This window comes from Paraburkholderia sp. BGA-UO-ETr-F12 (genome assembly GCF_059567945.1).
This window is the reverse complement of the sequence record NZ_JCAQOZ010000032.1, coordinates 1-114985: the sequence shown is the minus strand read 5'-3', so window position 1 is coordinate 114985 and position 114985 is coordinate 1. Positions and strand designations below refer to the sequence as shown.

General features: G+C 63.3%; 107 protein-coding genes and 1 riboswitch. Of the genes, 67 read left to right on the top strand and 40 right to left on the bottom strand.

Annotation, left to right across the window (positions count from 1 at the left end):
• Positions 1-17: 17 nt before the first annotated feature.
• The 5 genes from AC57B6_RS15645 (at position 18) to AC57B6_RS15625 (ending at position 7222) form a co-directional block, all read left to right on the top strand.
• Entirely contained in the window at positions 18-812 is a 795-nt protein-coding gene (locus tag AC57B6_RS15645; RefSeq protein ID WP_028198460.1) for a hypothetical protein, read from the top strand.
• Between the two features lie 172 nt (positions 813-984).
• Positions 985-2475 carry a DUF1254 domain-containing protein gene (locus AC57B6_RS15640; RefSeq protein WP_496421673.1) on the top strand — a complete coding sequence of 497 codons (1491 nt, stop codon included), beginning with the start codon at positions 985-987 and terminating at the stop codon, positions 2473-2475.
• A gap of 100 nt (positions 2476-2575) precedes the next feature.
• The gene (locus AC57B6_RS15635; protein ID WP_496421672.1) at positions 2576-3544 is read left to right on the top strand and encodes a SphA family protein; all 969 of its coding nucleotides are present in this window, start codon (positions 2576-2578) and stop codon (positions 3542-3544) included.
• Positions 3545-3556: 12 nt separating this feature from the next.
• Positions 3557-4741 (top strand): BamA/TamA family outer membrane protein, encoded by a 1185-nt coding sequence (locus tag AC57B6_RS15630; protein WP_496421671.1) that lies wholly within the window; start codon positions 3557-3559, stop codon positions 4739-4741.
• A gap of 120 nt (positions 4742-4861) precedes the next feature.
• Complete coding sequence (locus AC57B6_RS15625; protein ID WP_496421670.1) at positions 4862-7222, top strand: carbohydrate-binding family V/XII; 2361 nt, start codon at positions 4862-4864, stop codon at positions 7220-7222.
• Positions 7223-7243: 21 nt separating this feature from the next.
• Here AC57B6_RS15625 and AC57B6_RS15620 read toward each other — a convergent pair whose 3' ends face one another.
• The 6 genes from AC57B6_RS15620 to AC57B6_RS15595 all read right to left on the bottom strand — a co-directional run bounded on the left by AC57B6_RS15620 (position 7244) and on the right by AC57B6_RS15595 (position 14924).
• On the bottom strand, positions 7244-7906 hold the full coding sequence (locus tag AC57B6_RS15620; protein ID WP_496421669.1) for an acetyltransferase: 663 nt from the start codon (positions 7904-7906) through the stop codon (positions 7244-7246).
• Between the two features lie 32 nt (positions 7907-7938).
• Positions 7939-9087, bottom strand: coding sequence for a dTDP-4-amino-4,6-dideoxy-D-glucose aminotransferase VioA (gene vioA, locus AC57B6_RS15615; RefSeq protein ID WP_496421668.1), 1149 nt, complete (start codon positions 9085-9087; stop codon positions 7939-7941).
• A gap of 46 nt (positions 9088-9133) precedes the next feature.
• On the bottom strand, positions 9134-11488 hold the full coding sequence (locus AC57B6_RS15610; protein WP_028198467.1) for a tetratricopeptide repeat protein: 2355 nt from the start codon (positions 11486-11488) through the stop codon (positions 9134-9136).
• Positions 11489-11783: 295 nt separating this feature from the next.
• The gene (locus AC57B6_RS15605; protein WP_028198468.1) at positions 11784-12098 is read right to left on the bottom strand and encodes a flagellar protein FliT; all 315 of its coding nucleotides are present in this window, start codon (positions 12096-12098) and stop codon (positions 11784-11786) included.
• A gap of 4 nt (positions 12099-12102) precedes the next feature.
• On the bottom strand, positions 12103-13617 hold the full coding sequence (gene fliD / locus AC57B6_RS15600; RefSeq protein WP_030102397.1) for a flagellar filament capping protein FliD: 1515 nt from the start codon (positions 13615-13617) through the stop codon (positions 12103-12105).
• Positions 13618-13775: 158 nt separating this feature from the next.
• Complete coding sequence (locus AC57B6_RS15595; protein ID WP_183799196.1) at positions 13776-14924, bottom strand: flagellin; 1149 nt, start codon at positions 14922-14924, stop codon at positions 13776-13778.
• 267 nt (positions 14925-15191) lie between these two features.
• Between AC57B6_RS15595 and AC57B6_RS15590 the strand changes: the two genes are divergently transcribed.
• Both AC57B6_RS15590 and rpsU read left to right on the top strand, forming a co-directional pair.
• Positions 15192-16133, top strand: coding sequence for an aldo/keto reductase (locus tag AC57B6_RS15590; protein WP_496421667.1), 942 nt, complete (start codon positions 15192-15194; stop codon positions 16131-16133).
• A gap of 357 nt (positions 16134-16490) precedes the next feature.
• A complete protein-coding gene (gene rpsU / locus AC57B6_RS15585) occupies positions 16491-16703 on the top strand; it encodes a 30S ribosomal protein S21 (RefSeq protein WP_006050883.1) in 213 nt (70 codons plus the stop codon).
• A gap of 129 nt (positions 16704-16832) precedes the next feature.
• On the opposite strand, the gene AC57B6_RS15580 is transcribed toward rpsU, so the two are convergent.
• On the bottom strand, positions 16833-17258 hold the full coding sequence (locus AC57B6_RS15580; protein ID WP_030102394.1) for a hypothetical protein: 426 nt from the start codon (positions 17256-17258) through the stop codon (positions 16833-16835).
• A 334-nt stretch (positions 17259-17592) separates the two neighbouring features.
• Positions 17593-18189 carry a DNA-3-methyladenine glycosylase I gene (locus AC57B6_RS15575; protein ID WP_046567382.1) on the bottom strand — a complete coding sequence of 199 codons (597 nt, stop codon included), beginning with the start codon at positions 18187-18189 and terminating at the stop codon, positions 17593-17595.
• A 139-nt stretch (positions 18190-18328) separates the two neighbouring features.
• Here AC57B6_RS15575 and AC57B6_RS15570 point away from each other — a divergent pair, with 139 nt between their 5' ends.
• Both AC57B6_RS15570 and AC57B6_RS15565 read left to right on the top strand, forming a co-directional pair.
• A complete protein-coding gene (locus tag AC57B6_RS15570) occupies positions 18329-19210 on the top strand; it encodes a glucosamine kinase nucleotide-binding domain-containing protein (RefSeq protein ID WP_496421666.1) in 882 nt (293 codons plus the stop codon).
• A gap of 87 nt (positions 19211-19297) precedes the next feature.
• A complete protein-coding gene (locus AC57B6_RS15565) occupies positions 19298-20119 on the top strand; it encodes a Cof-type HAD-IIB family hydrolase (protein ID WP_496421665.1) in 822 nt (273 codons plus the stop codon).
• A gap of 82 nt (positions 20120-20201) precedes the next feature.
• Here the strand turns inward: AC57B6_RS15565 and AC57B6_RS15560 are convergent, their stop codons facing one another.
• From AC57B6_RS15560 to aqpZ, 3 genes are all read right to left on the bottom strand, one after another.
• Entirely contained in the window at positions 20202-20501 is a 300-nt protein-coding gene (locus AC57B6_RS15560) for a PXPV repeat protein (protein ID WP_496421664.1), read from the bottom strand.
• A gap of 285 nt (positions 20502-20786) precedes the next feature.
• A complete protein-coding gene (locus AC57B6_RS15555; protein WP_406867642.1) occupies positions 20787-21482 on the bottom strand; it encodes a histidine phosphatase family protein in 696 nt (231 codons plus the stop codon).
• Positions 21483-21640: 158 nt separating this feature from the next.
• The gene (aqpZ, locus tag AC57B6_RS15550) at positions 21641-22381 is read right to left on the bottom strand and encodes an aquaporin Z (protein ID WP_183799215.1); all 741 of its coding nucleotides are present in this window, start codon (positions 22379-22381) and stop codon (positions 21641-21643) included.
• A gap of 290 nt (positions 22382-22671) precedes the next feature.
• On the opposite strand from aqpZ, the gene AC57B6_RS15545 reads away from it, so the two are divergent.
• Positions 22672-22974: an H-NS histone family protein gene (locus AC57B6_RS15545; RefSeq protein ID WP_028198479.1), complete on the top strand. Its 303-nt coding sequence runs from the start codon at positions 22672-22674 to the stop codon at positions 22972-22974.
• 299 nt (positions 22975-23273) lie between these two features.
• Here AC57B6_RS15545 and AC57B6_RS15540 read toward each other — a convergent pair whose 3' ends face one another.
• Positions 23274-24338 (bottom strand): glycosyltransferase family 4 protein, encoded by a 1065-nt coding sequence (locus AC57B6_RS15540; RefSeq protein ID WP_046567398.1) that lies wholly within the window; start codon positions 24336-24338, stop codon positions 23274-23276.
• A gap of 697 nt (positions 24339-25035) precedes the next feature.
• Between AC57B6_RS15540 and flhD the strand changes: the two genes are divergently transcribed.
• The 20 genes from flhD (at position 25036) to AC57B6_RS15440 (ending at position 47332) form a co-directional block, all read left to right on the top strand.
• Positions 25036-25356 carry a flagellar transcriptional regulator FlhD gene (gene flhD / locus AC57B6_RS15535; protein ID WP_028198481.1) on the top strand — a complete coding sequence of 107 codons (321 nt, stop codon included), beginning with the start codon at positions 25036-25038 and terminating at the stop codon, positions 25354-25356.
• Between the two features lie 51 nt (positions 25357-25407).
• Positions 25408-25968, top strand: a complete 561-nt coding sequence (flhC, locus tag AC57B6_RS15530) for a flagellar transcriptional regulator FlhC (RefSeq protein WP_106355136.1) — start codon at positions 25408-25410, stop codon at positions 25966-25968.
• A 239-nt stretch (positions 25969-26207) separates the two neighbouring features.
• Entirely contained in the window at positions 26208-27068 is an 861-nt protein-coding gene (gene motA / locus AC57B6_RS15525; protein WP_028198483.1) for a flagellar motor stator protein MotA, read from the top strand.
• 21 nt (positions 27069-27089) lie between these two features.
• Complete coding sequence (gene motB / locus AC57B6_RS15520) at positions 27090-28097, top strand: flagellar motor protein MotB (protein WP_028198484.1); 1008 nt, start codon at positions 27090-27092, stop codon at positions 28095-28097.
• 84 nt (positions 28098-28181) lie between these two features.
• Positions 28182-28559: a response regulator gene (locus AC57B6_RS15515; protein WP_030102387.1), complete on the top strand. Its 378-nt coding sequence runs from the start codon at positions 28182-28184 to the stop codon at positions 28557-28559.
• Between the two features lie 101 nt (positions 28560-28660).
• Positions 28661-30964, top strand: a complete 2304-nt coding sequence (gene cheA, locus AC57B6_RS15510) for a chemotaxis protein CheA (RefSeq protein WP_491562873.1) — start codon at positions 28661-28663, stop codon at positions 30962-30964.
• A 51-nt stretch (positions 30965-31015) separates the two neighbouring features.
• Positions 31016-31546: a chemotaxis protein CheW gene (locus tag AC57B6_RS15505; protein ID WP_028198487.1), complete on the top strand. Its 531-nt coding sequence runs from the start codon at positions 31016-31018 to the stop codon at positions 31544-31546.
• Between the two features lie 49 nt (positions 31547-31595).
• Positions 31596-33479: a methyl-accepting chemotaxis protein gene (locus tag AC57B6_RS15500; RefSeq protein WP_496421663.1), complete on the top strand. Its 1884-nt coding sequence runs from the start codon at positions 31596-31598 to the stop codon at positions 33477-33479.
• Between the two features lie 204 nt (positions 33480-33683).
• Entirely contained in the window at positions 33684-34664 is a 981-nt protein-coding gene (locus AC57B6_RS15495) for a CheR family methyltransferase (protein WP_030102385.1), read from the top strand.
• On the top strand, positions 34661-35431 hold the full coding sequence (gene cheD, locus AC57B6_RS15490) for a chemoreceptor glutamine deamidase CheD (protein WP_496421662.1): 771 nt from the start codon (positions 34661-34663) through the stop codon (positions 35429-35431). Before AC57B6_RS15495 ends, cheD begins: the two co-directional genes overlap by 4 nt.
• 5 nt (positions 35432-35436) lie before the next feature.
• Positions 35437-36525, top strand: a complete 1089-nt coding sequence (locus AC57B6_RS15485; protein WP_030102384.1) for a protein-glutamate methylesterase/protein-glutamine glutaminase — start codon at positions 35437-35439, stop codon at positions 36523-36525.
• Positions 36526-36588: 63 nt separating this feature from the next.
• Positions 36589-36984: a chemotaxis response regulator CheY gene (cheY, locus tag AC57B6_RS15480; protein WP_028198492.1), complete on the top strand. Its 396-nt coding sequence runs from the start codon at positions 36589-36591 to the stop codon at positions 36982-36984.
• Between the two features lies 1 nt (position 36985).
• Complete coding sequence (cheZ, locus tag AC57B6_RS15475) at positions 36986-37696, top strand: protein phosphatase CheZ (RefSeq protein ID WP_030102383.1); 711 nt, start codon at positions 36986-36988, stop codon at positions 37694-37696.
• A gap of 281 nt (positions 37697-37977) precedes the next feature.
• Positions 37978-38523 (top strand): DUF2844 domain-containing protein, encoded by a 546-nt coding sequence (locus AC57B6_RS15470; protein WP_496421661.1) that lies wholly within the window; start codon positions 37978-37980, stop codon positions 38521-38523.
• A gap of 15 nt (positions 38524-38538) precedes the next feature.
• Positions 38539-39825: a DUF3443 domain-containing protein gene (locus tag AC57B6_RS15465; RefSeq protein ID WP_406867639.1), complete on the top strand. Its 1287-nt coding sequence runs from the start codon at positions 38539-38541 to the stop codon at positions 39823-39825.
• Between the two features lie 249 nt (positions 39826-40074).
• Positions 40075-41286 (top strand): flagellar biosynthesis protein FlhB, encoded by a 1212-nt coding sequence (gene flhB, locus AC57B6_RS15460; RefSeq protein ID WP_030102380.1) that lies wholly within the window; start codon positions 40075-40077, stop codon positions 41284-41286.
• Positions 41283-43385, top strand: a complete 2103-nt coding sequence (flhA, locus tag AC57B6_RS15455; protein ID WP_028198497.1) for a flagellar biosynthesis protein FlhA — start codon at positions 41283-41285, stop codon at positions 43383-43385. The genes flhB and flhA overlap by 4 nt, the downstream gene beginning before the upstream one ends.
• Positions 43386-43751: 366 nt before the next feature.
• Positions 43752-45701 carry a flagellar biosynthesis GTPase FlhF gene (gene flhF, locus AC57B6_RS15450; RefSeq protein WP_496421660.1) on the top strand — a complete coding sequence of 650 codons (1950 nt, stop codon included), beginning with the start codon at positions 43752-43754 and terminating at the stop codon, positions 45699-45701.
• Entirely contained in the window at positions 45694-46563 is an 870-nt protein-coding gene (locus tag AC57B6_RS15445) for a MinD/ParA family ATP-binding protein (RefSeq protein ID WP_496421659.1), read from the top strand. Before flhF ends, AC57B6_RS15445 begins: the two co-directional genes overlap by 8 nt.
• 28 nt (positions 46564-46591) lie before the next feature.
• Positions 46592-47332, top strand: a complete 741-nt coding sequence (locus tag AC57B6_RS15440; RefSeq protein WP_028198500.1) for an RNA polymerase sigma factor FliA — start codon at positions 46592-46594, stop codon at positions 47330-47332.
• Between the two features lie 64 nt (positions 47333-47396).
• Here the strand turns inward: AC57B6_RS15440 and AC57B6_RS15435 are convergent, their stop codons facing one another.
• The 5 genes from AC57B6_RS15435 to flgA all read right to left on the bottom strand — a co-directional run bounded on the left by AC57B6_RS15435 (position 47397) and on the right by flgA (position 50837).
• Positions 47397-47807, bottom strand: coding sequence for a type II toxin-antitoxin system HicB family antitoxin (locus AC57B6_RS15435; protein WP_028198501.1), 411 nt, complete (start codon positions 47805-47807; stop codon positions 47397-47399).
• A complete protein-coding gene (locus tag AC57B6_RS15430) occupies positions 47804-47986 on the bottom strand; it encodes a type II toxin-antitoxin system HicA family toxin (protein WP_496421658.1) in 183 nt (60 codons plus the stop codon). Before AC57B6_RS15430 ends, AC57B6_RS15435 begins: the two co-directional genes overlap by 4 nt.
• A gap of 309 nt (positions 47987-48295) precedes the next feature.
• On the bottom strand, positions 48296-48742 hold the full coding sequence (locus tag AC57B6_RS15425; RefSeq protein ID WP_028198503.1) for a flagella synthesis protein FlgN: 447 nt from the start codon (positions 48740-48742) through the stop codon (positions 48296-48298).
• 94 nt (positions 48743-48836) lie between these two features.
• Positions 48837-49193 (bottom strand): flagellar biosynthesis anti-sigma factor FlgM, encoded by a 357-nt coding sequence (flgM, locus tag AC57B6_RS15420; protein WP_028198504.1) that lies wholly within the window; start codon positions 49191-49193, stop codon positions 48837-48839.
• 183 nt (positions 49194-49376) lie between these two features.
• A complete protein-coding gene (flgA, locus tag AC57B6_RS15415) occupies positions 49377-50837 on the bottom strand; it encodes a flagellar basal body P-ring formation chaperone FlgA (RefSeq protein WP_052719643.1) in 1461 nt (486 codons plus the stop codon).
• A gap of 218 nt (positions 50838-51055) precedes the next feature.
• Here flgA and flgB point away from each other — a divergent pair, with 218 nt between their 5' ends.
• The 12 genes from flgB to flgL all read left to right on the top strand — a co-directional run bounded on the left by flgB (position 51056) and on the right by flgL (position 63568).
• A complete protein-coding gene (gene flgB, locus AC57B6_RS15410; RefSeq protein ID WP_028198506.1) occupies positions 51056-51550 on the top strand; it encodes a flagellar basal body rod protein FlgB in 495 nt (164 codons plus the stop codon).
• Positions 51551-51720: 170 nt separating this feature from the next.
• Positions 51721-52146 (top strand): flagellar basal body rod protein FlgC, encoded by a 426-nt coding sequence (gene flgC, locus AC57B6_RS15405; protein WP_028198507.1) that lies wholly within the window; start codon positions 51721-51723, stop codon positions 52144-52146.
• A 67-nt stretch (positions 52147-52213) separates the two neighbouring features.
• Positions 52214-52894, top strand: coding sequence for a flagellar hook assembly protein FlgD (locus tag AC57B6_RS15400; protein ID WP_496421710.1), 681 nt, complete (start codon positions 52214-52216; stop codon positions 52892-52894).
• 43 nt (positions 52895-52937) lie between these two features.
• Positions 52938-54455, top strand: a complete 1518-nt coding sequence (locus AC57B6_RS15395) for a flagellar hook protein FlgE (RefSeq protein WP_252888525.1) — start codon at positions 52938-52940, stop codon at positions 54453-54455.
• Positions 54456-54474: 19 nt separating this feature from the next.
• Positions 54475-55233 carry a flagellar basal-body rod protein FlgF gene (flgF, locus tag AC57B6_RS15390; RefSeq protein WP_028198510.1) on the top strand — a complete coding sequence of 253 codons (759 nt, stop codon included), beginning with the start codon at positions 54475-54477 and terminating at the stop codon, positions 55231-55233.
• 41 nt (positions 55234-55274) lie between these two features.
• Positions 55275-56063 (top strand): flagellar basal-body rod protein FlgG, encoded by a 789-nt coding sequence (flgG, locus tag AC57B6_RS15385; protein ID WP_028198511.1) that lies wholly within the window; start codon positions 55275-55277, stop codon positions 56061-56063.
• Between the two features lie 118 nt (positions 56064-56181).
• Positions 56182-56880 (top strand): flagellar basal body L-ring protein FlgH, encoded by a 699-nt coding sequence (flgH, locus tag AC57B6_RS15380; protein WP_106355152.1) that lies wholly within the window; start codon positions 56182-56184, stop codon positions 56878-56880.
• Positions 56881-56882: 2 nt separating this feature from the next.
• Complete coding sequence (locus tag AC57B6_RS15375; protein ID WP_028198513.1) at positions 56883-58043, top strand: flagellar basal body P-ring protein FlgI; 1161 nt, start codon at positions 56883-56885, stop codon at positions 58041-58043.
• 12 nt (positions 58044-58055) lie between these two features.
• The gene (gene flgJ, locus AC57B6_RS15370) at positions 58056-59054 is read left to right on the top strand and encodes a flagellar assembly peptidoglycan hydrolase FlgJ (RefSeq protein WP_028198514.1); all 999 of its coding nucleotides are present in this window, start codon (positions 58056-58058) and stop codon (positions 59052-59054) included.
• A gap of 429 nt (positions 59055-59483) precedes the next feature.
• Entirely contained in the window at positions 59484-60257 is a 774-nt protein-coding gene (locus AC57B6_RS15365; protein WP_496421657.1) for a flagellar brake protein, read from the top strand.
• Between the two features lie 97 nt (positions 60258-60354).
• On the top strand, positions 60355-62337 hold the full coding sequence (flgK, locus tag AC57B6_RS15360; protein WP_028198516.1) for a flagellar hook-associated protein FlgK: 1983 nt from the start codon (positions 60355-60357) through the stop codon (positions 62335-62337).
• A 10-nt stretch (positions 62338-62347) separates the two neighbouring features.
• Positions 62348-63568, top strand: coding sequence for a flagellar hook-associated protein FlgL (gene flgL, locus AC57B6_RS15355; protein ID WP_252888523.1), 1221 nt, complete (start codon positions 62348-62350; stop codon positions 63566-63568).
• A gap of 76 nt (positions 63569-63644) precedes the next feature.
• Here the strand turns inward: flgL and fliR are convergent, their stop codons facing one another.
• The 13 genes from fliR to fliF all read right to left on the bottom strand — a co-directional run bounded on the left by fliR (position 63645) and on the right by fliF (position 76575).
• A complete protein-coding gene (fliR, locus tag AC57B6_RS15350) occupies positions 63645-64427 on the bottom strand; it encodes a flagellar biosynthetic protein FliR (protein ID WP_028198518.1) in 783 nt (260 codons plus the stop codon).
• 46 nt (positions 64428-64473) lie between these two features.
• Positions 64474-64743 carry a flagellar biosynthesis protein FliQ gene (gene fliQ, locus AC57B6_RS15345; protein ID WP_028198519.1) on the bottom strand — a complete coding sequence of 90 codons (270 nt, stop codon included), beginning with the start codon at positions 64741-64743 and terminating at the stop codon, positions 64474-64476.
• A gap of 56 nt (positions 64744-64799) precedes the next feature.
• Complete coding sequence (gene fliP, locus AC57B6_RS15340; protein ID WP_444512758.1) at positions 64800-65579, bottom strand: flagellar type III secretion system pore protein FliP; 780 nt, start codon at positions 65577-65579, stop codon at positions 64800-64802.
• 62 nt (positions 65580-65641) lie between these two features.
• On the bottom strand, positions 65642-66304 hold the full coding sequence (gene fliO, locus AC57B6_RS15335; RefSeq protein ID WP_183799233.1) for a flagellar biosynthetic protein FliO: 663 nt from the start codon (positions 66302-66304) through the stop codon (positions 65642-65644).
• The gene (gene fliN, locus AC57B6_RS15330) at positions 66301-66765 is read right to left on the bottom strand and encodes a flagellar motor switch protein FliN (RefSeq protein ID WP_028198522.1); all 465 of its coding nucleotides are present in this window, start codon (positions 66763-66765) and stop codon (positions 66301-66303) included. Before fliN ends, fliO begins: the two co-directional genes overlap by 4 nt.
• Entirely contained in the window at positions 66758-67756 is a 999-nt protein-coding gene (fliM, locus tag AC57B6_RS15325) for a flagellar motor switch protein FliM (RefSeq protein WP_028198523.1), read from the bottom strand. Before fliM ends, fliN begins: the two co-directional genes overlap by 8 nt.
• Before the next feature lie 50 nt (positions 67757-67806).
• The gene (fliL, locus tag AC57B6_RS15320) at positions 67807-68313 is read right to left on the bottom strand and encodes a flagellar basal body-associated protein FliL (protein ID WP_028198524.1); all 507 of its coding nucleotides are present in this window, start codon (positions 68311-68313) and stop codon (positions 67807-67809) included.
• A 1092-nt stretch (positions 68314-69405) separates the two neighbouring features.
• On the bottom strand, positions 69406-70929 hold the full coding sequence (locus AC57B6_RS15315) for a flagellar hook-length control protein FliK (protein WP_496421656.1): 1524 nt from the start codon (positions 70927-70929) through the stop codon (positions 69406-69408).
• A gap of 60 nt (positions 70930-70989) precedes the next feature.
• Entirely contained in the window at positions 70990-71439 is a 450-nt protein-coding gene (fliJ, locus tag AC57B6_RS15310; protein ID WP_028198526.1) for a flagellar export protein FliJ, read from the bottom strand.
• 2 nt (positions 71440-71441) lie between these two features.
• Positions 71442-73127, bottom strand: coding sequence for a flagellar protein export ATPase FliI (fliI, locus tag AC57B6_RS15305; RefSeq protein ID WP_406867636.1), 1686 nt, complete (start codon positions 73125-73127; stop codon positions 71442-71444).
• Complete coding sequence (gene fliH / locus AC57B6_RS15300) at positions 73121-73804, bottom strand: flagellar assembly protein FliH (RefSeq protein ID WP_028198528.1); 684 nt, start codon at positions 73802-73804, stop codon at positions 73121-73123. Before fliH ends, fliI begins: the two co-directional genes overlap by 7 nt.
• Positions 73791-74786, bottom strand: a complete 996-nt coding sequence (gene fliG, locus AC57B6_RS15295) for a flagellar motor switch protein FliG (protein ID WP_028198529.1) — start codon at positions 74784-74786, stop codon at positions 73791-73793. The genes fliH and fliG overlap by 14 nt, the downstream gene beginning before the upstream one ends.
• Complete coding sequence (gene fliF, locus AC57B6_RS15290) at positions 74776-76575, bottom strand: flagellar basal-body MS-ring/collar protein FliF (RefSeq protein WP_496421655.1); 1800 nt, start codon at positions 76573-76575, stop codon at positions 74776-74778. Before fliF ends, fliG begins: the two co-directional genes overlap by 11 nt.
• 237 nt (positions 76576-76812) lie before the next feature.
• Here fliF and fliE point away from each other — a divergent pair, with 237 nt between their 5' ends.
• The 5 genes from fliE (at position 76813) to AC57B6_RS15265 (ending at position 80055) form a co-directional block, all read left to right on the top strand.
• Positions 76813-77148 carry a flagellar hook-basal body complex protein FliE gene (fliE, locus tag AC57B6_RS15285; protein ID WP_028198531.1) on the top strand — a complete coding sequence of 112 codons (336 nt, stop codon included), beginning with the start codon at positions 76813-76815 and terminating at the stop codon, positions 77146-77148.
• Positions 77149-77444: 296 nt separating this feature from the next.
• On the top strand, positions 77445-77879 hold the full coding sequence (fliS, locus tag AC57B6_RS15280) for a flagellar export chaperone FliS (protein ID WP_030102365.1): 435 nt from the start codon (positions 77445-77447) through the stop codon (positions 77877-77879).
• On the top strand, positions 77876-78202 hold the full coding sequence (locus AC57B6_RS15275) for a flagellar protein FliT (RefSeq protein ID WP_028198533.1): 327 nt from the start codon (positions 77876-77878) through the stop codon (positions 78200-78202). The genes fliS and AC57B6_RS15275 overlap by 4 nt, the downstream gene beginning before the upstream one ends.
• Positions 78203-78283: 81 nt before the next feature.
• Positions 78284-79690: a flagellar hook-length control protein FliK gene (gene fliK, locus AC57B6_RS15270; RefSeq protein ID WP_496421654.1), complete on the top strand. Its 1407-nt coding sequence runs from the start codon at positions 78284-78286 to the stop codon at positions 79688-79690.
• Complete coding sequence (locus AC57B6_RS15265) at positions 79690-80055, top strand: EscU/YscU/HrcU family type III secretion system export apparatus switch protein (RefSeq protein WP_028198535.1); 366 nt, start codon at positions 79690-79692, stop codon at positions 80053-80055. The genes fliK and AC57B6_RS15265 overlap by 1 nt, the downstream gene beginning before the upstream one ends.
• Before the next feature lie 74 nt (positions 80056-80129).
• Here AC57B6_RS15265 and AC57B6_RS15260 read toward each other — a convergent pair whose 3' ends face one another.
• Both AC57B6_RS15260 and AC57B6_RS15255 read right to left on the bottom strand, forming a co-directional pair.
• The gene (locus AC57B6_RS15260; protein ID WP_183804279.1) at positions 80130-81548 is read right to left on the bottom strand and encodes a coniferyl aldehyde dehydrogenase; all 1419 of its coding nucleotides are present in this window, start codon (positions 81546-81548) and stop codon (positions 80130-80132) included.
• 88 nt (positions 81549-81636) lie between these two features.
• The gene (locus tag AC57B6_RS15255) at positions 81637-83322 is read right to left on the bottom strand and encodes an isovaleryl-CoA dehydrogenase (protein WP_496421653.1); all 1686 of its coding nucleotides are present in this window, start codon (positions 83320-83322) and stop codon (positions 81637-81639) included.
• A gap of 308 nt (positions 83323-83630) precedes the next feature.
• On the opposite strand from AC57B6_RS15255, the gene AC57B6_RS15250 reads away from it, so the two are divergent.
• Both AC57B6_RS15250 and AC57B6_RS15245 read left to right on the top strand, forming a co-directional pair.
• Complete coding sequence (locus AC57B6_RS15250; RefSeq protein WP_496421709.1) at positions 83631-85280, top strand: GMC family oxidoreductase; 1650 nt, start codon at positions 83631-83633, stop codon at positions 85278-85280.
• A 172-nt stretch (positions 85281-85452) separates the two neighbouring features.
• Positions 85453-87189, top strand: a complete 1737-nt coding sequence (locus AC57B6_RS15245; RefSeq protein ID WP_496421652.1) for an OmpA family protein — start codon at positions 85453-85455, stop codon at positions 87187-87189.
• 153 nt (positions 87190-87342) lie between these two features.
• On the opposite strand, the gene AC57B6_RS15240 is transcribed toward AC57B6_RS15245, so the two are convergent.
• Positions 87343-88308 (bottom strand): LysR family transcriptional regulator, encoded by a 966-nt coding sequence (locus tag AC57B6_RS15240; protein ID WP_028198540.1) that lies wholly within the window; start codon positions 88306-88308, stop codon positions 87343-87345.
• Between the two features lie 182 nt (positions 88309-88490).
• Between AC57B6_RS15240 and AC57B6_RS15235 the strand changes: the two genes are divergently transcribed.
• The 13 genes from AC57B6_RS15235 to AC57B6_RS15175 all read left to right on the top strand — a co-directional run bounded on the left by AC57B6_RS15235 (position 88491) and on the right by AC57B6_RS15175 (position 102020).
• A complete protein-coding gene (locus AC57B6_RS15235; protein WP_496421651.1) occupies positions 88491-89261 on the top strand; it encodes a glycosyltransferase family 2 protein in 771 nt (256 codons plus the stop codon).
• Positions 89262-89280: 19 nt separating this feature from the next.
• Positions 89281-89417: riboswitch (S-adenosyl-L-homocysteine riboswitch) on the top strand.
• Between the two features lie 33 nt (positions 89418-89450).
• Entirely contained in the window at positions 89451-90872 is a 1422-nt protein-coding gene (gene ahcY, locus AC57B6_RS15230; RefSeq protein ID WP_028198542.1) for an adenosylhomocysteinase, read from the top strand.
• A gap of 155 nt (positions 90873-91027) precedes the next feature.
• Positions 91028-91381, top strand: coding sequence for a phage holin family protein (locus AC57B6_RS15225; RefSeq protein ID WP_028198543.1), 354 nt, complete (start codon positions 91028-91030; stop codon positions 91379-91381).
• An 11-nt stretch (positions 91382-91392) separates the two neighbouring features.
• Positions 91393-92223, top strand: a complete 831-nt coding sequence (gene metF, locus AC57B6_RS15220; protein ID WP_028198544.1) for a methylenetetrahydrofolate reductase [NAD(P)H] — start codon at positions 91393-91395, stop codon at positions 92221-92223.
• Between the two features lie 300 nt (positions 92224-92523).
• Positions 92524-94167: an ABC transporter substrate-binding protein gene (locus AC57B6_RS15215; RefSeq protein WP_028198545.1), complete on the top strand. Its 1644-nt coding sequence runs from the start codon at positions 92524-92526 to the stop codon at positions 94165-94167.
• 205 nt (positions 94168-94372) lie between these two features.
• A complete protein-coding gene (locus AC57B6_RS15210) occupies positions 94373-96001 on the top strand; it encodes an ABC transporter substrate-binding protein (RefSeq protein WP_496421650.1) in 1629 nt (542 codons plus the stop codon).
• A gap of 132 nt (positions 96002-96133) precedes the next feature.
• A complete protein-coding gene (locus AC57B6_RS15205) occupies positions 96134-97144 on the top strand; it encodes an ABC transporter permease subunit (protein WP_028198547.1) in 1011 nt (336 codons plus the stop codon).
• Positions 97145-97150: 6 nt separating this feature from the next.
• The gene (locus tag AC57B6_RS15200) at positions 97151-98068 is read left to right on the top strand and encodes an ABC transporter permease subunit (protein ID WP_028198548.1); all 918 of its coding nucleotides are present in this window, start codon (positions 97151-97153) and stop codon (positions 98066-98068) included.
• A gap of 1 nt (position 98069) precedes the next feature.
• Positions 98070-99074, top strand: coding sequence for an ABC transporter ATP-binding protein (locus tag AC57B6_RS15195; RefSeq protein WP_496421649.1), 1005 nt, complete (start codon positions 98070-98072; stop codon positions 99072-99074).
• The gene (locus tag AC57B6_RS15190) at positions 99071-100090 is read left to right on the top strand and encodes a peptide ABC transporter ATP-binding protein (protein WP_028198550.1); all 1020 of its coding nucleotides are present in this window, start codon (positions 99071-99073) and stop codon (positions 100088-100090) included. The genes AC57B6_RS15195 and AC57B6_RS15190 overlap by 4 nt, the downstream gene beginning before the upstream one ends.
• A complete protein-coding gene (locus tag AC57B6_RS15185) occupies positions 100083-101234 on the top strand; it encodes a TraB/GumN family protein (protein WP_496421648.1) in 1152 nt (383 codons plus the stop codon). The genes AC57B6_RS15190 and AC57B6_RS15185 overlap by 8 nt, the downstream gene beginning before the upstream one ends.
• Positions 101235-101414: 180 nt before the next feature.
• The gene (locus AC57B6_RS15180) at positions 101415-101720 is read left to right on the top strand and encodes a BrnT family toxin (protein ID WP_106355173.1); all 306 of its coding nucleotides are present in this window, start codon (positions 101415-101417) and stop codon (positions 101718-101720) included.
• Positions 101721-101762: 42 nt separating this feature from the next.
• Positions 101763-102020, top strand: coding sequence for a BrnA antitoxin family protein (locus AC57B6_RS15175; protein ID WP_030102352.1), 258 nt, complete (start codon positions 101763-101765; stop codon positions 102018-102020).
• Here AC57B6_RS15175 and AC57B6_RS15170 read toward each other — a convergent pair.
• The 6 genes from AC57B6_RS15170 to pxpB all read right to left on the bottom strand — a co-directional run bounded on the left by AC57B6_RS15170 (position 102017) and on the right by pxpB (position 108487).
• A complete protein-coding gene (locus AC57B6_RS15170; RefSeq protein WP_496421647.1) occupies positions 102017-103822 on the bottom strand; it encodes a tetratricopeptide repeat protein in 1806 nt (601 codons plus the stop codon). The two genes, AC57B6_RS15175 and AC57B6_RS15170, sit on opposite strands and share 4 nt — an antisense overlap.
• A 213-nt stretch (positions 103823-104035) precedes the next feature.
• Positions 104036-104992 carry a DUF979 domain-containing protein gene (locus AC57B6_RS15165; RefSeq protein ID WP_028198553.1) on the bottom strand — a complete coding sequence of 319 codons (957 nt, stop codon included), beginning with the start codon at positions 104990-104992 and terminating at the stop codon, positions 104036-104038.
• Positions 104989-105738 carry a DUF969 domain-containing protein gene (locus tag AC57B6_RS15160; RefSeq protein ID WP_028198554.1) on the bottom strand — a complete coding sequence of 250 codons (750 nt, stop codon included), beginning with the start codon at positions 105736-105738 and terminating at the stop codon, positions 104989-104991. The genes AC57B6_RS15165 and AC57B6_RS15160 overlap by 4 nt, the downstream gene beginning before the upstream one ends.
• A 274-nt stretch (positions 105739-106012) precedes the next feature.
• Positions 106013-106765: a 5-oxoprolinase subunit PxpA gene (pxpA, locus tag AC57B6_RS15155; RefSeq protein ID WP_028198555.1), complete on the bottom strand. Its 753-nt coding sequence runs from the start codon at positions 106763-106765 to the stop codon at positions 106013-106015.
• Positions 106766-106784: 19 nt separating this feature from the next.
• The gene (locus AC57B6_RS15150) at positions 106785-107837 is read right to left on the bottom strand and encodes a 5-oxoprolinase subunit C family protein (RefSeq protein WP_028198556.1); all 1053 of its coding nucleotides are present in this window, start codon (positions 107835-107837) and stop codon (positions 106785-106787) included.
• Positions 107834-108487, bottom strand: a complete 654-nt coding sequence (gene pxpB / locus AC57B6_RS15145; protein WP_106355175.1) for a 5-oxoprolinase subunit PxpB — start codon at positions 108485-108487, stop codon at positions 107834-107836. Before pxpB ends, AC57B6_RS15150 begins: the two co-directional genes overlap by 4 nt.
• 204 nt (positions 108488-108691) lie before the next feature.
• On the opposite strand from pxpB, the gene AC57B6_RS15140 reads away from it, so the two are divergent.
• On the top strand, positions 108692-109204 hold the full coding sequence (locus AC57B6_RS15140; protein WP_074281926.1) for a winged helix DNA-binding protein: 513 nt from the start codon (positions 108692-108694) through the stop codon (positions 109202-109204).
• Positions 109205-109262: 58 nt separating this feature from the next.
• On the opposite strand, the gene AC57B6_RS15135 is transcribed toward AC57B6_RS15140, so the two are convergent.
• Positions 109263-109805 (bottom strand): 5-formyltetrahydrofolate cyclo-ligase, encoded by a 543-nt coding sequence (locus tag AC57B6_RS15135; RefSeq protein ID WP_496421646.1) that lies wholly within the window; start codon positions 109803-109805, stop codon positions 109263-109265.
• Positions 109806-109882: 77 nt separating this feature from the next.
• On the opposite strand from AC57B6_RS15135, the gene AC57B6_RS15130 reads away from it, so the two are divergent.
• The 4 genes from AC57B6_RS15130 (at position 109883) to AC57B6_RS15115 (ending at position 114802) form a co-directional block, all read left to right on the top strand.
• On the top strand, positions 109883-111850 hold the full coding sequence (locus AC57B6_RS15130) for a lytic transglycosylase domain-containing protein (RefSeq protein WP_496421645.1): 1968 nt from the start codon (positions 109883-109885) through the stop codon (positions 111848-111850).
• A gap of 81 nt (positions 111851-111931) precedes the next feature.
• A complete protein-coding gene (locus tag AC57B6_RS15125) occupies positions 111932-112885 on the top strand; it encodes a complex I NDUFA9 subunit family protein (RefSeq protein ID WP_028198561.1) in 954 nt (317 codons plus the stop codon).
• 34 nt (positions 112886-112919) lie between these two features.
• Entirely contained in the window at positions 112920-113573 is a 654-nt protein-coding gene (locus AC57B6_RS15120; RefSeq protein ID WP_496421644.1) for a glutathione S-transferase family protein, read from the top strand.
• Positions 113570-114802 carry a multifunctional CCA addition/repair protein gene (locus AC57B6_RS15115; protein ID WP_496421643.1) on the top strand — a complete coding sequence of 411 codons (1233 nt, stop codon included), beginning with the start codon at positions 113570-113572 and terminating at the stop codon, positions 114800-114802. The genes AC57B6_RS15120 and AC57B6_RS15115 overlap by 4 nt, the downstream gene beginning before the upstream one ends.
• The last annotated feature ends 183 nt before the right edge of the window (positions 114803-114985 follow it).

Here is a 114985-nt window from a genome sequence, read left to right as displayed (position 1 = left end):
CATAGACGAGGTGCGCGATGCGTTGTAAATGCGTGATTTTGGCGGCAGCGCTATATGCCGCCTCGGTGCTGCTGTCGCCTGCGTTCGCCCAGGCTTCCGCTGACGATGCCAATAAAAGTAATAACCCGCTGAACCTGGCTGCTTCATTCAACATCCAGAATTACTACACGCCGAGCGTGTTCGGCGCGAGCGCGCACACGAACGACCTGCTGCTGCGCCCCACCGTACCGATCGGCCCGAACAGCCTGATCGGCGTGCCGCAAATTTTTCGCGCCACGGTGCCGGTCAGCACGCGGCCTGACCCAAGCGGCGGCTATAACACCGGTCTCGGCGACCTGAACCTGTTCGACATTTTCCTGCTGTCCGAAGGCGACGTGCAGGTTGGCGTGGGCCCGCTCGTGACCATGCCGACGGCCACCGACCCGAGCCTCGGCACCGGCAAGTGGCAGGCTGGTCTTGCCGCGGTCGCGGTCAGTGCGACCAAGGCGCGGCTGCTCGGCGCGCTGGTGCAATGGCAACACTCGTTCGCGGGGCAAAGCAGCCGGCCCACCACGCAATCGCTTACCGCGCAGCCGTTCGGCATCTTCAACCTGCCGGGCGGCTGGTACATCCGCTCGACCGGAATCTGGACTTTCGATTTGCAGCACGGCAGCTATTACATTCCGGTCGGCCTTGGTGCCGGCAAGGCTTGGAAGGGCGGCTCGACCATCTACAACGCGTTTATCGAACCGCAGTACTCCGTCGCCCATTCCGGTGCCGGCGTGCCGAAGTTCACGATCTTCGCGGGCTTGAATATGACGTTCGGCAAATAGACCGCCACCTGAGAGAAAGCACACATGACATCGACCTGGCCGCCCGTGTCCCGAGGCGTGTACGACCCCGTCGAGCGGCTCTATGGCTCTGGCCGGACCGTGCTCGACGGTGCCGGGGACCAGCCAGCGTCGCAAAAGCGCTAGGCCGCGCATGGACGAACCTGAGAACGATATGAACAAGAAAGCAGCAACATGGGTGACGGCAGCCGTACTGGCGTCGGTCGCCGCGCCGATTCTGGCGAAGACACCGCAGGGTCAGCCGGCCCATGCCAATGCCAGCGCAGCAGCGTCGGTGCCGGGTCCGGTAGCGGGCTATGCGATCTCCGACCAGTACGCGCGGCTGGTCGCGCGGCAGACCTACTTCTGGGCGTGGCCGATGGTGAACGTCTACGGCCGCTTGCTGGCGATGAGGCAGGTGCCGCAGCCGGGCCTGAATGGCGGCGTCGTGCCGGTCGCCCCGCCCAACCATCTGTCGATGCTGCGCGACTATATCCAGCCGCAGGAGCGCTTTGTCGCGTGTCCGAATCAGGACGTGGTCTACGGCTCCGCGATTCTCGATCTGAACCAGACCCCGGTGGTCGTGCAGGTGCCCGATTTCGGCAAACGCTTCTGGGTCTATCAGGCGGTCGATCTGCGTACCGACGGGTTCGCGAGTCTCGGCAAGATGTACGGCACGCGTCCGGGCTTCTATCTGTTAGCCGGGCCTGACTGGCACGGTCAGGTGCCGAAGGGCATCCGCCAGTTGTTCCGCTCGCCGACCGGCGTCGGCAGCTTCATCCCGCGCGTTTTCATGGACGACACGGCTGAAGATCGCGCGGCCGTGCAGCCGGTGCTCGCCAAGGTGGGCCTGTATCCGCTCGCAGAGTACGACGGCAAGGTCAAGGAGACCGACTGGTCGAAGTCGCCGAGTTTCGGTTCGGCCGGTGCCGCCGCGGGCGGCAACGCCGAAGAGATCAAGTGGGTCGATCCAAACCGGTTCTGGGATGAACTGCCCACAGTACTCGACGAGACGCCGCCGCAACCCGGCGAAGAAGCGCTCTATGCGCAGGCGCGCGCGCTGATCGCGGCGGCGCGGAAAGATCCGGCGATCAAGACCGCGATCGTCGAAGAAGCAGTGAAGGCCGAGGCGGATCTGGTCACGCCACTATTCAACTTCAACACCTTCGGCAAACAGCTGCCCGCCAACTGGAACACCATCAGCAACGGCGCTGCGTTCGGCACGGACTACTTCACGCGTACGGCGGTGGCGAAGTCGAACATCTTCGTCAACAAGCCAAACGAGACCAAGTATTTCTATGCCGATGCCGACGCATCCGGTCAACGTCTCGACGGAAATGCGAATTACACGGTGACGTTCGCGAAAGACAGATTGCCGCCGGTCAAAGGATTCTGGTCGCTGACCCTGTACAACGCGCATCACTTCTTCTCGCCGAACGCGCAAAACCGCTACTCGCTCGGCACCAAGAACAAGGACCTGAAGTTCAATGCCGACGGCTCGCTGACGCTGTATGTACAGAGCACGAGCCCCGGCGACGACAAACTCGCCAACTGGCTGCCGGCGCCGGCCAACGAAGCGTTCTCGCTGTATGTGCGCGCCTACTGGCCGCAGCAGCCGGCGCTTGACGGCAGCTGGACGCCACCGCCGATCGTGCGCCAGCCGTGAGAATCGCCTCGTCGCGCATCGCTGTGGCTTGTGGCCGCACGTCGTCTACAGCCTCGTCCGCAGAGTGAGAATGCGGAAACTTATTTTCGTGAGGATGACTATGAGTCGCCGCAATCATTTGTCCGCAAACCGGTCACTCGCCAGGTGGGGCGCGGGTGCGCTTCTGACCACCGCAGGCCTGGTTGTCTCCCAACAAGGATGGGCGACTGAAGGTGGCATCGGCCGGCCGATTACCGGTATGCAGGTCACGCCATACGCCGGTGTCGTGCCGCCTACCGACGACTGGATCGTGTCGGCTACCACCATCTACTACGAAGGCTCGTTAGGCGCGAGCAAGACCATTCCGATCGCCGGGCAGATTACCGCGGGTGTAGACGTAACCGCCGTGTACACCATCGCCAACGCGGTGAAGACGTGGGGGATCACCGCGGGCGGCTGGAATTTCGCCTCATCGTTCGGCGTGCCGTTCCAGTACACCGACATCTCATCGTTCCACGGCCGTTTGCCGAACGACCATAACACCCAGTTCGCCGATCTGTTCTTTACGCCGATCGTCGCGGGTTATCACCTGACCAAGACCGATCACATCGCGCTCAGCGTACAGATCTATGCGCCGACCGGTGCTTATTCCACCAGCCGGCTCGCCAATGCCGGACAGAACACGTGGACCTTCATGCCGACGGTCGCCTATACGAAGCTGTTCCCGAAAGAAGAAATCGAGTTGTCCGTGAACTACGGCATCGGGTTCTACACGGCCAACAGCGATACCCACTATCACAACGCACCGGTCAGCGTGCTCGATGTGCTCGCGCTTAAACGCTTCGGCGGCTGGGGCGTGGGCGTCGTGGGCGGTTATATCCAGCAACTCGGTCATGACAGCGGTGGTCTTGCCGATGTCACCGGCGGAAATCAGGGGCATTCCGTGGGTCTCGGGCCAATGGTCACGTGGTCGGGCAAGCTTCAGAAAACGCCGGTGTCGGCGTCGTTGCGTTGGGTGAACGAGTTCAACGTCAGCAACCGGCCTAAAGGCAATGCGGTGGAGTTGTCGGTCAGCGCCACCTTCAAGTAACGGAGCGTGCGTTTGCTGATCCGTCATGCCCGGTGTGCACCGTTGCGCGTCAGCGCAGCCTTGTCGATCGAGGCCGATAAGAACCGCCGCCGTGTAAGACGCACCGCGGCAGCGGCTGCAGCGTTGCTGCTGATGTCGGCCCATGCTCATGCGGCGTCGAAATTCACTGATCCCGAAGACGGCGCATTCGACCTGAGCGATCTGCTGCTGACGCATCGCGGCGTCTTGCCTGTGCCGACGCTCATCACCGAGCCCGCAGTCGGTTACGGTCTGGGTCTGGGCCTCCTCTATTTCACGATGCCGAAGAAAAGCGCGGATGCACCCGACGACGCCAAGGCGCCGCCGAACGTCACCGGCCTCGGCGGCTTCGCGACCGGCACGCATAGCTGGGGCGTGGGACTGATGCACTTCCACACCTGGGACGACGATCACATCCGCTATCTCGGCGTAGTCGGCAAAGTGGGATTGCATCTGAACTACTACGGCATCCGCAACCAGCCGCGCGCGTACCAGCTCGATGGCATCGCGCTCGTGCAGCAGGTGTTGTTCCGGATCGGCGATAGCCATTGGTATGTTGGTCCGCGCTATACCTTCTTCGATGCCCGCACGCGCTTTAGCGGAACGATTCCGCAGGGGATTCGCGAGTTCGAGAAAGACCAGCGCGTTGCCAAGGCCGGCGTAGTGGTCGACTACGACACGCGCGACAACATGTTCTATCCGTCGAGCGGTACCTATGCGGAACTCGAAGCGGACCTCGCGCGCGGCGGGCTTGGCAGTTCCACCAACTTTCAGGAACAGACGGCGCGCGGCTATCAGTGGATTCCGCTGTCGAAGAGCTGGGTGCTCGGCCTGCGGGCCGACACCGGTTTCTCGCAGGGAAACATTCCGTTTTTTGCGCAGCCGTATGTGTCGCTGCGTGGCGTGTCCGATGCGAAGTTCCAGGACAGCAACCAGCTGACGGCCGAAGCCGAGATCCGCTGGAACGTCACGCCGCGCTGGGCGCTGCTCGGCTTCGGCGGGGTTGGCAGAGCCTATGGCCGTCTGCATTCGTTTTCGGAGGCGCCGACCGCGTTCGGCTTTGGTACAGGGTTTCGCTATCTGATCGCTCGCAAGCTCGGATTGTCGATGGGGATCGACGTTGCGCACGGGCCGGGGCAGAACGCTTTTTATGTGCAGGTGGGCAGCGCCTGGCGCTGACGAGAATTAACCCGTGCGGTTGAGTTCGCACAAAGGATGCGGCAGCGGGCTTCAACCAGGGTACAAGCGCTGATTGCCGCGTACGTGTTTCCGATGTTCGTGTTGAAGGAACCAAGCACCATGAAATTCACGATGAAGCGATCCCTGGTGTTGCTCGCGGGCGTCTGCACGTCGCTTGCGGTGACACTCGCGACGCCTGGGCAAGCGCTCGCCGCTGCCGCTGTGCAACCCGTGCCGACCGCCTGGCCGCGCGACTTCGATAGCGCACAGCAACGCATCGAGCTGTATCAGCCGCAGGTGGAAGTGTGGCAGGGCAACCGGATCGAAGGTCGGGCGGCGTTCGCCGTCGGCGCGAAGGGCGCCACGCCGAACTACGGCGTCGCGCATTTCACCGCGCGCGCCGAAGTCGACAAGACGAGTTCGACGGTGCAACTGCTCGACATCGTGTTCGACAAGGTCGACATGCCGACCACGCCCTCCGCAGCCGATGGCGTGAAGGAAGCCTTGCAGGCGCGCATTCCCAAAGACGGCCTCATCACTTCGCTCGAACAACTGCAGGCCAGTTATGCCAGCACCCACGAAGGCAGCGCGCCCGGCCTCGCGGTGCAGAACAACGTCCCTAACATCATCTTTGCAGAACGCCCCACGCTGCTCGTGCTGGTCGACGGCGACGCAAACTGGCGCGCGCTTGGCGACACGCACTATCAACGTCTGATCAACACACGAGCGATGCTGCTCAAAGACACGAGCGGCACGCTGCATCTGAATGCCGCCGGCTACTGGTACGAGTCGAGCGCGCTCGAGGGTCCATGGCATCTGAACGCAACGCCGCCGCATGAACTGGTTGCCGCGGCGAACAAAGCGCAAACCAATCTCAAGTCCGATCCGATGTTGCCCGCCGACGGCAAGAAGCCCGCGCGGGCGCCGGACGTGGTGGTCGCCGCGCAACCGGCCGAACTGGTTGTGACGAACGGCAAACCGGCATTGCAACCGGTGAAGGGCGTGAATCTGCTGTCCGTCGCTAATGCCGACCATGCGCTCTTCGTCGAACCGGGCGACAGTCATTACTACCTGCTGCTGTCGGGCCGGTGGTTCAGCGCAGTGAGCCTTTCCGGACCGTGGACCTTTGTCGACGGCAAGAGCCTGCCCGCCGATTTTTCGAAGATCGCCGCCGACGATCCGCACGCGAACGCGCTCGTCTCGGTGCCGGGCACGCCGCAGGCAAAAGAGGCGGCGATTGCCGCAACCATCCCGCAGACGGCGACCGTATCGCGCAAGACCACGACCTTGAAGGTCGTCTATGACGGTGCGCCGAAGTTCGTCGGTATCGCGGGCACGTCGCTATCGTATGCGGTGAATACAGCGACACCGGTGATCCAGACCGCGCCTTCGCAATTCTTCGCCGTTGCCAACGGAATCTGGTTCACCGCGAGCGCGGCAAGTGGCCCGTGGCGTGTCGCCGATACCGTGCCGGCCGCGATCTATTCGATTCCGGCGGCGTCGCCCGTGCATTACGTCACCTACGTTCACGTTTATTCGGCAACGCCCGATACGGTGGTGGTCGGTTACACGCCGGGCTACATGGGCGTGGTCGTCAATGCTGACGGGACCGTCGTGTACGGCACGGGCTATGTTTATCCGCCCTATGTCGGCGAGGTCTACTACGGCTATCCGGCCACCTACGGCTACGGCGCGGGCTTCGCGCTCGGCACCACGGTGGGCTTCGCCTTCGGCTTTGCGATCGGCGCCACGTGGGGCGCGCCGTCGCCGTACTGGGGACCGTATTGGGGCGGTGGCCCGTGGAGCTGGCAATACGCGAACGTCAACCAGGCCAATATCTACGGCCGCTGGGGGCAGGGCACCGTGACCCACGCGAGCGGCTGGAACGGCTGGACCGGCAATAGCTGGGCCGGCACGGCGGCGTCGGGCTTCAATCCGTACACCGGTGGTCACTTCCAGGCGAGCCGCGGCGCGGTCGAGAACGCCTACAACGGCAACTTCGCTGCGGGACGGCAAGGCTCGTTCAGCAATCCGTCGACAGGACGCAGCGGCGCGGCGCGCGGCGGTGTGGCGGGCAACGAAGCCACCGGCGATTATGCGGCGGGTCGGCAACGCGCCGGCTACAACGCGCAGACGGGGCGCTACGGCGCGGCTGAGGCGGGTGTGACCGGCAATGCGTATTCAGGCGATCATCAGGCGGGCACGAAGGGCATTGTGGGCAACAAGGACACGGGCAAGGCCGTCGCGTGGAATAACGGCAATGTCTATGCAGGCAGCGACGGCAACGTCTACCGGCACCAGCAAGGCGGCGGCTGGGAGCAGCACGGCGCCGACGGCTGGCAGCCCGTGCAGCCGAACGCGAGCCAGACCCAGCGGCTCGATTCGCTCAGGCAGGGGCATGACCTTGGAAATGCGCGCGCGAGTGGGCAGTTTCAGCCACAGCGGCATTTCGGCGGCGGGGGTGGGCGGTTCCGGAGGTGATGCGGTGGCGGCTGAGCCTGCTTAAAGATACTTGTCGCCCTGCTGGCGATCCCGGACTTTCTTCGCGGGGTTGCCGTACGTCACTGAAAAAGGCTCGACCGGTTTCATCACAATCGATCCTGCGCCCACCACGCTGTGTTCGCCAATCGTGATGCCATGGCGCAGCACAGCGCCAATGCTCACCGCGGCGTGGCTACCGATGCGGCAATTGCCGCCGGTAGTCACGCCGGGCGCCAGGCTCGAAAAATCCTCCATGATGCAATCGTGATCGAGCGATGCCTTCGTGTTCACGATGCAGAACCGGCCCACGCGGCAATCGGCGTTGATCACCGCGGCCGCCATGACGACCGTACCGGCGCCGATGAGGGTCCCTTTGCCGACGCTGGCCGCTGGGTGGACCGCGCTAACGAACGGCAGGTGCGGACAGGCAGCGGCTACCTTGGCGGCTACGTTCGCGCGAACGCTGTTATCCCCGATCGCGATGACCACGCCTTTCAGATCATGTTCCATGGCAAGGCGCGCAAGATCGGATTCGCCACCCAGCACCGGATAGCCGAGCGTTGTTTCGCCCACCTTGCGAAAGGCGTCGATGAGGCCGGCAATCCGGTAGGACCCCTGCTTTTCGACAATGTCGATAACGACTTTGGCGTGGCCGGAAGACCCGACAAGCACGATGTTCTGCATGGTCCACGTTCCGCTTTTAAGACCGGCTCAATTCATTGAATGCCGGCAATGATGCTGACAATGCGTTCAACGTGCACCGGGTTCAGATCGGGATAGATTGGCAGGCACAGGATCCGTTTCGACGCCGCGCTGGCCGCACTGAGGTTGTCCTTGTGCGAGGACGGCAGGCCACGATACATCGGAAACTCGGAAATCAGCGGATAGAAGTAACGGCGCGCATAGATACCATGTTCCTTCAGGCGCTCGTAGAGTGCGTCGCGGCTGATCGGAAAGTGGTCTTCGACCTGGACGGGAAAGTAAGCGTAATTCGCGACTTTTTCGCCTGCGTCCGACAGGCAGCGGATGCCGGATACATCGGCCAGCAGCTCGCGATACTGCGCGTCGATCGTCTTGCGTTTTGCCAATGCATTGTCAACGTGTTGCAGTTGCAGAAGCCCGAATGCGGCATTGATTTCGCTCATCTTGCCGTTGATGCCGGCCGCCACGACTGTCACTTCATCCACGAAACCGAAGTTCTTCAGATGATCGATGCGCTGCTTCGTCTTCGCATCCGGGCAGATGATCGCTCCGCCCTCAAACGTATTGAAGACCTTGGTGGCGTGGAAACTGACGATCGACAGATCGCCATGCTTGAGCACGCTGCCCTCTTCGGTCTGCACACCGAACGCGTGCGCGGCGTCGTAGATGACCTTGAGGTTGTAGTTGTCGGCGATCTTCTGGATCGCTTTCACGTCGCACGGGTGGCCGTAGCAATGCACCGGCATGATCGCGGTGGTTTGCGGCGTGATCGCCGCTTCGATCTTTTCCGGATCCAGATTGAGCGTGTCGGGGTCGACGTCCACGAAAACCGGCTTGATGCCGTTCCAGAGCAGCGAATGCGCGGTGGCGGCGAACGAATAGGGCGTGGTAATGACTTCGCCGTTGATGCGCAGGGCTTGCAGCGCAGTCACGAGCGCGAGCGTACCGTTCGCGAATAGCGCCAGATGCTCCACGCCCAGATACTCGCAGAGCGCTTTCTCGAGTTGCTGATGGAACGGACCGCCGTTGGTCAGCGTCTTGCTGTTCCAGATTTTTTCGAGGTACGGCAGGAACTCGGCCAGCGGCGGCAGATGCGGCTGAGTCACATAGATGCGTTCGTCGTCCAGTGACGTGATCGCACGAAGAGGAGCGCTTGAGCCCATGGTTTCCTCGCTGCTAATTTTTAGTCCGGGTCGCGGATGGGTATCGTCAGGCGGTTTGAACCGGGCTGCGGTCTGCCGTTTGCGCATCGTCCACACTGAAGGCCACGGGCGGCAGACCGTCGCGCCAGCGCTGCCACATCACATGGAGCGCTCGCGAGAGGCTTGCCGCGACCACTTCCGGTTGAAACACCGCTGACGCTCTGCAACGCTCGCGCAACCCCGTGCGTAGCGCCGCGAGCGCCGGTATGTCCGAGGCCAGGGCTACACCCCGGGTGACGAAATCATCCGCGTCGGTGGCCACGAAGTTTTCGAGGCCGGTGTGACTCAACCATGCGGCTGCTGCGCGGCTGGCCATTGTCTGACCGGCGATCGTCAGGGTGGGCACACCCATCCACAGGGAATTCAGGACCGTTGTCGATCCGGTGTAGGGAAAAGTGTCGAGACAGATGTCCACCTGGAAATGCTGTTGCAGGTAGACGGGCACCGTCGAGCGCGGGCGGAAGCTGAGCCGGTCGCGCGAAATACCTTCCTGCACGAACCAGTCGATCAGCGTTTCGTCACCCTCCTCACCGCTCATCGAGCCGAGCACCATCCGCGAGGTGGGCAGTGCGCGCAGCAGCTTCGCCCACACGGCGATCACGTCGGCGCGCAACTTGTTCAGACGGTTGAAACTGCCGAAAGTGATATAGCCGTTGTGCATCGCCGGCAGAATGTTGACTGGCGGCGCATTCTTCTCAGGATGGAACGGCCCGATGGCGGCCAGGTGCACGAGTTTCTCGGAGAACTGGCGCTCGATGTCGCCGAACGGTGTGAAGAAGCGGTCGCTGAGGTAATAGTCCATGGCGTCGAGCCCGGTGGTCGCCGGGTAGCCGATCCAGCTCGCCTGAATCGGTGCGGGCTTGCGTGTCAACGCCTGAAGCCGGTTGCGGCCCGTGTGGCCACTCAGGTCGATCAGAATATCGATATTGTCGGCGCGAATCCTGGCCGCAAGTTGCTCATCGCTCATGCCAGCGACCATGTTCCAGTGATCCGCCTGGCTATGCAATCGCAGCGTATAGTCGTCCTCGATCACGTGGTTGTAGTACATATGGAGCGTCAGGCTCTCGTCGTTCGCGAGCGGTTCCATGACCGGCATCAGATATGAAGCGACGGCGTGCCGGAACAGGTCGCCCGAGACGATACCGATCTGAAGGCGCCGCCCCGGCGTGCGGCTATTATTGTGCTTCGGCCATTTGGAGCGCATAGGCGCTTCATGAATTTGGGCAAACTTTCGATGTTCGGCGTAGATCTCTTCGGTATCAACGTTGGGATCGTGCGCGAGACAGAACAGGAGATTGCTGCGCGTCAGCGAGTTTTTCGGCTCAAGTTCCAGTGCGCGACGAAACGACGGAGTCGCTTCCTGCGAGGCGCCGTGTTCCAGCAATACCACGCCCAGTGTGCCGTGCGATTCGCCGTGCTGGGGCGTCAGTTCGACCGCTCGTCTGCATGAGGCGATCGCTTCACGGTACCTTCCGCGGGCAGCGAGGATGAGGCCCAACACGCGATGACCTTCTGAATAGTTGGGATTCAGCTCAAGCAGTTTTCTGGACTCGACTTCCGCGGCGGCCGGGTTGGCGGTCAGGCGAAGCAGGTCGGCGAGTGTATTGCGTGCTTCGGCGTCGTCGCTTCCCAGTGAAATCGCCGTCCTGAACGGTTCGATCGCCTCGACGTAGTGCCCGGCGCGATGCAATGCAATGCCGAGCGAACGCCATGATTGTCCGTGCGCGGGAAACCGCTCGGTCAGATCACGCGCGAGTTTGATCGCCTGTGGCAGCTGGCCTTTTTTGAACAGCGAGGCGAAGCGATTCAGTTCCTGCGGGTTCGGGCGGCGTGTATCGATCGCTGCTACGGGCTTGTTGTTGGCTGATCCGGCGGCGCGGGTCCCAGCGCTTTCCGCGGTAATGGAAGGCTGCACCTTCGGCGCTACGGCGGCGGTCGAGAGCTGCGTGCCGTCATACGCCATGCGCGTGATCAAACCGTTGACCGCCGGTCCCTTCAACCCTCGTTGCTGGCCCATTTCGAGCGCAAGCCATGCAGCCGGGATCTGCTCTGCATCGATTAGCGCATTGATGTAGGCGACCCAGAACTGACCGTTATCCGGCGCGCCGCCCAATGCGGCTTCGAGATACGGCAGCGCGTCGGCCGGTTGTTTGCGTTGCACGTACAGCACGCCGAGGTTGTACAGCACGTCGGTGTGGGCGGGTCGGGCGTCGAGGATCGCCTTGTATAGCGCTTCGGCGTCGTCGAACTCCTCCTTGTGGTGATGCGCCAACGCGGTCTGCAAAACCAGAGCGATGTCTTGCTCGAGTTGCTGTTCGGGCGTCAAGGGTTCAGCCGTCGGCTGCTCGTGGAGGAGAGTCATGGTCTCAGCGCAGAATGGTCTATGACGGAAATTGTGCGACGGAGAGGGCGTTTCCGATGCGCGGAGATGACGGTGAAAAGGCCGCCTGTTTAGCGCATGGGGCGCGGCGGCGGAAGGCCGAACGCCATGAAAAAAGCCCGCACGAGGCGGGCCGAGGGAACGAGCGCGCCCTGACTTCAGCGCGTAGTTCTTATTGTTCGGTACTTCCATTCGATGCCGCGGAGCCGATCCAGAGTCAGGTTCCGCGCTGCGCCTTGCGTGGTGCGGCCGGAGGGAGGCCGTACCGCCAGTTCGCTTACAACCGTGCCATCCGCTGATATTCGCCAGCGGCTTTGGTGCGCCCCATCGCAGCTTCGAACTCGGCGTGCAATTCGTTCTGGGTGGTTTCCGCGTCGGCGAGCAGTGCTTCGTCGATGGCCTGAATCCGGCGGATCATCTCCAGCGCGGCCGGTTCCTGATCCGCGGACAGCGACATCAGCAACGGCGAACGCATTTCGGTCAGACGGGCCGCTTCCGGCCAGTCGGCGAGCGAGGCGGCCTGCTCGATTTCCCGGGTCATCGACAGCAGCCGTTCGATCAGTTCGGTCTGGTTCATTTCGATCGGGTCCATGGGCTCAGGCGTTGTTGGCCGACGCCAGCGCGCCGGCGCTGTTGGCGCCGCCGAACAGCGCGGTCAGGTACTGGGAATTGTTGTTCATTGTCGCCATCAGCGTGTCGAGCGCGGTGAACTGCGCCTGATACTGGCTCGTCAGTTGCGCAGTGTAGTCCGCCAGCGCGCTTTGCTGCGTGGTGATGCTCTGCAGATCGGTATTCAACGCACTGGTGCGCGTATCGATCAGGCCGCCGGTCTGCGTGAAATTGGTGATGCTGCTGCTCAACTGCTCGGCAATGCCGTTGGTCGAGTTGAAGAGCGAGGCGACTGTCGCCGGACTGCTCGTCAGCGCGGCGCTCAGCGTAGTGTTATTGACCACCATCGTGCCGTCGGCCGGATCGTCCTTCAGCGTAATGCCGATCGCCGCCAGCGTGCTGCCCGTGGTGCCCGAGCCGACCGCGCCGCCTACGATCGTGGCCAGCGTGTTCTTGATCGTCTGCAGTGTCGAGTCGCCCAGCAGCGGGCCTTGCGATGAGGACGAGGAGTTAAATGACGTGAGCGTCGCCATCGTCGTGACGACGGTGTTGTAGAGGCTGACGAAATTGTTGATCGCGGTGCTTTCCGCCGTGGTGTCCGCCGCGACGGTCAAGGTTTGCGTCGAACCGGCGGCCGCCGCCGACAGGTTCAGTGTGACGCCGGAAATGGCGGTGGTCACCGCGTTGGTCGCGCTGCTCGCGGCGATTCCGCCGATCGTGAATTCCGCATCCTGGGCATACGAGCTTTGCGTCCAGGCGTTGCTCGAATTCGCCGACGTGAAGGACGATTGACCGCCTGTGGTGCTCGCGGTCGAGGTCACGCCAAGGCTCGACAGACCGTTGTCGGTAGTGGCGTTGACCGAGACGTTGATGACGTTGGCGGCGCCGGTGTTCGCCGCGCGCAGCACCAGGTGGGCGCCGTCCGAACCGGTCACGATGGTCGCCGTCACGCCGGGGTTGCCGGTGCCGGAGTTGATCGCAGCGGCGATGCCGGAGAGCGTGTTGTTGGTGCTGTCGACGTTGATGTTCATCGACTGGCTGCCGATCGAGATCGTCATCGTGCCGGTGCCCAGCTGCGTCGTCGCGCCGAAGGCTGCCGAGGACAACGCCTGCGAGCTGGCGATCTGCGTAACACCGATCGAGTAGCTGCCGGCGACGGCGCCCGAGCCTGCGGTGGCCGTCAATCCGGTGCCGCTCGCGGTGGCCGAGAAGGTCGACAGCGTGGAGCCGTTGGTGAGGCCCGCGATGCCCGACTGCAGCGCGTCCAGCGCGGCGGTCAGTGCGCCGTATGCGGACACCTGCGTGTTGTCGGTGGTTTGTTGCGCCGTCAGAGCGGCGGCTTGTCCCGCGGTCTTCGCGTTCACGAGTGCCGTGACGAGCGTCCCTACGTCCATCGACGTGTTGCCGGTCGAGCCGCTGATGATCGATTGCGCGGCCGATTGCAGCGCGGCATTGGCAGCGGCGGTCGATGCCGCAGTAGACGTGGTCGAGATCGAGGACATTGCAGAGGCTCCGGGCGTCTGGAAATCTGTATTGGGTGGTGCGCGATGCTACATCACTTCGTGATTGGAATGCACAGCGGGAGGCGAGCCTCCCGTTGTCTGGAACCCGGCGATGCGCCGCACTCGCGCGTGGCGCATCGCCGTTACTGCGTCAGCTCTTACTGCAGGAGCTTCAGAACTTGCTGCGGGTTCGAGTTAGCTTGCGCCAACACCGAGATACCTGCTTGTTGCAGCACTTGCGCCTTGCTCAGGTTCGCCGTTTCTTGCGCGAAGTTGGCGTCCGTGATTTGCGATTGTGCCGACGACAGGTCGGTCGATTCAGCTTGCTGCGACGTAGCGATTGCCGTGAAGCGGTTTTGTGCGGCACCCAGCGCCGCTTGCAGGTTATTAACCGTCTGCAGTGCGTTGTCGATGGAGACCATTGCTTCGTTCGCGCCAGTCACCGTGCTGATGTTCAGGTTCGAAACGGTCGGCGGCGCGTTGATTGCGTTGATCTGAGCAACTGCTGCCGTTGCTGCGTTCGCTGCCGTGGTGCCCATCGACGTTGCGAGCGTCGAGCTGAGCGTCAGGGTCGTGATCGCAGTGCCCGAACCCGTGGTCGCGCCCGAGCTGAAGATTGCGCTGACTGCGGTTGCCGACAGGGCCTGGTTGTTCTGGTCGGTGAACGTGAAGCCGCCGTTGCCGTCCGACAGAACGTTGACCGACGTGATTGCCGCACCCGTCGCCGTGTACACGCCGGCTGCGTCCGTCGAAACCGCCACCGTGCCGACCGTTTGACCCTTTTGCACCAGGCCGCCGCCGATCTTCGCAGCCGACATCGACTGGGTCAGGTTCAGGCTGATGGTCTGGCCAACGTTCGCGCCGACCTGGAACGTCACGTTACCTGCCGAGCCGTCCAGAATGTTCGTGCCGTTGTACGTCGTTTGCGACGCGATACGGTTGACTTCCGAGATCTGCGCCGAAACTTCTTGCTGCAGTGCTGCCTGGTCGCTCGACGACAGCGTGCCGGTCGATGCTTGCACGGCCAGTTGGCGGATACGTTGCAGGCTGGAGGTCAGCGACGACAGTGCGCTCGATGCGGTTTGAATCATCGACACGCCGTCATTCGCATTCGACACGCCCTGGTTCAGGCCGTTGATCTGCGTTTGCATACGCGTCGAGATCGCCAGACCTGCTGCGTCGTCCGCTGCGCTGTTGATGCGCTTACCCGACGACAGGCGCGTAATGGCTTGCGAGAGGGCGCTTTGCGAGCCATTGAGGTTTTGCTGTGCAACCAGCGAGTTGATGTTGCTATTGATTCCGAGCATGAAAATCTCCTAAATAAGCCTTGAGCCCAAAACGCCACGTTGGCATCGGCGGAAGCACTCGTTCATTGCTGGCCGCCTCAGTGAAGGTTGACGGCGCGTGTAAAAAAAACTTGAGGGACTTTGTGCAATAGCGACCCAATTGTCTTTACGGCGGATTACCCGCTCACTCGTCTGTAAGCCGCTTGCAGCCTGGTTCGGGCGCTTCACTGCAAGTATTGAAAAGACGGCGTATTCTCGTTTTCTCCTGAGGCAAACCCTGGAGAAATCATGCAAAAGCGACGGATTGGACGTTCCGAATTGGAGGTCGCACCGCTTATGTTCGGCGGCAATGTATTTGGCTGGACCGCTGATGAAGCGACCTCGTTTTCTATCCTGGATGCATTTGTCGATGCAGGACTCGACTTCATCGATACCGCCGATGTCTATTCCGCGTGGGTGCCGGGCAACCACGGCGGCGAATCGGAAACTATCATCGGCAAGTGGTTCAGGCAGAGCGGCAAGCGCGACCGGATCGTGCTCGCCACCAAGGTTTCCAAGCACCCGCAACGCAAGGGTCTATCCGCAGCGAATATTCAGGCGGCCGTCGAGGATTCGCTGCGACGCTTGCAAACCGATTACATCGACGTCTATTTTTCTCACGACGACGACACCGAAACGCCCCTGGTCGAAACGCTGGGCGCCTATCAGAAGCTGATCGAGGCGGGCAAGGTGCGGGTGATCGGCGCGTCGAACTACAGTGGCGCGCGCGTCGAGGAAGCGCTCGCCGTATCCCGTCAGCATGGGCTGCCCGAATACCAGTTGCTGCAACCGGAGTACAACCTGTACGACCGCGCCGAATATGAGCGCGACATCGAGCCGGTGGCGCTCGCCAATCAACTCGGCGTGGTGGTGTATTACAGTCTGGCCAGCGGCTTTCTGTCCGGCAAATACCGCTCCCAGGCCGATCTGGCCAACAAGGTGCGCGGCAGCCAGGTCGAGAAGTATCTGAATGAGCGCGGTTTGCGGATTCTGGACGCGCTCGACCGGGTTGCCGGGCGGCACGGCAGCACGCCGGCCACCGTTGCCTTGGCATGGCTGATTGCCCGCCCGAGTGTAACGGCCCCAATTGCCAGCGCGACCTCGGTCGACCAGCTCAAAAGCCTCGCCGCCGCCGTCCATCTGATGCTGACGGGCGCCGATATCCGCGAGCTGGACGAGGCAAGCGCCTGACCGTGCGCGAGGCCTGGCGCGATCGCTAAACCCCTGGTAGGATGGAGAGTTTCCTGATATCATCGGGAGTGAATTGAGATCTTTGCCTGTTTCGTCAATGTTTTTCATTGATGAAAGGTTGGCGAAACGGCAGCAGACGCGGCTTCGGCATGACGTTTGTCCGCGTTCCGCGGTGAACTCCCCACCTCTCTTTTCCGGCCTCCGTGGCCGTTATGCCTCTCGTTTCATTCATGGTTTGGCCGGGTTCTGCCCGCGTTTGCCTGTTACTGGCCATGAATCGGAACGACCGGAGGGCCGGCGCGTGAGCGGTATCCGCCACGCAATTTACCCCTATCAAGTGATTGAGTTAGGAATTACATGACGACGATTCTTCTGAAAGAAAACGAGCCGTTCGAAGTGGCGATTCGCCGCTTTCGTCGCGCAATCGAAAAGAATGGCCTGATCGCTGAACTGCGTGAGCGCCAATCGTACGAAAAGCCGACCACGGCACGTAAGCGCAAGAAGGCTGCTGCTGTGAAGCGCCTGCACAAGCGCCTGCGCAGCCAGATGCTGCCGAAAAAGCTGCACTAAGCACGTTTTTTCGCGCTGCATTTCGCGCACTGTACGCCGAACGGCGGTGTGAGCTTCGAAAGAAGCCACATCGCCGTTTTGCTTTTGGGGAATCGATTGACCTTGGGTTTTGCCGTTAACCGAGGCCCGTTACGCGGCGTTCTTCAGGCGCTCGGCGGACAGCCCGAATTGGCGGGCGATTGAAGCCAGACGCTCATGCCATTCCCACGTGCCAAACACATCGTGCACGTTTTGCAGGCAACTCAGCAGAGAGACTGTGGCCGGGTCGTATACATTGAGGCGGGCGCGCAGGAGGGCCTTTTTGAGCGCGGAGATACCGGCATCCATATAAGCTGGCACCTCGATGGGCGCCTTGCCGATGTAGCGCACCGGAACACCTTCCATTGAGCTCATGTAATCGCGTGGCTTGATGAAACTGCCGACCGGGCAACCGCCGCAGTAGCCGCGGTATGCGCCGCCGCCACGCGGCAGCAAGGCGGCGCGTTTCTGACTGAACAGATGGTCGACGGCCTGATCGAAAATCTCCTGATGGGTCAGGAAGTTATGGGTTTTCATGGTTGGTCTCCCACGTATTACGCAGCGGTTATTCGTTGTTCGAGCGCATGAGGGGCAGTATCGGGCACACGCCAGCTAACGAATCCCCGACTAGCACGGCGAAAAGCCTTTAATTCCCGAGTTTGGCCCGTTTGCGTTCGCCTTTTATGCCGCTTACGCCACTGGCGACGCCGCCCGCCACAGTCGCGACTGGCACTTACCTTCTATAACGACTGGCCGTGTGAAAATTGTAGAGAGGGCTTTACCGGATAGCCGACGGTTGCCTGGAACGGAAGCGGCGCCCCCTCAGACGCGTGGCACGAGGTGCTGACTGGCAACCGCTGCCGCGGCCGCTTCAGCCGGCCTTGCGGTTGCGTCCCTTCTTGCCCAGCGCCGCGCATCGCGCGCGGCACATGCAGCTTGCCTCGTGGTCGTTCACCATGCCGACCGCCTGCATGAACGCATAGCAGATCGTCGAGCCGACGAATTTACAGCCATAGCGCTTGAGCCCCTTGCTGAGCGCGTCCGAAATTTCGGTCGACGCAGGCGCCTGTTTATATGACGCCCAATCGTTCTGAATCGGCGTCTGATCGACGAACGACCATACGAAGTTGGCGAGCGAGCCGTGTTCGGCCTGAATCTGCTGCACGGCGCGCGCGTTGGTGATGGCCGACTCGATCTTGCCGCGATGACGCACGATACTTTCGTCCAGCACCAGCGCATCGACATGTTCAGGCGTAAAGCGCGCGACCTTGTCGATCTCGAAGTCGGCGAAGGCGCGGCGATAGCCGGTCCGTTTGTTAAGAATCGTCGACCATGACAACCCAGCCTGGGCGCCTTCCAGCACCAGCAGTTCGAACAGATGCTGATCGTCGCGCGAGGGCACGCCCCACTCGGTGTCGTGGTAGTGTGCGAGCGCTTCGCTCGATACCCAGTTGCATCGCTGTGTCACTTTCGCGCTCCCGCGTTGTCATGTCGTCCGTCAGCATAGCGGAAGCCGTGCGCGCCGCAAGCTGGCCATTCGGCCGATTGCGGGATTGAAACTGACCTGCCACGCTAGCGTTATTCACCACCTGAACTCACTCGATTCGATGAATAAAGACCTCTTTTTGATCGGCATTGACGGCGGCGGCAGCGGTACGCGCGTCGTGCTCGGCGACGCGCAGGGCCGTGAACTGGCGCAGGCGGCGAGCGGGCCCTCAGGGCTGGGACTCGGCGTGGAACGGGCGTGGCAGGCGATTGCGGCCGGCTGCGTCGAAGCATTCGCACGTGCCGGCATGCCGCTGGACTGGGCGCGCTGCGTACTCGGTTGCGGCCTGGCAGGGGTCAATAATCGCGACTGGCTGGCCGCGTTTCGCGCGCAGGCGCCGGCGCTAGCCGGACTCGCGGTGGAAAGCGATGTGTACACCACCTTGCTGGGCGCGCATGGCGGCGCGCAGGGCGTGGTCGTTGCGCTGGGCACCGGCAGTCAGGCGGCCGTGCTCGACGGCAATGGCGAATGCCGGGTCGCCGGCGGCTTCGGTTATCCGTCCGGCGACGAAGCGAGCGGCGCCTGGCTCGGATTGCGGGCCATCGTACACGCGCAGCAGGCGCTTGACGGACGCGCACCCAACGACGATCTGGCCCAGGCGCTACTTGCCCACACCGGTGCGCATGACCGCGACAGCCTGATTGTCTGGCTGTGCGAGGCCAATCAGACTGCTTATGCGAAGCTCGCGCCGCTTGTCATCGCCAATCCCTCGCATCCGGTTGCGGCGCGTTTGCTTCGCGAGGCGGGCGTGGACATAGGCAAGATGATTGCGGCGCTCGACCCTTCGGCGGGCCTGCCGGTCGCGCTGTGCGGCGGTCTCGGTGTATCGTTGCGCGAGTATGTGCCGCAGATTTATCAAGCTCGTTTGCGCGAGCCGTTGGCCGACTCGGCGCATGGCGGTTTGCAGTTGGCACAACGCGAAGCGGCTCGCGTCGCCGGCTGAGAATCCCGGCCCGCGCCGAGCGCGATCTCGCGCATGCACCGGACAACGGTAAAATGCGATCTTTGACGCTGCCCGGCCGCTCACACTATGTACAAAGTCATTGCCACGGACCTCGACGGCACGCTGCTCAACGCCGATCACCAGGTGGACCCGTTCACGATCGCGACTGTGCGTAAGCTGGAGAGCGACGGGCTGCACTTCGTGATCGCCACGGGGCGCCACTACTGCGACGTTGCGGGCATCAGAGATCTGCTGGGCATCAATCCGTATCTGATCACGTCGAACGGCGCACGCATTCATGCACCGGACAACACGGTCATCCACGCCGACGACCTGCCCCCTGCCATCGTGCAGCGGTTGGTACTACCGGAAATCGTTGGCGAGCATGGCCGCGTGATCGTCAACCTGTTCGCCGACCAGGCGTGGTTGATCGACCGGGACGCACCGGATCTGCTGAAATTCCATCAGGATTCCGGCTTCAGATATGAAGTAACCGATTTGCCGAGTCACGACGGTGCCGACATCGCGAAGGCACTTTATATCGGCGATCCCGCCGACCTCGCGCAAATCTCGACCAACCTGGAGCGCGAATTCGGCGACGCGCTGTACGTCACCTATTCGCTGCCGGATTGTCTGGAGGTGATGACGTCGAACGTGTCGAAGGGGCGTGCCTTGCAGATCGTGCTCGAGCGCCTCGGCGTCGATACCTCGCAATGCGTGGCCTTTGGCGACAACATGAACGATATCGACCTGCTGGAGACAGCCGGCCATCCGTTCATGATGAACAACGCCAATCCTGATCTCATCACGCGTCTGCCGCACGTGCCGCGTATCGGGAACAACTTCGAAGCGGGCGTCGCGCATCATCTTCGCAAGCTGTTCTCGCTCGACGACGAACTGATGTCCTGAAAACGTAACGGCCCGCATCCTCTTTCGTGGATGCGGGCCGGCTGTTCGCCTTGGCAGGCGACCTTACGCGCCAACGCTACGGTCAGCCGTGCCATCCGCCACGGCGATCGCCGTGGTCATCGTGACCCCAGCGGTGGTCGTTGTGATCCCAGCCGCGGTAATCGCGGTGGTCGTCGCGGTAGTAGCCGCGGTCGTAACGATGGTCCCAGCCGCCATACCCGTAGTACACAGGCTGCGGCGCTGCATAGACGGGGGCAGGCTGGGCATAAACCGGTGCGCCGAGCGACAGCCCGATATTCAGATCCGTATGCGCTTGCGCGAAGCCGCATGCGCCCGCCGCGAGTCCGGCAGCAACCAGCAAGTGAGTGACGATGCGTTTCATGTTGTTCTCCTGTGAGGCGACGTATGTGTGTCGCACAGGACCAATCTACGCATTCCGGCCGCTCATTAGTGAGACGAGATGTTACGGACTGCAAGCATCCTTGCAGCGCTTGAAAGGCGATAGAAGAAACATTCGAACGCGCCTCGCGTTACGCGTTTTCCGCTCAAAGTCCCGTCAGACAAGGCATCCCAGACACCTGGAGCGAGCCGGCATTCAGTTTTCGCCGCCTCGCGGCCGCATTGGGCGGCCTCGCTCGTAATCACGGCTTACACCTGTATTACCGGATTAATCAGCCGAGCCGGCGGAGGCGCCCAACGCAGCCGCCGAAGGGCTGCCCGGCAGCCCCGCGCAGGGGCAATCCGTAGCGCGGCCGTTCAATCCCTGATGGTCGAGCTTGAAACTGGCGTGGGCCGTGCCGTTTTGCCAAGTGAGGTGAACGATATAGATGCTGTCGAAGTCGTCGCTGTGCCAATTGGGGATATCGGCGGCATTGCCGCCGTGGGTGCTCATCATCTGACGCAGCAACTTCACGATCAGCTTATGCTCCCACGCAATGACAATCAGCTTGTTGCGATTCGACGGGTTGACGAGGTCGCTGCCGAGCTGATCGATCTGGGCGAAACCGTACGGCGTTTGCACCGGCATCTGAAACTGGATGGCGGTCGGCTCGATGGTTGCCAGTGGCCGAATGTAGTAATAAGGGTGGCCGCTGTCGTCCTTTTGCTGCCCGGGATCGGGTGCATAGATCGCATCCGGTTTGCCAAACTTGGCGGCGATGACCGCCGGCAACGCCAGCGCGCGGTTGAGCCCCTGGCAATTGAGCTGACCGTAACCCTTGGCGGGCTTTTCGCCGTGGCGCACGAATACGAGCGTTTCGGTATTGCTGTCTGCCGCATGGGCCGTGGGCAAGGTTAGTGCACCCATACACAAACCGCCGATGGAGAGTGCGACGCCATGCAGGAATCCGCGGAGACGAGTCATCGGTAGCACCTGTGCGAGCTTGGAAAGTCGCACGATTCTAGCAGCGGACCTTTGGCAGGCCACGAGGTTGCCCGCCTCATGCACAAAGGTAAAGCGGGCGCCGTAGCGCCCGCTTTACCTGTCTGGATAGGCGTGCCGCAAACCAGGCGCACCGTTGACTAGTTGAGCACGGGTTCCCGCGAACTGCCGCGGCGGTTTTCGGCAATGAGCGGATACAGCACGCCTGCGATCACCGCGCCGATAATCGGGGCGAGCCAGAACATCCACAGTTGGTCCACCGCTGCGCCGCCAACGAACAGCGCCGGGCCAGTCGAGCGCGCCGGGTTAACCGATGTATTGGTGACCGGAATGGAGATCAGGTGAATCAGCGTCAGGCACAGTCCAATGGCGATAGGTGCGAAACCGGCCGGCGCCCGCTTGTCGGTCGCGCCGAGAATGACGAACAGGAAGAAGCCGGTCATCACCACTTCGCAAATGAAGGCGGCCGCGAGCGAGTAATGGCCGGGCGAGCGCTCACCGTAGCCGTTGCTGGCGAAGCCGCTGGCGACGAGGTCGAAACCCGGCTTACCCGATGCGATCAACGACAGCACCAGCGCACCGAGCACGGCGCCGATCACTTGCGCAACGATATACGGCAGCAGGTCGCGAGCCGGAAAGCGGCCCGCGACGCTCAGGCCGACGCTCACTGCCGGATTCAGATGGCAGCCGGAGATGTGGCCGATCGCATAAGCCATGGTCAGGACCGTGAGGCCGAATGCGAGCGCGACGCCCACGAAGCCAATGCCCAGTCCATGGACCGGACCGGCGAAGCTGGCGGCGAGCACGGCGCTGCCGCAGCCCCCGAGCACAAGCCAGAAGGTGCCGAACAGCTCGGCAGCAAGTCGCTTTGACAACGGCATGATTGGTAATCCTAAAATGTTTGGCGTGTGAAGTGGCATGAGTGCTAAGTGCCGATGCATGCCATTGAGCGCGCAATTTTAGGGAAAGACGGCCGGATTAGGTGTCAAGAATTGTCAATGTGGAGTCTCCTTTACCTATTATTCCGCGATAAAGATCATGTTTTACAATTCATCGACGCTTAATAATTATCAGATGATTTCTTCCTAAATCGGTATTATTGTCCATTGCGAATTTTTATAATTGCAGCTAGTCTGCGAGCGAATGAGTTCTAGAAAAGGGGAGAACCGAAATGTCTCAATATGCAGACCTCAAGGCGCAGATCGCCAAATTGCAGGCACAGGCTGACGAAGCACGGCGTACTGAAATCGATAACGTTGTCGCTGACATCCGCCAAAAGATCGCTGAATACGGTCTAACCGCGCAAGATCTCGGTTTTGCCGTTGCCGCCCGGCGCGGACGCCCGCCAAAGAAGGCACCGCTGCCGGCCAAGTATCAGGACCCGAAATCGGGTAATACCTGGAGTGGGCGCGGCAAACCACCCAAGTGGATTGTCGGCAAGAACCGCGAACGTTTTCTGATTGGCGCGGCTTGAATATGCTGCCGCTCCAGATGAAAGCAAACTGAAGGTTGATTGGTGCCGGGTCGCTAATTTGCGATGCGCTAATCCGGGATGGAAGCGTATCCACGACCGCATTAAAAAAGCCGCCTCTGAAGGGCGGCTTTTTCGAAGTGGAAGCGGGTTAACTCCAGCTAACCGCTCGCGCAAACGATTCACAAGGCAAATTTACTTACGATTGGCGTGCAAACTGGAAACCGGCGTGAGCGATAGACGCATGGCTTAAGCGGCTGAACGCATAAAGATGTCAGTCGCTTAAGCGTGTCGCTCAGCCCTTACCCCATCGCTACCTGGCGCAACACCGGGCGGCGCGTCGCGTCGATCAGCGCCGAATAGCCATCAACGTAATTCCGAGCCATCGTTTTCGAGCTGAAACGGCGTTCGAATTGCGCGCGGATTTCGGTGCGCGACAATTCGTCCAGGCGTTGCAAGGCGGCCACCGCACCTTGAACGTCCTCGACAATGTAGCCGGTCACGCCGTGGTCGATCACTTCCGGCACCGAACCGCGGTTGAACGCGATCACCGGCGTGCCGCACGCCATGGACTCGATCATCACCAGGCCGAACGGCTCCGACCAGTCGATCGGGAACAGCAGCGCCTTGGCGCCCGACAGAAACTCGGGCTTTTGCGCCTCGTTGATTTCGCCGACGAACTCCACGTGCGCCATCGAGAGCAGCGGTTCGATTTCCTTCTTGAAGTATTCCTGGTCGACCTTATCCACCTTGGCGGCGATCTTCAGCGGCAAACCGCTTTGTGCAGCGATCTTGATAGCTGTATCGACGCGCTTCTCCGGACAGATACGGCCGAGAAACGCCAGGTATTCCGGCTTCTTGTGCGTTTGCGGCGTGAGCAGTTGCTCCGGCAGACCATGGTAAATCGTGTTCAGCCAGTTGGCCTGCGGCAGCGGCGCACGCTGCGAATCCGAAATCGACACCACCGGGACATTCGAGAATGCGTCGAACACCGGTTGCAGTTCCGGCAAGTCGAGGCGGCCGTGCAGCGTCGTCACGAACGGCGTGTCCATGGTGGAGAAGAGCGGGAACGGCATGTAGTCGAGGTGAAAGTGCAGCACGTCGAATTCATGCGCAACCTTGCGCACCTTTTCCATCATCAGGACATGCGGCGCCAGCGCATCGCGGATCGTCGGATCGAGGCGCAGCGCGCGAGGCCAGCAGGCCTCGAGGTTCGCGGAGGTGACCGAGTCGCCGCTCGCGAACAGCGTGACGTCATGGCCGAGATCGACCAGCGCTTCGGTCAGGTACGAGACGACACGCTCCGTGCCCCCGTAAAGTTTCGGCGGGACAGCTTCGTATAATGGCGCAATCTGTGCGATTCGCATGCGTTGTTCTCCTGTTCAAAACGGCTTCGCACAGCGACGCTCGAGTAGAGCGGGGAGCGAATGCCTGACGGACGGTTGGGCGCGGTAAGCCGCCGCCCGGGGGTGCTCCGAACCTGCATCGGGTAATCCCTTAGCTTCATTATCGGGATCGGCCGCGCCAATTCGAGTTATTTTTCAAACGCTTAATGTTGTTACAGCGCGAAACATGATGCGTTACAGGTCGGCAGGAGGGCTGTCCCGATAGTCGGGAAGGCACGGCTGGTGGACATTCAAACGCTGAAGAAACATTAGCAAGGAGCGGTCCCGGGACCTCAGATCACGTCCGTTGCGCAGTAGTGAAAACGTCTTATAATTCTTCCTCACCGTTGCAAGGTGCGGATTGTGCGCTACGCAGAACTCACCATCTGGTTCACATTTCGGCCGCAAAGTTATCCGGATCGCATCGCGAGTCCCAAGCCACGCGGCAGTTCACCCACTTCAATCTGCTTTCTGACACCCTCCGTGTAGGAAGAATTCCTACACGAATGACGGATTAATCCGTCAGGTAGGCTGGGTGTCTGTCCGATTTTCGTTCGCCCCCCCTTTCGACACAATGCTCGCAAGACCAGAAACGAGCCGATTCGTGCGGTTTAAGTGCGCGCGTTCGAGCAAACGTTTCCGTAACGGCCTGACCAGCCAGATACACCCCGGGGGAATCATGAGCGCGACAAGCGAAATGCTCAATGAGATCAGAGAAGTCAACCTGTCTTATCTCCTGCTCGCTCAGCGTCTGCTGCGCGAAGACAAGCCGATGGGCATGTTTCGCATGGGGATTTCGGACCAGTTGGCCGACGTGCTCGCCAATCTGTCTTTGGCGCAGACCGTGAAGCTGGCGGCGTCCAATCAGGTGTTGTGCCGTTTCCGTTTCGATGACCATGCCGTGCTGTCCGCCCTTGCGGACAAAGGCAAATCCGGCGCCGTGGCTCAGGCGCATTCCGCGATCCTGATGGCAAGCCAGCCAGTCGAGCAACTCGGCTGATGGCAGCTTTTAGCTCAAATAAAGCGATCAGGACGGGGGAAATGCAAACGGATGGCCTATAAAAGTGTGGTGCAGGAAGTCAGGGAAATCACCCTGGCCATCGAGCTGATCGAACTCGGCGCGCGGTTGCAATTGCTGGAAGCTGAAACCAGTCTGTCGCGCGACCGGCTGATCAAGCTTTACAAGGAATTGAAAGGGGTGTCGCCGCCCAAGGGCATGCTGCCCTTTTCGACCGACTGGTTCATGACCTGGCAGCCGAACTTTCACTCGTCGCTGTTCTATAACATTTACCGTTTCATGGCCGGCCACGGCGGCTGTCTGACGATCCAGTCGATCGTGAAGAGCTACCGGCTCTATCTGGAACATGTCCAGATGCACGACGACGAGCCCGTGCTCAGTCTTACGCGCGCCTGGACGCTAGTGCGCTTCTTCGACTCCGGAATGCTGCAAATGACCGCCTGCTGCCGCTGCGGCGGACATTTTGTCGCGCATGCGCACGATCCGCAGCACGCCTTCGTCTGCGGGCTGTGCCAGCCGCCTTCGCGCGCCGGTAAGACAAAGAAATTCGCCGACGCCCGGGCCCGCGAAAGCCTTGCCGCGCTTGAGGTTTGACCCATAAAGCGGCATTGGCCTACGGCGCGCAACCCGGTGCACGCGCCGTTATACACGTCCCAGCCCCTACCCGGCGGGCTTTCCGGCCCCACTGGCCGGCGCCAGACCCTGACGGGCGGGTTTAACCCGCCTCTGGTTTACACCGGAGTGACGCGCCGCTTTTCCGTCAAAGTTTTCTGCTCCGTTGCCGTAAACCAGATTAACGACGGTCACCGTCGCTTCTTTGTGAGGGCTCGGCAGTGCTGATTTTCGTGGGAACACTCGTGACGCTATTGTCCGTTTTCGGCGGTTACGCGCTGGAAGGCGGCCATCTCGGCGCGCTGTTGCAGCCTGTCGAAGTGCTGATGATCGTCGGCGCCGGCGTCGGCGCGTTCATTCTCGGCAACGGGATGAAGACGATCAAGGCGACACTGCGCGTCATTCCGACCCTGTTCAAGGGCGCGAAGTACAACAAGGACGTCTATATGGAGCTGATGGCGCTCCTTTACGTCCTGCTCGCCAAGGCGCGCAAGGAAGGCACGCTGACGCTGGAAGCCGACATCGACGATCCGGCGAAGAGCCCGATCTTCACGCAGTACCCCAAGATTCTCGCCGACAAGCACATCATCGAATTCCTGACCGACTACCTGCGCCTGATGGTGGGCGGCAACATGAACGCGTTCGAGATCGAAAGCCTGATGGACGAGGAGATCGAGACGCACCACCAGGAAGGCGAAGCCCCGGCGCATGCATTGACCAAGGTGGGCGACGCCATGCCGGCATTCGGTATCGTGGCCGCGGTGATGGGCGTGGTGCACACCATGGCCTCCGCCGACAAGCCGCCTGCCGTGCTAGGCGAGATGATCGCCCAGGCGCTGGTCGGCACCTTCCTCGGGATTCTGCTTTCGTACGGGCTGATCAGCCCGCTCGCGAGCGTCGCCGAGCAGCGCGTGACCGAGTCGACCAAGATGTTCCAGTGCATCAAGGTGACGATTCTTGCCAGCCTGAATGGCTACGCGCCGGCGATCGCCGTCGAATTCGGCCGCAAGGTGCTCTTCTCGACCGAACGCCCGTCGTTCGCCGAGCTGGAAGAGCACGTGCGCCGCGTCAAGGCCAAGTAACGGGCGCCGGGAATCGATTCGATGAGCAAGGACAAAGACCGCGCGATTGTCGTCAAGCGCTCCGCGCCGGCCAAGAAAGGCCATCACGGCGGTGCGTGGAAGCTCGCGTACGCGGACTTCATGACCGCGATGATGGCGTTCTTCCTGCTGATGTGGCTGCTGAGTTCGGCGTCCACCGTGCAGTTGAAGGGCATTGCCGATTACTTTAACCAGCCGTTGAAGATCACCTTGTGGGGCGGCGATCGCAGCGCCGAGGACTCGAGCATTCTGAAGGGCGGCGGCCGCGACATTTCGACCGACGCCCAAGGCGTGACGCGCGCCACCGACGGCTCGACCGCGCGCGCCGAGCGCACCGCTTCACACAACAACGAAGACTCGGTGAAGCAGTTGCAAGGCGAGCTGGAGCGCCGCGAACAGGTCCGCCTGCACGATCTGCAGATCAAGCTGATGGCCGCGATCGAAGCGAATCCGGTACTGCGCCAGTTCAAGCAGCAGATCCGCATCGATTCGACGCTGACCGGCCTGCGCATCGAAATTGTCGACTCGCAGAAGCGGCCAATGTTCGCGACCGCGAGAGACGTCGTTGAACCGTATATGCGCGACATCCTGCGCGAAATCGGCCACACGCTGAACGACGTGCCGAACCGCATCATCGTGCAAGGGCACACCGACGCCGCGCAGTACGCCGGCGGCGAGAAGGGTTACAGCAACTGGGAACTGTCCGCGGACCGCGCCAATGCGTCGCGCCGCGAGCTGATCGCCGGCGGCATGGACGAGGCGAAGGTAATGCGCGTGCTCGGTCTCGCGTCGACGCAGAACCTGAACAAGGCGGACCCGATGGATCCGGAGAACCGCCGCATCAGCATCATCGTGCTGAACAGGAAGTCGGAGGAGGCGCTTGACCATGACGACTCCACCACGACTACCTTGTCGGACGACGCGGCCGGCTCCAAGCCGCTGCTGCAAAAGCTTGCGCAACCGGTGACGGTTGCACCGAAGGCGCCGGCGGTAGTGCCGGCGGCCCAGTAACAGACAACGATCGCCAGCTCGGCTCCGGCGCCCATGTGGCGCGGACCGGCCGGCGATCCATAGCGTAAGTGCAGCGAGGTTTTCATGATCAGGCACATTCTGGCAATCGACGATTCGGCATCGATGCGGCAAATCCTTGCCGCAACGCTGACGACAGCCGGTTACGAGGTGACGCTCGCGGCGGACGGCAACGAAGGGCTCGAAAACGCGCTCGCCATGTCGTTCGACCTCGTGCTGACCGACCAGCATATGCCGGGCAAGACCGGCCTCGATCTGATCACGGAACTGCGTGGCAACCCGGCCTATGAGGCGACCCCCATCCTCGTCCTCACGACGGAATCGGGCGAACCCTTCAAGGCGGCGGCGCGGGCCGCGGGGGCGACCGGCTGGATCGAAAAGCCGCTCGACCCCGACATGCTGACCGAACTGGTGGCGGCGTTAGCCGAACCGGGCGAGGCGTGAGCACCCCATAAGCACAACCTTTAGACAAGTTATAGAAGCTCTCGACGCAGCGGCGCGCAAGCAGCCCAAGCGTAGACAGGAACTCTCGCGGTGACCCAGGCATGACACTCGACATCACTCAGTTCTATCAGACCTTCTTCGACGAAGCGGACGAACTGCTCGCGCAGATGGAGCAGTTGCTGCTCAATCTGGATATCGCCCACCCGGACCCCGAAGACCTCGCGGCGATTTTCCGCGCGGCGCACTCGATCAAGGGCGGCGCGGCGACGTTCGGCTTTACCGCGCTGACCGAAACGACCCACATTCTGGAATCGCTGCTCGACCGCGCGCGCAATAACGAACTCGTGCTGCGCAAGGACATGATCGACACGTTCCTCGAAACCAAGGATGTGTTGTCAGGCCAGCTCGCCGACTATCGCGCGAGTGCCGAGCCGGATGCGGCGGTCGCCAAGGCGATCTGCGCGAAGCTCGAACGCCTGAATACGGAAAGCCGCTTCGACGCCGAACCGGTGCCGATGCCGACCGCGACGCCGGCACCGATCCCGCCGGCTGCAACCGCCACGCCGCTCGGCGCGGCGTCAGCGGGTCAGGGCGGGACCCCGCCCGAGCACGTCGTCGAACAGGCGGTGCAGGCGGCGGGCGAATGGACTGACGGCGAACCGGCACAGACCGGGCAAGCCGCGGGCGCGGGTGGCGACACCGGCCCACACCTGAAAATTACGCTACGGGGCGTAGGTGAGAAGGACCAGGAACTGCTGGCCGAAGAGCTCGGCAACCTGGGTGACATTGTCGGACGGGTCAAGAGCGGCGGCGATCTTACGCTGTGGCTCCAGACCGATGTGACCGCCGACGACATTACCGCCGTGTGCTGTTTCGTGATCGACGAAAGTCAGATCCTGATCGGCCGCGGCACCGCACCGGCGGACGGCACGCAGCAAGGCGAACCTGGAACGCCCGACGCTGCCGAGTCGACCCCGGCGCCAGCAGCACAGGCGGCACAGGCAGTAGAGGTGGAACGCGCAGCATCGTCGGCACCGGTGGCCCCCACCGCTGCGCCCGCCCAAGCCGCCACACATGGACTGTTCGATACCGCAAGCGCGCCGGCGGCCACGCCGGCGCCCGTCGCGGCTGCACCCGCGGCGCCGGCGGCAAGCGCGGCAGCACCCGCCGAGCAGGACCGCAAAGCGGGGCGCCCGGCTGCGGCGGCCGGCGGCGCGGAAGGCAGCTCGATTCGCGTGGGCGTCGAGAAGGTCGATCAGTTGATCAACCTGGTCGGCGAACTGGTGATCACGCAGGCGATGTTGGCCGAGACCACCAGCACGTTCGATCCGGCCTTGCACGACCGGCTCTTCAACGGCATGGCGCAGCTCGAGCGCAACGCGCGCGATCTGCAGGAAGCCGTGATGTCGATCCGCATGATGCCGATGGATTACGTGTTCAGCCGCTTCCCGCGCCTGGTGCGCGATCTGGCGGCGAAACTCGGCAAGGAAGTGGAACTTGTCACCTTCGGTCAGGCGACCGAACTCGACAAGAGCCTCATTGAACGGATCATCGATCCGTTGACTCACCTCGTGCGCAACAGTCTCGACCACGGCATCGAAACCGTGGAGGCGCGGCGCGCGGCGGGTAAGGATGCGACCGGCCAGCTGGTGCTGTCGGCGGCTCACCATGGCGGCAACATCGTCATCGAAGTGAGCGACGACGGTGCCGGCCTGCGCCGCGACAAGATTCTCGCGAAGGCGGCGAAGCAAGGCATGCAGGTCAGCGAAAGCATGACCGACGAAGAAGTCTGGAACCTGATTTTCCTGCCGGGCTTCTCGACGGCGGAGCAGGTCACGGACGTCTCCGGCCGCGGCGTCGGCATGGACGTGGTGAAGCGCAACATCCAGTCGATGGGTGGGCACGTTGAAATCACCTCGCATGCCGGCAAGGGCAGCACGACGCGCATCGTCTTGCCGCTCACGCTGGCGATTCTCGACGGCATGTCGGTGAAGGTCGGCAACGAGATTTTCATCTTGCCGCTGAACTTCGTGATGGAGTCGCTGCAGCCGCGAGCCGAGGACATCTACACGGTGGCCAACGGCGAGCGCGTGGTGCGCGTGCGCGGCGAATATCTGCCGCTCGTCGCGCTGCACGAAGTATTCACGGTCGAAGACGCCAAGCAGGAACCGACTCAGGGCATCGTCACCATCATGCAAACCGAGGGGCGCCGCTTCGCGATGCTGATCGATGAACTGGTGGGGCAGCAGCAGGTGGTCGTAAAGAATCTGGAAACCAATTACCGCAAGGTGCACGGCATTTCCGCCGCAACCATTCTCGGCGACGGCAGTGTCGCGCTGATCGTGGACGTGGCGGCGCTGAACCGCGAAACGCGCCATGCACACGGCGCGATGAGCCTCGCATGACACTCGTCGAATTCACTCAACTTATTTCATCCCAACCGTTTGGGGGCTAACGTGGCAGAAGTCCAATCCATCAATTCGAGCGTCGCGAACGCGACGAATGGTCGCCGCGACGCGCAGCAGGCAGACGCCGGCGGTCAGGAATTCCTCGTCTTCACGCTCGGCGCCGAAGAGTACGGCATCGACATTCTGAAGGTGCAGGAAATCCGCGGCTACGACAACGTGACGCGGATCGCCAATGCGCCTGAGTTCATCAAAGGCGTGATCAATCTGCGCGGCATCATCGTGCCGATCGTGGACATGCGCATCAAGTTCCATCTGGGCCGCGTCGAATACGACCATCAGACGGTGGTGATCATCCTGAACGTCGCGCATCGCGTGGTCGGGATGGTGGTGGACGGCGTGTCGGACGTGCTGACGCTCGCCACCGACCAGATCATGCCGGCGCCGGAATTCGGCGCGACGCTGACGACCGAATACCTCACGGGTCTGGGCACGGTGGACGGCCGCATGCTGATCCTGATGGACATCGAGAAGCTGATGACCAGCCGCGAAATGGCGCTGATCGAAACGCTCGGCGCGTGAACGGCAGTATGTGCCGGGACGAAAGAAAGATCGAACAGGGAGCATCAAGATGCTGAGCAGGTGGTCGATTCGCACATCGCTGACGATGATGGGGATCATTCTGGTGGCGCTGACGGTGGTGGTCGGCGCGCTGGGTCTAACCGCGTTGAACGACGCGAGCCGGTCGCTCGACCGTATCGCGCGCGGCGATCTGGTCGCCATTCACGCGCTCGACGATGCGTCGTCGTACCTGTTGCGCTCGCGCGTCTCGCTCGACCGCTTCAATGCGTTGAGCGCGGCCGGCGACACCGAACAGGCGAAGAAGGTCCTCGATCGCGCGCAGGAACTGTACGGCATGGGCAACCAGAGCTGGCAGGTCTATCTCGACACGCAAAAGAACGGCGTGCCCCAGGCGCAACTGGACGAACTGCTGGCGCGCCGCACGTCCCTGATGCGCGACGGCATGGAGCCTGAATTCGCCGCATTGCGGGCGAACGATCTGGCCGCCTACCACGCCATTGCCGATACGAAGATCAGCCCGTGGTTCGTTTCGTACGACAATGCGGCGTCCGCGGTCGTCAAGGCGCTCCAGCAGCATGCAGTGGATCAGCAGTCGAGCGCGCAATCGGACATTTCGCTGATGACCACGCTGATCATCGGCGTTACCGTGCTCGCGTTGCTGTTGGTGGTCGGCATCCGCTTCGCCCTGCGCGGCCTGATCGTGCAGCCGTTGAACGACGCGACCGCGTGCTTCGAGCGGATGGCCTCGGGCGATCTGTCCGAGACCATCGAAGTATTCAGCCGTAACGAAATCGGCCGCCTGTTCTCCGGCATCAAGCGGATGCAGGAAAGCCTCGCCGCGATGGTGAAGTCGGTTCACAGCAGCACCGAATCGATCGATACCGGCGCGCGCGAAATCGCGATGGGCAATACTGATCTGTCGCAACGCACCGAACAGCAGGCCGCCTCGTTGCAGGAGACCGCGTCGAGCATGGAGCAACTGACCGGCACCGTGCGGCAGAACGCCGAGAACGCGCGTCAGGCGAGTCAACTGGCGGTCAGCGCGTCCGATATCGCAACCCGCGGTGGCGACGTGGTGAGCCAGGTCGTCACGACGATGCAGGACATCGCGACCAGCTCGAACAAGGTCGTCGACATCATCGGCGTGATCGAAGGGATTGCGTTCCAGACCAATATTCTCGCGCTGAACGCGGCGGTCGAAGCTGCCCGGGCAGGCGAGCAGGGCCGCGGTTTCGCGGTGGTCGCAGGCGAAGTGCGCAGCCTCGCGCAGCGCAGCGCCAGCGCCGCGAAGGAAATCAAGGAGCTGATCGGCGACTCCGTCGACAAGGTGCAAAGCGGCTCCACGCTGGTTGGCCGCGCGGGCACCACGATGGACGAGATCGTGCAGGCGGTGCGGCGCGTGACCGACATCATGGGCGAAATCAGCGCGGCTTCCGAAGAGCAATCGGGCGGCATCGAACAGGTCAACCGCGCGGTCGTGCAGATGGACGAGGTGACGCAGCAGAACGCCGCGCTGGTCGAACAGGCTGCGGCTGCGGCGGCCTCGCTCGAAGAGCAGACCCGTCAATTGCAAGCGGTGGTGAACGGCTGGAAGGTGGGCGGCGAGGCGCGCGGCAGTGCAGCGACGCCTGCCCCGGCTGCGGCACGCCCGAGCGCCGGCAAGAGCGGCGGCCAGTACGTGCGGTCGGCAAAGGCGCCGCCGCCGGCGTCCACTCATGCCGCGGCACACCCGGCAGCAGGCAAGACGGCAAAGACAGCAACTGCGGCAACCCCGGCAGCAGCACCGGCCTCGGCCACTCAGGGTGCCGACACCACACGTGTCGAACCGGCTCTTAAACCGAAGACGGCCCGCGCCGCCTACGACTCCGCAGCACGCCCGGCCGCCGCAGGCGCCGCGACGGCGGGATCGGACGCGGACTGGGAAACGTTCTAGGAAGTGGCACAAAGACATGCGGTCATTCGACATCTCGCTCCCTGAGGGGCGAATCATCGAAGCACGCTCACAAAGCGTGTCGCGGGCCGACTGCGTGTTTGCAGAACTCGCGGGCGGGCGCGACCCCGCGAACTCAATCCCTTTCGCCAGAAGCAATCCTTTTGACGAAAAGCGGAATGGCTCGTATTGCAGGCGGAAACTCTCATGACGGCAACGCGCGCACAACAATCTCCGCGAGCGGCAGCTCCACAAGCGGCACGTGCCGACCGGGCAGAACCGCTTAGATCCGGCGAGCAAGGACGGGATTTCGAATTCACGTCGGCGGATTTCGCTCGTATTCGCGATCTGATTCATCGCAGCGCCGGCATTTCGCTGTCGGATCACAAGCGCGACATGGCGTACAGCCGGCTGGCGCGGCGGCTGCGCGCCCGCGGCCTCGAGACTTTCAAGCAGTACCTGGATCTGCTCGAAGCGGAAAACGACCCGGCCGAGTGGGAAGCCTTCACCAATGCGCTGACCACCAACCTGACCGCATTCTTCCGCGAAGCCCATCATTTCCCGATCCTCGCCGAATTCGTGCCGCGCCGCCCGCAACCGGTTTCGGTGTGGTGCTCGGCGGCCTCGACCGGGGAGGAGCCGTATTCGATCGCGATGACGCTGATCGAAGCGCTCGGCGATAGCGGCGCGCGCCAGGCCACCGTGCTCGCGACCGACATCGACACGCAGGTGCTGGCGAAAGCCGAAGCCGGCATGTATCAGTTCGACCAGGTGAAGCACCTGTCGCCCGAGCGGCTCAAGCGCTTCTTCCTGAAAGGCACGGGAGCGCACGCGGGCCTCGTCAAGGTGCGTCCGGAAGTGCGCGCGATGGTGCGCTTCGAACAACTGAATCTGACTGACCGCGATTACCAGTTGCGCTCGCAGTTCGACGCGATTTTCTGCCGCAACGTGATGATCTATTTCGACAAGCCGACCCAGGCGCAGGTGCTTGCGCGCTTCGAGCCGCTGATGAAGTCCGGTGGTCTGCTGTTTGCCGGCCACTCGGAAAACTTCACCTATGTGACGCAGGCGTTCAAGCTGCGCGGCCAGACCGTCTACGAACTGACGCGCGACGCAGGCGCGGCACGCACGCCCGCGCGTGCCGCGAGCCATGCGGCTGGCGCAACGACAAGTGGGGTGACCGCATGAGCAGCACCCTGCCGATCGCCTCCAATCTGTACTTCGACAACCACTTCCAGCGCCCCGGCGTGAAGTTGTTGCCGAACGAGTTTTACACGACGGGCGAAGACATGGTGCTCGTCACCGTGCTGGGCTCGTGCGTCGCGGCCTGCATTCAGGACCGCACGGCCGGCATTGGCGGCATGAATCACTTCATGCTGCCCGACGACGGCGCGGACGCCGGCCAGCCCGCGTCGGATTCGATGCGCTACGGCGCCTACGCCATGGAAGTGCTGATCAACGAACTGATCAAGGCCGGCGGCCGGCGCGAGCGTTTCGAAGCCAAGGTGTTCGGCGGCGGCGCGGTGCTGGCCGGCATGACCACGATGAACATCGGCGATCGCAATTCGGAATTCGTGCGCCGCTATCTGGCGCTCGAAAAGATCCGCATCGTCGCCGAGGATTTGCAGGGCAATCACCCGCGCAAGGTTGCTTTCATGCCGCGCACCGGCCAGGTGATGGTGAAGAAGTTGCGCCTGCAGCAGGAAGCAGGCGTGGCCGAGCGCGAACAGGCGCTCGTGCGGCAAAGCGCCGAAGCGCGTGCCGAGCGGCTCGCGGCAGCACGCAAACGGGTCGAGTTGTTCTCGACGCCGGCTGCCACGCGGCCCAGGGTCGAGCTGTTCGGCAGAACGGCAGGCGGTGCGGGCGCGGGCAGCCCGAAGCCGCGTGTCGAGCTGTTCGGCGGTGGCTCGCGCCCGATTAACTCAAACAACGCCAGAACTACAGAGGAGGCGTGAGCGCTGTGCAAAAGATCAAAGTACTGTGCGTCGACGATTCGGCGCTGATTCGCAGCCTGATGACGGAAATCATCAATGGCCAGCCGGACATGACTGTCGTGGCGACCGCACCCGACCCGCTGGTCGCGCGTGAGCTCATCAAGCAACACAATCCGGACGTGCTGACGCTCGACGTCGAAATGCCGCGCATGGACGGTCTCGACTTCCTCGAGAAGCTGATGCGCCTGCGGCCGATGCCGGTCGTGATGGTGTCGTCGCTGACCGAGCGCGGCAATGAAATCACGCTGCGCGCGCTGGAGTTGGGCGCGGTCGACTTCGTCACCAAGCCGAAAGTCGGCATTCGCGACGGCATGCTCGACTATTCGGAAAAACTTGCCGACAAGATTCGCGCCGCGGCCCGCGCGCGTGTGCGCCAGGCCGCGCCGGTGCAGCACGCGGCCACGCAAGCCGCGCATGCGCCTGCCGCCGCCGCGCCGCTCTTCAACAATCCGCTGCTCAGTACCGAGAAGCTGATCATCGTCGGCGCGTCGACGGGGGGCACCGAAGCGATCCGCGAAGTGCTGGTGCCGCTGCCGCCGGATGCGCCCGCGGTGCTGATCGCGCAGCATATGCCGCCGGGTTTTACGAAATCTTTTGCGCAACGCCTTAATGGTTTGTGCCGGATTACCGTTAAAGAGGCAGAGCACGGCGAACGCGTACTGCCGGGACATGCGTATATCGCGCCCGGCCACGCTCACCTGTTGCTGGCCCGCAGCGGCGCGAACTATATTGCGCACCTGTCGGACGAGCCGCCGGTGAACCGGCATCGGCCGTCAGTCGACGTGTTGTTCCGTTCAGCCGCGCAGCACGCGGGCAAGAACGCGGTCGGGGTGATTCTGACCGGGATGGGGCGCGACGGCGCCGCCGGGCTGCTGGACATGAAAAAAGCGGGGGCGTATACCCTTGCGCAGGACGAAGCGAGCTGCATCGTGTTCGGCATGCCACGCGAAGCCATTGCGCTCGGCGCGGCGGACGAAATCGCGTCGCTGCCGGAGATGAGCCGCCGGGTGATGGCGCGTTTGTCGTCGATGGGTGATCGCGTACAGCGGGTATGATGCGCGCGTATGGAATGAACAGGCGGTCATGCGCCGCATCACGGATCAAGCAAAGGGAATGAAATGGATAAGGGAATGAAGATTCTGGTGGTTGACGACTTTCCGACAATGCGCCGGATTGTTCGCAACCTGCTCAAAGAGCTCGGCTACTCGAACGTCGATGAAGCGGAAGACGGTCAGGCCGGTCTCGCGCGTTTGCGCAGCGGCACCTACGAGTTCGTGATCTCCGACTGGAACATGCCGAACCTCGACGGTCTGGCCATGCTCAAGGAAATCCGCGCCGACGCCAACCTCACGCACCTGCCGGTGCTGATGGTGACGGCCGAGTCGAAGAAGGAAAACATCATCGCGGCGGCGCAGGCCGGCGCGAGCGGTTATGTCGTCAAGCCGTTCACGGCCGCGACGCTCGACGAGAAGCTCAACAAGATTCTCGAGAAGATGGCAAAAGCCGGGAGCTGATGTGAATCTGCCGACCAACGCGCAAAGCGCTGATACGGTCAACGAGAGCGGTGACTTCGCGTCCGATCGCATCCTCGCCCGTATCGGACAACTGACGCGCACGCTGCGTGACTCGATGCGCGAGCTCGGGCTCGACAAACATGTCGAGCGTGCGGCGGAAGCCGTGCCCGACGCCCGCGATCGCCTGAAGTACATCGCGAACATGACGGAGCAGGCCGCCGAGCGCGTGCTGTCTTCGATCGAAATCGCCAAGCCGATCCAGACGCAATTGCAGCAGGACGCGGGCGAGCTCGACGCGCGCTGGGAGCAATGGTATGCGGCGCCGATCGAACGCGAGGAAGTGCGCGCGTTGATGAACGACACGCGCACCTTTCTGCGCGGCGTGCCTGAAGCGACGGGCGCGACCAACGCGCAGCTGATGGAGATCATGCTGGCACAGGACTTCCAGGATCTGACCGGCCAGGTCATCAAGAAGATCACGGATGTCGTCTACCTGATCGAGCAGCAACTGCTCGGCGTGCTGGTCGAGAACATCGCGCTCGAGCGGCGCGAGCAGTTCGCGGCGAACGCGGCGGCTCTCGCGGCCGAACCGTCGTCCACCGGCAGCCCCGAACATCTGCTGAACGGTCCCCAGATCAATCCGGAAGGCAAGACGGATGTGATGCAGGACCAGTCGCAGGTCGACGATCTGCTGGCAAGTCTCGGCTTCTGAGCGGCGCGCCCGCGAGGGTGCGCGGCCAACCGCGGGATCGCGGTCCGGTATCGGCAGCAAGCCGCGCGCCCGCGTGCGCTTGCTGTCTACCGACACAAACCACAGGCATACTACGGACTCAAGCAGCGGCACGGCTTTCCGGTGAGATGCAGTCACCGGTCGGCGGCACGATGAGGCATGACTTCTGAGTGCGGCCGCAGCGGTGCCGTATGATCTGCATACATGCGGCCGGTTCGCACGAGGTGCGCACCGAGCCCCAGCAGCTCGGGAGGAGCCTTGTCATGTGGAGTCGTGTACGTCGCGCCGGATTTGTTATCGCGCTAGCTTTACCCTGTTCGCTGTCAGCCGTGCAGTCCGCCCATGCGGCACTGGGCGGCGCCCCGATGACGCCTCCAGCGGATGCGTCGGTGTCTTCCCGCACCGTGCAGCCCGCCGCCAGTTCGGCAGCGGGGGCCCAAAGCGTGATGCGTTCCGCGTCCAGCGCGGCCTCTTCCACCTCGGCTTCCGCGTCCTACACGGTGCGTGAAACCACGTTGGGCAACGGCACGGTCGTGCGCGAATATCTTGCCGTCGACGGCTCGGTGTTCGGCATCGCGTGGCGCGGTCCGCAAATGCCGGATCTCAACGATCTGCTCGGCAGCTACTTCCCCCAATATGTCACCGGCGTACAGGCCGTGCGCGCGGCGCGCGGAGGCGGTCACGGCCCCGTTGCGGTCAACCAGAGCAGCCTGGTGGTTCGCTCCGGCGGCCATATGGGCGCGTTCAACGGTCAGGCCTGGTTGCCGCAGGCGTTGCCTGCCGGCGTCAGCGGTTCCGACATCCAGTAAGGGCGAGGACAAACGATGCGAACCATGCAAAGTGCTGTGAAGCTCAAGGGCTGGATGCAGGCCGTTGTGGCCGTGGCATTGGTGTCGGTGCTGGTCGCCTGCGGCGGTGGCGGCTCGAGCTCCAGCAACAATTCGTCGGATGCGCTGAACGGCGGCTCGCTGCCGCCCAGCCCGACCCAGCAGCCGATCGCCGCGAATGCCGCGAATACCGTGCCGATCACGGTCGCGCGAGGGGTGAACGGCGTCATCAATATTCCGACGGTTAGCGTGACCATTTGTCCGCCAGGCACGACAACCAATTGTCAGACCATCAACAACATCCAGGTCGATACCGGTTCGTTTGGGCTGCGTGTGGTCAGCTCGGCGCTGAATACTTCGGCGTTGCCGATCAGCACCCTGAGCAGCGGCGCGCAAATTGCCGAATGCGCGACTTTTGCCGACGGCTACACGTGGGGCACCGTGCGTACGGCGACCGTGCAGATCGGCGGCGAGACGACGGGCAGGGCCATCCCGATACAGATCATCGGCGACATGGCCGCCAGTACGGTGCCGGCAAAGGGTTGCGGCAGCGGCTCGGCGGAAAGCACGGCCAGCGATCTTGGCGCCAACGGCATTCTCGGCATAGGGACGGCGCTTTATGATTGCGGCCCCACCTGCGCGAACCAGGCAACCGCGACCACCTATAGCAATTACTTCGCATGTCCTGGCGGCACATCCTGTGCCCGTACCGCGGTGCCGCTCGCCCAGCAGGTTGCCAATCCGGTCGCCAACTTCACCGGCGACAACAACGGCGTGATCGTGCAGATGCCGCCGGTGTCGAACACCGGTGCACCCTCGGCCACCGGCACGCTGGTATTCGGGATCGGCACGCAGTCGAACAATGCGCTGGCGGCCTCGCAGACCTTCGCCACCGACGGCTATGGCGACCTGAATAACAGCGTCTATAACGGGACGACCGTGCAGGCGTTCTTCGATTCGGGTTCGAACGCGTACTTCTTCTCCGATAGCTCGATCGCCCAGTGCCCCAGTAATTACGCCGGGTTCTATTGCCCGTCGGCCGCGCAAACCCGCTCGATCACGCTGTCCGGTCAGAACAGCACGACCGCCAGCGTCAGCATCGGCATCCTGAACGCGGCCACGCTGTTCGGTAACAGCAGCAACTACGCGTTCAACGATCTGGGCGGGCAGATCGGCGGCAGCAGCAGCTTCGATCTCGGCTTGCCGTTCTTTTATGGCCGCCACATGTACTACGGCTTCGACTTGACGGCGACCGGCGGTCAAGCACCTTACGTCGGCTTCTAGGCCGTAGGCGCAAGCTTATGGAACCGGGCGGGCACCCGCGCGCGTTAGCGCGGGTGCCCGCTTGACCCTGGCGCGCTCCGTTGGCGGGGCGCAATCGCCACAGTCCCGCCAGCAAACGCCGCCGGGCGCTCCATCCCCCGAAATACCCCCCTTTCTCCAGCTTTATCCGCCGATCAGCGCTTGCGTCGAGCGGGAATAATCGCTCTCACTGGAAAGAGGCGCCGTGCCTCAGCCGACTGGAGAGCGTTTGTGGCAGAGGATAGCGACCTCGAAAAAACCGAATCAGCCACTCCCCGGCGCCTGCAGAAGGCGCGCGAGGAAGGGCAGATCGTGCGTTCGCGGGAGCTGTCGACGTTTGCGCTGCTGGCAGCGGGATTTTTCGGCGCATGGGGTATGTCCAGCCACATTGGCGAGCATTTGCAGGCCATGCTGCGTTCGTCCTTCACGTTCGACCATGCCACGGTGTTCGAAACCCGCCGCATGATGATCGGCGCGGGCGTGGCGAGTCGCGAAGGCCTGTACGCGCTGCTGCCGATTCTGGCCTTCACGGGCGCGGCGGCCTTGCTTGCGCCGATGGCGCTGGGCGGCTGGCAGTTTTCTTCGAAAGGACTCGAGCCCAAGTTCAACCGGCTCAATCCGATCGAAGGCTTCGGCAAGATGTTCTCCATCAACGGGCCGATCCAGCTTGGCATGTCGCTCGCGAAGACGCTCGTGGTGGGCGGCATCGGCGGCTCGGCGATCTGGACCCGCCGCGAGGAAATTCTCGCGCTGGCGAATCAGCCGATACAACTGGCGCTCGCCAACACCGTGCATCTGATCGCGGTGTGCTGCGGCATGACGGTGGCCGGCATGTTCGTCGTGGCCGCGCTCGATGTGCCGTATCAACTCTGGCAGTTCCACAAGAAATTGCGCATGACGAAGGAAGAAGTGAAGCGCGAACACCGCGAAAGCGAAGGCGATCCGCATGTGAAAGGCCGGATTCGCCAGCAGCAGCGCGCGATTGCCCGCCGCCGCATGATGACCAACGTGCCGAAGGCCGACGTGGTGGTCACCAACCCGACGCACTTCGCGGTCGCGCTGCAATACACCGACGGCGAGATGCGCGCGCCGAAGGTCGTCGCCAAGGGCGTCAATCTGGTGGCCGCGCGGATTCGCGAAATCGCAGCCGAGAACAACGTGCCGCTGCTGGAAGCGCCGCCGCTCGCGCGTGCGCTGTATCACAACGTCGAGCTGAACCGCGAAATTCCCGGCCCGCTGTATGGCGCGGTCGCCGAAGTGCTCGCCTGGGTGTATCAGTTGCGGCGCTTCAACACCGAGGGCGGCGTCGCGCCGGTCGCACCGACCGATTTCGACGTGCCCGCGGACCTCGACAAGGGCGGCGTGCCGGACGATGAAGCCGCGCAGGAAGCCGCCGACACGCTCAACCCCGCTAACGACAACGCTTCAGGAGCCTCCGCATGAACGCTCGCGCCGGATTCCTGTCCCGACGGCCGGATGCCTTGAGCAGCACCAATTTGCGCGCCCTCGCCGGGCCGGTGCTGATCTGCATGATCCTCGGCATGATGATTCTGCCGCTGCCGCCGTTTCTGCTGGATCTGCTGTTCACCTTCAATATCGCGCTTTCCGTGATGGTGCTGCTCGTCAGCATGTACACGATGAAACCGCTCGACTTTGCCGCTTTCCCAAGCGTGCTGCTGTTCTCGACCTTGCTGCGCCTGTCGCTGAACGTCGCGTCCACGCGCGTCGTGCTGCTCGAAGGCCATACCGGGCCGGACGCGGCGGGCCAGGTGATCGAGTCGTTCGGCCACTTCCTCGTGGGCGGCAACTTCGCGGTCGGTATCGTCGTCTTTGTCATCTTGATGGTCATCAACTTCATGGTGATCACCAAGGGCGCCGGGCGGATCGCGGAAGTGTCCGCGCGCTTCACGCTCGACGCGATGCCCGGCAAGCAGATGGCGATCGACGCCGATCTGAACGCCGGCCTCATCAATGAAGAGCAGGCGAGGAAGCGCCGCGCGGAGGTCTCGCAGGAGGCCGAGTTCTACGGCTCGATGGACGGCGCGAGCAAGTTCGTGCGCGGCGATGCGATCGCCGGTTTGCTGATCATGCTGATCAACATCGTCGGCGGGCTGATCGTCGGGATGGTCCAGCACAACATGGACTTCGCGGCGGCGGGCAAGAACTACACGCTGCTGACGATCGGCGACGGGCTCGTTGCCCAGATCCCGTCGCTGGTGATTTCGACGGCCGCCGGCGTGATCGTCTCGCGCGTCGCGACCAACGAAGACATCGGCACGCAACTGACCGGCCAGCTCTTCACGAATCCGCGCGTGCTGATCATCACTGGCTGCATTTTGGTGCTGATGGGCCTGATTCCGAACATGCCGCACTTCGCGTTTCTGGTTCTCGGCGGCGGTCTGATTCAACTCGGCCGCACGATGAAGAAGCGCAGCGAGGCACGCAAGACCAGCGCGGCGCTCGTCGACGTCGCACCGGCCGCGATGGCGCCGACGGAAAACACCGAAGCCAGCTGGGACGACGTCACGATGATCGATACGCTCGGTCTCGAAGTGGGCTACCGGCTGATTCCACTCGTCGACAAGAACTCGGATGGCGAACTGCTCAAGCGGATCAAGAGCATCCGCAAGAAGTTCGCGCAGGAAATCGGCTTCCTGCCGCCGGTGATCCATATCCGCGACAACCTCGAATTACGGCCGAATGGCTACCGGATCGCGCTCAAGGGCGTCGAGGTGGGCGTCGGCGAGGCGTATCCCGGGCAGTGGCTGGCGATCAATCCGGGGCAGGTGTCAGCCGCGCTGCCGGGCACGCCGACGCAGGATCCGGCATTCGGGCTGCCGGCGATCTGGATCGATACGAATCTGCGCGAACAGGCGCAGGTGTACGGCTACACCGTGGTCGATTCGAGCACCGTGGTGGCCACGCACCTGAATCACCTGGTGGTCACGCATGCGTCCGAACTGCTCGGCCGCCGCGAAGTGCAGGCGCTGCTGGAGCGGATGCAGAAGGACACGCCGTCGCTGGTCGACGATCTGGTGCCGAAGTCGCTGCCGCTCACCACCTTGCAAAAGGTGCTGCAAAACCTGCTGGAAGAAGGTGTGCCGATCCGCGACATGCGCACGATTCTCGAAGCCCTGTCCGAACACACGCCGAAGATCACCGACGCGCACGATCTCACCGCCGCCGTGCGCCTCGCACTGGGCCGCGCGATCACCCAGCAATGGTTCCCGGGTGTGGGCGACATGCAGGTGATGGGCCTCGATTCGAATCTGGAGCGGGTGTTGTCGCAGGCGCTTTCCACGGGCGCCAATCCGGGCCTCGAACCGGGTCTCGCGCATACGCTGCTCACTGAAACGCAGAAGGCCATGACGCGGCAGCAGAATCTGGGGCTCGCGCCGGTGCTGCTGGTGCAGCATGCCTTGCGACCCATGCTCGCGCGCTTCCTGCGCCGCAGCCTGCCGCAGTTGAAGGTGCTGTCTTACGCGGAAGTACCGGATACGCGCAACATCAAGGTGGTGAATCTGATCGGGGCGCACGGTTAAGTCCCGCGTGGCCAGACTTGCACGATGATTCCCGGCCGTTAGGCGAAGTTGTTCCAGACCCATGATTTCCCGCCGGCGCTCCTTGGAGCGCCGGTTTTCATTTCAGCGTCTGACTTTGCGTGCCGCAAGCGTCTCGCGGAGGTCATGCTGCGTCCGCGAAAACACCGCTGGACGCGGCTCTGGCGCCTGTTTCAAACCGCCTCGCGCGTGCCTCGCGGCGCGTTTCCATCGCCCGAATTGCCCACCTTTAACGGTCTTTATCCACCGATCGTCGCTCGACAGCTTTCGCAATAATGATCTCAATGGGAAGCGGTATGTTGCCGGTCCGTTAGTCCGTAAGTCCGTTTACCTCATCGGGGGTCCAGCTTGAACATTCGTAAATTTGTCGGTGCTACCAGTCGCGATGCTCTGCGTCTCGTGCGCGAAGCGTTGGGCCCGGATGCCGTCGTTCTGTCGAACCGCACGATGGACGACGGCAGCGTCGAGATCGTCGCGCTAGCCGACAGCGACCTCGCCGCCATCACGCCGAAGGCGCCGCGCGGCAGCGCGGGCGCAGCGCCGGGTATGCCGACGAATGGAACGACCGTAACGACTGCAACGACCGTAACGACTGCAACGACCGCAGCGACTGGACAGCAAGCCGCGCTCGCCGCACCGCGCGCCAACCCGTATGCGAGCGGTATGCCCGATGTATTTTCGTCAGTGTTCGGCGCGAGCCCGGAAGCGGGCACTGAGAACATGACGCCGAATGTTTCGCATGCCGCTGGCGCGTCAGGTTCGGCCGCCAAGGGAGCCGCTCCCGCCGCGCCGAAGGCCTCGCTGCCGAACGCGCCTAAAGCAGCGCTCGCCGCGTCCGCTGCGGGCTCAGCTTCAGCGCCGGCATCGACGTCGCAACCGATCAGCATCGAGCAACCCAGTGCCCGCGCCGCAGCGACGCGCCTCACCGAAGACATCCGCGCGGATCTGCTCAAAGCCGCCGGCGTGCCCCCCGCACCCGCCGCCGACACCCCGCGCACGATGGCCGAATCGAATCCCTGGCTGATCGATCACGCCCGCCGCATCGCGGCCGAACAGCAGCAGCAAGGTGCCTACAGCGCGCGCCCCGCCGCGATGACGCCGGCCGCCGCGATGGCCAAGGGCCTCGGCGCCGCCGTCGAACCGGGCGCACAACCGGCCATGCCGCAAGTCACGGACACGCCCGAATGGGCCCGCGAAGCGCAGCAGCTCGCCGCGCGCCGCGCCGCTCAGAAAGCTGCCCCGCCGCTGCCCACGGGTGACGACGCCCGCACCCCGGCTTCGGTCGCCGAAGCGATCAAGGCGCGCATGGAGCAGGTCGTCAACGACACCGTCATGCATGAACTGTCGTCGATGCGCGGCATGATGGAAGAACACTTCGCCGGCCTGTTGTGGGGCGAACGCCAGCGCCGCAGCCCGGCGCGCGCCGCGCTCACCAAGCACCTGTTCGCCGCCGGTTTCTCCGCGCAGCTCGTGCAGATGATGGTCGACAACCTGCCCGACGACGTCGACAACATGGAAGGCGGCATGGAGTGGGTGCGTTCGGTGCTCGAATCGAACCTGCCGGTGATGGAAGACGAAGACGCACTGATGGAGCGCGGCGGCGTGTTCGCGCTGATGGGCCCGACGGGCGTGGGCAAGACCACGACCACGGCGAAGCTCGCCGCGCGCTGCGTGATGCGTTTCGGCGCCAGCAAGGTGGCGCTCCTCACCACCGATAGTTACCGGATCGGCGGCCACGAACAACTGCGCATTTTCGGCAAGATTCTCGGCGTCTCGGTTCACGCGGTGAAAGACGGCGCCGATCTGCAACTCGCGCTCTCCGAATTGCGCAACAAGCACATCGTGCTGATCGACACGATCGGCATGAGCCAGCGCGACCGCCTCGTCTCCGATCAGATCGCCATGCTATGCCGCGCCGGCCAGCCGGTGCAGCGTCTGCTGCTGCTCAACGCAACGAGCCACGGCGATACCTTGAACGAGGTGGTGCAGGCCTATCAGCGCGCACCCGATCAACAGCCGCTCGCCGGCTGCATCTTGACCAAGCTCGACGAGGCCACCAATCTGGGCGGCGTGCTCGATACGGTGATTCGCTACAAGCTGCCGGTGCATTACGTGTCGACCGGTCAGAAGGTGCCGGAAAACCTGTACGTCGCGACCAGGAAATTCCTGATCAAGAGCACGTTCTGCATTCCGCGCGACAACTCGCCGTTCGTGCCGCACGACGACGACATTCCGGCGCTGCTGTCCGCGCTGTCCGCACGGTCGACCGCCGAATTGCACGAGGTCCGCTTTGGATAAATTCATTTCGGATCAAGCCGAAGGATTGCGGCGTTTGTTGGCGAGAAGCGGCTCGCGCGTGATTTCAGTGGCCGGTGGATCGGCCGGCGTGGGCTCCACGACGATCGTGGTGAACCTCGCCGCAGCGCTCGCGCAACAGGGCAAGGACGTGCTGGTGATCGACGAGTGCCTCGGCGGCAAGTCGGTGAGCGCGATGCTCGGCGGCGTGCGCGGCGCAGGGAATTTTGCGGCTGTGATGCGCGGCGAGATGGCGCTCGACGAAGCCAGCGCACGGCACGCACTCGGGTTCTCGGTGCTGAGCGCCTCGCGTCACAACCGCGAGGGCCACACGGCCGCGCAGTTGGGCGCCGTGTTGCGCGGATCCGCCGACATTGTGCTGATCGACGCCGAGCTCGACGAGCGCGGTCATCTGTCGCCGCTCGCAATGCAGGCGCATGACCTGATGATCGTGACACGGGTGGCCGCGCAGGCGATCACCGACGCGTATGCGTGCATGAAACGTCTGCACTACGCACACGCCACCGCGCAGTTTCGCGTGCTGGTGAATCATGTGCAGAGCGTTGACGACGCGCATACCGCCTTTGTCAACCTGGCCGGCGTGGCTGGACGCTACCTGACGGTGGCGCTGGAAGACGCCGGATGTATTGCCGCCGATGCGCGGATGGCGCGAGCCCTGGAGTTGTCGCGGTGTGTCGTCGATGCATTTCCATCGACACCGGCCGCACGCGACTTCCGGCATCTCGCTGCCGAACTGCAGTACTGGCCGATGCGGCCAGCGATGTCGTCGCAAGCGCCGTGGATGGCGCCAGCGACAGTTACAGCGGCGCAACACGCCGACCAACCGTCCGCGCAGCACGCCTGAGCGGCGGCACAAGGACAAGGGGAGCACGATGTATAACGCTCAGGGAAAGATCTCCCAAGCCGACGTTCTGACGAAGTACGCGCCGCTGGTGCGTCGCCTCGGCTTGCAGCTCGTCGCCAAGATGCCGGCGAGCGTCGATCTCGACGACCTGATCCAGGCCGGCATGATCGGCTTGCTGGATGCGGCGAGCCGCTACAAGGAAGACCAGGGCGCGCAGTTCGAGACCTATGCCAGCCAGCGGATTCGCGGCGCGATGCTCGACGAATTGCGCAGCAACGACTGGTTGCCGCGCAGCTTGCGGCGCACGTCGCGCGAAGTCGAATCCGCTGTGCACAAGGTCGAACAGAATCTGGGGCGCTCGGCGAGTGAAACGGAAATCGCCGAGCATCTGCAAATGCCGCTCGACGAGTATCAGTCGATGCTCCAGGATCTGCACGGCAGTCAGCTTATCTATTACGAAGACTTCGACCGTTCCGCGGACGACGAACCGTTTCTCGACCGTTACTGCGTCGATCATTCGGATCCGCTGTCGGCTCTGCTCGACGACAGCCTGCGCTCGGCGCTGATCGAGGCGATCGACCGCCTGCCGGAACGCGAGAAGCTGTTGATGTCGCTGTACTACGAGCGCGGCATGAACCTGCGCGAGATTGGCGCGGTGATGGAAGTCAGCGAGTCGCGGGTGTGCCAGTTGCACAGCCAGGCCGTGGCGCGTTTGCGTACGCGCCTGCGTGAGATGGCCTGGGCGAACGCCGAGGCGACGGGCGCCTGACGGCCCGATGGTTGACTGGCGGCGCGTGCAACGCCCGCCTTCCCGTTCTGTTTCTTCTCTTCAGTTACGCATCCGCCATCTCGTGCTCGGCGGCCAGCGCGAGAAACGCCGAGCGCGACATGCCGCGTGCCTGGGCGTAAGCGTCGATATCGTGAACCAGCGCCTCGGGCAGCGAGATATTGATGCGCACGGCTTTCTTCAGCGCCGGAATATTGCGCGTGGTGACAAATCCCCAGGTGAAACCGGCGTAGTCGGGATTGCGCCGATGTTCCTCCAGTGTTAGCCGCTCGGGAATCGGCAGGCCTTCATCGAGCAGCGTGTCCAGATGCGCCTCGATTGCTTCTTTTGCGTTCGCGTAGGCTTCTTCCAGCGAACTACCCGCCGAATGACAACCCGGAATATCGGGGACGATCACGCCGAACGCGTGGTGCGTGTCACCAGGTTCGATTGCGATCGGGAAAATCAGATTTTTCATTTCAGACCCGCCTGTTTCAGGATGCTGTTCAATGTGCCGGGCGGAAGATCTTTTTTCGGATGCGGGATGGTCACGAGACCGGCTTTTACCGCGTGCCGAAAATGATGGTGACCGCCCGATATCCGGATCAACCGCCAGCCATCCGCTTGAATGACTTTGACGACTTCGGCGCTGTTCATAATGCACTCCTCTTACTATACACACGATTACACAACCTCGCTAGTGGTTGACGTTCCGCTTTGCTCGCCCGACGCGGCGTCGAAAAGCCGTGAGCGACGGCGGAGAACCTCAGTGGGGGGAATCCGTGATTTCAACCTGGCGGCGAATTGCGCGCGACCTGGCCGGATGGCCAACGTGCGTCGGAGAAGGGCCTAAGCGCCCTGGGCGGAAGGGGAAAAGCAAAAAGGGCTCGTCAAAGACGAGCCCTTCTGTTCAAGGCAATCTACGCCATGGGGTCAGCGCGTGAAATGCGCCGCATAGCTAGATTTTCAAACCGCCGGTTGCGCCGGAATCCGCCCATCCGGGCCGTAGAAACCGACTTTCTGCGGCACGGCCACCTGCAGCGCCGTCAGAGCGCGCTGGTTGTAGTCCATCCGCACGCGGATCAGCTCACCGTTGTTCGTATTGAAGTGCCGCGCCCGCTCGGCGGCTTTTTGCAGCAGCGCCCATTGCTCGGCGATCCGCGTATCCGCGCTGGCCGCGAGCTCCATGCCGGGCCAGCCGGCCGGAAAGCCCATGTCCGCGAGCAACCCGTCGCGCGTGGCTTCGAGTTTGGCGAGCGTGCCGATCAGTTCGGTTTTCTTCTCGATGACCGGCGGCAGTAGCTCCAGCGGCGACAAGGCGGTCAATGCCTTCGTCTCGAGCGTCAGAACCGAGGCGAATGCCTCGACGGCCGAATATTCTTCGATGAGGGTGGCAAGCAGGGCGTCTTTCATCTCAACAACTCGCTGAACACGACGGCTCGCGCACGATTCGCGAGCCGGGTTTGTCGAATGCCGCCCGGCCATTCACCATACTTCGATGCGTCGATTAGTTGCCGGTCGACGAAGTTTTGCTTTGCAACAGTTCGCGTGCGGTATTCAGCACGCCGTCGGCGATCTTGCTCGAATCGATCGTCAGCGAGCCGTCCTTGATGGCTGCCTTGATCGACTCGACGTGCGCCGTGTCGATATCGGCCGAGCCGGACGCGGCGAGGCTGCGCAGATGCTGCGACAGACCCGACAGGCTGACGCTGGCGTCGCCCGAGCCGCTGGTAGTGGTCGGCGAGCTCGTGCTCGCACTCTGCGCGTTGCTGGTCACGCTGTTCGTCGCGTCGCCCGGCTGTGAGCGGGACAGGGCGTCTTTCAACGTCGGCAGATTCGAATTGGTTGTGGAATCGACTTTCACGATTGGCTTCCTGAACGATTTGATTCTGATAACGGCAAGCGTTGATCAAAACTTTAGCGCAATCGCTCCAGGTTTTACCTTTCCTTTCAAGATAATCCGGCCCCATCACGGCTGCCGCGGCTGTTGTAGCCACCGGGCCGGCCGCACGGGTCGTCGCGCCAGAATTCTCGCTGGCGCAGGGCTTCATAGCTGAATCTCCACCGTCGAACCATCCTTGACGATGCCGGAGATGATCTGGCCGTTAGCCGTCTTCACCCGTACCTGCTGGCCCGGCGAGGCGTTGTTCATCGCGCTGCCTTCGGCGGAAATCGCAAAACCCTGGCCGGCCGCGACGACCCGCACCGTTTGTCCGATGGACACCGCCGACGCGCTTTTTATCATGTCGCGGCGCAGGGGCATGCCGCCGGCGATCCGCACGAGCGACACCGAACCGACCGCCTGCGAGGGGTCCGTGACGATCGCCTGCGGCAGACCGGTCAGATCGCCGTCACGCGCGACGAGGTCGGCGGCCGTGAACACTTCGCCCGGCGCCATCGCGCGGGCGGCCAGATAGTAGGTGGCGCGCAGCGAAATGCGCGCTTGCAGATAGATGGTCCACGGCCGTTCACCGGCGCAACGCACGCCCACGGTCATCCTGCCCCACAGGCGCGCACCGCTGGGCATGAAGGGTTCGAGCGTCGTGCAGGCCGCGAGCCCGCGCGGGAAGGCCGGCGAGACGGTGATGTCGACCTTGCCGGGCAAGCCTGCCGACTGTTGTTGCAGGAATGCGAGCGCGGCGCTGCGAATCGCCTCGGCATCCTGTTGGCCAGGCAGCGGGGCGGGCTGCGCCACGGCGGCGGGTTGCAGATTCTGTTGCGCAACAGCCGGCGCCACCTGGCGCACCGACTGCGAGCGGCCGACGATAGCGGGCGGTGTCGGCATTGGCGCCGCTGTCGGTGCCGGTTTGGCTGCGGCTGTGGTGGCCGCGATGAGTTTGCCGTTCGCACCCAACTGAGGCGGCTCGCCACGCGAGGCCAGGCTGTCGAAGCCACCGGCCGCCGGCGCATTGCTGCCAATGGCGCTTTCGATACCGGCGCCGTTGGCGCTATTGCCAGGCGCGGGCGCGCGTCCAGCAGTGTTTCCAGATGCGGTTCCAGGCGGGGGAATCGTGACGACGCCGTTCGCGTCGGGCTTGAAACTGGTGCGGATCATTTGCGGCGCGGCGGGCGGCTCGTCCGCGCCCGGAATGACGATCGAGCCGCTCGCGTTGGCGGCTCGCGTGAACTGATCCGTGTTGCGCGCGACCGGTCCCGGCGCCAGCGACTGTGCCGTCGCGGCAGCGAGCGTCGCTGCGGAGCCCGTGCGTTTGGCGGGTGCGGCCTGCATCTGCGCGGCCAGGTCAGCGAGGGCGGCCGGATTCTTTTCGCCCGGGCCCGGAATCACGATGGCGCCCCCGGTGTCCGGCGCCTGTTGAGCCTTTGTCGAGGCAGGCAGCAGCACGATGCCGCCGGCAACCCATACCGCGAGGTTCACGGCAACGCGAGCCAGCAGACGGCACGCGCCGCGGGATGCGCCACGCGCAGCACGCCGGAGCGCGCCCGCACTTCCACGATGCGCCGCCACGCGGCTTGCGTGGGGCGTCAGGTCGAAGGCGGGCTGGTCCATCGTGTTTCTCCATCGAATGCATCGGTACGCCTTGCATTCTAGTGAGCGCCCCCATTGCGCAAACGTTGAATAGAAGCCCCCTTTCCCGGTTATTCGTCCGATTGCCGCTTGCGTTCGGCCCATAAGATGCACCTCATGCAAAAAGGTCTTCCCGGCCGACGCAGGTTTCATGTGAGGCAAGCCCCGGGAAGCCTCGGGAACGTTCTCCGGAGATTTCTATGCTGGACAAACTCGATGCCGAATTCGCCTTTGGCCGTCAGGCGCTCGATGTGCGCGCTTACCGGCAGGAACTGCTGTCGTCGAATATCGCCAACGCCGATACCCCCGGGTACAAGGCGCGCGATGTCGACTTCGCTTCGTCGCTGGCCGGCGCGCTGAAGAAGGCGGGCGGCGGCACGGGCACGGCCGCTTCGAACAATTCAACGCTCGCCATGACGCAGCCCGCGGGTGTGACGAGCGGCATGTCGATGGTGTCGACCGCGCCGGGCCACATGTCCGGTAAGGCGACGTTGACGCCGACCGGCGGTACGCCCGACGACTACGGCAATCTGCAATACCGCATCCCGACGCAACCGGCGCTCGACGGCAACACGGTCGATATCGATACGGAGCGGGTGCAGTTCGCGGACAACACGTTGCACTTCGAATCGGGCATGACGGTGCTGTCTAGCCAGATCAAAACGATGCTCGCGGCGATCACGTCGGGCTCGTAGTAACAGGTTACGAATACAGCGGCCCATGCCGCACAAAGAAAACGCAGTACGCACGAACAATCGCTACGGGATTTAACTTGAGGCCGGGTCGGCCCATGCAACTGCGGTGCATGGGACCGGAATAAGCGCTAAAGCGCCAACTCCGGTCGACATAGGAGAGGGAAGGGAACATGCCATCTTTGATGAACATTTTTGGTGTTGCGGGCTCCGCGATGTCGGCGCAGTCGCAGCGGCTCAACGTGACGGCGTCGAATCTCGCCAACGCGGACAGCACGACGGGTCCGGACGGCCAGCCGTACAAGGCCAAACAGGTCGTGTTCGCGGTCAGCCCGATCGGCGGCTCGCGCACGGCCTCCGGCCAGCAGATCGGCGGCGTGCAGGTCACCGGCGTGGTCGACGATCCGACGCCGATGAAGACCGCGTACGACCCCGGCAACCCGGCCGCCAATGCGGACGGTTACGTCACGCTGCCCAACGTCGACCCGGTGCAGGAGATGGTCAACATGATCTCGGCCTCGCGCTCGTACCAGGCCAACGTCGAGACCCTGAACACCGCCAAGACGTTGATGCTCAAAACGCTCACGATCGGCACCTGAGGAGAGTTCCTTGACCACCCCTATTGGCAACAACGGCCCGACCGTATCGCAAACGCTGCTCGATACGATGAACGGCACGAACAGCGCGAGCGGCAGCACCAAGAGCGCGAGCAGTTCCACCAGCTCGACCGGCAGCACCTCGGGCACGTCGGCCACGGATTTGCAGAACACCTTCTTGCAACTGCTCGTCGCGCAGCTGAAGAACCAGGATCCGACCAATCCGATGGACAGCTCGCAGATGACGTCGCAGTTGGCCCAGATCAACACGGTGTCGGGCATCAGCCAGTTGAACACGACGCTCACCTCGCTCGCCACGCAGATGTCGGCAGGCCAGCAATCGCAAGCCGCGCTGCTGATCGGCTCGACCGTGCTCGCACCGGGCAGCTCGGTGGCGGTCGCAAGCGGCAAGGCCGGTGCGTTCGGCGTGCAGCTCGCCAACTCGGTGAGCGATCTGCAGGTGGTCGTGAAGAATTCGGCGGGCCAGATCGTCAACACGATCGACCTCGGCAAGCAGTCCGCGGGCACGATTCCGGTGGGCTGGACGCCAACCGATTCGGCCGGCAACACGCTGCCCGACGACAGCTACACGATCAGCGCGGTCGGCACGATCAACGGTCAGCAGGCCACGGCCACGACGCTCACGGGCGCGACGGTGCAAAGCGTCGTCATGCAGAGCAGCGGTACGCCGGGCCTCGTGCTGTCGAACGGCACGACCGTGGGGCTGACCAGCGTCGCCGCCATCCTCTGATTCAGATTCTGTCAGTTACGACTTTCCAGATACGGAGACCGTCATGGGTTACCAACAAGGTTTGAGTGGTTTGTCCGCGTCGTCGAGCGACCTCGACGTGATCGGCAACAACATCGCCAACGCGAATACGGTTGGCTTCAAGAGCGGCGCGGCGCAATTCGCCGACATGTACGCCAATTCGGTGGCGACCGCGGTGGGCAACCAGGTCGGTATCGGCACCAAGCTGGCCGAAGTGCAGCAGCAGTTCTCGCAAGGCACGATCACCAGCACGAACCAGGCGCTCGACGTCGCGATCAACGGCAACGGTTTCTTCCAGCTGTCGAACAACGGCTCGCTGGTGTACTCGCGCAACGGCGTGTTCCAGCTCGACAAGAACGGCTTTATCACCAACGCGCAAGGCCTGCAGCTGATGGGCTACGCCGCGAACAGCGCGGGCATCATCAACACCGCGCAGACCGTGCCGCTCAGCGTGCCGACCGCGAACATCGCGCCGCAAGCCACGACCAAGATCGTCGCCGGTTTGAACCTGAATGCGCAGGACCCGCTGATGCTGGGTACGCCGACGGTGACGCCGGTGACCAGCACGGGCACGCTTACCACGCCGGGCGCGACCATCACGAACACCGCGTCGGGCACGAACAACGACACGTATACGGTCGCTTTCGACGCCACGACGACTCCGCCGACCTACAAAGTGACGGACACGACGCTCGGCACAACGTCCGCCCCCACGCCGTATACGGCTGGCACGGCGATCCAGCTCGGCAACGGACAGACGATCACGTTCAACGGCGCGCCGGCCACCGGCGACACGTACAAGATCACGCCGACCGCCGTGGCGTTCAACCAGAACAGCTCGTCGACCTACAACTACTCGACCAGCACGACGGTCTACGACTCGCTCGGCGGCTCGCAAACGGTCAACATGTACTTCGCCAAGACTGCGGCCGGTACGTGGAACGTGTACGCCGGCACCTCGACCGGCACCGCAAGCCTCGTCGGTCACGCGAACTTCAACTCGTCGGGCACGCTGCTGGGCACGACCGACGCGGCCGGTGTCGCCACCACCACGCCGTTCGTTTTCAACTTCAGCATCCCGACCACCGACGGTTCGTCGACGCCGCAAAACCTGACGCTGAACATCGGCGGCACGACGCAGTACGGCGGCAAGGACGGCGTGAACTCGCTGCAGCCCGACGGTTACGCAGCCGGCACGCTGACGAGCTTCACGATCGGCGCCGACGGCACGCTGACCGGCAACTACTCGAACCAGCAGACCGCTGCGCTCGGCCAGATCGTGCTCGCGAACTTCTCGAACCAGAACGGTCTCGTGAACCTCGGCAACAACGAATTCCAGCAGACCTCGCAATCGGGTGTCGCGCAGATTTCGGCGCCGGGCGCGACTAACCACGGCGTGCTGCAAGGTGGCGCGGTGGAAAACTCGAACGTCGATCTGACGAGCGAACTGGTGAACCTGATCACCGCGCAACGCAACTATCAGGCGAACGCGCAGACGATCAAGACCCAGCAGACCGTCGACCAGACCCTGATCAACCTGTAAGCGACCGGGACCTCCCATCATGGATCGGCTGATCTACACCGCGATGTCGGGCAGCACGCAAGCGCTCGAGCAGCAGGCTATCGTCGCCAACAACCTGGCGAACGCCTCGACCACCGGCTTTCGCGCCCAGCTTGCAACTTTCCGCGCCGTGCCGATGGCGTTCGGCGACGGCAGTTCGATCAACGACAACACCACCCGCACCTTCGTGCTGTCGTCCACGCCGGGCGCCGACTATACGCCGGGGCCGATCCAGCAGACGGGCAATCCGCTTGACGTCGCGATTCAGGGTCCGGGCTGGCTGGCGGTGCAAACCGCCGACGGCGGCGAGGCCTACACGCGCGCCGGCAACCTGCACGTCGACGAGAACGGCCAACTGGTCAACGCGATGAACCAGGTCGTGCTCGGCAACGGCGGCCCGGTGTCGGTGCCGCCGGGCGCGGAGATCACGATCGGCAAGGACGGCACGGTGTCCGCGCTGACGCCCGGCGATCCGCCGACCGCGGTGGTGACGGTCGATCAGCTGAAGCTGGTGAATCCCGATCCGCAAACCATGACGCGTGGCGACGACGGCCTGTTTCGCACCGCCGACGGCAATGCCGCCGACGCCGATCCGGCCGTCACGCTGGCGCCGGCGTCGCTCGAAGGCAGCAACGTGAATCCGGTTGCCGCGATGGTCTCGATGATCACCAACGCGCGCCAGTTCCAGATGCAGACGAAGCTGCTGGAGAACGCGGACAAGAACGATCAGTCCGCCAACCAGCTGCTCAGCTTTAGCTAACGGGTTGTTCCGGGATTGCCCCGACACCTTGGAGAAGAATGATGAATCGCTCGCTCTATATCGCCGCTACCGGCATGAATGCGCAACAGGCGCAGATGGACGTGATTTCGAACAACCTCGCGAACGTCAGCACCAATGGCTTCAAGGGCTCGCGCGCGGTGTTCGAGGATCTGCTGTATCAGACCATCCGTCAGCCGGGCGCGAACTCGACGCAGAACACCGAATTGCCGTCGGGCATCCAGCTCGGCACGGGTGTGCAGCAGGTCGCGACCGAGCGTCTGTACACGCAGGGCAACCTGCAGCAGACCGGCAACTCGAAAGACATCGCCATCAACGGCCAAGGCTTTTTCCAGGTGCAGATGCCTGACGGCACGACCGCCTACACGCGTGACGGCTCGTTCCAGACCAACGCCCAGGGCCAGCTCGTCACTTCGAGCGGCTATCAGGTGATTCCGGGCATCACGATCCCGAGCAACGCCACCTCGCTGACCATCGGCAGCGACGGCGTGGTGTCGATCACCGTGGCCGGCTCGACCAATAGCCAGCAGCTCGGCTCGATGCAACTGGCCACCTTCATCAACCCGGCCGGTCTCGATGCGAAGGGTGAGAACCTGTTCGCGGAAACGGCTTCGTCGGGCGCGCCGAACATCGCGCAACCGGGCCTGAACGGCGCGGGCAATCTCAGCCAGGGTTACGTGGAAGCATCGAACGTGAATGTGGTGCAGGAACTGGTGAACATGATCCAGACACAGCGCGCTTACGAAATCAACAGCAAGGCCGTGACAACTTCCGACCAGATGCTGCAGACCCTCAGCCAGATGCAGGTTTAAGGCTCAGGGGATCAGGAATCAAGAGCGCCTCCGAACCTGTCGCCTGGCGACAGGCCCCTCAACGGGGACCAGGAAAATTTGGGACGGCCCGGCGCTTTATCGAAAGGCAGTAATCAAGATGTCGCACTCCACTCGTCATCCGGTTCATTCGCGCACCGCTCAGGCGCTCGTGCAGCTCACGCTGCTCGCGACGCTGGGCGGCTGCGGCCTCGTGCCGAAGCAGCCGATCACGCAGCAGCCGATGACTGCGCTGCCGCCGATGCCGCCGCAGGCTCAATCGCCGGGCTCGATCTACAACCCGGGCTATGCGGGCCGGCCGTTGTTCGAAGACCAGCGGCCGCGCAACGTGGGCGACATCCTGACCATCGTGATTCAGGAAAACGTCAACGCGACCAAGTCGTCGGGCGCCAACGCGAATCGCTCGGGCAGCACCAACTTCAACGTGCCGACCGCGGGCTTCCTCGGCGGACTGTTCGGCAAGACCAACCTGAGCGCCACCGGGGCGAACGTGTTCAACGGAACCGGCGGCGCCAATGCGTCGAATACGTTTAACGGCACGATCACCGTGACGGTGACCGGCGTGCTGCCGAACGGCAATCTGATGGTGAGCGGCGAGAAGCAGATGCTGATCAATCAGGGCGATGAATTCGTGCGCTTTTCCGGCGTGGTGAATCCGAACACGATTTCCAACCTGAACGCCGTGTACTCGACCCAGGTGGCCGACGCGAAGATCGAATACTCAGCGAAGGGCTATCTCAACGAGGCCGAGAACATGGGCTGGTTGCAGCGCTTCTTCCTTAACGTGTCGCCGTGGTGATCATGCGTACCGTCTTTTCCCGCCTCGGCCGCGCCCTCGCTCTAGTTGCGCTCGCCTGCGCCGCGCTGCCGGCCGCCACGCCCGCTCACGCCGAACGTCTGAAAGACCTCGTGCAGATTCAGGGCGTGCGCGATAACCCGCTGATCGGCTACGGCCTCGTCGTCGGTCTGGACGGCACGGGCGACCAGACCACCCAGACGCCGTTCACGACGCAAACGCTCGCCAACATGCTGGCGAATCTCGGCATCTCGATCAACAACCAGGCGGCGGGTTCGACCAATCAGCAGTCGTCGCTGTCGAACATTCAATTGAAGAACGTCGCCGCGGTGATGGTCACGGCGGTGCTGCCCCCGTTCGCGCGTCCGGGCGAAGCCATCGACGTGACGGTGTCGTCACTCGGCAATTCGAAGAGCCTGCGCGGCGGCACGCTACTGCTCACGCCGCTGAAGGGCGCGGACGGCCAGGTGTACGCGCTCGGCCAGGGCAATCTGGCGGTCGGCGGCGCCGGCGCGAGCGCGAACGGCAGCAAGGTGCAGGTCAACACGCTCAATGCGGGCCGCATTGCGGGCGGGGCGATTGTCGAACGCGCGGTGCCGACCTCGGTCTCGCAGGCCGGCACGATGCAGCTCGACCTGAACGACATGGACTACGACACCACGCAACGCATCGTGGCCGCGGTGAACAATGCGTTCGGCAGTGGCACGGCCACCGCGCTCGACGGCCGCACGATCCAGCTGCGCGCGCCGTCCGATCCGGAACAGCAGGTCGCCTTCATGGCGCAATTGCAGAATCTCGACGTGAAGCCGGCGCAAGCCGCCGCGAAGGTGATCCTGAACGCGCGCACCGGCTCGATCGTGATGAACCAGATGGTCACGCTGCAAAACTGCGCGGTGGCGCACGGCAATCTGTCGGTGGTGATCAATACGCAGCCGGTGGTGAGTCAGCCGGGCGCGTTCTCGAACGGCCAGACGGTAGTGGCCAAGCAGTCGCAGATTCAAATGAAGCAGGACAACGGCGCACTGAAGATGGTGACCGCCGGCGCCAATCTGGCCGAAGTGGTGAAGGCGCTCAATGCGCTCGGTGCGACGCCCGCGGATCTGATGTCGATCCTGCAGGCCATGAAAGCGGCGGGCGCTCTGCGCGCCGACCTGGAAATCATCTAAGGAAGACACAGGATGAATTCGGATACGACCAATTCCGCCAATATGGCGAACGACCTGACCCAGCGCTTCGCGCTCGACGTGCAGGGCTTCGGCAAATTGAGCGCGCAGGCCAAGGCTTCGCCGCAGGCCGGCATGAAGATGGCCGCGCAGCAGTTCGACGCGGTGTTCACGCAGATGATGCTGAAGAGCATGCGCGATGCGACGCCGCAGGACGGCCCGTTCGATTCGCACGACAGCGCCACCTTCACGTCGATGATGGATCAGCAGTTGTCGCAACAGTTGTCGCAGAAGGGCATCGGCGTGGCTGACGCGATGCTCAAGCAGATGATGCGCAATCAGGGCCTGCAGGTGGGCGGCGGCAGCGGCGCGGGCGGCGGTCTTGCCGGCATGGCCAATGCACTGGGTGGCGGCAGCGGCGGCGACGAAGGCCAGACCGCGGCGCTGAACGCGCTCGCCAAGGCCTATGGCAATGCGCAGGCCAATGGCCAACTGGCGATGGGTAAGGGCTACTCGGCCAACAGCGCGCTGACGCCGCCGCTCAAAGGCGACGGCAGCTCGCCGAAGGTCGATGCCTTCGTCGACAAGCTTGCCGAGCCGGCCCAGGCCGCCAGCGCGGCAACCGGCATCCCGGCGCGCTTCATCATCGGCCAGGCCGCGCTTGAATCGGGCTGGGGCAAGAGCGAGATCAAGAAGTCGGACGGGTCGACCAGCCATAACGTGTTTGGCATCAAGGCGACCAAGGACTGGACCGGCAAGACCGTCTCGACGGTCACGACAGAATATGTGAACGGCAAGCCGCAGCGCGTGGTCGAAAAATTCCGTGCGTACGACTCGTATCAGGAAGCGATGACCGACTACGCGAGCCTGCTCAAGGGTAACCCGCGTTATGCGCAGGTGATTAATTCCGCGCATGACGTGAATGGCTTTGCCAATGGCATGCAGCGCGCGGGTTACGCGACCGATCCGCATTACGCTAAAAAACTGATGTCCATCATGCAGAAAATGGGCTGAGCTGCCGTTAATGCAGGGGCGCGGTTGCACGGGAGTGCGCAGCCAGTCAGTTTTTGCAGTCTGATTTTCTCGAATAAAGTATGCACGCGACGGGGCCAGGTGCATAACAAGACGGACGAGGCCGGCCGCCTGTGGGCGGCCGGTCCACCCGCATAAGCGGCGTGATGTGTGCAATGTGCCGCTGATTGCCGCCTGGTTTCGATGCACCGGACTGCGCTGATCGCCTGTCGGCGTTCTAACGTTTGTGGCAAATATTTCATTAACCGCCCTAAATTTTGGCGGAATGCTGCCGCTAATCAGTTAGACCCGATACCGGAAAGCGTTGTAATGTCCGGTTGACTGCGCGTGCTGCGGCTTCGACGAAGACCGCGCGAAAGCCCCGGCAGGAGCCTGGCACGCGCCCGCAAGAACATGCATACCGGCAAGCCCATGGATACTAACCAGTCGCACGGCCAGACCGACGCACCCGGCCAGTCGCACGCTCCGCTAGACGACAGCACACCCGATTTCGGCCGTCGCAATCCGCTGGAGATCGGCGTTCAGTTGCGCAACCTCGTCAATCGGGGCGATTTCCTCACCGTTGAATATGCGGGCGGTCAGCTCGTGACGCGCCTGCTCGAAGTCGACGTACGCGGGCGCACTTTCACGTTCGACTGGGGCGCGCTCTCCGAGCAGAACCGAGGCTTGCTGGCCGCGCCGCGTTGCCAGTTCCACGCCTCGCCCGACGGCGTGCGCGTCGAGTTCGTGACCGCCACACCGCGCGAAACCCGCTATGAAGGGCTGCCCGCGTTCGAGGCCGATTTCCCTGAGGTGCTGTTCTACGTGCAGCGCCGCGAGTATTTCCGCGTCGATGCGCCGATTCTCGATCCGTATATGTGCAGCGGCCGTTTGCCCGAAGGCGACACATTCCGCTTCGAAGTGCACGATCTGTCGCTCGGTGGCGTGGGCATGCGCACCACGGATGAGCGCGTGGCCGAATTGCCGATGGGCGTGCGCTTGCAGGATTGCGAGCTGTCGCTTGGCGGCTTCGGCCGGCTTTCGCTCGATCTGCAACTGGTGTCGCACCGCTCCACGGCGTTGCCGAACGGCACCCAGCGCTACCAACTCGGCTTTCGGTTTCTGACACTGCCGGGCAATGCCGAAAACACGCTGCAACGTCTGATTACGCAACTCGAAATGAAGCGCCGCTCGCTGGTGCGCTGATGCGGAATGGCCCTCAATTTTTCGTCGAAAGGGCCGTTAAACAGAATGTTCAAGTAACGCGGCGGCAAGCGGTCGGTGTCGCCCTTCAGGATGACGCATGTCGAGCAACCTCATCAATCTCGGACTCAGTGGACTGAACGCAGCCCAGTGGGGTCTTACGACGACCGGCCAGAACATCAGCAATGCGTCGACGCCGGGCTACACGATCGAAACCCCGGTCTACGCGGAGAGCGCCGGCCAGTACACGGGTTCCGGCTTCCTGCCGCAGGGGGTCTCGACTGTCACCGTGACGCGCCAGTACAGCCAGTATCTGACCACTCAGCTGAACAACGCGCAGAGCTCGGGCAGCTCGCTGTCGACCTATAACACGCTGATCTCGCAACTGAACAATCTGGTCGGGAGTCCGACTTCCGGCATTGCGAGCGCGATCACCAGCTATTTCACCGGTCTGCAGAACGTCTCGAACAACGCCTCCAGCCTGGCCACCCGCCAGACCGCGATCAGCGGCGCGCAGACGCTCGTGAACCAGATCAATGCCGCGGGCCAGCAATACGATGCGCTGCGCCAGAGCGTCAACACGCAGCTCAGCAACACCGTTTCGCAGATCAACAGCTACACGCAGCAGATCGCGCAGTTGAACGGCCAGATTTCCCAGGCCAGCACGCAGGGACAGCCGCCGAACCAGTTGATGGATCAGCGCGATCTCGCCGTGTCGAACCTGTCGCAACTGATCGGCGTGAACGTGGTGAACAGCAACGGCAGCTACAGCGTGTTCATGGCCAACGGCCAGCCGCTCGTGTCGTCAACCAACAGCTACAACCTGGGCACCGCGCCTTCGACGGGCGATACCAGCGAATTGTCGGTGCAGTATCTCGGCCAGGCCGGCGCCAACCCGGCCGCCGCGCCGCAAAACCTGCCCGACAGCAAAGTCACCGGCGGCACGCTGGGCGGTCTGCTGGCGTTCCGCAGCCAGACGCTCGATCCGGCCGAAGCGCAACTTGGCGCGATTGCAGTGAGCTTCGCTTCGCAGGTCAATGCGCAGAACAGCCTTGGCATTACGCTCGCCGGTGCTCAAGGCGGCGCGCTGTTTTCGGTGGGCGGCCCGACCGTCTATGCGAACACGCAGAATACCGGCAATGCGCAACTGAACGTCTCGTTCGCGAATCCCGCACAGCCGACCACTGGCGATTACACGCTGTCCTATAACGGCAGCATCTACACGCTGACCGACAATTCGACCGGCAACGTGGTGGGTTCGGCGGCCAATCTGAGCCAGCCGATCAATGGTCTGAATTTCTCGACCACCGGCACGATGAACGCCGGCGACTCGTTCACGGTTGAACCGACCCGCGGCGCGCTCAACAGCTTCAACACCGCGACCACGGACCCGTCGGCGATTGCCGCCGCCGCACCGGTGCTGGGCGCCGCAACGGCGAGCAACACCGGCACCGCCACGATCACGCAAGGCACGGTGACGGCCGGCTACACGATGCCGAATGCGACCACCACGCTGTCGTACAACGGCACCGGCCTCACCGGTTTCCCGGCTGGCTCGACGGTGACGGTGACGGCCGGCACACCGCCGACCACCACCACCTACAACACCGGCACGACGCCGGTGATCCCGTATTCGGCGACCACCGGCGCGACGCTGACGATCAACAACGCGACGGCGGGCAACATGAACGGCGTGTCGGTCACGATCAGCGGCGCACCGGCTGCCGGCGACACCTTCACCATCGGCCCGAACACCGGCGCGAGCAACGACGGACGCAATGCGCTGGCGCTGTCGAACCTGTCCAACGCAAAAGCGCTGGCCGGCGGCACGGTTACGCTGACGGGCGCCTATGCGAACTACGTCAACCAGATCGGCAACCAGACCAACCAGATTCAGACCTCGAGCACGGCGCAGACCGCGCTGGTGACGCAGATCACCACCGCGCAGCAGTCGGTCTCGGGCGTGAACATCAACGAAGAAGCAGCCAACCTGCTTCAGTATCAGCAGCTGTATCAGGCAAACAGCAAGGTCATCCAGACCGCGCAGACCCTGTTCCAGACGATACTTGGCATCTTCCAGTGAGGCGTTGAACATGCGTATCTCCAGCATGCAGTACTTCAACATGAACGTTTCGACGATGAGCGACCAGCAAGCTCAGCTGTCGCAACTGTACGCACAGATCTCGAGCGGCGTGAGCCTCTCCACGCCGTCGGACAATCCGCTCGGCGCGGCGCAGGCGGTGCAGTTGAGCTCGACGGCGACGAGCCTCGCGCAGTACACGACCAACCAGAATGTGGCGCTGTCTTCGCTGCAGCAGGAAGATTCGACGCTCGGCAGCGTCAATACCGTGCTGCAAAGCATTCACACGCTGGTGCTGCGCGCCGGCGACGGTTCGCTGAACGACGGCGACCGTGGCTCGATCGCGACGCAATTGCAGAGCTTGCGCAGCCAGCTGCTCACGCTCGCCAACTCGACCGACCCGCAGGGCAATGCGTTGTTTGGCGGTTATCAAAGCACCGCGCAGCCATACACCACCAACTCGGCCGGCGCGGTGACCTATTCGGGCGATACCGGTACGCCTGCCATGCAGATCACGCCTTCGCACACCATCCAGACGGGTGACAACGGGATCGCGATCTTCAACAGTGTGGCGGCGATCGGCACCAGCTCGGTACCGGCAGCGACGACCGGCAACACGGGCACAGGCGTGGTCAGCACCGTCAGCATGACGAATCCGACCAACCCGGCCAACGCGGACAAGTACACCATTTCCTTCACGTCGGCGACCACCTACACGGTGACCCAGACCACGCCTTCCGGCACGGTGACCACGGGCGGACCGCAACCGTTCACGGCCGGCTCGGCGATCACGCTGGGCGGCCAGACCGTGTCGATCAGCGGCGCGCCGAACGCGGGCGACAGCTTCACGGTGACGCCGGCCACGCAAGGCAGCACGGACGTGTTCGCCAACCTGAGCCAGTTGATCACCACCTTGCAAACGCCGGTGTCGGGCGGCGCCTCGACGGCCAGCTTCCAGAGCGCGCTGACCACCAGCATGACCCAGCTCGAAAACACGATGAACAATGTCGTGACGGCGCAGGCGGCGGTGGGTGGCCGCGAGCAGCAAGTGCAGGCATTGCAGACGGTTACGCAGAGCAACACCTTGCAGACGGCGAGCAACCTGGCGGATCTGACCCAGACCGACATGGTCAAGACGATCGGCCAGTACACGATGACGCAAAACGCGCTGCAAGCGGCACAGCAGGCATTCGTGAAGATTCAGAGCGTTTCGCTGTTCCAGTACCTGAACTGAACGCGGCAGTAGTCTGAAACAGGAAGGGCGGAAGCCGGTGTGAGCCGGCTCCCGCCCTTCCTGTTTTCCGCGTACGCTACTTCAATCCGGCTGCAACCCGTCCCATCTGATCGATGCCGATATCGAACAGGCGCATGAAGAACGGAATCATGTTCGGGATCATCAGTTGCAGAAGCAGCATGCCGATCAGCATCGTCAGTGGAAAGCCGATCTGGAACACGCCGATTTGCGGCGCCGCGCGGTTCAGGATGCCGAGCGCGAGATTGGTGATCAGCAGAGCGACGACCACCGGCAGCGACAGCAGCAGGCCGGCAGAAAACACCGTGCTGCCGAAATTCGCCAGGGTGCGCCAGCCAGGCGCGCCCAGAATGTTCGCCGACACCGGCACGGACTGGAAGGTGGCCAGCAGCGCGCTGATCATTTGCAAATGGCCGTCGATCACCAGAAACACCAGCATGGCGATGGTGTTCATATAGCTCGACAGCACCTGGCTCGAACTGCTCGCCTGCGCATCGAAGAATGTCGCGAAGCCGAGCCCCATGCCGAGTCCGACGAAATCGCCGGTGGCGCTGATCGCCTGAAACACGATCTGCATCGTCATGCCGAGCGCGATGCCGATCAGGAACTGGTTGACGATGATCCACACGCCTGCGGCGGAAAACACCGTGACTTGCGGCAGCGCGCCGAGCGTGGGCGCGACGATGATCGTAATGAAGGCCGCGAGACCGATCTTCACGCGTGTCGGCAGCGAGCGGTGGCCGAGCACCGGCGCGGTTGCCACCAGTGCGAGAATTCGCACGAACGGCCACAGGAACGCCGTGAGCCAGGCGTTCAGTTGGGCGTAGGTGACGGAAAACATGGTGGAGGGGGAGCGGGCGAGCGCCGGGCGAAGGCCTGGGCCGCGCTCAGTTGACCAGCGAGGGGATGTTGGTGAGTGTCTGGCGCAGGTAGTCGAGCATGGTCGTCAGCATCCACGGACCGGCGATCACCATCGTGATGGCGATCGCGAGCAGCTTCGGAATGAACGACAGCGTGGTTTCATTGATCTGCGTGGCGGCCTGGAACAGGCTCACCACCAGACCGACCACCAGCGCGACCAGCAGCAACGGCGCGGCAAGCAGCAGGCCGACATACATGGCCTGGTGCGCGAGCGTCATGACGGATTCTTGATTCATGGCGTTTTCAGTGCGATGCGTGAGGGGTTAAGTGACGCAGCGAGGTGAACCGGCGGTTAAACAAAGCTTTGCGCGAGCGAGCCGAGCAGCAATTGCCAACCGTCCACTAGCACGAACAGCATCAGCTTGAACGGCAGCGAGATGGTGGCGGGCGACACCATCATCATCCCCATCGACATCAGCACGCTCGCTACCACCATGTCGATGATCAGGAACGGGATGAAAATCGTGAAGCCGATCTGGAAACCCGTCTTCAGTTCGCTCGTCACGAACGACGGCACCAGCAGCGACAGCGGCACGTCTTCCGGACCCTGCATGGGTGCGGCGTGCGAGATGCGGGCGAACAGCGCGAGATCGCTTTCGCGGGTCTGGCGCAGCATGAAGGTCTTGAACGGCGCGAGGCCGCGGCTGACGGCGGTCTCCATCGGTATCGAGCCGTCGGAGAACGGTTTGTAGCCGTCGTTATAGGCCTTGTCGAGCACCGGCGACATCACGAACAGCGTGAGGAACAGCGCGAGACCGACCAGCACCTGGTTCGGCGGCGTGGTGGCGGTGCCGAGCGCCTGACGCAGCAGCGACAAGACGATGATGATGCGCGTGAAGCTCGTCATCATCAGCACCATGGCCGGCAGGAACGACAGCATTGTGAGCAGCAGCATCGTCTGCACGCTCAGCGAGTAGGTCGTGCCGCCGTTCGGGCCCGGGCTCGTATTGAAGGCGGGCAAGCCGGCGGCCTGCGCGAACGACAGCGTCGGCAGCGCGAGCATCAGGGCCGGCAACGCCACGGGCGCCGCTCGGCGCAGGCCGGCGATGCCTTTCAAAGCGATGCGGGACATGCGAGTGCTGTGCGCTCGGTGGCCTGACTGCGCGGGGCGCGATGATTGAAGACTGAACTGCATTACCGATCCCCGTTGCCTTGCCCGTTGAAACGTTTGCCCACTTCGCCTCGTAAAGCGTCGCGAAAGCGTTGACCGAAGGTGCCGGGCAATGCCGTGCCCTTAGCCGATGCATCCGAGCCGCCCGTTGCGTCCGGTTGCGTGCTCGCGACGGAATCGCCCGCGACCGAACCAGCGGGCATGGTGTGCAGCAGACGCACATTGCCGGGTGCCGTGCCGAGCACGAGCCACGTGTCGCCGATCTCTACCACGGCGACGCGCTCCTTGCCGCCGAGCGAGGCGCCCCCAATCGTCTTCACGAGGCCGCTGCGATTGGCCGGCTGCAAGCCGAAGCGGCGCGCGAGCCATGCGCAGGCAAACACCAGGCCGATCACCACCAGCAGGCCGACGATGGTTTGCAGCACCGCGCCCACGCCGAGCGCCGGAACGGCTGTGCCGGCGCCGACACCCGATGCGATGCTTGCGGCGTTGTTGACCGCGTTCATATCGGCTGCGTGAACGGCCGATGCGGCGAAGCTCGCCACGCAGGCTACTGCGAACACCAGCGCCGAGGTGGCCGTTGACGTCGTTGCCGTTGCGGTCGCTGCTGTCGAGGCTGCGGGCACAGTGCGATTGAAAAGATTGCGCGACGCATGCAGCATGGCGCGACCGGCAACGCGTTTCATCGATTCAGCTTCCGGATGCGTTCGGACGGCGTGATGATGTCGGTCAGACGGATACCGAACTTGTCGTTCACGACCACCACTTCGCCCTGGGCGATCAGGCAGCCGTTGACCAGCACGTCCATCGGTTCACCCGCCATGCCGTCCAGCTCCACCACCGAGCCTTGCGCCAGTTGCAGCAGATTGCGGATCGCGATTTTGGTACGGCCGAGTTCGACGGTCATCTGGACGGGAATGTCCAGGATCATGTCAATGTCGTTGCGCGTCGAGGTCGATTCGACCTTCGAGAGCGGCTGGAACACGCCGGCCGTGGCCGCGCTGACTTCCGTGTTGTCGTTCTGTTCGGCCAGCGCGCTGGCCCAGTCGGCCATCGCCGCGTCGTCTTCGGCGGCTGCGGCGTCGGCGGCCAGTTGCGGCTCGCCGGCGGCCAGTTCGGCCTCAGTCTTTGCGTTCAGGTCACTCATATCCACCTTCCTTCATCGTGTCGGCTGCGCTGATCATTTTCTGGACCCGCAACGCGTACTGACCATTGAAAATTCCGTAGCCGCACTCCATCACCGGCACGCCATCGACTTTCGCCGTGATGTGTTCAGGGATGTTGATCGGCAAAACATCGCCTTTGCGCATGTTCAGGATCTGTTCGAACGTAACCGGCACCTGTGCGAGGTCGGCGGTCAGTTCCACTTCCGCTGCCTGCACCTGTTGCGACAGCACGCGAACCCAGCGGCGGTCGACTTCCAGCGCCTCGCCCTGGATCGGCGACGACAGAATGTCGCGAATCGGTTCGATCATCGAATACGGCATGCAGATGTGCAGCGTGCCGCCCGTCGTGCCGAACTCGATCGAGAACTGCGTGACGATGACGATTTCGTTCGGCGTCGCCACGTTGGCGAACTGCGTGTGCATTTCCGAGCGCACGAATTCGAACTGCAGCGGGCGCACGCTTTTCCACGACGCCGCGTAGTGTTCGAACGTGAGATTGAGCAGCTTCATGATGATGCGCTGCTCGGTTGCCGTGAAATCGCGGCCTTCGACGCGGGTATGAAAACGCCCGTCGCCGCCGAACAGGTTGTCGACCACGAAGAACACCAGATTCGGGTCGAACACGAACAGTGACGTGCCGCGCAACGGCTTCACATGGACCAGGTTCAGGTTGGTCGGGATCGGCAGGTTGCGGGTGAACTCGCTGTACTTCACCACTTTCACCGGACCGACGGAGATTTCCGCCGAGCGCCGCATGAAGTTGAAGATACCGACGCGCAACAGACGCGCGAAGCGGTCGTTGATGATCTCGAGACCGGGCATCCGGCCGCGGACGATGCGTTCCTGCGTCGCGATGTTGTACGGACGTACCCCGGCGCGATCAGTCTGCTCGGTTTCCGAATCGGACTCGCCGGTGACGCCCTTGAGGAGGGCATCGACCTCCTCCTGGGACATGAACTCTTCGTGGCCCATTCCTTATTCCTCGTGCGTCCGGCGGTTAGTGATGGCAGCGTGAATCAGTTTCACTGCACGACGAATTCGGTGAACAGCACGTCCTGGACATGGATCGGCGCCGCGCCCTTGTCGGTCGGCTCTTCGATCAGCGTCCGGAGTTCGGCGGCCAGCGCGCGTTTGCCTTCCAGCGGCGCGAGTTCTTCCGGGTGTTTGTTCGACAGGGCGAGGAGGATGCGGCTGCGTACTTCCGGCATATGCTCGGTGAGTTCCTGCTGGGTTTTCGGGTCGTTGAGCTTGAGGGTCAGGCCGATACGCAGGAAGTGTTGCTGGCCGTCGTCCGATTGCAGGTTGACGGTCATCGATTCGAGCGGGAAGAACAGCGGCGCGGCGAGCGGCGGCGGAGCGCTGGCGGTTTCCGCCGACACCGGGGTCGGCGCGCGTTTGGACATGAAGAACCACACACCCGCGCCGGCAGCGCCCGCGGCGATGATCGCGATGAGGACGATCAGGATGATGCGCTTCAAGGGGCCCGGGGAAGCGGGCACGGCTTGCTGGTTTGCGGTCGTGGTTGCCATGAGGTTTGCTTTGCTTGCCTTTATTGCTGATGAGGGTGATTGTTGTTGATTTGCCTGCGGCGCGATGGGTCGAAAAGAAGGGGTATTGAGGGCTATCTCTGGTTTTTGCCTGGTCGGCGGTTTTCTTGTTGATCTGGTTTTGGGCGTTGCCTTGCTGTTGTTGTGGTCTGTTCTGGTGTTGGTTCTTTGGCCTTTCCTTGGTTTGTTCGTGGTCTATTAGCGTTGCCCCTGTGCGGGGCGGCACCTACTTTTCTTTGCCTGCCGCAAAGAAAAGTAGGCAAAAGAAAGCGGCTTTACACCGCCAGCTCATAAGCGGGTCCCCTGGCTTGGAGGGGGTAGTGGTGCATCTGGAATCTGTCTTCTCGCACACTCCGCCCCAGTGACAAGGCAGTCATACCTCCGGCGACGCTGCGCGCGCCGATACCCCGTTCATATCGCCACCCGCTACGGTTTCCACCCTCGATCCGCCCGCTGCGGTTTCGCGCCTCGATTTATCCAGATACTGACTCGTCGGCAGCATCGCTGTCACCAGGCCTCGGCCTCCCGCTGCCGTTTGCCTCGGTTCCTGCTCGCCGCTGCCCCGCTGCTGCAAGCTCAGCCGCAACAGCGATCGCAATCGCGCCGCGAAAGCGAAAACAAGAGCAACGCACCGACATTTCCGAAGTGGGGTTGGCCAATCAGAGCGGGGGCATTTCGCCGAGGCGAAGCCGAGGGCACCCGCTGCGCGAAGCGAAGCTGCTGGTTTCCCAGGCAGACCCATCCGCGACGCACTCAGTGCGGAGTGGGAGCTGATGAGCGCCTTGTCGCTGACGCGGAGTGCGCGGGAACACGGATTCCAGATGCACCACTACCCTCTCCAAGCCAGGGGACCCGCTTAAGAATTAGCGGTGTGAGCCGCTTTCTTTTGCCTACTTTTCTTTGCGGCCGGCAAAGAAAAGTAGGTGCCGCCCCGCACAGGGGCAACGCTAATAGACCACTAACAATTCAAGGAAAGGCCAAAAGACCAACAACAGAACAGACCACTACGACAGCAAGGCAACGCCCAAAATCCAGACCAACAACAACCCCGCCGACCAGGCCAAAAACACAAAATCAAGCAAACGTATCAACCAACCCAACACTCCGCCGAACGGCAACATCAGCCTTTACAGAATCAGAATCACCCGCGGCCCCGCCGCCAAAAGACCCGGCAGCCCCGCTGCCACCTCCACCAGAACGCCCAAATCCAGCACTCTGCTGCCCGCCCTGCCGGGCAAACCCATCGCTAACACTAGCGCTCCCCAACCCAATCCCGTTGGATTCCATCGCCTCGCGAAGCTTCGGCAACGCGGCCTCGACAGCTTCCCGCACCTGCTGGTGCTGCGAAACAAACAACGCATGTGCATGGTTATCGGCAACCTGCAACACAACCTGCAACGGCCCGAGATCCTTCGGATTCAAAGTCAGCTCGGCGCTCTGCGAATGGGCATTCGACAAAAACACCACCTTCTGACTCAACGCGTCTTCCCAATCCGTCGTGCCCACCTGCGGCGACAACGCATTCGCCACTTCCGCCGCACCGGCGTTCCCCGTCGTCTGCACAGCCGTGGTCGTGCTCGCGGCCCCCGCCGCAACCTGGCCGGCCGCCAGCGCCGCCGTCGCGGCGTCGGCCGCACTCCTGAAGGACGCCAGATCGTCAGTCTGCGCACCGCCAGCAGCAGTCGCGCTCAGCGCATCAGCCGCAACCTTCGCAGCCGTCGATGGATCGGCCACGGTCGTAGCCGCGCTCGTCAATGTGGTCTTGCCGGCGCCCGATCCCTTGCCGTTGCCGAATAAACCAGCCGCCAAGGTCTTGCCGTCCGCCGATTCGGTCAGTCCGTTGCTCGCGCCAGCACCCAAACTGCCCGCCGGCGTTGCGTTCGCCGCCGCGCCGCTGGCAAGCGCCTGCGCCGGGACCACGGCCTGGCCGCTCGCCAACGCGGCCAGCGCTGCCTGCAGGGCGTCCTGCGCGGACTTTGAATCGGTCGCGGAAGTCTTTTTGCCGGTGGCGCCATCCGTCGTGGGGTCCGTGCCAGCCTGCGTGGTCGCGGCGTCAGTCAGCGCGGCGGCAGGGTCGGTGCTCGCCGGATCGGCGGCGTTGTTCGCGTTGGCCTGCGCCTGCGCTTGTGCCTGCGCGGCTGCGGCGGCCGCTGCCGTACCCGCGTCGGTCTGCGTGGTGGTGTTGGTGGACTTCGAAGGTGTCGCGTTGTTCGTGCTGTTCGAGGCCTGCTGCGAACCGGACGACGAACCCGACGACGAGCTGGATGAAGATCCATTCGCCGAGTTGCCGTCGTTCGTGTTGCTGCTCGCGGCATTCTGGTTCTGCGTCGAAGGATCGGACGGCGGCGGCGCGTCATGCACGCTCGACGAAGAGGACGAAGAGGCCGAAGACGACGAGGAAGCAGACGAAGAAGATGAAGACGACGGCGGAGCCGGCGGCTTGCTGGCACTCTGCGCCGCCGTGTTGTTCTGCAGGTTGATGCTCTGCTGCAGGGTCTGCGAGAACGGTGTGGCGTTCGCCGCCGCAGCCATGGCCGCAGTGGTGGACGTGCTGCTGGCGGAGCCGAGCAGTGAGCCGATCTGTGAAAGAAGCGACATAGGGAATCCTGTCAATCCGTCAAACGGGGTGTTCGGTCAGCGAGGCGGCGCCCGGGCGCGTCAAACGCCCTCGGCGCGCATCCTCAGAATGCGGGCGGCATGTTCGTCGGCATCGCGCTGATCGCGCCGCGCCGTGACTTTTGCTTCGGCAGCCTCGCCGCGCGCCTGCAGCACTTCGTACGAACCAAGCTTCTGCTTCTGGCGCTGCCAGTCGGGCTTGGCCGCCTCGACACGCGCATTGGCGGTCACCAGCAGGTTGCGCTGCTGTTCGATGGCGGCGTCGAGCGTGTCGATGAACGCCTGGAAATTGCGCATGTTGCCGGCCGGCATGCCAGTCTGAGCGGTTGCCGTGAAGCGCGCGTGATATTCGTCGCGATACTGCACCAGCGCGTCAAGTTGCGATTGCACGTCGTTGCGCTCGCGCTGCGCGCGGCCCAGACGTTGCGCGGCCGCGTCCACATCGTCCTGAGCGAGGCCGATAAGTGTCTTGATCGGAAAATGTTTCGCCATCGTCAGCCTCCTTGGGCAAACAGAGCGTCCAGCATCTCGAGACTCGGTTCAAAGTTCGCGCATTCGCGGAAACCTTGCTGCAAAAATGCTTCCATCCGGGGGTACAACGCAATCGCACGGTCGAGCAGCGCGTCGCGCCCACTCGAATAGGCGCCGACGTTGATCAGATCGCGGTTGCGCTGGTAGCGCGACAGCATCTGCTTGAACATACGCGTTTTCTCAAGATGGTTATCGTCGATCAGCGCGGTCATTGCCCGGCTAATCGATGCTTCGATGTCAATCGCCGGATAGTGGCCGGCCTCGGCGAGCGAGCGAGACAGCACGATGTGGCCGTCCAGAATCGCGCGCGCGGAGTCGGCGATCGGGTCCTGCTGGTCGTCGCCTTCGGTCAGCACGGTGTAGAACGCGGTGATCGATCCGCCGCCCGCCGGGCCGTTGCCGGTACGTTCGACGAGCGCCGGCAGCTTGGCGAACACCGAAGGCGGATAGCCCTTGGTGGCAGGCGGCTCGCCCACGGCGAGCGCGATCTCGCGCTGCGCCATCGCATAGCGGGTCAACGAATCCATCAGCAGCAGCACGTGCTTGCCCTGATCGCGGAAATACTCGGCGAGCGAGGTCGAGTACGACGCGGCCTGCATCCGCAAGAGCGGCGAGACGTCGGCCGGCGCGGCGATGACGACCGAGCGCGCGAGGCCTTCCTCGCCGAGAATCTGTTCGATGAATTCCTTCACTTCACGGCCGCGTTCGCCGATCAGGCCGATCACGATCACCTCGGCGCTGGTGTAGCGCGCCATCGTGCCGAGCAGCACCGATTTACCGACACCCGAACCGGCGAACAGGCCCATGCGCTGGCCGCGGCCCACGGTCAGCAGCGCGTTGATCGCGCGCACGCCGACGTCGAGCACCTTGTGAATCGGCTCGCGGTTCAGCGGGTTGATGACCGGCGCCGACAGCGGCGCATCGGCATGCGCGCCGAGCGGGCCGAGCCCGTCGAGCGGGCGGCCGGACGCGTCCAGCACGCGGCCAAGCAGTTCCCAGCCGACCGGCAGGCGCTTGGCGCCCGCCATTGGATCGGCGATCGGCGCGCTTTCGAGCGGGTACACGCGCGCGCCGGGCAAGAGGCCGATCACCTCGGTGGTCGGCATCAGAAACAGTTTGTCGCCGGAGAAGCCAACCACTTCGGCTTCGGCCATCGGCAGCGAACTGCCGCGCGGCAGTTCGATCATCACTTCAGCGCCCACCGACAGCCGCAAGCCGACGGCTTCGAGCACCAGGCCGGCTGCGCGGGTCAAACGTCCGCAGGCTCGCATCGGTTTGGCGATTGCGTTGCGCTCGCGCAGTGCGTCGAGACGGCTACGCCAGGCTTGCATGTGCGGGTTGCTGTCGAGTGCGGGATCGTAGGGGGCGGGGAGGGGTGAAGCGGAACTCGACGAAGTGGTGTCTGAAGCGGCCTCCGCGGCAGCGGATTCGCGGCTCGGTGGCGTACCCGCCTCCAGCCGCGCCGCGCCCGGATGACCGTGGCCAGGCTCACGCAAGGCCGCTTCAATAGCCGCGACGGCGGCCGCGGCGGGCGTCAGCGCAGCCGGTGCATCCGCCAATGCCTCGGCGCCGAACGACGCGAGCGCGAGTTCGCGTTCGAGCGGCGTCAGATCGCTGGCGCGGATTTCTTCGAGCGTCGGCTTCACCATGTGCTCACCTTGCCGAGGGCGGCGGCGACGCGCTCCCAGCGTGTATCGATGCCGGCATCCACTTCACCGGTGCCGGCCTGGGCGCGGCAGCCACCGCGCTCGACCGCCGGATCGGTCCGCACGGTCCAGCCGCGCGTTTGCAATTCTTCCATCAGATAGGCCTCGACGACCGGCAGGTCGGCGGGGCTGACGATCAACGCGGGCGCGCCGACCAGCGCCGGTTCGCTGGCCAGCACCTCGCGGGCGGCGGCAATTAGCGCAGTGGGATCGTGCTGCACGTGCTGGCGCACCACCTGCTGGGCGATGTCCAGCGCCAACGCGACCAAGGTCTCCGAAATTGCGCCTTGCGCACCGTCAAGCGCTGCCTTGAAGGTCTCGGCCAGCGCGGCCAGACGCGCCGCTTCTTCGCGCGCTTCGCTCTGGCCCTGCTCGAAACCTTGCGCATGCCCCTGCTCGTAGCCGGCCTGATAACCGAGCGCCTGCCCGGCCACGTGACCGGTTGCGATGCCCTGCGCATGGGCGGCGTCGCGCACACGCTCGAGTTCGGCTTCGAACGCGCCGTCGTCGACTTCGGGCTCGGGCGGTGCCGGCGGTACCGGGTCGAACGAAGCCATCTCCCAGCGCTGGTAGGCCGAGAGGCTTTCCTTCGCCGCGGAGTTCTGATCAGACATACGCATCTTCCGCCTTGCCGCCTAGCGCGATCTGGCCGCTTTCCGCCAGATTGCGCACGATTTGCAGGATACGGCGCTGCTGCGTCTCGACTTCGGAGACGCGCACCGGGCCGCGCGAATCGAGGTCTTCGGCGAGCAGTTCGGCAGCACGTTGCGACATGTTCGACAGGAACTTCTGGCGCAACGCGGGCGGTGCGCCCTTCAGCGAGATGATCAACGCCTCGGACTCGACTTCCTTCAGCAGCAACTGGATCGCACGGTCCTCGAGATCGAGCAGGTTCTCGAACACAAACATCTGATCGATGATCTTCTGCGCGAGTTCCGCGTCGTATTGGCGAACGTTCTCGATAACGCCTTCTTCATGGTTGCTCGACATGAAGTTGAGAATTTCGGCCGCCGTGCGGATGCCGCCCATCGGGCTGCGCTTCAGGTTGTCGCTGCCGGACAGCAGGCCCGTCAGCACGTCGTCGAGTTCGCGCAGTGCGGCCGGCTGGATGCCGTCCAGCGTGGCGATCCGCAGCAGCACGTCGTTACGCAGACGCTCGGTAAAGCAGGCGACGATTTCCGAAGCCTGATCGCGGTCCAGGTGAACCAGAATGGTCGCGATGATCTGCGGGTGTTCGTTCTTGATGAGCTCGGCCACCGCCGCGGAGTCCATCCACTTGAGGCCTTCGATCCCGCTGGTATCGCTGCCCTGCAAAATCCGGTCGATGATCGCGCCGGCCTTGTCGTCGCCGAGCGCCTTGGTCAGCACCGAACGGATGTAGTCGCTCGAATCGAGCGACAGCGCGGTGTGCTTCTCGGCCTCGCGCACGAACTCCTGCAGGACTTCGTCGATCTGCTCGCGCGTGATGTTCTTCAGCGCGGCCATCGCCACGCCGATCTTCTGAACCTCGCGCGGTCCGAGAAACTTGAATACCTGCGCGGCTTCTTCCTCACCGATCGACATCAGCAGGAGCGCGCTCTTCATTACGCCTTCAGCGCTCATCGGACACCCAATTTTTCACGACGGTTGCGACGATCTTCGGATCCTGGCGGGCAATGTTGCGCGCGAATTCCAGGTTCCGTTCGTATTTGTGCTTCGAGTTTTCCAGCGCGAGCAATTCGTTGTCGCTTTCGAGTTCGGCGACGGTGGCTGTAGCCGCGCGCTCGGCGGCGGGAATGCCGTCCAGCAGGATCGGTTCGTCCGGCGACGGCAGCGCCGCGGCGGCGACCGGCTCCGGCGGCGGGAAAGCGCGGCGCAGCGCCGGCTTCACCATCACGAAGTACAGGAACAGGGCGACCGCGCCAATGCCGAGGTAGGTTGCGAGCTGCTTGGCGAGCGCGATCATGTCCGGCGTGCGCCACCACGGCAGGTCGGCATTCGGATCGATATCGGCGGAGAACGGGCTGTTGACCACGTTGACCGAGTCGCCGCGCGCGGCGTCGAAGCCCATCGCGTCCTTCACCAGTTGATTGACTTGCGCGAGCTTGTCGGCGGTGACCGGTTGCATGGTCGCGTGACCCTTGGCGTCGACCACTCGCAGGTAGTTGACCACCACCGCCACCGAAAGGCGCTTGATGCCGCCCATCGGCTGCTCCAGGTGCTGCACGGTCTTGTTGAGTTCGTAGTTGGTGGTCGAATCCTTGCGATCGCTGACCGGCGTGGTGGTCACGCCGCTCGCGCCGTTACCGGCGACGATCGGCGCCGAGGCCGGTTGCGGCGGCTGGTTCGACAACGCGCCCGGCACGCCGGAGGCCGCGGCCTGGGACATTTCGGTGGCGGTGCTGGTTTGCTGGCTGCGGATTGCCGCCTGCTGTGGACTGCCGTTCGGGCCGTAGTTTTCCGAGGTCTGCTCGCTGCGCGAGAAGTCGATGTCGGCGCTGACCTGCGAGTGCGCGTTGCCCGAACCAAATAACGGCGCGAGGATCGCGTCGATACGTTGCTGGGTGCTGCGCTCGATCTGCTGGCGGTACTTGAGTTGCGAGGCGTCCAGCCCGCTGCCGGTGGACGGCTGCGTCAGCAGGTTGCCGTCCTGGTCGAGGATGGTCACGCCCTTCACCGGCATATCCGGCACTGCCGACGACACCATATGGGTGATCGCCAGCACCTGGCCTTCGTCGAGCGCGCGGCCCGGGTACAGGTTGACCAGCACGGAGGCCGACGGCGCTTCCTTGTCGCGCACGAACACCGAAGGCTTCGGAATGGCCAGATGCACGCGTGCCGACTTCACCGATGAAATCGACTCGATCGTGCGTTCGAGTTCACCCTCCAGCGCGCGCTGGTAATTGATCTGCTCGGCGAACTGGCTGATGCCGAACTTCTGGTTGTCCATCAATTCGAAGCCGACCGAGCCGCTCTTGGGCAAGCCTTGCGCCGCCAGACGCAGACGCATTTCGTGCACCTGCTCGGACGGCACGAGGATCGCGCCACCGGCATCGGTGAACTTGTAGGGGATGTTGGCCGCCTGCAGCGCGGTGATGATGGCGCCGCCGTCACGGTCCGACAGGTTGCTGTAGAGCACCTTGTAGTCCGGCGCGCGCGACCACAGGAACAGGCCCGCGACGATGGCGACCAGCAACGCGACCGCGAAAATCAGCGGTGCGCGCGGGTTGCCGCGCATTTGCGCGAGACCCGACAGACGTTGGCCAAAATTGCCGCCCAGGTTGCTCCCCAGTCCGCCCAGGTCCGCGGCGGCGCCTGCCTGGCCGGTGCCGGCAGTGCCGGCGCCCGGCTGCGCGCCGGCGAGGCCCATACGGGCGTCGGGGTTGATCAAAGAGTTGGCTGACGAATCCATGCGTCGGGTATCTCCGGGATGCCTTTGCGTTCTGCCGCCTGAGCGCACCGAGGGTCGGCGGGCGTACGGACAGAGACTTTCACGATTGAAATTATCCGCAGCGCCGCTCAACCCGATTGCTTGAATAGAGCCGGGTTTCCCCCCTAGTTTCGGGGCTTTCCCTGAGGACCCGCTGCTATGCTTTCGTCCAGATCGGTACGGTTTCCGGCATGCCGGTCGTCATTCCCTGGAGAGAACATGACTTTGCCCGTAAACGCGCTCACGTCGGCACTGCAACAGATGCAGTCGATGGCGGCGCAAGCGACCGGCGGCAGCAGCCCGGCGGCCGATCAGTCCGGCGCGGCGACGGCCGGCGGGTTCGCCTCGGCGCTCAAGGCGTCGTTGGACAAGATCAGCGGCGATCAGACCAAGGCGATCGGCGAATCGCAGGCGTTCGAACTCGGCGCGTCCAACGTCTCGCTGAACGACGTGATGGTCGACATGCAGAAGGCCAACGTCGGCTTCCAGTTCGGGCTGCAGGTGCGCAACAAACTGGTGTCGGCTTACAACGACATCATGCAGATGTCGGTGTGAGTGCGACTCGGGCGGCAGGGCTGTTCCGCCCGCCCGAATGCCTGTGCTCCGGATGCAACGCCGTGCGCTTGCACGGCAGGACGGTCGGCCCGGCGCGCCCGCGAGGCGCCTTGTGGCGGGCGGGCTTGCCGCGTTCAGCGCGATGTCGCCGCGATCGGCCCCTTAATCCTCCTTACACCGGCCTAAAGCTTTCCCGTTGCCTATCCGATAACCAGCTATAGGCAGAAATCCTGGGTGCGCAGCGCACCCGGACGGGGTGCCACGACCAACCGCAGTGCAAGAGAGGAGGAGCGCCGATGTTTTCCCCAGGACACTCTGGAGCCAATGCGTATGCACGCGTCGGCGTCGAGACAGGGGTGATGGGCGCGAGTCCGCATCGTCTGATCGTGATGTTGTATCAGGGCGCCCGGCAGGCGATCGCGCAAGCGCGCATGCATGTGCAGCAAGGCAATGTGCCGGCTCGTGGTGAGGCGATCGGCAAGGCGATTCAGATCGTCGAAAGCGGGCTGCAACTATCGCTGAACCTCGAGGTGGGCGGCGAGATTGCAGAGCGGTTGGACGCGCTATATAGCTATATGTCGCGCCGGTTGCTCGAAGCCAATATAAAACAGAGCGAGGCGATGCTGGTCGAGGTCGATGGCCTGCTGGCGACACTCGAAGAGGCATGGATCGGGATCGCCCCGGAGATCGCGCGGATGGCAGCCCAGCCGGCCGCGGAAAGCATGAGATGACATCGAACGCAGAATATTTCGCCCGCTACGAGGCGATTGCAGCGATTTCCCGCCGCATGCTGACAGCCGCCCGGCGGGCCCTGTGGAGCGATCTGGCCCATTTGCAGGAGGAATACCGGAATCTGGTGGACGCGCTGAAAGACGCGGAAACCGGCGTTAGGCTGGACGATGCGGAGCGTCTGCGCAAGTACACGCTGATCCGGCAGATTCTGGCCGACGACGCGGCGATCCGGGATCTGGCGAATCCGCGCATGGCCAATCTGTCGGCGTTGTTCGCCGGACGGCCGACTCGCGTGCTCAAGGAATTGTACGGGGCGCGCTGAGTGCGCCCGCGGGCAACACGCTGTCTGAGTCCGTCCGACTATATTTGAGCGTGCCGCTGCCAATGTGACCAAGGAATCGGTATGAACGGAATCGACACGGTCGTCAGTTCGCTGCTCGCGAACCGGGTCGACAGTCTGCTCAATCTTGCGCCGGGCAGCGCGACGGCCTCGCAGACTGGCGCTGCGGGCGTCGATACCGAAGTTCTCAACACCACCCCTGTCGCGCCTCCCGCAGCCCCGCCGGCTTCCGCCCAGACCGCGCTGTCCGCCGTCGCGCTGACGCTCAATGCGATCGTGAACTCTGGCGGCGAGGCGACGCCGGCCGTGCTCGGCCAGGCACCGATCTGGCCGGCCGCTCCGGCGCTCGATATCGAGGCTGGTGGCTTGCCGCTCTTCGATACGGCTGCCCCATCCGCTGCTCCCTCCGCGAATCCGAATACCGCCGGCACCGCGGCCACCGCCAATGTCGCGGCGGCCCAGGTGCCGGTCGCCGCGCTCGCCGCCGCGCTCGAACAGACGGTCGGCGAAAGTGGCCTGTTTTACGAATCCCATCTCGCACAATGGCTGGCCGGCCAAAGCACGCCGGCCGCGCTGGCCGGCGAGGCGCAGAACAAGCTGGTGGCCGCCGCCGCGCAACTGCCGCTCAACTGGGCGAGCGACGCCGAGCAGGCTCCGTCTGCCAATGCGGCAGCCCGGCAGGGCGCGGGCGGTACGCCCAACGGCCCGGCCAACGGCGCGCCGGACGGCAACGCGGCAGGCCGGATGCCGTCGATCCAGACCGCGCAGGCCGCGCGTTTCGTAGCGGGCGAGGTGCTGGCGAGTTCGCTGTCCGACCTGAATGGCCAGCCGGCGCATGCGAGCTTACGCGGTGCCGCGACGCCGCTGGACGACGGCGGGTCGTCGCAAAACACACAATCGATGGCAGCCGCGGTTCATCCCGCGACCGTGCCGCTGGTGCGCCAGCAACTCGATCTGCTCGCTACCGGGCAATTCCGCTGGACCGGCGAAGCATGGCCGGGCGCCAAGCTCGACTGGACCATCGAGCAGGAAGGCGATGAATGGGATCGCAGCGGCGGCGGCACGGCGAGCGAGGACGATCAACCGTGGCGCACGCGGCTGACGCTGTCGCTGCCGACACTCGGCACCGTCGACGCGGACCTGACGCTGACGGGCTCACGGCTGGTCGCGCGCGTGCAGGCGAGTCCGGTTGGCGCGGCGCGCTTGTCCGTGCAGGGTGAGGATTTTCGTCAACGGCTCGCGGCGGCAGGCATCGAATTGCACGGGCTGACGATTCGCGAGATTGGCGGCGGCATGCCGGCTACCGCGGCGGGCGCCGCGGTAGCCGGACAGGCGGCGGCGTCCGCGTATGCGCGCTCGGCCTCAGTGGCATCTGCTGCCTCGGCGGCTGACAAAGCGTCGACGGGGCATCGCGCGGGGCGGGCTGACCGCTCGTCCGCGCCGCTCGACGATTTCGATTGGGATATGTGATGAGCCGCAAACATCGCCGCAGCGCGGCCGCGCTCGTCTACGACGCACAAGGCAACGATCCCGCGCCGCGTGTCGTCGCCAAAGGCTACGGCATGCTGGCCGAGATGATCGTGCAGCGCGCCAAGGAGGCCGGTCTGTATGTGCACGAGTCACCGGAAATGGTCTCGTTGCTGATGCAGGTCGATCTCGATACGCGGATTCCGCCGCAGCTTTATCAGGCGGTGGCAGAGTTGCTCGCCTGGCTGCATCGGCTGGAAAGCGGTGCGGAGAATGAGCCCGAAGGCGGAGCCGCTGCCGTGCATGACGTGACCGATGTGGTGGCGACGGACATAGCGGACGTTTCTGGCGGAGCGTCCAGGCGCTGAGGCGGAGGTGGGGCTGGCGGGCCCGACCGCCTATCGCCCGTCGCCCGGACAGCCGACCCCGGCCGCCCGTCGCATCAAAACCGCAGCATCAACTTCAGCAGCGCGTTCACCCGCTTGCCGTACGGCGGCGAGATCCAGCCGCGCGCATTCAGGCGCGCTTGCGTCAGCACCGGCTTCATCTTCGAGAAATTCACGAAGCCTTCGTAACCGTGATACGCCCCCATCCCGCTTGCACCGACGCCGCCGAACGGCAGGCTTTCGCACGCCAGATGCATGAGCGTTTCGTTGATCGCCATGCCGCCCGCGATGGTGTCGCGTGTGACGCGTTCGATCGTCGCGCTGTCGTCGGCGTAGAGATACAGCGCGAGCGGACGCGGACGCGCGTTGATCCACGCGATCGCGTCGTCGAGTGTGTCGTAGGGGACGATCGGCAGCAGCGGGCCGAAGATTTCCTCCTGCATCAACGCGCTCTCTTCCGGGGCATTCGTGACGGCGATCAGTGGGTAGCGGCGGCTTGCCTCGTCCGGCGTGCTGTCGGTGAGCGTGTGCAGCTGCGCGCCGGCGGCCTGTGCTTCGTCGGCAAGGCGCTGCAAGCGTGCAAAGTGCCGCTCCGAAATGATCGATGTGTAATCGAGGTTGTGCGCAAAATCGGGGTACACCTTCGCCATTCGCGCGCGCGCCCGTTCAATGAACGCCTGCTCCTTGCCACGCGGCACCAGCACGTAGTCCGGCGCGACGCAGGTCTGTCCCGCGTTGAGCGTTTTGCCGGCGATGAGGTTGTCCACCGCGTTGTCGAAGCGCGCGTGCTGACCGATGATGGCCGGCGATTTGCCGCCGAGTTCGAGCGTGACCGGAGTCAGATGTTCGGCGGCGGCGCGCATCACTTCATGGCCGATTTTGGTGGAACCGGTGAACAGCAGGTGGTCGAACGGTTGCGAGCTGAACGCGGCGGCGAATGCGGCGTCGCCATTCACCACGGCGACGTGTTCGCGAGCGAAGGTCTGGCCGATCAGTTGCTCGAACAGCGCCGAGGTACGTGGCGTCAATTCGGACATCTTGATGATGGCGCGATTGCCGGCCGTCAGTGCGCTGATCAGCGGACCGGCGGCGAGCAGCACCGGATAGTTCCACGGCACGATGATGCCGATCACGCCGAGCGGCTGCGGCACGACTTTCGCGCGCGCCGGCATCAGCCATTTGCTGGTGCTGCGGCGCTGCGCTTTCATCCAGCGTTTGCCGTGTTTGAGCGCGGCGTCGATCTCCTCTTTCACCAGCAGGAATTCCGCGAGCAGCACTTCCTGTTTGGCGCGATTGCCGAAGTCGGCGCTCATCGCGTCGGCGAGTGCATCGCGATTGTCGAGCATGACTTTGCGCAGCGCTTTCAGATGTCCCGCACGGGTTTCCCACGACGGATACGGCGCGCGCAAATACGCATGGCGCTGATCGCGTAGCAGCGCTTCGAGCGCGGCGACTTCGGGTAAATCGTTCTTCATGGATGTCCACTCCCTGATGGATAATGGTGCGCGTTGAGTCGCGCTTATTGATGTGTTGTCGGTTTGGTGCCGGGCGGTCCGCTTCGCTTCAGGCGGGAAATGCCCTTTCGATGATTGCCGCGTGGTCGAACGTCGCCGGCAGCGTGCCGTACACACGGCCGCTCTCGCCGCAGCCGTCGCCGAGACGTGTCGCGATGAAGGCCTCGGCGACTTCCGCCGGCGCATGCTTGAGCAGCAAAGTGGCTTGCGCGATCAGCACGATCTGCTGCGCGATCCGTCGCGCGGACCCTTCGCGATGTTCGGCGGGGCCGCTGAGCGTGGTCGCGAGCTTGCCGAGTGCGGCGCTCAAAGCGGGGTGCCCGTGCGCATCCGCTTGCCATGCGGCGAACAGGGCTTGCGCCGCGTCGGGCTCGCGCTCCATGGCGCGCAGCACGTCGAGACACATCACGTTGCCCGAGCCTTCCCAGATCGAATTCACAGGCGCTTCACGATAGAAGCGCGCCATCGGGCCGGTTTCGACGTAGCCGTTGCCGCCCCATACTTCCATCGCCTCGCCGGTGAATTCCAGCGCGCGCTTGCAGACCCAGTATTTCGCGGCCGGCGTGACGATCCGGCGCCATGCGCGCTCGGCGGGCGCGGCCGCCGACGCATCCGCCGACGCTTCGAAAGCGCGTGCGAGCCGCATGAACAGGATCGTCGCGGCTTCCGATTCCAACGCCAGGTCGGCGAGCACGTTACGCATCAGCGGCTGATCGGCCAGATGCCGGCCGAAGGCGCTGCGATGCCGCGCATGGTGAATCGCCTGCACCAGCGCCGCGCGCATCAAGGCCGCGCTGCCGATCACGCAATCGAGCCGCGTGTAGTTCGCCATTTCGATGATCGTCGGCACGCCGCGGCCCTCGTCGCCGATCATGACGCCGAACGCATCGAAGAATTCGACCTCGCTGCTGGCATTCGAACGGTTACCGAGTTTGTCTTTCAGACGCTGGATCTGCACGGCGTTCTTGCTGCCGTCCGGTGCGAAGCGCGGCACGAAGAAGCAGGAGAGGCCTTCGTGGTCGTCGGTGCGGGCGAGCACCAGATGCGCGTCGCACTGCGGCGCGGAGAAAAACCATTTGTGGCCGACCAGGCGGTATTCCGCCCCACGGCCGCTGCCGCGCGTGGCGTACGCACGGGTCTGGTTACTGCGCACGTCCGAGCCGCCCTGTTTTTCGGTCATCCCCATGCCGATCATCGCCGAATTTTTCTGCGTGAGCGGCACGTCGCGGGGATCGTGTTCGCGGGCGTAAAGCTTGTCGCGCAAGGTGTCGAACAACGCGGGTTCGCGTTGCAGAACGGGGATGCTGGCGAAGGTCATCGTCAGCGGGCAGAGCGAGCCTGATTCGAGTTGGGCATGCAGGAAGTAGCCTGCGCAGCGCGCAACCATTGCGCCGGCTTGCGGATCCGAAAACGGCAGCGCATGCAGGCCTTCACGACGCAACAGCGACAGCAGCGTATGCCACGAAGGATGAAACTCCAGTGCGTCAATGCGTTCGCCGCGTGGGCTGTGCGTGAAAAGCTCGGGTGTGTGGCGGTTCGCCAGTTCGGCGAGCGCGAGTGTCTCGGGTATGGTGAGTGCCGCGCCGTGCCGCTGCAACGCCTCACGATGCCACGCGGCCCCGTCGCGGTCGAGGGCGGCGGACAACGCCACGTCGCTCGCAAACAGGTTGTAGTTCGCGAGCGGCGGCGCCTGATTCGTCACGTCGTGGGTGGGGCCGAAGCTATGCCGTTCCATCTGCTGTCTCCGTTCACCGGATGCGCGCCGTCGCTCTGCGACAGCGGGCTGTTTTATCGCGGCGTGTCGTGCCGCACGCTCAGAGGACGGCGCGCGGGGCGCCGTGTTTGAATGCCGTGCGCAGCGGCCTGGCGGGCGCATGCGCGTCTTTCATCATAGGGTCGCGGGCGTCTTTTCGTTTAGAGGGATCGCTCTGACAGGAACCCGCCGCCGCGCCCGAACGCTCCCTACAATGCCGATGAAACACACGTAGACAAGTGTGCACGAGACAGGAGCCGCCAGCAATGCGGTCCCAACAGGAGGCGCGGATGCAATACGACTACATCATCGTCGGTGCGGGCTCGGGCGGCTGTTCGCTCGCGAGCCGTCTGGCGGATAGCTGCCCGGACGCGACGATCGCCCTGATCGAAGCCGGACCGCATACGGACCGCAATCTGTTCGTGAACATGCCGGTGGGCGTGGCGGCCGTCGTGCCGCACAAACTCAAGACCAACTACGGCTATCTGACGACGCCCCAGCCGGGGCTCGCCGGCCGCCAGGGCTATCAGCCGCGCGGGCGCGGTTTCGGTGGGTCGAGCGCGATCAACGCGATGATCTATACGCGCGGCCATCCGCTCGATTACGACGAATGGGCGCAACTCGGCTGCGAAGGCTGGTCGTGGGCCGAGGTGCTGCCGTATTTCCGCCGCGCCGAGGGCAACGAGCGTGGCGCCGATGCGTGGCACGGCGCCGACGGTCCGTTGACGGTGTCCGATCTGCGTTACCGCAATCCGTTTTCGAAGCGTTTCGTGCAGGCCGCGATGGAGGCCGGCTACAAACCGAATAACGACTTCAACGGCGCGGATCAGGAAGGGGTGGGCTTCTATCAGGTGACGCAGCGCGACGGACGACGCTGCAGCGTCGCGCGCGCCTATGTCTACGATCGCGAGCGTCCCAATCTCCATACCATCGCCGATGCGACGGTGCTGCGCGTGACCTTCGACGGTAAACGCGCGCGCGGCGTAGAAATCGTGCGAGGCGGCCGTACGGAAACCCTGGAAGCGCGCGCCGAAGTCGTGCTGGCGGCGGGTGCGTTCAACTCACCGCAATTGCTGATGTGCTCGGGGATCGGCCCGGCGGCACATCTGCAATCGCTGGGCATACCCGTGCTGCATGAGGCGCCCGAGGTCGGCCAGAACCTGATCGATCACGTCGACTTCACGATCAACAAGCGGGTGTCGTCGATTGAGCCGACTGGCTTTTCGATTCGCGGCATCGCGCGGATGCTGCCGCAATTCGTGACCTTCATGCGGCATGGAACCGGCATGCTGTCGAGCAATGTCGCCGAAGCCGGCGGGTTCCTGAAGAGCCGTCCGACGCTCGATCGCCCGGATCTGCAACTGCATTTCTGCGCAGCGATTGTCGACGACCATAACCGCCATATGCACTGGGGCCACGGCTATTCGCTGCACGTGTGCGTGTTGCGGCCGTATAGCCGCGGCACGGTGACGCTCGCGAGCGCCGACGCGCGCACCGCGCCGGTGATCGACCCGCGGTTTTTCAGCGACTCACGCGATCTCGATCTGCTGGTGGAAGGCGCGCAGATGGCGCGGCGCATTCTGGACGCGCCCTCGCTGGCGCTGCACGGCGGCAAGGAGCTCTACACGCATTCCGGCCAGAGCGAGGAGTCGTTGCGCCAGACCATCGCCGAACATGCCGACACGATCTATCACCCGGTAGCGACCTGCCGGATGGGCGGCGATGCGCGATCGGTGGTCGATCCGCAGTTGCGGGTGCGCGGCGTGACGGGACTGCGGATCGTCGATGCGTCCGTAATGCCGACGCTGATCGGCGGCAACACGAATTCGCCGACCGTGATGATCGGCGAGCGTGCTGCCGAACTGATCGCGGCGAGCCGGCGCGAGGGGCAAACGGCGCCCGCGATGGCATCGCCTGGCGTCGCCGGCGTGGCGGCTTGATGTCGCATCAATCGCCCTAATTTGGATCGTAAATATAAGAATATTTAGGCGAACGTCGGCTAATTCGTCATAAATTGTGTCACTTCGTTTATGAGATTTCCCCAAACCTATAATCGCGCCGCGAAAAAGAGCGCGTCAGGTGATGCGTTCGGGAACTCAAGGAAGCGAAGCGATGAGTATCAATGTGATTCAGCTGATTCAGTCCGCGTTGACGGACGGGGTCGTGCGACAGTTGGCGGCCCGCTTCGGGCTGCCACCGGATGCGACCCAGAAGGTGCTTGCGACAACCGGCCCCGCGCTGGTCGCCGGGCTGATGCAAAAGGGCGCGACGCTCGACGGCGCGCGTTCGCTGTTCGCAACGATCCTCTCGCCTGAGGTGAACGGCCACATCGCCGAGCAGTTGCCGCAATTGATCGGCAGCACCACCGGCGTGAGCCAGCTCGAAGGCGTGGGGCGCCAGTTGCTCGAGCGCGCGCTCGATCGCCGCGTCGATACGCTTAGCGATGAAGTGGCCGCCCAAACCGGCGTGCCCGCGCATGCAACGCATGCGATGACGGGTATCGTCGGCGCCACGCTGCTGGGTCTGCTGAAGCAGCATTTCCTCGAAGGTCAGGGCAACGTCGGCCAACTGCCGACCTTGCTGGGTCATCAACTGCCGGCCATTGCGCCGTACCTGAACGACCGTCTGATGACCGGCCTTGGCCTGAGCGGACTCGGCGCGTTCACCGGCAATATCCTGTCGCAGTTGAAAGCTGTCTCGTCGCATATCGATCATCCGACGCCTGCGGCCCGGCCGGTGGCTGAGGCCTTGCCGAACGTCCGCGTGCCGGCCGACGCCGTGGTGCGTGAAGAGCGCCGCTCGCACAAGGGGCTGTGGTGGCTGCTCGCGGCGATTGCCGCGGTACTGGCGTTCCTGTTCCTGCGCGGTTGCCACAATGAGCAACGCGACGGGCAACGAAGCGAACAAAGCAGCGAGCGCAGCGGCGAGCAAGCCGCTGCAACCGCGCAGCCCGCGTCCGCACCGGTCGCAGCGTCGGCTGCGGCGGCTTCGGCTACTTCGGCGACTCAAGCCAGCGCCGCCAGCGAAGCGCAGCAACCCGCTGCCGCGCCGGCGCCGACCAGCGACAGCCAGCTCAGCTTCACAGTCGACGCTGCAGGCAAACCGACGCTTACCAGCACGGTCGGCAGCGAAGCCGAAAAGAACCAACTGATCGAGGCGCTCACAAAGCGCTTCGGCACGGATGGTTTCGTCGCGAACATCACGGTCGATCAGGACACCCGGCCGGCCGACTGGCTTGCTCATCTGGACGGCTTGCTGCCGCTGATGGCGTTGCCGGGCGCCGAGGTGAAAGTGGACGGTGCGCGCATCGAACTGAGCGGTAGCGCGGCAAATGCGAAGCTCGGCTGGCTCGACAAGCTGAAGTCGCTGTTTGGTGGGTCGTATCAGATCGGTTCGTTCAACGTCGAACAGGCCGTCGCCAACGCAACCGAGAACTTCCGCGGCGCGATCAAGAACCTGCTCACGCCGGATAGCTCGTGCGCGGCGGCGGACGTCGTCAAAGTGCTGAATCTGCAGGTGATCAATTTCGCGAGCGCCAGTGCCCGTGTGCCGGCCTCGGCGGTTGAAGATCTGAATCAGTCGGCGCAGGTGCTGAACGCCTGTGCGCGCAACGGCAAGACGGCCAGGCTCGAAGTGGCCGGCTATTCGGATAATGTCGGCGGCGCGCAAGCCAATCTGCAACTGTCGAAGAAGCGCGCCGAAGCAGTTCGCGCGTATCTCGTGAAGACCGGCGTGCCGGCGGATTCGCTGGTCGCGCAAGGTTACGGCGACGCGCATCCGGTTGCGAGCAACGACACGGCGAGCGGCCGTTTTGCCAACCGCCGCATCGAGTTTGTCGCGCGGCAGTAACGGCGTATGACGGTGTTCGTTGAGCGTTCGCGATTAACGTTACCCGTTCCGGGTGAGCCGCTGAGGTGAACCTGAAAAACATGCCGCCCGCCTCGTGCCGGCGGCATGTTGTCGTCTGACCGGCTGCATAGGCGGCGGCCGCGTTTGCAGTGGCTACACGCGTGACGGCGGCGTCTGAACAGGTGCCGCAATGCCACTCATGCCGATGCCCGGTCCCAGCATGAAATCGTCGCCGGCTTGGCCCGGCAGCGTCTCACGAGCCACGTCCAGCCAGGCGCGAGCCGCGTGCGACAGATAGCCGTTGCGGCGCCAGCCGATCGCCATTTCCCACGGAATTTCCGGTTCCACCACGGGCCGGCAAGTAAACTGCGCCGCGTCGAGGCGCCGGCAATACGGCGCTGGCAACAGCGCAATCCCGACGCCGGCCAGCACCAGCGCCGCCATGAAATCCCAGTGCCCACTACGCCCGACAATGGTCGGCGCAAAGCCGGCGCTGCGGCATGCATTCAGCACGACATCGTTGAGCGCGAGGCTCTCGCCATAGAACACGAAGGGCTCGTTGGCGAGCGCGGCGAGCGGCACTTCGTGCAGGTCGTCCCAGCGCGAGCCGGTACGCGCGACCAGCCAGAGCAATTGCCGCGTCATCGGCAGCACTTCGATGTTTTCCGGGTCGACCGGTTGCAGCACGCCGCCCAACTCCAGTTCGCCGTGGATCAGCGCGGTTTCGATCGCGCGCGAACCCTGCTCGAACAGCTTCAGTTCGATTTTTGGGTAGCGCTGACGGAACGCGGCGATGGCCGGCGTGAACAGCGAGCCGCCCATCGGCGGAATGCCGATGGTCAACTCGCCACGGCCGAGCGTGTCGAGATCGTTCAGTTCGGCCTGCAACTGCGCGTGTGCCGCCAGCACGTCCTGACCGCGCTGATAGACGATCCGCCCGGCATCGGTCAGCACCATCTGCCGCCCGTCGCGCAACAGCAGCGGCGAGCCGATTTCGTCTTCCAGCGACTTGACCATTTTGCTGATGGTCGGCTGCGTGACGAACATCTGCTCGGCCGCGACGGTGAAGCTCTGTTGACGGACTACTTCGACGAAATACCGCAACGCACGTAGTTCCACGATCTCAAGCTCCAGAATTCCAATTTGGAATGAATTTCAGGATTGTAAGTCATTGTATTTATGTTGCGGAGCGGTCCATTCGGGGGTGTCCGGGGCTGCAGCCTTTCCAGGATGGGCTTCGCCACAAGCGGGCTACTATCGACGGTTTCTCTACCGTTCGGCCCGCAGCGCCCGCTCTGTCCATGACACCCATCTCGATCATCATTCCCTGCTACAACGGCGCAGCGACACTCGCCCGTGCACTCCGGAGTTGCCTCGCTCAGCCGGAAGCCGCGCAGATCATCGTGGTGGACGATGACTCCGCGGATAGCTCCGCCGACCTGGCCGTGCGCTATGGGAATCTCGACCCTCGCGTGTGTCTATTGCGAATGCCGCACAACGGCGGCCCGGCCCGCGCGCGCAACTGGGGCGCGATGCATGCGGCTCACGGTCTGCTCGCTTTCCTCGATGCCGACGACGAATACCTGCCCGGCGCATTAGCCGCCGCGAGCGCGTTTCTGGCGCAGAACCCGCAGGACGTCTCCGTGCGGCTCGACGTCGACTACACAAATTTTCCGGCCGAACTCACCGGCCATCCCGACTTCGCGATGCACGCTGCAACACTTAGCAATACCGTGCCGAGCAGCCTGATCATCCGCCGCGCGGCGTACGCCGCACTCGGTGGCTTTCCGATGGATGACGCGTTTCGCCGCATCGGTGGCGAAGACGGCGCGTTTTCGTGGGCGTTGCGCGAGCTTTTCGGCAACCGGCGCTTGACCGATGCAAAGCGCGTGCGCATGCACTATCACGCCGGGATTCACGCCGAACGTTATTTCCGTGTCGCGCTGGGCATGCAGATTCCGGACCCAGCCGATGTGGCCGAAGCATTCCGGTTTTCGAGGCAGTTCGTCGAAACCGCCCGCGCGGGAATCGAACAATTGCGCACGGCCAGCGTCACCCCGAAGCCATCTTGATTTGCTACAATCGCCGTTCGTCTTCGAGGAGCGTTGCGACGGGTACTGCGAATCCAGCTATTCGCCGGCCGCCCGCCAGGCTCGGAGGCTTCAATCGGATGGCCAGGATGCGCATTGCGCGTTTCCAGCCACCGCATCGAACCGCGCTCACGTCAAATTTCTAGTCAATTTTTTAGAAAGGAGGGCGTGATGAACGCCGCAGTTCTCGATTCAAACAAGAAGCAGGATTTCCTCGTCGCCGATATGTCGCTTGCAGCCTGGGGCCGCAAGGAACTGAACATCGCCGAAACCGAAATGCCCGGTCTCATGCAAACGCGTGAGGAATACAAGAACTCGCAGCCGCTGAAGGGCGCGCGCATCGCGGGTTCGCTGCACATGACGATTCAAACCGGCGTGCTGATCGAAACCTTGACGGCACTCGGCGCGGATGTGCGCTGGGCCTCGTGCAATATCTTCTCGACGCAAGACCATGCAGCCGCCGCGATTGCGGAGGGGGGCGTGCCGGTGTTCGCCTTCAAGGGCGAATCGCTCGACGAATACTGGGAATTCTCGCACCGCATTTTCGAATGGCCGAATGGCGAATTCGCCAACATGATCCTCGACGACGGCGGCGACGCCACGTTGCTGCTGATCCTCGGCTCGAAGGCCGAGAAAGACCGTTCGGTGATCTCGAAGCCGGAAAACGAAGAAGAAGTCGCGCTGTACAAGTCGATCGCCCGTCATCTGGACGCAGACCCGGTGTGGTATTCCACGCGTCTCGCGCACATCAAGGGCGTGACGGAAGAAACCACGACCGGCGTGCATCGTCTGTATCAGATGGAAAAGGAAGGGCGCCTGCCGTTCCCGGCCATCAATGTGAACGATTCGGTCACCAAGTCGAAATTCGACAACCTGTACGGCTGCCGTGAATCGCTGGTCGACGGGATCAAGCGCGCGACCGACGTGATGATCGCGGGCAAGATCGCGGTCGTGGCCGGTTACGGCGACGTGGGCAAGGGTTGCGCGCAATCGCTGCGCGGTCTGGGCGCCACGGTGTGGGTCACGGAAATCGATCCGATCTGCGCGTTGCAGGCCGCGATGGAAGGTTATCGCGTGGTGACAATGGAATATGCCGCCGACAAGGCTGACATTTTCGTTACGGCAACGGGCAATTACCACGTGATCGGCCACGATCACATGGCGGCCATGCGCAACAACGCGATTGTCTGCAACATCGGTCACTTCGATTCGGAAATCGACGTGGCGTCGACGCGCAAGTACCAGTGGGAAAACATCAAGCCGCAAGTCGACCACATCATTTTCCCGGACGGCAAGCGCGTGATCCTGCTGGCTGAAGGGCGCCTCGTGAATCTGGGTTGCGCGACCGGTCACCCGTCGTTCGTGATGTCGGCCTCGTTCACGAACCAGACGATCGCGCAGATCGAACTGTTCGTGCACGGCGACAAGTACGAAAACAAGGTCTATGTGCTGCCGAAGCACCTTGATGAAAAGGTCGCGCGTCTGCATCTGGGCCGTATCGGCGCGGAACTGACGGTGCTGTCGGACTACCAGGCGAACTACATCAGCGTCGACAAGAACGGTCCGTTCAAGCCGAACCACTACCGTTACTAAGTAGCGGTCAGGTAACCGCTTCCAGCTAATATTAAGCACGCAGGCGGTTTCAACGCATGACAGTTTGACAACAGGGCGGCGCGCAAAGCGCCGCTTTGTTCGCCATGCCCGCCTCGTTCCGTTCAAACGGACATCCTGCCTCAAAGGAGCTCTACATGACCGTGCTGCTGACCTGGCTGATCAACGCACTCGCGCTGCTGATCATCACCTACCTCGTACCGTCGATTCATATCCGCAGTTTCGGCACCGCACTGATCGTCGCGGTGGTGCTCGGGTTGATCAACACGATCCTGCGACCGGTGCTGATTCTGCTGACGCTGCCCGTCACGATCGTCACGCTCGGACTCTTCATTCTGGTGGTCAATGCGCTGTGCTTCTGGCTGTGCGCGTCGCTGTTGAAGGGATTCGAAGTGTCGGGTTTCTGGTCCGCGTTCTTCGGTTCGATTCTGTACAGCATCGTTTCGTGGCTGCTGTCCGCGCTTATTTTCGGCAACCGCAGCATCGGTTGATCTACTGAATCATGAACCCGATCGAACTTTCATTCGAATTCTTCCCGCCGAAAACGCAGGAAGGCGTCGACAAGCTGCGCGCCACCCGCGCGCAGCTTGCACCGCTCAAGCCCAAGTTCGTGTCCGTCACGTTCGGCGCCGGCGGCTCGACGCAACAGGGCACCCTCGATACCGTCGTCGATATGGCGAAGGAAGGGCTCGAAGCGGCGCCGCACGTATCGTGCATCGGCTCGTCGAAAGAGAGCCTGCGCGCGATCCTGAACGAGTACCGCGCGCATGGCATTCGCCATATCGTCGCGCTGCGCGGCGATTTGCCGTCCGGTATGGGCGAAGTCGGCGAGCTGCGCTATGCGTCGGAACTTGTGAGCTTTATTCGCGCCGAGTTTGGCGACTGGTTCTGGGTCGAAGTGGCCGGCTATCCGGAGTACCACCCGCAGTCGCGCTCGCCGCGTCACGATCTGGAAAATTTCGCCCACAAGGTGAAGGCGGGCGCTAATTCGGCGATCACGCAATATTTCTTCAACGCGGACGCCTATTTCCGTTTCGTCGACGACGCGCGCAAGCTTGGCGTCGACGTGCCGATCGTGCCGGGCATCATGCCGATCACGAACTTCTCGCAACTGATGCGTTTCTCGGAGATGTGCGGCGCGGAAGTGCCGCGCTGGATCGCGCGCCGTCTGGAAAGCTTCGGCGACGACCGCGAGTCGATTCGCGCGTTCGGGCTGGATGTGGTGACGGACCTGTGCCAGCGTCTCATCGACGCGAAAGTACCGGGTCTGCACTTCTATACGCTCAATGGCGCGGCGGCGACCAAGGCCATCTGCGAACGGCTGGGCGCTTGATGTCCGGGCGGCCGCCTGAAGCCTGACCAGGCAGCGTTGTAAAAAACCGCGCGGTTGATCGAACCGCGCGGTTTTTTTTCGCACCGGGCAGTCTCGCCGAGTTATCTCGCACGGTTAGGCCACGTAACCATCGCGTACAGAAAATCCCGGGCGTGAGGCCGCTATGAAGTATTTGCTGTATCGCAGTAGATGTGCGCCGCCAGGCGTTTTCCCCTCTGTCGTGTAAGCCCGCATTGAAGCCGATTTTTGCGCTATCTATGATCGAGGTGCAGCTGACCTGGCTGCTGTGCGGAGAACGTGATGACAGTACATCGATTGCTGTTTGCAGTTCGCCATACCTTCCTGCCAGTCCTGAGCGCGTGCGCCGTCCTCGCGGCGGGCCTCGCGCCGGCCGCTACCGACGCGGCCAGCTTGCCCGACAAAACCCTCGTGTTCTGCTCCGAAGGCAGTCCGGCCGGTTTCGATTCCGCGCAGTACACCACCAGCGTTGAATTTACCGCCGCTTCTTACACGGTCTATAACCGTCTTGTCGAATTCGCGCGCGGCAGTACCGATATCGAACCGGGCCTCGCCGAGAAATGGGATGTGTCGCAGGACGGCTTGCAATACACGTTCTACCTGCGGCACGGCGTGAAGTTTCAGACCACCGCGTTCTTCAAGCCCACTCGCGAATTCAATGCGGATGACGTTGTCTTCACTTACCAGCGGATGCTGGATCCGGACCAGCCGTTCCGTAAGGCGTACCCGGTGCCGTTTCCCTACTTCGCCGATCTCGGGCTGGCAAAGAACATTGCCAAGGTCGAGAAGCTGGATCCGTACACGGTGCGTTTCACGCTAAAAGAGGTCGATGCACCGTTCCTGCAGCAGATCGCGATGCCGTTCGCATCGATTCTGTCGGCGGAGTATACGGATCAGCTACTCAAGGCCGGCAAGGCCGCCGATATCAACCAATATCCGGTCGGCACCGGACCTTTCATTTTCCGCAGCTACACCAAGGACGACACGATTCGCTTCGACGGCAATCCGGATTATTGGAAACCGGGCATCGTGAAAGTCGGCAAGCTGATTTTTTCGATCACGCTGGATCCCGCGGTGCGGTTGCAGAAACTGAAACGCGGCGAATGTCAGGTGATGAGCTATCCGCGTCCCGCGGACATTCCGCAGATCAAGGCCGACCCCGCGCTGGCCATGCCGAGCGAGGTGGGCTTCAATCTGGGCATCCTTGGCTACAACACGACGAAAAAGCCGCTCGACAACGTGCTGGTGCGACGCGCGCTGGATATGTCGGTCAATAAGAAAGCGATCATCGAGTCGGTGTATCAGGGCGCCGGGCAAATCGCGACGAATCCCATGCCGCCGACCCAATGGGGCTACGACAAGAACCTGAAGGACGCGCCCTACGACATCGACAAGGCCAAGGCCTTGCTGAAAGAGGCAGGCTACCCGGACGGCTTCGACCTGACGCTGTGGGCCATGCCGGTGCAGCGGCCCTACAACCCGAACGCCCGCCTGATGGCTGAGATGCTGCAGGCCGACTGGGCGAAGATCGGCGTCAAGACGACGATCGCCACGTACGAATGGGGTGAGTACATCCGCCGCGCCCATGCTGGCGAGCACGAGGCGATCCTGATCGGCTGGACGGGGGACTACGGCGATCCTGACAACTGGCTTGGCGTGTTGCTCGGCTGCGATGCGGTGAAGGGCAGCAATTTCTCCAAATGGTGCTACAAACCTTTCGACGACCTGATCAGGAAAGCGCGTGGCACCACCGATCTCGCTGAGCGCACGAAGGACTATATTGAAGCGCAGGAGATCTTCAAGCAGCAGGTTCCGTTCACGCCGATCGCCCACTCCACGGTTTACCAGCCGATCAGCAAGGACGTCACGGGCTTCAGGATCGACCCGTTCGGCCCGACGCAATTCATGGGTGTCGGCCTGAAATAGCCGCCGGCAACGGTCCGCGGAGCGCTTTTTTGCCGGGTCCGCCTCCAACGCCGCACGTTCCGGCCAGTGCCGGCGTGCGGCCGTTCTTATGCCTTATCTGTTTCCTATCGTCAACGGGGGTATTTTCCTCCGCTTGTTGGTGCGAGCCAAGCTCAAGTAATATCGCGCTACGCTGGCGTCAGCCGGCCTCGAACCTGGAGGAAACATGAAGCAAAACAATCTGTTGCGCGCCGCGCGTGTTACGACGCTCGTCGCAGCTGCAGCGGCATCGATGGTGGGCGCAAGTGTCGCGCGTGCCGAGATTCCGAATAAAACCCTGGTTTACTGCTCAGAAGGCAGTCCCGCGGGTTTCGATCCGGCCCAATACACCACGGGTACTGATTTCACGGCGAATACGTTTACCGTCTATAACCGTCTCGTCGAATTCGAGCGCGGCGGCACCAAGGTCGAGCCTGGCCTTGCCGAAAAGTGGGACGTTTCCGCCGATGGCAAGACCTACACGTTCCATCTGCGCCATGGCGTGAAATTCCAGACCACGTCGTTCTTCAAGCCGACGCGCGAATTCAATGCGGACGACGTCGTGTTCACGTTCCAGCGCATGCTGGACACGAATCAGCCGTTCCGTAAGGCATACCCGGTTCAATTCCCGTATTTCACGGACATGGGCCTCGACAAGCTGATCACCAGCGTCGAAAAGGTCGATCCGTACACGGTCAAGTTCACGCTGAAGGAAGTCAACGCGCCGTTCATCCAGAACATGGCGATGGAATACGCGTCGATTCTATCGGCTGAGTATGGCGATCAATTGCTGAAGGCCGGCAAGGCCGCCGACATCAACCAGTTCCCGGTCGGCACCGGCCCGTTCATCTTCCGCAGCTACACGAAAGACGCGACGATCCGTTTCGACGGCAATCCGGATTACTGGAAGCCGAACGACGTGAAGATCTCGAAGCTGATCTTCTCGATCACGCCGGACGCCGGTGTGCGCGTGCAGAAGATCAAGCGCGACGAATGCCAGGTGATGAGCTATCCGCGGCCGGCCGACATCGCGCCGCTGAAGGCTGAAGCGAATATCGCGATGCCGTCGCAACCGGGCTTCAACCTCGGCTATCTCGCGTACAACGTGTCGCACAGGCCGGTCGACAAGGTCGAAGTGCGCCAGGCGCTCGACATGGCGATCAACAAGAAGGCGATCATCGAGTCGGTGTATCAAGGCGCAGGCCAGGCCGCGACGAACCCGATGCCGCCGACCCAATGGTCGTACGACAAAAACCTGAAGGGCGCGTCCTACGATCCGGATAAGGCGAAAGCGCTGCTGGCCAAGGCCGGTTATCCGAACGGCTTCGACATCACGCTGTGGGCGATGCCGGTGCAACGCGCATACAACCCGAACGCCCGTCTGATGGCGGAAATGATCCAGGCCGACTGGGCCAAGATCGGCGTGAAGGCGAAGATCGTCACGTATGAATGGGGCGAATACATCAAGCGCGCTCACGCAGGCGAAGACGACACGATGCTGATTGGCTGGACCGGCGATAACGGCGATCCGGACAACTGGCTCGGCACGTTGCTCGGTTGCGAAGCGGTGAACGGCAACAACTTCTCGAAGTGGTGCTACAAGCCGTTCGACGATCTGATCCAGAAGGGACGCGTCACGTCAGATCAGGGTGCGCGCACGACGGCCTACATGCAGGCGCAGCAGATTTTCGCGCAGCAACTGCCGTTCTCGCCGATCGCTCACTCCACCGTGTACCAGCCTGTCAGCAAGAAGGTGATCGACATGCGTATCGAGCCGCTCGGCTATGCGCGCTTCGACGGCGTCAGCGTCAAGTAAAGGTACTACAGTCAAGCTTACGCAGTAGCTTTTCGCACGGTTAGAAAACTGGTCGAAATGGTCCGGCGGCCGGGGTCACAAGCCCTCGTCGCCGGTTGCGTTTTTTCTTCATCAAGACCATAGGGACGAACCATGTTCCGCTTCGTTTTGCGCCGCATCGGCATGGTGATACCGACCTTCATCGGCATCACGATCCTCGCGTTTGCGCTGATTCACCTGATCCCGGGCGACCCCATCGAAGTGATGATGGGCGAGCGCGGCGTCGATCCCGCCATGCATGCCGCCGCGCTGCATCGTCTCGGACTCGACGAGTCTTTGCCGATGCAGTACATCCACTATGTCGGCCGCGCCTTGCACGGCGACCTCGGCACCTCGATCATCACCAATACGAGCGTGATGGGCGAATTCCTCGCACGCTTTCCGGCCACCATCGAACTGTCGATCTGCGCGATGCTGTTCGCACTGATCGTCGGTCTGCCGGCCGGCGTGTTCGCGGCGCTCCGGCGCGGCACGGTGGTCGATCACGGCGTGATGGGCACGGCGCTGACCGGCTACTCGATGCCGATCTTCTGGTGGGGTTTGATCCTCATCATGTTCTTTTCCGTCGATCTCGGCTGGACGCCGGTGTCGGGCCGCATCGCGGTCGAATACGACATTCCGCATGTGACCGGCTTCATGCTGATCGACGCATTCATGTCCACCGATGAAGGCGCATTCAAATCCGCGCTCAGCCATCTGATTCTGCCGGCCATCGTGCTCGGCACGATTCCGCTGGCGGTCGTCGCGCGCATGACGCGTTCGTCGATGCTCGAAGTGCTGCGCGAGGATTACATCCGCACGGCGCGCGCGAAAGGCTTGTCGCCCGCGCGCGTGATCATCGTGCATGCGTTGCGTAACGCGCTGATCCCGGTCGTGACCGTGATCGGCCTGCAGGTCGGCACGCTGCTGGCCGGTGCGGTGCTGACCGAGACGCTGTTTTCGTGGCCGGGTATCGGCAAGTGGCTGATCGACGCGATTGGCCGGCGTGATTATCCCGTGGTGCAGGGCGGTATCCTGATGATCGCTACGCTGGTGATCGTTGTGAACCTCGTCGTCGATCTGTTGTACGGCGTGCTGAACCCGCGCATTCGCCATACGAGGTAACTGGCCATGGCAGACATTCAAAACACAGTCCCCCAGTCGGTCACGCCACCCAGTGGCCGCGCAATAGCCGCCCGTGAATTCTGGGCGAATTTCTCACGTAACCGTGGCGCGGTCGCCGCCGGCATCGTCGTGCTGGGGTTGATCTTCATCGCGATCTTCGCGCCGTTGATCGCGCCGCATAGCCCGATCGAGCAGTATCGCGACTTCGTCAAGATTCCGCCCGCCTGGCTCGACGGCGGCAACTGGAAGTTCATTCTCGGCACCGACGAAGCGGGCCGCGACATCCTCTCGCGCCTGATGTACGGCGCGCGTCTGTCGTTCTGGATCGGCTTCGTCTCGGTGGTGCTGGCGCTGATTCCGGGCATCGTGCTCGGTCTGATCGCGGCATTCTTCGAGAAGTGGGCCGACACGCCGATCATGCGCATCATGGACGTGCTGCTCGCGTTGCCCTCGCTGCTGCTCGCCGTAGCGGTGGTCGCGATCATCGGTCCGGGTCTCGTCAACACGATGCTGGCGATCGCGATCGTCGCGTTGCCGGGCTATGTGCGTTTGACGCGTGCTTCGGCGCAGGGCGAATTGCAGAAAGAGTATGTGACGGCTTCGCGTGTTGCAGGCGCGAGCACGCTGCGCTTGATGTTCTCGCAAGTGCTGCCGAACTGCACCGCGCCGTTGATCGTGCAGGCTACGCTGGGCTTTTCGTCGGCGATTCTCGATGCCGCGGCGCTTGGCTTCCTCGGTCTCGGCGTGCAACCGCCGTCGGCGGAGTGGGGCGCGATGCTGGCCTCGGCGCGCGACTATATCGACAGCGCCTGGTGGATCGTCACGATGCCGGGTCTTTCCATCCTGATCTCGGTGCTCGCCATCAATCTGCTCGGCGACGGGCTGCGCGACGCACTCGATCCCAAACTGAAACGGATGGCCTGAAATGACCAGTTTATTGACCATCCGCAATCTGGCGGTGAATTTCAACGGCCTGCCCGCCGTTGACCGGATCAACCTCGATGTCGCGCCGGGCGAAGTTGTCGGCGTAGTCGGCGAATCGGGTTCGGGCAAGAGCGTGACGATGATGGCGCTGATGGGCCTGATCGACGCGCCGGGCAAAGTCACCGCGGACGAAATCACCTTCAACGGCAAGAATCTGCTGAAGGCAAGCGCAAGAGAGCGCCGCAAGATCATCGGCAAAGACATCGCGATGGTGTTCCAGGACGCGCTCACCAGTCTGAATCCGAGCTACACGGTCGGCTATCAGATCAAGGAAGTGCTCAAGCTGCACGAAGGTCTGCGCGGCAGCGCACTGGACAAACGCGCGCTGGAGTTGCTCGACCAGGTCGGCATTCCCGACCCGAAGGGCCGTATCGGCTCGTTCCCGCATCAGATGTCGGGCGGCATGAACCAGCGCGTGATGATCGCGATGGCGATTGCCTGCAACCCGAAGCTGCTGATCGCCGATGAGCCGACCACCGCGCTCGACGTGACGATCCAGGCGCAGATCATGGAGTTGCTGATCAAGCTGCAGAAGGAACGCGGCATGGCGCTCGTGCTGATCTCGCACGATCTGGCCGTGGTGTCCGAGGTCGCGCAGCGTGTCGCGGTCATGTACGCTGGCGAAGTGATCGAAACCAACCGCGTGCCGGATATTTTCGCGGCGCCCCATCATCCGTACACGGAAGCCTTGCTGGCGGCGATTCCCGAGCACAATGTGGGCGCGGTGCGGCTCGCCGCGCTGCCGGGCATGGTGCCGGGGCGCGACGACCGCCCCAAAGGTTGTCTCTTCGCGCCGCGCTGCAAGTATGTGGTCGACGATTGCATGATGGCGCGCCCCGCGTTGGCGCCGATGCAAGGTCACGCCGAAGTGGCGCGTGTGCGCTGCATCAAACCCCTGAACCTGAGCGGCGACGCCAACGTTCACACCCATGGAGGCGCACGATGAACGCAGTATTCGAACCGCGGCGCCAGTCGGACCATGCGGGCGATCACGTGCTGGTTGCCGACAAGCTGGCGCGGTACTACACGGTCAAACGCGGGCTGTTCGCGTCCGGCACGGTGAAGGCGCTCAACGGGGTTTCGTTCGCACTCGAGCGCGGCAAGACCCTGGCGGTGGTCGGTGAATCCGGCTGCGGCAAATCGACGCTCGCGCGGCAACTCACCATGATCGAGGCGCCCAGCGCGGGCCGCCTGCTGATCGACGGTGAAGACGTGGCCGGCGCCGATCACGCGAAGATCGCCGCGCTGCGGCGGCGCGTGCAGATGGTGTTTCAGAATCCGTTTGCTTCGCTGAATCCACGCAAGACTGTCGAGCAGACGCTCGGTGAACCGCTCGCGATCAACACGCAACTGAGTTCGACCGAGCGTGCCGAACGGATCGCGCAGATGATGCGCACGGTCGGCCTGCGTCCGGAGCATGCAAAGCGTTATCCGCACATGTTTTCGGGCGGTCAGCGTCAGCGCGTGGCGATTGCGCGCGCGATGATTCTCGATCCGCAGATCGTGGTCGCCGATGAACCGGTGTCCGCGCTCGACGTGTCGATCCAGGCGCAGATTCTCAATCTGTTCATGGATCTGCAGGAGCAGTTCAAGACCAGCTACGTGTTCATCTCGCACAATCTGTCGGTGGTGGAGCACATCGCCGACGATGTGATGGTGATGTACTTCGGCGGCGTGGCGGAGCTCGGCGACAAGAAGCGGATTTTCTCGAACCCGCGTCATCCGTACACGCGTGCGCTGATGTCGGCCACGCCTTCTATCTTCGAAGCGGATCGCACCATCAAGATCAAGCTGCAAGGCGAAATGCCTTCGCCGCTGCATCCGCCGTCGGGCTGCACGTTCCATCAGCGCTGCCCGTACGTGATCGACCGGTGTCGCAGCGAAGAACCGAAGTTGCGTGAAGTGGATGGCCGTCAGGTGTCGTGTCACCGTGCCGAGGAGGTGGGGGACGTGGATGCCTGATGCAGTGGCGGCGCGTCGTCTTACGCGCCGCTCGCGTGATGACGGCCGCCACGTTGCTTTTGCGCGGCGCTGGAGAGCGCGTGCACTGACCGGTGCCGTGCTCCTCGGCGTTTGTGCTGTTTTTCATTTGAGCGTGGCGCCAGTCGGTGTCGCGCATGCCGCCGGGGCGGCCGCCAATACGCCTGCTCAGGCAGGGCGGCCGGCAATGCCGGTGCCCAATCTGCCGGCTCCGCCGCGCGCCACCCTGCCGGGTTTCAATCCCCCGCCCGCCACGCCGGGCACTACCGCGAGCGGTCCGGTGCGTTTGCAACCGGCGCGTATGCCGTTCTATGTCGCGACACGCGGCACCACGACCATCTACGTGCTTGGCACGTTGCACGTCGGCGATCCCGCCGACTATCCGCCCCAGCAGCCGTTTCGCGCACCGATTCTCGGTGCGCTGGCCGCTTCGCCGACATTGGCGCTCGAACTCTCCCCCGACGAACTGCTGGTCTCGCAAGACGACGTGTCGAAGTACGGCGTGTGCCGCCGGGACTGCCTGCCGGGTCTGCTACCCGAGCCGCTGTGGCGCAAACTGGCCGCGCGTCTGCGCGGCAATCCGGCGGCGCTGGATGAAATCAAGAAGATGCGGCCGTGGCTCGCGTCGCTGGTGGTCGAAACCTACGATTCGTTGAGCGCCGGCCTGCAGACCGAGTACGGCACGGAAGCACAGTTGCAGAACGTCTACATCAGGACGCGCGGCAAGATCGTCGGCCTCGAGACGCTGCATCAGCAGATGCGCGCGTTCACGGGGCTTACGCTCGCGCAACAGCGCGAAATGCTCGCGCAGGACCTGGTGCAGACGCCCGCGGAAAATGTCGACGATGTGAAGACGCTGCATCGGCTGTGGCGAGTGGGGGACGCCGACGCGATTGCGGCCTGGCAGGCCGCGAAGTCCGAAAAGCTGGCGCGCGACAAGCGCGTCTCCGATTCGATCGACAACAAGATCGTGTACGAACGCAACCGGCGCTTCGTGTCGCGGATGCTGCTGATCGCCGGGCCGAACAAACCGGTGTTCGTGGCGATCGGCGCCTTGCATCTGGGCGGCCGCAAGGGTGTGCTGCAGTTGCTGCGGCAGCACGGGTTCGTGGTCGATGCGGGATGAGTGTCGTCCAGCCATGCGCTGGATGTCGTGACTCACTGCAGTGGTTCACTGCAGTCCTAACCGGGGTAGGCCGTTCGGCCAAGGCCGGAACCGGGAATTCAAACCGCCAGTCCGATGCTGACGTGCGCCGCAAACTGCTCGCGGCGCGCCGGCCATAGCTCTCTGCATATGCTATGATGTATGTACAAACGTAAATACGGGTGGCGTGTGCGTTTTGAGTGGGACGAAGTCAAAAATCAAATCAACATCCGCAAGCATGGCATCGATTTTAGAGATGCCGTCAACGTGTTCGATCATCCGGTGTTGACCGCGATGGACCAGCGGCAAGACTACGGTGAGGATCGCTGGATTGCATTAGGTTGGATGGCCGCCATCGTAGGCGTGGTGGTGTACGTTGAATGCAGTGCGGATGTGGTCCGTATCATTTCAGCCCGCAAGGCGACGAAGCACGAGGTCAAGCGCTTCAAGCAGAGCGTCTGGAATTGACTCACGCGGTGGCAATGACAGTAAACGAGCAGAGGCGAAACTATGGGCAAAACGTCAGGAACCGACTGGAAGCGGCTTGCAAAGACGAACGACGCGCAAATCGACACAAGCGACGTGCCGGAATTGGGTGACGATTTTTTTGACCGTGCCGAGTTGCACGTTCCGCCGAAACAGGCCGTGACAATGCGCCTGGATGCGGACGTACTGAACTGGTTCAAAGAGCAGGGCGCGGGTTATCAGACGCGCATCAACAAGTTGTTGCGCGCCTACATGCTGGCGCAGCAGCGCCGTCGTCCTTAAGGCGCGGTGTCGCGTAATTCTTCCGACACCCGCTGGACCACCTGCGCCCAATCGCCCAGAACTGTCTGCCGGAATAGTTTCATGGTCGGATACCACGGCGAATCGCTGCGCTCTTCGAGCCAGCGCCAGTCCGAGTTGGCGGGCAGCAGCACCCAGACCGGTTTTCCCAGCGCGGCGGCAAGGTGAGCCACCCCAGTGTCCACTGCAATCACCAGATCGAGATTCATGATGAGCGCGGCGGTGTCGTCGAAGTTGTGCAGATCGGCGGTGAAATCGTGGGCCCGGAAAGTTTTGGGTGCATCGGCCAGTTGATCGTGCGCCGGGCCTTTCTGCAGCGCGTACCAGGCAATGTTTTTTACTTCGCTTAGCGCGGCCAGGTCGGCGAGAACCACCGACCGATAACGATCGTTGCCAAACGTCGGACTGCCGGCCCACACCAGGCCCACTTTGCGCTTCGATTGGTCGGCGGCAGCCACCCGTTTGCGCCATGTCTTGATCTTCGCCTTGTCGGCGAACATGTACGGTACGGCAGCGGGAATGGTCGACAGTTCGGTGCCGACGCACGACGGCACGCTCATCAGCGGCACCCAGAAGTCGTACTCGCTATCGGGCTTGCCACTGAACGCGCGATGTACGCCAGGAATGCGCCCGACCAGCGGCAGCAGCGGCTCGCGCACACAGATGTCGACCGTGGCGCCCCGCCGTTCGAGTTCGCGCGCATAGCGTAGAAACTGGAAGTGATCGCCGAAACCCTGTTCGCCGATCACCAACAACCGGCGCCCGTCGAGCGGCTCGCCACGCCACTCGGCGACGTTCGGCACGGCGATCGCTTCGTAGTCGCGCTTGCGCCAGCGCTTTGCAAACTCCGCCCAACCCTGCTTGTAATCGCCACGCTTGAGCAACAGCCAGGCGATGTTTTGATGCGCGTCTGCGTAGTCGGGGTCAAGCGCCAGCGCATGGCGGTAGGGACCTTCTTCCTCGTCGAGACGGCCTTGCGCGCCAAGCGAGCCGCCAAGGCAAACCAGATTGGTTGGGTTCGGCTTGAGCGCAACTGCCTGCCGATAATGGGCTTCGGCTCCGGCGTAGTCGCCGAGCTTGCCGATCACACTGCCGAGGTTGACGTGCGCTTCGGCGTAACTGGGGCGCAACAGCAGCGCTTGTTGAAAGCTGGCAATCGCAGCGCTGTGATTGCGCTGCGCGGTGTGTGCATTGCCCGCGTTAAAGTGCGCTTCCGCCGATTGCGGGTCGAGTGTCAGCACCTCCTGATAACACGCGAGCGCTTCGTCGTAGCGGTCGAGCTTGCTGAGCGCGGTGCCGAGGTTCAGAAGCGCGTCGATGAACAGCGGGTCCGCGGCAAGCGCCAGGCGATATTGCCCGATCGCTTCGTCGAACGCGCCTTGCGCCTGCAGCGCGACACCGAAATTGTTGCGCGCGTCGGCGAAATCAGGCTGCAACTGCAACGCCTGGTCGTAGCAGATCATGGCTTCCTGCGGATGGCCGAGGGCGGCGGCCACGAGGCCGCGGTTACTCCAGCAGGCGGCATTCGTGCGATCGAGCTTGAGCGCCTCGCTCATCAGCTCCGCGGCAAAGCTATGGTTGCCGCGCTGATGCTGGAGCACGCCGAAGTAGTGCAGCGCCTGGGCCTGTGCGGGATCGAGCACGAGGGCTTCGCGATAGAGCGGTTCGGCGGAATCGAGCCTGCCGGCCAGGTGTTCTTCGAGCGCGGCGTCGAGCACCGAGGCGAGGTAAGCGGAGGGTGATGTACCGGTGCTCGCGGTATCGGATTGAGGTTGATGTTCCATGAGGGCCTGCTGGAAAGCGCCGGCGGCATGCGTTACCCGCGCCGGCACGTGTGGATGGGAGACCATCCACCAGCTTATGTTTTCGCCCCTTTCCTGAGGATCGGACGCCTCCGAATTCGGCGGCGTCCATTCGCCACGGTCTATGGAACTACACCGGCCAGCGCGACAATCCGGCGCGATACCGGCACTTCTCGCGTGGCCTGGCCAACATTCTTACAGGAACATCAGGAAATTCAGCAGGAAGATGTTCACGACCAGCAAGGTCAAGGCGGTCGGCACCTGCACCTTGATCACCGCATTCTTGTCCGGCAATTCCAGAAGCGCCGCCGGCACCATGTTGAAATTCGCGGCCATTGGCGTCATCAGCGTGCCGCAGTAGCCCGAGAACATGCCGATCGCGACCATCACCGCCGGATTGCCGTGGAACACGCCGACCAGAATCGGCACGCCGACGCCCCCCGTCATCACGGGAAATGCGGCGAAACCGTTGCCCATCACCATCGTGAAGAGCGCCATGCCGATGCAGTACACAGCCACGGCGATAAACCGGTAGTCGAGGCTGATGTAGGCCGTGGTCACGTGAGCAACCGCCTTGCCGACGCCGGCATCCGAGAACACGAGGCCGAGCATGCCGAGCATTTGCGGGAGCACCGCTGCCCATGACAACGCATCGACCAGGCGGCGCGCCTCTTTCATCGACTGGCCGACGGTGTCGCGCGTCATCACGCAGGCAATCGCCAGCGCGATCACGCAGCCGATGCCGAAGCCGATCAGCGTGACGTTGGCCTTCTCGATCAACGGTATGCCGCCGAAGATCAGATGGCTGGCCGACAGCGTAATGATCACGGTGACGACCGGAATCGTCAGCGCGGGCACGAACAGCTTGTTGCCCAGCCGCGCGGCGCTAGCCTTGCGCGCTTCGAGCGACAGCAGTTTCGGCTTGGCCGCGGTCACACCGCCGAAGCCCGCTGCGAGCGCCATCACGATGACCAGCACGCCGACCACGGAGGCCGGCAGCTTGTCGCCGATCAGAAAGATCAGTGCGTAAAGAATCCAGAAGCCGCCGGCGGTGAAGCGGCGCGGATGCTCCTTGTCCGTGACGATCATGCCGCCAATGACGAGCAGCACCACGCCCAGCAGCCAGAACAGATAGGTAATCGTGAGCGTCATGCTTTGTCTCCAGCGGCGGGTTGCGTCGGCGAAACGGATGCGGTGTTCGCTGCGGCATTGCCGCGCAGTTCGCGCTCAAGCCTGCGGTCGAGCAGATAGAGGCGGAAGCCGTGAATGATGAAGGCGCAGATCGCGGTCGGGATGCCCCAGACGGCCACGTGAATCGGCTCGACGACGATGCCTGCTTCTTTCAGGAAGGTCGTCATCAGCACGATTGCGCCGAACGCGACGAAGATGTCCTCGCCGAAGAACAGGCCGACGTTATCGGTCGCCGCCGAGAAGGCGCGCAGCTTGAAGCGAACCGCGTCGCTGATTTTGCCGAAGCGCGTTTCAGTCGCGCCTTCGGCCATCGGTGCGATCAGCGGACGCACCATCTGCGGATGCCCGCCTAGACCGGTCAGGCCGACAGCGGCGGTCAGTTCGCGCACCAGCAGATAGACGATCAGCAAACGTCCCGCGGTCGCGGCTTTGATGCCGCCGATCCACGCCTGCGCGCGCTCGCGCAGGCCATGCCGCTCGAGCAGACCGATCACGGCCAGCGGCAGCAGGATGATCAGCGGGATATTGCGGGTCTTGATGAAGCCGGTGCCGATTTCGGCGAGGATCTTTTCAGGCGGGAAGTGCGCGGCCAGACCGGTGATGATCGCGGCAACCGCCACGATCAGCATCGGATTGAACCGTAATAAAAAGCCGACGATGATGACGGCCACGCCAATAAGCGGCCATAGACTGACTGTTGTCTGCATCTGGATCTCCAAACAGGGTTTCAACCTCGCCGCTTGTGGCGGCTAACGTGTGCCGGCGCTTGCTGATCCTCGCGCCGTTTTGTTGCCACGGCTCTTGCTGGCCGCGTTGCTTCGACTACACCTGCACCTGCTGCTTCTTGTTATTCGACGGTGTTGTTCCACTCGGGGTACCGCAAACTCTCCTGCACCTGGCAAACGCCCCGCAAGGAGCGGGGCGTTCAGGGCACGGCAATGGGTCGACTCACGCTGACGGGTTCATGCGAGTCCGCGCGGCTCACACGCTCGCGGCGCCCGCCGCGTGTACTTCAATGCCGGCTTCCTCCAGCGCGCTGCGGATGCGCCGTGCGAACGCCAAAGCGTGCGGACCGTCGCCGTGCAGGCAGATGGTTTGCGCGTTGAGCGGCACCCAGTGTCCGTCCACCGCCTGCACGCGGCGCTCCCGCACCATGGCGAGCGTGCGAGCCAGCACCACTTCTTCGTCGTCTAGCAGCGCGCCAGGCTCCTTGCGCGGCACCAGCGAGCCGTCGGCGCGATAGCCGCGGTCGGCGAATACTTCTTCTACGGCGATCAGGCCTATTTCGCGCGCGGCGGTCACGAGGCCGCTGTTGGCCAGCGCGAACACGGCGACTGACGGATCGAAATCATGGACCGCCGAGACGATCGCGTCGGCGATCTTCGCGTCGCGCGCAGCCTGGTTGTAAAGCGCACCGTGCGGTTTGACGTGCGCGATGCGGCCACCCTCGGCCTGCGCGATGGCCGACAGTGCGCCGAGTTGATACAGCACGCCCGCGTAGATCTCGCTCGCCGGCAGGTCCATTTCCTTGCGGCCAAAATTCTCGGGATCGTTGAAGCTTGGATGCGCGCCGATCGACACGCCTTTTTGCACCGCCCACCGCACGCAGTCGCGCATCGCATTGGCGCCGCCGGCGTGCCAGCCGCACGCGATGTTGGCCGAGCTGACGAGGTCGAGCAGCGCCTCGTCGGAGCCGCAACCTTCGCCGAGATCGGCGTTCAAATCGATTTCCATGGTGTTCCTCAACTAAGTGTTACAGCGCAGCGAGCGCCGTCTGGCGCGCGCAGCGTTCCTCGTGCATGGCGATCGCGGCGTCGATCTGCCGCAGATACGTACGTTCTTCCAGTAGCGCCTGACGCGCCTCGTAGACTGTCGTCGGGATGAAGCGGATGGCGGCGTTCAGGCGAACCTGGGCAAGCTTCCACAGGTCGGCCTGAATCACGGCGCCGATCTTCGGATAGCCGCCGGTGGTCTGCGCATCGCTCATCAGCACGATCGGCTGGCCGTTCGGTGGAACCTGAATCGTGCCGGGCAGCACCGCATGCGAGAGCAGATCGCTTTTCTCGCTGCGCTTGAGTTGCGTGCCGGCGAGACGGTAGCCCATGCGGTTGCTGTTTGGCGTAACCAGCCATTCGTCGGACCAGAACGATTCGTGCGCCGCTTCAGTGAAGCTGTCGTACTCGGGGCCCTGCAGCACGCGGATCGGTACGGCCCACGGCACGCCGGACGGATGCCGGCCGCGCCGCAGCGGCTCGTGAACCAGCACGAACTTGCACCAGGCCGGCGCTTTCACGCCGAACTCCGGCGCTTCCGGGGTGAAGCCGAGATGGCCGCGTTGGGGCGGCGCGCCGACCGGCAGACGATCGCCGTCGCGCAGCGCCCGGCCGCCGAGTCCGCCGAACTGGCCGGCGAGATCGGTACTGCGCGAGCCGAGCATCGGCAGAACGTCAATGCCGCCGGCGATGCAGACGTAGCCGCGCATACCGCGTTTGGCCGCCTGCAGAACCAGTTCCTGACCGGCCTGCACGGGCAGGCTCCACCATGAATAGACCGGCTTGCCGTCGAGCGTCGCACCGAATTCGGTGCCGGTGATGGCCACACGCGTGGCACGCAGAAAGCGCAGCACGGTCGGGCCGAAGGTAATTTCCAGGCCGGCCGCATCGGGCCGGTTGCCGACCAGCCGGTTGCCGACTTCGAGCGACAAACGGTCGAGCGCACCGCCCATCGCGACGCCGAGGTGTCGGTAGCCGTGGCGGCCGAGGTCCTGAATCGTAGTCAGGAGGCCCGCGCGGATCACATCGATCATGCGTGTATCCCCGCAACGGTAAAGCGCACCCGGTCGCCCGGTTGCAGCAGCGTGGGCGGGCGCCGGGCCGGATCGAACAGCGGTAGTTCGGTTCGGCCGATCAACTGCCAGCCGCCGGGGGAGGTGGCCGGATAAATGCCGGTCTGCTCACCGCCGATGCCGACCGAACCGGCCGGCACTTCCAGCCTCGGCGACGAACGGCGCGGTGTGTGCAGCGTTTCGTCGAGCCCGCCCATATAGGCGAAACCCGGCTGGAAACCGAGAAAGAACACCACATACTCGCCCGCTGCATGACGTTGCACGACCTCGCGCACGCTCAGGCCGGTGTGGTCGGCGACCACCCGCAGGTCGGGTCCGAACTCGCCACCGTATTGCACCGGGATCTCGACCTCGCGGCCGGTTGCCGGCGTGTCGCTCACCGCGTCCCAGGCTGCTTGCAGGTGGTTCACCAGCGCGTCCCGGTCGGCTTCGAGCGAATCGAATACGAGCGTCAGATTGTTCATGCCCGGCACGACCTCCAGCACATGCGGCCAGTCGCGCGCGGCCTCGGCAGTGGCCCACACGCGCCGCTGACATTCCAGCGTGGCAGGCGGCGGCGCCTCGCAGACTAGCGCGGCATCACCGAACGGAAAGATTCTTGGCTGGCTCATTGCTCAATGGCCCTGGTCGAGTCGCAATTGTCGAACATATCGGACCCCGTGGTGTTCGTCTGGATGGGGCTGCGATGTTTGGAGAGTACATTATCAATAAAATATCGACAAATTATCAATAAGCGTTTTCGCCAGGCTCCCGGGAAGGGGTTGCTCGTCGTACACTCCCGACACCTTCCCTTCGTGCTTTCGAGAAACATCACCATGTCGCGCCACCCTACCAAGATCGTCTCTTCGGAACATCTCGTGTCTGACACAAGCGCGGAGTTATCCGAGCTCGAGTACGCACTGATCATGGCTGGCAACGCGTTTAACCGCTGGATGGTGCGCTGCATGTCGGCGGCCGGCGAAAAAGACATGACCGCGATCGAAGTTTCGCTGCTGCACCACGTCAGCCATCGCGAACGGCGCAAGAAGCTGGCCGACATCTGCTTCGTGCTGAACATCGAAGACACCCACGTCGCCACCTACGCGTTGAAGAAGCTTGTAGCTAGAGGGTATGTAAAAAGCGAAAAGACCGGCAAGGAAGTGTTCTTCTCGGCCACCGATGCCGGCCGGGAACTGTGTCTGAAGTACCGCGAGGTGCGCGAGAGCTGCCTGATTTCGACGCTGAAGGAAAGCGGCATGACCAATGAGCAGATCGGCGAGGCGGCGCAATTGATGCGCAATGCGTCCGGACTGTACGACACGGCCGCGCGGGCAGCGGCGTCTTTATAACGGGGTGCGGCCGCTGGGCCGACTGGAGGGCGCGCCGCGCGCCGTGCCCGTCAAACGCTTAATCCGCCGCGGATGGGTAGCAGCCGGCTTCCGTCACGATCAGATCGAGCGGGATGTCGTGGGTCTCGCGTTGCAACGCGTCCGTGCGGCACGCTTCATACGCGACGCCGAGCGTGACGGGTTTCTTCGCTCCCGGCCAGCCGGCAAGCGTGCGATCGTAGTAGCCGCCGCCGTAACCGAGCCGGTAGCCGTCGGCGTCGAAGCCGAGGCACGGCACAAATAGCAGATCGGGAATGACGACGCGCCCCGAGGTGGGCTCGGCGATCTTGTGATGGCCGATCTTCATCGGCGTATCCGGGGCCCATGCGTGAAATTCGAGCGGTGCGCCGCGCTCCTTGACGATCGGTAAGCTCGCCTCGCGTTGCGCGTCTGCCGCGAGCCAGACCGCGATCGCGGCGCGCGCGTCGAATTCGCCTGTCAGCGGCCAATAGAATCCGACACTGCTCACGCCGTAGTGCTTCAACGCGTCGAGAATCCGGCGGCCGAGCGCGGCATTGCGTGCGGGCTCGGAAGCCGCTTGTAGCCTTGCTTCCAATAGCATTCGACGCAGCGCCTTTTTCGATTCTGCGACGGGGTTGCATGCTATGCTTGGGATCAATTCGCGCTCCAGAAACAACGATGTCAAAACGCCTCTATCAAGTATATCGCGCGGTCGCTCTGGCGCTTGGCGCCGCGGCACTCGTCGCATGCAGTACGGCCTCCGCCATCAAGCCCGTTCCCCTTTCTCAGCTTACGAACGACGACCAGATTTTCGTCCAGCTGCGCGAAGCCGCCCGCTCGAACGACGCGGCGCGTGCCGCGCAACTGGCGAGCATGATTCCGAACTATCCTGCGCCTTCGTATCTGGAGTACTTCCAGATCAAGCCGCAGTTGTTCGATTCCAGCGGCCATGCACGGATCGATGCGCCGGATGCGCCGGTGCTGGCGTTCCTGCAGAAGTACGACGGCGAGGCCATTGCCGACCGCCTGCGCAACGACTACCTCACGGTGCTCGGCGCACGTCACGACTGGCGCAACTTCGATCAGCAATACGCGGGCTTCGTGCTGAACGACGATACGCAGGTGAAGTGCTATGCGCTCGAATCGCGTGCTGCGCGCGGCGAAAACGTTGCCGACGCGGCGCGTGCGCTGCTGGTCGATCCGAAGTGGTACGGCGACGGCTGCGTCGATCTGATTACGTCGCTGGCGGTCAATCAGCAATTCACGTCCGACGACGTGTGGCAGCAGATCCGTCTCGCGTACGAGCAGAACTACACCAGCACCGGCAGCAAGCTTGTCGATGCGCTCAGCAACCAGCCGCCCGACCCGGTGCTGTTCGGCCAGGCCACGAGCACGCCACCGTTGTTGCTGGCACGCGGCGTCGGCCCGGACACGCAGTCGCACCAGCTCGCGTTGCTCGCGATCACGCGCATGGCGCGCAACGACCCGGCCATGGCCGCGGCCACGTTTGCTTCGGTGGCGCCTTCGCTGAGTTCACCCGAGCGGGCCATCGGCTGGGGCACGATCGCCTACCAGGCCGCGGTCAAGCAGATGCCGGGCGCGGTCGACTGGTACCGTCTCTCGGTGAATGCGCCGTTGTCGAACCCGGCGTACGAATGGCGCACACGCACCGCGCTGCTTGCGGGCGACTGGACAATGGTGCGCTGGTCGATCGAACAGATGCCGGCGGCGCTGCGCACCCAGCCGTCGTGGGTGTACTGGCACGCCCGGGCCCTTAAGCAGGCTGGCGACACGACCACCGCCAACCAGGAATTCGCGTCGATCTCGCAAGGCTTCAACTTCTACGGCCAGCTGGCTTCGGAAGAGCTGGGTCAGAAGATCACCGTGCCGCCGAAAACGACTGTGACCGACGCGGAAATCCAGCAGGCCGGCAACACGCCGGGCTTCGATCTGGCGCAGCGGTTCTATGCGCTGAATCTGCGGCTCGAAGGCAATCGCGAGTGGAACTGGCCGCTGCGCAACATGAGCGACCGGCAACTGCTCGCTGCGGCCGAATACGCGCGCCGGATTCAGTTGTATGACCGCACCGTCAACACGGCCGATCGCACGAAGAGCGAACACGATTTTTCGCTGCGTTATCTGTCGCCCTTCAAGGACATCGTGGAGCGCGACGCGCAGTCGAACGGGCTCGACGTCGAATGGGCATACGGGCTGATTCGCCAGGAGTCGCGCTTCATCATGAACGCGCGCTCGGAAGTCGGCGCGAGCGGTTTGATGCAGTTGATGCCGGGCACCGCGCAGCTGGTGGCGAAGAAGATCGGCCTCGGCCCGATTTCGCGCGAGCAGATGAACGACATCAACACCAACATCCTGCTCGGCACGAACTACCTGTCGATGATCTACAATCAATTCGACGGGTCCGCCGTGCTGGCCACCGCCGGTTACAACGCCGGTCCCGGCCGTCCGCGCAACTGGCGGCAATCGTTGCAGCGTCCGGTTGAAGGCGCGATCTTTGCCGAGGCGATTCCGTTCCAGGAAACGCGCGACTACGTGAAGAATGTGTTGTCCAATACGGTCTACTACGCGGCATTGTTCGAAGGCCGTCCGCAATCGCTGAAGGCGCGTCTGGGTTATATCGCACCGTAAGCGCTGGGCCGCCGCCGTGTCACTCTGATGCGGCGGTGCGCCACGCCAGCCGTTGCCGCGGCTTCCACCAGGGAGTCGAAAATGCGACACCAAGCCATTGCGGTCATCGGCGGTTCCGGTTTTATCGGCAGCCATCTCGTCAATGCCCTCGTTGAAATGGGCAAAGACGTGCGCATTGCCACCCGGCGCCGCTACAACGCCCGCCATCTCACCCTGCTCCCCATCGACGTGATCGAAGCCGACGTGTTCGATCCGGTGCAACTCGCACGTTTCGTCGAAAACGCCGATTGCGTCATCAACCTGGTTGCCACGCTGCATGGCAAACGCGGGACACCTTATGGTCCGGATTTCGCGCGCCTGCACGTTGAGTTGCCGAGTAAAATCGTTGCGGCGTGCGAAGGCAAGGGCGTGCATCGCCTGATTCATATCAGCGCGCTCGGCGCCGATCCGAATGGGCCCAGCATGTACTCGCGCTCCAAGGGTGACGGAGAAAAGGCCGTGCGTGCGGCGAATCTGGCGTGGACGATTTTCCGGCCTTCCGTTGTGTTCGGTCCGGAAGACCAGTTTCTGAACAAGTTCGCGTTCTTGCAGCGGATGTTCCCGGCGATTCCCCTTGCCATGCCGGATGCGAAATTCCAGCCGGTATATGTCGGCGACGTGGCGAAGGCGATCTGCAACGTGCTCGATCTCGATGCAGCGAGCGGCCATACTTACGAACTGGGCGGTCCAACCGTCTATACCCTCGAAGATCTCGTCGAGTATTGCGGCGAGGTGATTGGCCGGCACGCGCGGATCATTCGCCTGCCCGAAGCGTTGGCGCGCTTGCAGGCGTTCACGTTCGAAATGGCGCCTGGCGTACCGGTGATTTCGCGCGACAATCTCGATTCGATGAAAGTCGACAACGTGTTGAGCGGACCGCTTGCGCCTGAACTCGGCATCGAACCCGTCAGCATCGAAACGGTCGCGCCCATCTATCTGACTGGCGCGTCGACGCGGTCACGTTTCGATACGTTTCGCGCCAGCGCGGGGCGTTGAATTTTTTATCCACTCCCTTATACAAAGATAGAGCATGAAGCTGCTTATCGGTGACAAGAACTATTCGTCGTGGTCGATGCGTCCGTGGCTGCTGTTCAAGCATTTCGGCATCCCCTTTGAAGAGGTGCTGATTCATCTGAATGAACCCGGTACGAAGGCTGCGATTCTGGCTTATGCGCCGACGGGTCCGGGCAAGGTGCCGTGTCTGATCGGCGAAGATGGGTCGGTTACGTGGGATTCACTGGCGATCGCCGAGACGCTGGCCGAGGGCTTTCCGCAGCATGCGCTGTGGCCGCGCGATCCGGCGGGACGGCGCCGCGCGCGCAGCGTGAGCGCCGAGATGCACTCGGGTTTCGGCGACTTGCGCTCGAACATGTGGATGAACATTCGCGCATCGTTTCCCGGCAAGAACGGCACACCGGGCGCGCTTGCCGACATCGCGCGTATCGAGGCGATCTGGAGCGAGTGCCTCACGACCTACGGCGGTCCGTTTCTGTTCGGTGAATTCAGCATTGCCGACGCGATGTACGCACCGGTGGCGATGCGCTTCAACACGTGGCAGCCGGCCTTGTCCGAAACGGCCGCGGCCTATGTGCGTCGCGTGACGGCGTTGCCGGCCGTGAAGGCCTGGATCGACGACGCGCTTCGCGAAACGCACACGATTGCTTATCAAGACGTATGCCCATGAATATCTACGCGGTCGGCGGCGCGATTCGCGACGAGCTGTTAGGCGTGCCGGTGCAAGACCGCGATTACGTGGTGGTCGGCGCGACCCCTGAGCAGATGGTGGCGCAGGGCTATCGTCCCGTGGGCAAGGATTTTCCGGTGTTCCTGCATCCGCAGACGCATGAGGAATACGCGCTCGCCCGCACTGAGCGGAAGACGGCGGCGGGGTATCACGGCTTCCAGTTCTTCTACGCACCGGACGTCACGCTTGAAGAGGATCTCGCTCGCCGCGACCTGACGATCAATGCGATGGCGCGCGAAGTGCGCCCGGACGGTGAGTTGACTGGTCCGGTGATCGACCCGTTCAACGGCCGGAGCGATTTGCAGGCGCGTCTGTTTCGTCACGTCAGCGATGCGTTTCTTGAAGATCCCGTGCGGATTTTGCGGATTGCGCGGTTCGCGGCACGTTTCGTTGATTTCACGGTGGCGCCGGAGACGATGGCGCTGATGCGCAAGATGGTGAGTCAAGGCGAGGTGGACGCGCTGGTAGCTGAACGCGTGTGGCAGGAAGTGTCGCGCGGCTTGATGGAGAAGAAGCCGTCGCGGATGTTCGAGGTGTTGCGGGAATGCGGCGCGCTGGCGCGGGTTTTACCTGAGATCGATGCGTTGTTCGGCGTGCCGCAGCGGGCGGACTATCACCCGGAAGTGGATACGGGTGTGCATGTGATGATGGTGGTCGACCATGCGGCACAGCAGGGCTATGCGTTGCCGGTTCGGTTCGCGGCGCTCACGCACGACCTGGGTAAGGCGACGACGCCGCCTGATGTATTACCGCGGCATATTGGGCATGAGGGGCGCAGCGTGGATTTGCTGAAGCCTTTTTGCGAGCGGCTGCGGGTGCCGAATGAATGCCGCGATCTGGCGGTGCTGGTGGCGCGGGAGCACGGGAATATTCATCGCGTGATGGAGATGGGGGCGGCCGCGTTGGTGAGGTTGCTGGAGCGTAGCGATGCTATTCGGAAACCTGCGCGGTTTGCTGAAGCGTTGCAGGCATGCGAGGCGGACGCGCGCGGGCGGCAGGGGTTTGAGATGCGGGAGTATCCGCAGGCTGAGCGGCTGCGGGTTGCGCTTGTTGCTGCGCGAGGTGTGGATGCAGGAGCGGTGGCGAAGAGGCTCGCTGACTCGCCTGGTGGGATTAAGGATGCAGTGCATCGGGAGCGCGTTCGCGCTGTTGAAGAGGTTCTTAAGTGAGGGTTGGGCCTGCTTGGCGGGTTTTGTTGTTGGTTTTGCTCTTTGGCCTTTTCTTGCTGGGTTCGTGGGGGTGTCAGAATTTCCGTGTTTAAGGCGTTTGGAGAATTACACGGGTGATCTGATGAAGCGATCCTGATAGAGGATAGCGAATTGGTTCATGGCCGTCTTCCAGTCGTGAGCTGC

Excerpts from the sequence above, each read along its gene's own strand:
- AC57B6_RS15180 (WP_106355173.1), top strand. The coding sequence starts at position 101,415 with ATGTACAAACGTAAATACGGGTGGCGTGTGCGTTTTGAGTGGGACGAA.
- AC57B6_RS15235 (WP_496421651.1), top strand. The coding sequence starts at position 88,491 with ATGACACCCATCTCGATCATCATTCCCTGCTACAACGGCGCAGCGACA.
- AC57B6_RS15120 (WP_496421644.1), top strand. The coding sequence starts at position 112,920 with ATGAAGCTGCTTATCGGTGACAAGAACTATTCGTCGTGGTCGATGCGT.
- AC57B6_RS15315 (WP_496421656.1), bottom strand. The coding sequence starts at position 70,929 with ATGTCGCTTCTTTCACAGATCGGCTCACTGCTCGGCTCCGCCAGCAGC.
- AC57B6_RS15465 (WP_406867639.1), top strand. The coding sequence starts at position 38,539 with ATGCGAACCATGCAAAGTGCTGTGAAGCTCAAGGGCTGGATGCAGGCC.
- AC57B6_RS15140 (WP_074281926.1), top strand. The coding sequence starts at position 108,692 with ATGTCGCGCCACCCTACCAAGATCGTCTCTTCGGAACATCTCGTGTCT.
- fliL (WP_028198524.1), bottom strand. The coding sequence starts at position 68,313 with ATGGCAACCACGACCGCAAACCAGCAAGCCGTGCCCGCTTCCCCGGGC.
- AC57B6_RS15425 (WP_028198503.1), bottom strand. The coding sequence starts at position 48,742 with ATGAAAGACGCCCTGCTTGCCACCCTCATCGAAGAATATTCGGCCGTC.
- AC57B6_RS15560 (WP_496421664.1), bottom strand. The coding sequence starts at position 20,501 with ATGAAACGCATCGTCACTCACTTGCTGGTTGCTGCCGGACTCGCGGCG.
- AC57B6_RS15430 (WP_496421658.1), bottom strand. The coding sequence starts at position 47,986 with ATGAACAGCGCCGAAGTCGTCAAAGTCATTCAAGCGGATGGCTGGCGG.
- AC57B6_RS15170 (WP_496421647.1), bottom strand. The coding sequence starts at position 103,822 with ATGGAACATCAACCTCAATCCGATACCGCGAGCACCGGTACATCACCC.
- AC57B6_RS15265 (WP_028198535.1), top strand. The coding sequence starts at position 79,690 with ATGAGCCGCAAACATCGCCGCAGCGCGGCCGCGCTCGTCTACGACGCA.
- flgL (WP_252888523.1), top strand. The coding sequence starts at position 62,348 with ATGCGTATCTCCAGCATGCAGTACTTCAACATGAACGTTTCGACGATG.
- AC57B6_RS15150 (WP_028198556.1), bottom strand. The coding sequence starts at position 107,837 with ATGATCGATGTGATCCGCGCGGGCCTCCTGACTACGATTCAGGACCTC.
- AC57B6_RS15175 (WP_030102352.1), top strand. The coding sequence starts at position 101,763 with ATGGGCAAAACGTCAGGAACCGACTGGAAGCGGCTTGCAAAGACGAAC.
- fliD (WP_030102397.1), bottom strand. The coding sequence starts at position 13,617 with ATGTCCTCGATCTCGACCACGTCTACTGCGGCATCGACCGCCGCTGCC.
- fliI (WP_406867636.1), bottom strand. The coding sequence starts at position 73,127 with ATGGTGAAGCCGACGCTCGAAGAAATCCGCGCCAGCGATCTGACGCCG.
- AC57B6_RS15565 (WP_496421665.1), top strand. The coding sequence starts at position 19,298 with ATGTACAAAGTCATTGCCACGGACCTCGACGGCACGCTGCTCAACGCC.
- AC57B6_RS15580 (WP_030102394.1), bottom strand. The coding sequence starts at position 17,258 with ATGAAAACCCATAACTTCCTGACCCATCAGGAGATTTTCGATCAGGCC.
- AC57B6_RS15635 (WP_496421672.1), top strand. The coding sequence starts at position 2,576 with ATGAGTCGCCGCAATCATTTGTCCGCAAACCGGTCACTCGCCAGGTGG.
- AC57B6_RS15205 (WP_028198547.1), top strand. The coding sequence starts at position 96,134 with ATGTTCCGCTTCGTTTTGCGCCGCATCGGCATGGTGATACCGACCTTC.
- AC57B6_RS15250 (WP_496421709.1), top strand. The coding sequence starts at position 83,631 with ATGCAATACGACTACATCATCGTCGGTGCGGGCTCGGGCGGCTGTTCG.
- flgA (WP_052719643.1), bottom strand. The coding sequence starts at position 50,837 with ATGGACCAGCCCGCCTTCGACCTGACGCCCCACGCAAGCCGCGTGGCG.
- AC57B6_RS15255 (WP_496421653.1), bottom strand. The coding sequence starts at position 83,322 with ATGGAACGGCATAGCTTCGGCCCCACCCACGACGTGACGAATCAGGCG.
- fliP (WP_444512758.1), bottom strand. The coding sequence starts at position 65,579 with ATGTCCCGCATCGCTTTGAAAGGCATCGCCGGCCTGCGCCGAGCGGCG.
- AC57B6_RS15645 (WP_028198460.1), top strand. The coding sequence starts at position 18 with ATGCGTTGTAAATGCGTGATTTTGGCGGCAGCGCTATATGCCGCCTCG.
- flgB (WP_028198506.1), top strand. The coding sequence starts at position 51,056 with ATGCTGGACAAACTCGATGCCGAATTCGCCTTTGGCCGTCAGGCGCTC.
- flgJ (WP_028198514.1), top strand. The coding sequence starts at position 58,056 with ATGAATTCGGATACGACCAATTCCGCCAATATGGCGAACGACCTGACC.
- cheA (WP_491562873.1), top strand. The coding sequence starts at position 28,661 with ATGACACTCGACATCACTCAGTTCTATCAGACCTTCTTCGACGAAGCG.
- fliK (WP_496421654.1), top strand. The coding sequence starts at position 78,284 with ATGAACGGAATCGACACGGTCGTCAGTTCGCTGCTCGCGAACCGGGTC.
- fliQ (WP_028198519.1), bottom strand. The coding sequence starts at position 64,743 with ATGAATCAAGAATCCGTCATGACGCTCGCGCACCAGGCCATGTATGTC.
- fliM (WP_028198523.1), bottom strand. The coding sequence starts at position 67,756 with ATGGGCCACGAAGAGTTCATGTCCCAGGAGGAGGTCGATGCCCTCCTC.
- AC57B6_RS15130 (WP_496421645.1), top strand. The coding sequence starts at position 109,883 with ATGTCAAAACGCCTCTATCAAGTATATCGCGCGGTCGCTCTGGCGCTT.
- AC57B6_RS15190 (WP_028198550.1), top strand. The coding sequence starts at position 99,071 with ATGAACGCAGTATTCGAACCGCGGCGCCAGTCGGACCATGCGGGCGAT.
- AC57B6_RS15165 (WP_028198553.1), bottom strand. The coding sequence starts at position 104,992 with ATGACGCTCACGATTACCTATCTGTTCTGGCTGCTGGGCGTGGTGCTG.
- fliN (WP_028198522.1), bottom strand. The coding sequence starts at position 66,765 with ATGAGTGACCTGAACGCAAAGACTGAGGCCGAACTGGCCGCCGGCGAG.
- fliG (WP_028198529.1), bottom strand. The coding sequence starts at position 74,786 with ATGAGCGCTGAAGGCGTAATGAAGAGCGCGCTCCTGCTGATGTCGATC.
- AC57B6_RS15625 (WP_496421670.1), top strand. The coding sequence starts at position 4,862 with ATGAAATTCACGATGAAGCGATCCCTGGTGTTGCTCGCGGGCGTCTGC.
- cheD (WP_496421662.1), top strand. The coding sequence starts at position 34,661 with ATGAGCAGCACCCTGCCGATCGCCTCCAATCTGTACTTCGACAACCAC.
- fliO (WP_183799233.1), bottom strand. The coding sequence starts at position 66,304 with ATGAAACGCGTTGCCGGTCGCGCCATGCTGCATGCGTCGCGCAATCTT.
- AC57B6_RS15545 (WP_028198479.1), top strand. The coding sequence starts at position 22,672 with ATGTCTCAATATGCAGACCTCAAGGCGCAGATCGCCAAATTGCAGGCA.
- AC57B6_RS15125 (WP_028198561.1), top strand. The coding sequence starts at position 111,932 with ATGCGACACCAAGCCATTGCGGTCATCGGCGGTTCCGGTTTTATCGGC.
- flgF (WP_028198510.1), top strand. The coding sequence starts at position 54,475 with ATGGATCGGCTGATCTACACCGCGATGTCGGGCAGCACGCAAGCGCTC.
- AC57B6_RS15570 (WP_496421666.1), top strand. The coding sequence starts at position 18,329 with ATGAATAAAGACCTCTTTTTGATCGGCATTGACGGCGGCGGCAGCGGT.
- fliF (WP_496421655.1), bottom strand. The coding sequence starts at position 76,575 with ATGGATTCGTCAGCCAACTCTTTGATCAACCCCGACGCCCGTATGGGC.
- cheY (WP_028198492.1), top strand. The coding sequence starts at position 36,589 with ATGGATAAGGGAATGAAGATTCTGGTGGTTGACGACTTTCCGACAATG.
- rpsU (WP_006050883.1), top strand. The coding sequence starts at position 16,491 with ATGACGACGATTCTTCTGAAAGAAAACGAGCCGTTCGAAGTGGCGATT.
- AC57B6_RS15605 (WP_028198468.1), bottom strand. The coding sequence starts at position 12,098 with ATGGACCCGATCGAAATGAACCAGACCGAACTGATCGAACGGCTGCTG.
- AC57B6_RS15115 (WP_496421643.1), top strand. The coding sequence starts at position 113,570 with ATGAATATCTACGCGGTCGGCGGCGCGATTCGCGACGAGCTGTTAGGC.
- AC57B6_RS15590 (WP_496421667.1), top strand. The coding sequence starts at position 15,192 with ATGCAAAAGCGACGGATTGGACGTTCCGAATTGGAGGTCGCACCGCTT.
- AC57B6_RS15200 (WP_028198548.1), top strand. The coding sequence starts at position 97,151 with ATGGCAGACATTCAAAACACAGTCCCCCAGTCGGTCACGCCACCCAGT.
- AC57B6_RS15160 (WP_028198554.1), bottom strand. The coding sequence starts at position 105,738 with ATGCAGACAACAGTCAGTCTATGGCCGCTTATTGGCGTGGCCGTCATC.
- AC57B6_RS15555 (WP_406867642.1), bottom strand. The coding sequence starts at position 21,482 with ATGACTCGTCTCCGCGGATTCCTGCATGGCGTCGCACTCTCCATCGGC.
- AC57B6_RS15540 (WP_046567398.1), bottom strand. The coding sequence starts at position 24,338 with ATGCGAATCGCACAGATTGCGCCATTATACGAAGCTGTCCCGCCGAAA.
- AC57B6_RS15210 (WP_496421650.1), top strand. The coding sequence starts at position 94,373 with ATGAAGCAAAACAATCTGTTGCGCGCCGCGCGTGTTACGACGCTCGTC.
- flhD (WP_028198481.1), top strand. The coding sequence starts at position 25,036 with ATGAGCGCGACAAGCGAAATGCTCAATGAGATCAGAGAAGTCAACCTG.
- AC57B6_RS15595 (WP_183799196.1), bottom strand. The coding sequence starts at position 14,924 with ATGCTCGGAATCAATAGCAACATCAACTCGCTGGTTGCACAGCAAAAC.
- fliR (WP_028198518.1), bottom strand. The coding sequence starts at position 64,427 with ATGTTTTCCGTCACCTACGCCCAACTGAACGCCTGGCTCACGGCGTTC.
- flgH (WP_106355152.1), top strand. The coding sequence starts at position 56,182 with ATGTCGCACTCCACTCGTCATCCGGTTCATTCGCGCACCGCTCAGGCG.
- vioA (WP_496421668.1), bottom strand. The coding sequence starts at position 9,087 with ATGGGCTCAAGCGCTCCTCTTCGTGCGATCACGTCACTGGACGACGAA.
- AC57B6_RS15195 (WP_496421649.1), top strand. The coding sequence starts at position 98,070 with ATGACCAGTTTATTGACCATCCGCAATCTGGCGGTGAATTTCAACGGC.
- AC57B6_RS15275 (WP_028198533.1), top strand. The coding sequence starts at position 77,876 with ATGACATCGAACGCAGAATATTTCGCCCGCTACGAGGCGATTGCAGCG.
- AC57B6_RS15620 (WP_496421669.1), bottom strand. The coding sequence starts at position 7,906 with ATGCAGAACATCGTGCTTGTCGGGTCTTCCGGCCACGCCAAAGTCGTT.
- AC57B6_RS15470 (WP_496421661.1), top strand. The coding sequence starts at position 37,978 with ATGTGGAGTCGTGTACGTCGCGCCGGATTTGTTATCGCGCTAGCTTTA.
- fliE (WP_028198531.1), top strand. The coding sequence starts at position 76,813 with ATGACTTTGCCCGTAAACGCGCTCACGTCGGCACTGCAACAGATGCAG.
- ahcY (WP_028198542.1), top strand. The coding sequence starts at position 89,451 with ATGAACGCCGCAGTTCTCGATTCAAACAAGAAGCAGGATTTCCTCGTC.
- flgK (WP_028198516.1), top strand. The coding sequence starts at position 60,355 with ATGTCGAGCAACCTCATCAATCTCGGACTCAGTGGACTGAACGCAGCC.
- pxpA (WP_028198555.1), bottom strand. The coding sequence starts at position 106,765 with ATGGAAATCGATTTGAACGCCGATCTCGGCGAAGGTTGCGGCTCCGAC.
- AC57B6_RS15395 (WP_252888525.1), top strand. The coding sequence starts at position 52,938 with ATGGGTTACCAACAAGGTTTGAGTGGTTTGTCCGCGTCGTCGAGCGAC.
- AC57B6_RS15135 (WP_496421646.1), bottom strand. The coding sequence starts at position 109,805 with ATGCTATTGGAAGCAAGGCTACAAGCGGCTTCCGAGCCCGCACGCAAT.
- AC57B6_RS15225 (WP_028198543.1), top strand. The coding sequence starts at position 91,028 with ATGACCGTGCTGCTGACCTGGCTGATCAACGCACTCGCGCTGCTGATC.
- AC57B6_RS15640 (WP_496421673.1), top strand. The coding sequence starts at position 985 with ATGAACAAGAAAGCAGCAACATGGGTGACGGCAGCCGTACTGGCGTCG.
- AC57B6_RS15500 (WP_496421663.1), top strand. The coding sequence starts at position 31,596 with ATGCTGAGCAGGTGGTCGATTCGCACATCGCTGACGATGATGGGGATC.
- flhA (WP_028198497.1), top strand. The coding sequence starts at position 41,283 with ATGAACGCTCGCGCCGGATTCCTGTCCCGACGGCCGGATGCCTTGAGC.
- flgG (WP_028198511.1), top strand. The coding sequence starts at position 55,275 with ATGAATCGCTCGCTCTATATCGCCGCTACCGGCATGAATGCGCAACAG.
- AC57B6_RS15375 (WP_028198513.1), top strand. The coding sequence starts at position 56,883 with ATGCGTACCGTCTTTTCCCGCCTCGGCCGCGCCCTCGCTCTAGTTGCG.
- AC57B6_RS15185 (WP_496421648.1), top strand. The coding sequence starts at position 100,083 with ATGCCTGATGCAGTGGCGGCGCGTCGTCTTACGCGCCGCTCGCGTGAT.
- flgC (WP_028198507.1), top strand. The coding sequence starts at position 51,721 with ATGCCATCTTTGATGAACATTTTTGGTGTTGCGGGCTCCGCGATGTCG.
- AC57B6_RS15260 (WP_183804279.1), bottom strand. The coding sequence starts at position 81,548 with ATGAAGAACGATTTACCCGAAGTCGCCGCGCTCGAAGCGCTGCTACGC.
- AC57B6_RS15610 (WP_028198467.1), bottom strand. The coding sequence starts at position 11,488 with ATGACTCTCCTCCACGAGCAGCCGACGGCTGAACCCTTGACGCCCGAA.
- fliH (WP_028198528.1), bottom strand. The coding sequence starts at position 73,804 with ATGCGTATGTCTGATCAGAACTCCGCGGCGAAGGAAAGCCTCTCGGCC.
- fliS (WP_030102365.1), top strand. The coding sequence starts at position 77,445 with ATGTTTTCCCCAGGACACTCTGGAGCCAATGCGTATGCACGCGTCGGC.
- AC57B6_RS15495 (WP_030102385.1), top strand. The coding sequence starts at position 33,684 with ATGACGGCAACGCGCGCACAACAATCTCCGCGAGCGGCAGCTCCACAA.
- fliJ (WP_028198526.1), bottom strand. The coding sequence starts at position 71,439 with ATGGCGAAACATTTTCCGATCAAGACACTTATCGGCCTCGCTCAGGAC.
- motB (WP_028198484.1), top strand. The coding sequence starts at position 27,090 with ATGAGCAAGGACAAAGACCGCGCGATTGTCGTCAAGCGCTCCGCGCCG.
- metF (WP_028198544.1), top strand. The coding sequence starts at position 91,393 with ATGAACCCGATCGAACTTTCATTCGAATTCTTCCCGCCGAAAACGCAG.
- AC57B6_RS15365 (WP_496421657.1), top strand. The coding sequence starts at position 59,484 with ATGGATACTAACCAGTCGCACGGCCAGACCGACGCACCCGGCCAGTCG.
- aqpZ (WP_183799215.1), bottom strand. The coding sequence starts at position 22,381 with ATGCCGTTGTCAAAGCGACTTGCTGCCGAGCTGTTCGGCACCTTCTGG.
- flhC (WP_106355136.1), top strand. The coding sequence starts at position 25,408 with ATGGCCTATAAAAGTGTGGTGCAGGAAGTCAGGGAAATCACCCTGGCC.
- AC57B6_RS15515 (WP_030102387.1), top strand. The coding sequence starts at position 28,182 with ATGATCAGGCACATTCTGGCAATCGACGATTCGGCATCGATGCGGCAA.
- AC57B6_RS15400 (WP_496421710.1), top strand. The coding sequence starts at position 52,214 with ATGAACGGCACGAACAGCGCGAGCGGCAGCACCAAGAGCGCGAGCAGT.
- AC57B6_RS15435 (WP_028198501.1), bottom strand. The coding sequence starts at position 47,807 with ATGAAAAATCTGATTTTCCCGATCGCAATCGAACCTGGTGACACGCAC.
- pxpB (WP_106355175.1), bottom strand. The coding sequence starts at position 108,487 with ATGAGCCAGCCAAGAATCTTTCCGTTCGGTGATGCCGCGCTAGTCTGC.
- AC57B6_RS15245 (WP_496421652.1), top strand. The coding sequence starts at position 85,453 with ATGAGTATCAATGTGATTCAGCTGATTCAGTCCGCGTTGACGGACGGG.
- AC57B6_RS15215 (WP_028198545.1), top strand. The coding sequence starts at position 92,524 with ATGACAGTACATCGATTGCTGTTTGCAGTTCGCCATACCTTCCTGCCA.
- AC57B6_RS15440 (WP_028198500.1), top strand. The coding sequence starts at position 46,592 with ATGTATAACGCTCAGGGAAAGATCTCCCAAGCCGACGTTCTGACGAAG.